Raw genomic sequence first — 95,948 nt, forward strand, 5'->3', positions numbered from 1 at the left:
ATATCAAGTAAGAGATGGTGCATCCGGGAGGATTCGAACCTCCGACCGCTCGGTTCGTAGCCGAGTACTCTATCCAGCTGAGCTACGGATGCAAATGGCGGTGAGGCGGGGATTCGAACCCCGGATGCAGCTTTTGACCGCATACTCCCTTAGCAGGGGAGCGCCTTCAGCCTCTCGGCCACCTCACCACACGCCTCTTACGAGTGCTTCGAAGAACTTGTTTATCGCTCATCGTCGCTGCGTGGCGCACATATTACTTTCTGAGACTTATAAGTCAAACAATTTTTCCCACACTTTTATCGTTTGCACACTTCACGCTCAATTAGACTGTAAAAACGTCAAAAAGAGTGTTTTATCAACAGAAAAAATGGCCTATGACAGGCAGGCGTGATGCAGAAAAATGGATGTTAACGTTGAATGAACGGGAGTAACGCGAAAAGAAAATGAAGTGAAGGAGAGATTTTGAGGGTGCGTCTCACCGTTAAAGATGAGACGCGGAAAGATTAGTAACTGGACTGCTGGGATTTTTCAGCCTGGATACGCTGGTAGATCTCTTCACGGTGAACAGAAACTTCCTTCGGGGCATTTACGCCAATACGTACCTGGTTGCCCTTTACCCCTAAAACTGTCACGGTGACCTCATCCCCAATCATGAGGGTCTCACCAACTCGACGAGTCAGAATCAGCATTCTTTGCTCCTTGAAAGATTAAAAGAGTCGGGTCTCTCTGTATCCCGGCATTATCCATCATATAACGCCAAAAAGTAAGCAATGACAAACACATTACATGTAAGCAGTCATGGCATTACATTCTGTTAAACCTAAGTTTAGCCGATATACACAACTTCAACCTGACTTTATCGTTGTCGATAGCGTTGATGCGAATGCCGTGGAGCAAGTCCACGGCATTGCCTGACGCTAATATTATTGCAATTTCGCGCTGACCCAGCCTTTCACACTGGCTAACGCTGCAGGTAAGGCCGCAGCATCCGTACCACCGGCTTGCGCCATGTCAGGACGTCCACCACCCTTGCCGCCCACCTGCTGAGCGACCATACCAATCAGTTCCCCTGCTTTCACACGATCTGTGACGTCCTTAGATACGCCTGCAATCAGAGAAACCTTACCTTCGGCTACCGTTGCCAGCACGATAATTGTCGACCCCAGCTGATTTTTTAAATCGTCAACCATGGTACGCAACATCTTCGGCTCAACACCGTTAAGCTCGCTAACCAACAGCTTAACACCATTAACATCAATTGCCTTACTGGAAAGATTTGCACTCTCCTGCGCGGCAGCCTGTTCTTTAAGCTGTTGTAGCTCTTTTTCCAACTGACGCGTACGTTCCAGTACTGAACGAACTTTATCAGCCAGATTATTGCTATCGCCTTTCAGCAGATGCGCAACTTCGCTTAAGCGATCGCTGTCTGCATGAACGGTGGCAATAGCACCTTCTCCGGTTACAGCTTCGATACGACGAACGCCCGCAGCAGTACCCGATTCAGAGATAATACGGAACAGACCGATATCACCGGTGCGGCTGGCGTGAGTACCGCCACACAGCTCTGTGGAGAAATCGCCCATGCTCAGTACACGTACACGTTCATCATACTTCTCGCCAAATAGCGCCATCGCGCCTTTCGCTTTCGCAGCCTCGAGATCCATGATGTTGGTTTCGATCGGCAAGTTACGACGAATTTGTGCGTTCACCAGATCCTCAACGGCACGAATTTCCTCTGGTTTCATCGCTTCATTATGTGAGAAGTCGAAACGCAGCACTTTGTCGTTAACCAGAGAACCTTTCTGCGATACATGAGTACCCAGAATCTGGCGCAGCGCAGCATGCATCAAGTGCGTTGCGGAGTGATTCAGACGAATACGAGCACGGCGCGCTTCATCAACATCGGCCTGCACCGCGTCGCCCACTTTCAGAGAACCCGCAGCAAGTTTACCGATGTGGCCAATCGCCTGGCCGTATTTCTGCGTATCTTCTACCGCAAAGGAGAAGTTTGCGCCTTTCAGTTCGCCTTTATCGCCAACCTGACCGCCAGATTCTGCATAGAATGGCGTTTGATCCAGCACGACTACCGCTTCCTGGCCTGCATTGATGGCATCAACCGCTTTACCATCAACAAACAGCGCGGTCACTTTGCCGTTCAGTTCCAGATGGTCATAGCCTTTAAATTCAGATGCACTGTCAACACGGATCATTGCGTTGTAATCAGCACCAAAGCCGCTGGCTTCGCGCGCACGACGACGCTGCTCTTCCATTGCTGCTTCAAAGCCAGCTTCGTCAACTTTGATGTTGCGCTCACGACAAACGTCAGCCGTCAGGTCAACCGGGAAGCCGTAAGTGTCGTACAAACGGAAAGCAGTTTCGCCATCCAGCGTATCGCCAGAAAGTTTCGCCAGCTCTTCATCCAGCAGCGCCAGACCGCGCTCCAGAGTACGCGCAAACTGCTCTTCTTCAGTTTTCAGCACCTGCTCAACCTGAGCCTGTTGGCGTTTCAGGTCTTCACCCGCAGAGCCCATGACCTCGATCAGTGGCCCCACCAGCTTGTAGAAGAAGGTTTCTTTCGCGCCCAGCATATTGCCGTGACGCACCGCGCGACGAATGATACGACGCAGTACATAACCACGGTTTTCGTTGGACGGCATTACGCCATCCGCTATCAGGAACGCACAAGAACGAATGTGGTCAGCGATTACGCGCAGCGATTTATTGCTTAGATCGGTCGCGCCAGTGACTTTTGCTACCGCCTGGATCAGCGTGCGGAACAGGTCGATGTCATAGTTAGAGTTAACGTGTTGCAGCACCGCAGCAATACGCTCCAGACCCATACCGGTATCTACAGACGGCTTCGGCAGCGGTTCCATCGTGCCATCAGCCTGACGGTTGAACTGCATGAAGACGATGTTCCAGATCTCAATATAGCGGTCGCCGTCTTCTTCCGGGCTTCCCGGAGGGCCACCCCAGATGTGGTCACCATGATCGTAGAAAATTTCAGTACACGGGCCGCACGGACCAGTGTCACCCATCTGCCAAAAGTTGTCAGACGCGTATGGCGCACCTTTGTTATCACCGATGCGAATAATACGTTCGCGCGGGATACCAACTTCTTTTTCCCAGATTTCGTAGGCTTCGTCGTCGCTTTCATAGACGGTAACCCACAGACGCTCTTTCGGCAGAGCAAACCATTTTTCGCTGGTCAGTAATTCCCATGCAAACTGAATGGCATCGTGTTTGAAATAGTCGCCGAAGCTGAAGTTGCCCAGCATCTCGAAGAAGGTATGGTGACGCGCGGTGTAACCGACGTTTTCCAGGTCGTTGTGTTTACCCCCCGCACGCACGCAGCGTTGGGAGGTGGTAGCGCGGGAATAATTACGCTTGTCGAGCCCAAGGAACACATCCTTGAACTGGTTCATCCCGGCGTTGGTAAACAACAAAGTTGGGTCGTTATGGGGGACCAGGGAGCTGCTGGCAACTACCTGATGTCCCTTACTATGGAAAAAGTCGAGAAACGCCTGACGGATCTCAGCGGTGCTCTTGCTCATAATTATCCTGAAATCAAGCTAACGAAATATCGCCACCAGCAGCAGCAAGTTAATAACCGCTGGGCTGGTAACTGAAAAGTGGGAATAAGATAAGTTTTCTTGACTGGGAAGTAAAATACCGTATGCGTTCAGTCGGCAAAATTTCGCCAAATCTCCTGGATATCTTCCATCAGATAGCCACGATAGAGCAGAAAACGCTGGATCTTAACTTTTTCTGAAAAGACTGTTGGCAGTGGTTCGCCATATTTTCGCGTAGCCTGATCGCGCGCCAGTTCGCACCAGTCGATGTCACATTCACGCATCGCTTTTTCTGTGGCCTCTCGGGAGATACCTTTCTGGTTCAGTTCCTGACGAATACGCGCTGGTCCATAACCTTTACGGCTACGGCTGGCGATAAAGCGCGCAACAAATCGGCTGTCATCGAGATAGCCATGTTCATGGCACCAGGCAATAACACGTTCATAATCCTCTGCCGTGGCATCAATCTCTTCCGGGCCATTTTTGCCCATAATCGGTGCTGCGAGTTTACGTCGCAATTCTTGCTCGCTGTGATCGCGTACCGCCAGAATGCGTACCGCACGATCCAACAGGCGAGCATATGCCGGACGACGGGATGTTGATTCTGTCATGGCATATCCTTAAAACTTAAAAAGCAAAAGGGTCGCAAATGCGACCCTTTTGCTGACAAACAGGTTTAATAGTCAATGAGTGGCAGGATTTCCCCGCAGGCCCTGCTACTCAGAGGATCGAGGTGAGAGTAATTTTTCACGCCAGTGCTGGCCTGTTCCCCTCACCCTAACCCTCTCCCCAAAGGGGCGAGGGGACCGTCCGTGCACACATTATCTATTATCATCAATAACTAACGATTAAAAATCTTCGTTAGTTTCTGCTACGCCTTCGCTGTCATCAACAGAGAAATCCGGCGTTGAGTTCGGGTTGCTCAGCAGCAGCTCACGCACTTTCTTCTCGATCTCTTTCGCGGTTTCCGGGTTGTCTTTCAGCCATGCAGTTGCATTCGCTTTACCCTGGCCGATTTTCTCGCCTTTGTAGCTGTACCATGCACCCGCTTTCTCGATCAGCTTCTCTTTCACGCCCAGATCAACCAGCTCGCCGTAGAAGTTAATACCTTCGCCGTAGAGGATCTGGAATTCAGCCTGTTTAAATGGCGCAGCGATTTTGTTCTTCACCACTTTCACGCGGGTTTCGCTACCCACCACGTTTTCGCCCTCTTTCACCGCGCCGATACGACGGATATCAAGACGAACAGAGGCGTAGAATTTCAGCGCGTTACCACCGGTTGTGGTTTCCGGGTTACCGAACATCACACCAATTTTCATACGGATCTGGTTGATGAAGATCAGCAGCGTGTTGGACTGTTTCAGGTTACCCGCCAGCTTACGCATCGCCTGGCTCATCATACGTGCCGCAAGGCCCATATGAGAGTCGCCGATTTCGCCTTCGATTTCCGCTTTCGGCGTCAGTGCCGCAACGGAGTCAACGACGATAACGTCTACGGCGCCAGAACGCGCCAGGGCGTCACAGATTTCCAGTGCCTGCTCGCCGGTGTCCGGCTGAGAGCACAACAGGTTATCGATATCGACACCCAGTTTACGTGCGTAGACCGGGTCCAGCGCGTGTTCAGCATCGATAAACGCACAAGTTTTACCTTCGCGCTGCGCAGCGGCAATAACCTGCAGCGTCAGTGTCGTTTTACCGGAAGATTCCGGTCCGTAGATTTCGACAATACGCCCCATCGGCAGACCGCCTGCCCCGAGCGCGATATCCAGTGAAAGCGAACCGGTAGAGATGGTTTCCACATCCATAGAACGGTCTTCACCCAGGCGCATGATGGAGCCTTTACCAAATTGTTTCTCAATCTGGCCCAGTGCTGCCGCCAACGCTTTCTGTTTGTTTTCGTCGATAGCCATTTTTACTCCTGTCATGCCGGGTATTACCGGATAGTCAATATATTCTGTTGAAGCAATTATACTGTATGCTCATACAGTATCAAGTGTTTTGTAGAAATTGTTGCCACAACGTCTGCAATGCATAAGCCGTCGCCTTCCGACGCACCGCATCACGGTCACCGCTGAAGCATTCCCGGCGGGTAATACCTTCGCCGCTGGCTGAAGCAAAAGCAAACCAGACAGTGCCAACTGGCTTCTCTTCGCTGCCGCCATCCGGCCCGGCGATACCGCTGATAGAAACGGCATAATCGGCACGAGCCGCTTTCAGGGCGCCAATCGCCATTTCCACCACGACGGGTTCACTCACCGCGCCATGCTGCACCAGCGTCTCATCTCGCACGCCGATCATCTGCGATTTGGCCTCGTTACTGTAGGTGACAAATCCGCGTTCAAACCAGGCGGAACTGCCAGCAATATCAGTAATAACTTTCGCTACCCAGCCACCGGTACAAGACTCAGCGGTTGTTACGATTGCGCCACGGGCTTTCAGCGCCTGCCCTACCTGTCCGCTTAATTGCATCAGTTCACTGTCAGTCATCACAACCTCTGTCAGTCAGATATTTATGCCGGACAAGATAGCACTTTCCCGTAAAAGATGGGGACGAGCGATTCATTTTACGAGTCGCATTCCGAAATAAGACTGTTACGACCAACCAGTAAAGAAAAAAGGCTACCATGCCGCGTTCGCATTGATATGTATTCACAGGGAGAGAAAAGTAATGGCAACAAAGAAAACGGATAACACCCCACAAAACGTACTCAAACAGACCACGCAAATGCGTATGTGGGTCACCATTGGCGGCGTCAGCGCCCTGGTTGCAGTGGTATGTAAGATTTTATCTTCCGGCTATCTTGAACCTTTCGATTTTGGTCAGGCTGCGTTAGGCGTTGTCTGCCTGGGATATACAGTGTCGCTGTCTAAGAAAATCAAACAATTACGTCAGCAATCTCTTTCGAATAAACAGTAAGATAGCAGAGGGAGGTTTAACCTCCCTCTTGCAAATAATTACTGTACGCGCGCCAGCGCCACGGCTTGTCCTAACTGCCAGACCGCCATTGCGTAGTGAGTGCTGTGGTTGTAACGGGTAATAGTGTAGAAGTTCGGCAAACCGTACCAGTACTGATACCCCGTCCCGACATCCAGACGCAGCAAGCTGGCCTGCTGATGATTGCCCAGTGGCTGCTGTGGCGTCAGCCCTGCCGCTGCAAGTTGTGAAATGCTGTACTTGGTTTTGAAGCCATTTGGCAAGCCCGGAGCCTGACCATTTGCCATTACAGCGACCTGATCGCCTTTCACCCAGCCATGCGCTTTGAAATAGTTCGCCACGCTGCCAATGGCATCAACCGGGTCCCACAGGTTGATATGCCCGTCGCCGCTGAAATCCACTGCGTATTGTTTGTAAGACGATGGCATAAACTGACCGTAGCCCATTGCACCGGCAAAGGAACCTTTCAGATTGAGCGGATCGTCCTGCTCATCGCGCGCCATTAGCAGGAAGGTTTCCAGTTCACCAGAGAAATACTCCGCGCGGCGCGGGTAGTTAAATGACAGCGTCGCCAACGCATCGAGGATGCGAGTTTTACCCATCACGCGTCCCCAGCGGGTTTCAACGCCGATAATCCCGACGATAATTTCCGGCGGTACGCCATACACCTGCCACGCGCGATTCAGCGCATCTTCATACTGGTTCCAGAAAACCACGCCGTTCTGCACGTTATCCGGAGTAATAAATTTTTTGCGATAACGCAGCCATGCGCCGTTCGGGCCAGATGGCGGCTTCACCGATGTGGTTGGTGCCTGGTTATCCATCAGCCGCAGTACCGAATCCAGACGTTTCGCCTGGGAGAGGATTTCCTGCAACTGCTGACGATTGAAGCCGTGTTTTTTCACCATTTTGTCGATGAACTGCTGCGCATTCGGGTTGTTAGCAAAGTCACCGCCCATCTGCATCACATTGTGCTGCGGCTCAAGCAGGAAGCCGCCGGACGGCGTTCCGGTGGTCGTTTCAGTCTCAGTAGGTTTTGGCTTGCTGCTACAGGCGGCAAGCAACACAAAAAGGGGAAGCAATGTTACATAACGACGCTTGAACATGAGGAGTCCATTTAACAGATTCAACCAGGGGCAAGTATGGTAAAGCATCCCGCCCCGCACAAGGAAGCGGTAGTCACTGCCCAATACGGACTTTACATAACACAAATCACCTTCCTCACCATCCTTTCAACCAAACTTTCAAATTAAAATATTTATCTTTCATTTTGCGATCAAAATAACACTTTTAAATCTTTCAATCTGATTAGATTGTGTTGCCGTTTGGTAATAAAACAATAAATTTTAAAGGAGAGAACAATGATAGAAACCATTACTCATGGCGCAGAGTGGTTCATCGGGCTGTTCCAGAAAGGTGGAGAGGTGTTTACCGGGATGGTGACCGGCATTCTTCCGCTGTTGATAAGCCTGCTGGTAATCATGAACGCGCTGATTAATTTTATCGGGCAGCACCGCATTGAACGATTTGCTCAACGTTGCGCCGGCAATCCTGTTTCCCGTTACCTGCTATTACCGTGTATTGGCACGTTTGTTTTTTGTAACCCAATGACCTTAAGCCTGGGCCGTTTTATGCCGGAAAAGTTCAAACCCAGCTATTACGCGGCGGCTTCTTATAGCTGCCACTCAATGAACGGTCTCTTCCCTCATATCAACCCCGGCGAACTGTTTGTTTATCTGGGAATTGCCAGCGGTCTGACGACGCTGAATCTGCCACTTGGCCCACTGGCAGTGAGCTACCTGCTGGTTGGTCTGATTACGAACTTCTTCCGTGGCTGGGTGACCGACCTGACCACCGCCATTTTTGAGAAAAAAATGGGCATTCAACTTGAACAAAAAGTTCACCTGGCTGGAGCGACATCATGACGCGTATTCGGATCGAAAAAGGCACTGGTGGCTGGGGTGGCCCGCTTGAACTGGAAGCCACGCCAGGTAAAAAAATCGTCTATATCACCGCCGGAACCCGGCCTGCAATTGTCGACAAACTGGCACAGCTTACTGGCTGGCAGACTATCGACGGCTTTAAAGAAGGTGAACCTGCGGAAGCGGAAATCGGCGTTGCAGTAATCGACTGCGGCGGCACACTGCGCTGCGGCATCTATCCAAAACGGCGTATTCCCACCATTAATATCCACTCGACGGGCAAGTCCGGTCCGCTGGCGCAGTACATCGTGGAAGATATTTATGTCTCTGGCGTGAAAGAAGAAAATATTACTGTGGTCGGCGCTGAAACTCCGCAACCCTCTTCCGTTGGTCGTGACTACGACACCAGCAAGAAAATCACCGAACAAAGCGATGGTTTACTGGCGAAAGTGGGAATGGGCATGGGGTCTGCCGTTGCCGTGCTGTTTCAGTCCGGGCGCGACACTATCGACACCGTATTAAAAACCATTCTGCCGTTTATGGCGTTCGTCTCGGCGCTCATCGGCATCATTATGGCTTCCGGCCTTGGCGACTGGATTGCCCACGGTCTTGCTCCGCTGGCGAGCCATCCACTGGGGCTGGTAATGCTGGCGCTTATCTGCTCCTTCCCGCTGCTTTCGCCTTTCCTTGGGCCTGGCGCCGTTATCGCGCAGGTTATCGGCGTATTGATTGGTGTGCAGATTGGTCTCGGCAATATTCCGCCGCATCTGGCTTTACCGGCGCTGTTTGCCATCAACGCGCAGGCGGCCTGCGACTTTATCCCGGTCGGTTTATCGCTGGCGGAAGCCCGTCAGGACACGGTTCGCGTCGGGGTCCCTTCTGTACTGGTGAGCCGCTTTTTGACCGGCGCACCAACTGTACTGATCGCCTGGTTTGTCTCCGGTTTTATCTATCAATAGAGGCTGAAACATGACCGTTATTTATCAGACCACCATCACCCGTATCGGCGCGAGCGCCACTGACGCCTTCAGCGACCAGATGCTCATCACCTTTCGTGAAGGCGCACCTGCGGATCTCGAAGAGTATTGCTTCATCCATTGCCACGGCGAATTGAAAGGAGAACTCCATCCCGGTTTGCAATTTTCACTCGGGCAGCATCGCTATCCAGTGACCGCCGTTGGCAGCGTGGCGGAAGACAACCTTCGCGAACTGGGTCATGTCACCCTGCGCTTCGATGGTTTAAGCGAAGCGGAATTTCCGGGCACTGTCCATGTGGCAGGCCCTGTACCCGACGATATCGCGCCGGGATCGGTTTTGAAGTTTGAATCTGTTAAGGAGTAAAAAATGAATCAGGTTGCCGTTGTCATCGGTGGTGGGCAAACTCTGGGCGCGTTCCTGTGCCATGGTCTGGCTGCCGAGGGGTATCGTGTGGCAGTTGTCGATATTCAGAGCGACAAAGCCGCAAATGTGGCGCAAGAAATTAACGCCGAATATGGTGAGGGAACGGCGTACGGTTTTGGTGCTGACGCCACCAGCGAGCAGAGCGTTCTGGCGCTCTCTCGTGGGATAGATGAAATCTTTGGTCGCGTCGATTTACTGGTCTACAGCGCCGGAATTGCAAAAGCAGCGTTTATCAACGATTTCCAGCTCGGCGATTTTGACCGTTCGCTACAGGTGAATCTGGTGGGCTATTTCCTGTGCGCGCGTGAATTTTCGCGTTTGATGATCCGCGACGGCATTCAGGGACGCATTATTCAGATCAACTCGAAATCCGGCAAGGTGGGCAGTAAACATAACTCTGGCTACAGCGCCGCGAAATTTGGTGGCGTAGGGCTGACTCAATCACTGGCGCTGGATCTGGCAGAGTACGGCATTACGGTGCATTCGCTGATGCTCGGTAACCTGCTGAAATCGCCGATGTTCCAGTCACTGTTGCCGCAATACGCCACCAAGCTGGGTATCAAACCGGACGAAGTCGAGCACTATTACATCGATAAAGTACCGCTCAAACGCGGCTGCGATTATCAGGATGTGCTGAATATGCTGCTGTTCTACGCCAGTCCAAAGGCGTCGTACTGCACCGGACAGTCGATCAATGTCACTGGCGGTCAGGTGATGTTCTGATCAACAGCGGAGATCCTTTTAGGATTTCAGACTGATGACAATGTTCAAAAAGGGTTCGGACGATCCCCTCGCCTCTTTGGGGTGAGGGGGAAAACCGTACCCACATTTAGGAGAAGTTATGGTATCAGCTCTCATCACCGTCGCCGTTATCGCCTGGTGTGCGCAACTGGCCTTAGGCGGCTGGCAAATTTCTCGTTTTAATCGAGCCTTCGACGCGCTCTGCCAGCAAGGGCGCGTCGGTGTAGGCCGTTCCAGTGGGCGCTTTAAGCCACGGGTCGTGGTCGCCATCGCCCTGGACGATCAGCAGCGCGTCACCGACACCTTGTTTATGAAAGGACTGACCGTTTTCGCCCGACCACAAAAAATTCCCGCAATTAAGGGTATGTATTCTGGTGATTTAAAGCCCGATGTGATCTTTCCCCATGATCCACTATCACAGAATGCTCTATCATTGGCGCTTAAACTGAAACGTAGATAATTTCGTTGTGAATGTTACTAGCTTGCGAAGTTATCATTTTGAAACCTAAATCAGGTAATCACGCCCATGAAACCTCGTCAGCGTCAGGCCGCCATTCTGGAGTATCTGCAAAAGCAGGGGAAATGCTCGGTTGAAGAATTGGCGCAATACTTTGACACCACAGGCACCACCATTCGCAAAGATCTGGTTATTCTGGAACATGCCGGAACCGTCATCCGAACCTATGGCGGCGTGGTGTTAAATAAAGAGGAATCCGATCCGCCTATCGATCATAAAACGCTCATCAACACCCATAAGAAAGAGCTGATTGCAGAAGCTGCCGTTAGTTTTATTCATGATGGCGATTCGATCATTCTCGATGCTGGCAGTACCGTGTTGCAGATGGTCCCCATGTTATCGCGCTTTAATAACATCACGGTGATGACCAACAGCCTGCATATCGTCAACGCGCTATCCGAACTGGATAACGAACAAACCATCCTGATGCCAGGCGGAACATTTCGCAAAAAATCGGCCTCATTTCACGGGCAACTGGCAGAGAATGCCTTCGAGCATTTCACCTTCGATAAATTATTTATGGGCACCGACGGCATCGATCTCAATGCGGGCGTAACCACGTTCAACGAGGTTTATACCGTCAGTAAGGCGATGTGTAATGCCGCGCGCGAAGTGATTTTGATGGCTGACTCATCGAAGTTTGGTCGTAAAAGCCCCAACGTAGTTTGCAGTCTTGAAAGCGTCGATAAACTGATTACCGACGCAGGTATCGATCCGGCGTTTCGTCAGGCGCTGGAAGAGAAAGGGATCGACGTGATCATAACCGGAGAAAGCAATGAGTGAAGCACTACTGAACGCGGGACGTCAGACGTTAATACTGGAGTTGCAGGAAGCAAGCCGTTTACCGGAACGTCTGGGCGATGATTTTGTTCGCGCCGCCAATATCATCCTGCACTGCGAAGGCAAAGTGGTGGTTTCGGGAATTGGCAAATCGGGCCACATTGGTAAGAAAATCGCCGCAACGCTTGCCAGTACCGGCACACCGGCTTTTTTTGTCCATCCCGCAGAAGCACTGCACGGCGATCTGGGGATGATTGAAAGCCGCGATGTGATGCTGTTTATCTCTTACTCCGGTGGCGCGAAGGAACTGGATCTGATTATTCCGCGTCTGGAAGACAAATCTATCGCCCTGCTGGCGATGACTGGCAAACCGACATCACCGCTGGGTCTGGCGGCGAAAGCGGTGCTGGATATTTCCGTAGAACGCGAAGCCTGCCCGATGCACCTTGCGCCGACCTCCAGCACCGTCAATACCCTGATGATGGGCGATGCGCTGGCGATGGCGGTCATGCAGGCGCGCGGATTTAATGAAGAAGATTTTGCCCGCTCCCACCCTGCCGGCGCGCTGGGCGCTCGCTTGCTGAACAAAGTGCATCATCTGATGCGCCGTGATGACGCCATCCCTCAGGTAGCGTTAACCGCCAGCGTGATGGACGCGATGCTGGAACTCAGCCGCACCGGTCTGGGGCTGGTGGCAGTATGTGACGCTCAACAACAGGTACAAGGCGTCTTTACTGACGGCGATTTACGTCGCTGGCTGGTTGGCGGCGGCGCACTCACCACGCCGGTGAATGAAGCGATGACGGCAGGCGGCACCACATTACAGGCACAAAGTCGCGCTATCGACGCCAAAGAAATCCTGATGAAGCGCAAAATCACCGCCGCACCGGTGGTGGATGAAAACGGCAAACTCACCGGCGCGATTAACCTGCAGGATTTCTATCAGGCCGGGATTATTTAATCCTTCAACCCCAGACGTTTCGCCAGCCGATGCAGGTTGGCGACGTCAGTTTCCAGCATCCGTGCGCAGGCAGCCCAGTTGTGATGATTTTGCACCAGTGCCTGGCGAATAGTTTCACGCTGGAACACTTCTGTCGCTTCACGCAGGTTTTGCTTAACAACGGGCACCGCTGCCACTTCTGGCGGCGGCACCGTCACTTCTGGAAAAGCAAAATGTTGCGCCTCGAGAATCACTTCATCGCCGCTGCGGGTCGCTCTCGCCAGCACCACCGCCCGATGAATAGCATGTTCCAGTTCACGCACGTTCCCCGGAAAACTATAGTGTTGCAATAAATTCCGTGCTCCGGCGCTTAATACCACGCGAGAAAGCCCCAGTCGCAGGCGGCACTGCTCGCAGAAATACCCCGCCAGCAGAATGACGTCATCGCCCCGCTCACGCAGCGGCGGCACCGAAAGCGGAAACACGCTCAGGCGGTGGAACAAGTCAGCGCGAAATCGCCCTGCCAGCACCTCTTCGCGTAAGTCGCGGTTAGTCGCCGCCAGCACGCGCACATCGACCCGCAAACTACGGTCATCGCCAACGCGCTGAATATCGCCATACTGCAACACCCTCAGCAGCTTGGCCTGCAATGCCAACGACAACTCGCCGATCTCATCCAGAAACAGCGTGCCGTTATCCGCCATTTCAAACTTCCCGCTGCGGTTACTGATAGCGCCAGTAAACGCTCCTTTCACATGCCCGAACAATTCACTTTCCGCCACACTTTCCGGCAGTGCGGCACAGTTGAGATAGACCAGCGGATTCACCGCACGTGGCGAGGCTTCATGAATCGCTTTCGCCACCAGCTCCTTACCGGTTCCCGTCTCACCGCTGATCAGGACGTTGAGATCGGAGGCCGCCACAATCTCAATCTCTTTTTTCAGTTGCGTCATGCCTGGGGACAAGCCAATCATCTGCATCTGTTTCACCGCTTCAAACGGCGCGGCATCGCCCGGCAGCATATTCTGGCTTTCCAGTTGTTCAATCAGTAACGCATTGCTTAACGCCCCCGCCGCCAGCGCGGCAATCAGCCGTAACTCTTCATCGCTGAAAACATCGAACTGATCGGGCTGCATCCCGTCGAGCGTCAGTGCGCCGATCAGGTTTTGTCCGGCAAACAACGGCAGGCCAACGCAGGCGTGAACCTTCAGACTCTCCTGACCAGGAATCAAACCGTCATAGGGATCGGGCAATTCGCTGTCTGCGGGAAAACGCACCACATCACCCGCGCGGGCAATCGCTTCCAGCCGTGGATGCCCTTCCAGCGCAAAACGCCTGCCGAGTACATCCTTCGCCAGCCCGTCGATGGCAAGCGGAATAAACTGCCGCGAGTCGTAACGTAGCAACGCAGACGCATCGCACTCCAGCACCTGACGCAGCGTGGTGATCAGGCGCTGAAAACGATCCTGATGACCAATCCCACGCTGCAATTCGATGGCGATATTCGCCAGCACATCAACGGAAAAACTCATCTTTGCCTCACTGTCAATTTGACTATAGATATTGTCATATCGACCATTTTATTGATAGTCATTTTGACTACTCACTAATGAGCACAAATAAATTTATATAGTAAAAACAATAAGATAAAAAACTGGCACGCAATCTGCAATTAACAAAACATCTTTTTAGAACACGCTGAATAAATTGAGGTTGCTATGTCTATTGTGGTGAAAAATAACATTCATTGGGTGGGTCAACGTGACTGGGAAGTGCGTGATTTTCACGGCACGGAATATAAAACGCTGCGCGGCAGCAGTTACAACAGCTACCTCATCCGCGAAGAAAAAAACGTGCTGATCGACACCGTTGACCATAAATTCAGCCGCGAATTTGTGCAGAACCTGCGTAATGAAATCGATCTGGCGGATATTGATTACATCGTGATTAACCATGCTGAAGAGGATCACGCCGGGGCGCTGACCGAACTAATGGCGCAAATTCCCGATACGCCGATCTACTGTACAGCCAACGCTATCGACTCGATAAATGGTCATCACCATCATCCGGAGTGGAATTTTAATGTGGTGAAAACTGGCGACACGCTGGATATCGGCAACGGCAAACAGCTCATTTTTGTCGAAACGCCAATGCTGCACTGGCCGGACAGCATGATGACTTACCTGACAGGCGACGCGGTGCTGTTCAGTAACGATGCTTTTGGTCAGCACTACTGCGACGAGCATCTGTTCAACGATGAAGTGGATCAGACCGAGCTTTTCGAGCAGTGCCAGCGTTACTACGCCAATATCCTGACGCCGTTCAGCCGCCTGGTAACGCCGAAAATTACCGAGATCCTGGGCTTTAACTTGCCAGTCGATATGATAGCGACCTCTCACGGCGTGGTATGGCGCGATAACCCGACGCAAATTGTCGAGCTGTACCTGAAATGGGCGGCGGATTATCAGGAAGACAGAATCACCATTTTCTACGACACCATGTCGAATAATACCCGCATGATGGCTGACGCTATCGCCCAGGGGATCGCGGAAACCGACCCGCGCGTAGCGGTGAAAATTTTCAACGTCGCCCGAAGCGATAAAAACGAAATCCTGACCAATGTCTTCCGCTCAAAAGGCGTGCTGGTCGGCACTTCGACGATGAATAACGTGATGATGCCGAAAATCGCCGGGCTGGTGGAGGAGATGACCGGATTGCGCTTTCGTAATAAACGCGCCAGTGCTTTCGGCTCTCACGGCTGGAGCGGCGGTGCGGTGGATCGTCTTTCCACTCGCCTGCAGGATGCAGGTTTCGAAATGTCGCTTAGCCTGAAAGCCAAATGGCGACCGGATCAGGACGCTCTGGAGTTATGCCGTGAACACGGTCGTGAAATTGCCCGTCAATGGGCGCTTTCGCCGCTGCCGCAGAACACGGTGAATACGGTGGTTAAAGAAGAAACCTATGCCACCACGACGGCTGACCTCGGCCCACGGATGCAGTGCAGCGTCTGCCAGTGGATTTACGATCCGGTAAAAGGCGAGCCAATGCAGGACGTTGCACCAGGAACGCCGTGGAGTGAAGTCCCGGACAACTTCCTGTGCCCGGAATGTTCCCTCGGTAAAGACGTCTTTGACGAACTGGCATCGGAGGCAAAATGAGCAACGGCATTGTGATCATTGGTTCGGGCTTCGCCGCCCGCCAACTGGTGAAAAATATTCGCAAACAGGACGCCAGTATTCCGTTAACCCTGATTGCCGCCGACAGCATGGATGAGTACAACAAACCTGACCTCAGCCATGTGATCAGTCAGGGGCAACGTGCCGACGACCTTACCCGCCAGACGGCAGGTGAATTTGCCGAGCAGTTTAATCTGCGCCTGTTTCCGCACACCTGGGTGACGGATATCGATGCCGAAGCCCATGTGGTGAAAAGCCAGAATAATCAGTGGCAATATGACAAGTTAGTGCTGGCAACCGGTGCCAGCGCCTTTGTCCCGCCAGTGCCCGGGCGTGAGTTAATGCTGACGTTAAATAGTCAGCAAGAGTATCGCGCCTGTGAAACGCAACTGCGGGATGCCCGACGCGTGTTGATTGTCGGCGGTGGTTTGATTGGTAGCGAACTGGCGATGGATTTTTGTCGTGCAGGCAAAGCGGTCACGCTAATCGACAACGCAGCCAGTATTCTGGCATCGTTAATGCCACCGGAAGTAAGCAGCCGCTTGCAGCATCGGTTGACGGAGATGGGCGTTCATCTGCTGTTGAAATCTCAGTTGCAGGGGCTGGAAAAAACGGATTCTGGCATTCGGGCAACGCTGGACCGCCAGCGCAGCATCGAAGTGGATGTGGTAATTGCCGCCACCGGACTGCGCCCGGAAACGGCACTGGCACGACGCGCCGGGCTGACGATTAATCGCGGCGTTTGCGTCGATAGTTATCTGCAAACCAGTAATGCCGATATTTATGCGCTGGGCGATTGCGCAGAAATTAACGGTCAGGTACTGCCGTTCCTCCAGCCGATTCAACTTAGCGCGATGGTGCTGGCAAAAAATCTTCTCGGCAATAACACGCCGCTGAAACTACCGGCGATGCTGGTAAAAATCAAAACGCCGGAATTACCTCTGCATCTGGCAGGGGAAACCCAGCGTCAGGATTTACGCTGGCAGATTTGTACCGAAAGCCAGGGAATGGTGGCGCGCGGCGTTGACGATGCTGACCAGCTTCGCGCCTTTGTGGTCAGTGAGGATCGGATGAAAGAGGCATTTGGATTGTTGAAAACGTTGCCGGTGTAGACATGGTTCTCTCCCTCGTCCTGGAAGGGCGAGAAAGTCATTGTGCGCACCAGTGTCAGCAGTTCCCCTCACCCTAACCCTCTCCCCAGTGGGGCGAGGGGACTGTTCGTGCTTTTTTTAAGATTCAGTTACGCCACATCCGCCACTATACCGCATTGCAGGATGCGCGCCGCAGCAATAACCCCCTGCCCCAGAGACAACCCGCCATCACCCGCCGGTAAACTCTGTGGAAAAAGCAATGTGCAATCAGCGAGATAATGCGCCAGACGTGCACGAAGCAAACGGTTATGAATAACCCCGCCGCTAAATACCAGCGTAGTGATACCACGCATCGTAGCCTGCTCACGCATCAACGCGGCAAAACCCTGCGCCAGCGCATCATGAAACGCCCACGCGCGTTGATTAACCGGTGCCTGCCAGTTCAGCCACTGCTGCCAGAAAGTGGCGAGATCCAGTTGATTGTCCACCAGCGGCATCGTCACCGGATGCGTCACTCCGTGGCACGAAGCCGCCAGCGCCTCCAGCGCACAAGCCGCTTCACCTTCATAACTTAACGTGACTGGCGCACAGCCCAGCGCCGCCGCTATAGCATCGAACAAACGCCCACACGATGACGCCAGCGGCGCATTGATTCCACGCTCAATGGCTCGTGCCAGCACGCTCCAGTTTTGCTGTTGCACACTTGCCGTTTCGGGATAACTCTGCCACTGCGGCACAAAGCGCAGGCACTGCGCCAGCAGGTTTCGCCACGGCTGCTTTGCAGCCAAATCGCCACCAGCAAGCGCCACCGCAGGCAAACCTCCAAGGTGCTCGCATTCGCGATAGTTCACCCGCAGGCACTCGCCGCCCCACAAAGCGCCGTTCTCCCCCATACCAATACCGTCGAGCGTCAAAGCAATGACATCACCGCCATCCAACGGCCAGTGGTGTTCTGCCAGGCACGCCGCCGCGTGGGCATGGTGATGCAGTACCGTTTGCGTCGGCAGATTCATCTCACGCGCCCACTGGCTGGAGACATAACCCGGATGCGCGTCATGCACAACGTATTGCGGGGTGAAATCGTAGATGTTTTGCATCAGGCGTAACGCTTCGCGCCACTGCATCTGGATGCCATCGTCACTTAAATCGCCCAGATGCTGACTCAACACCGCTTGCTCACCGCGCACCAGGCAGAAGGTATTTTTCAGATCCGCGCCGAGACACAGCACAGGCGGAACATTTTTAAAGCCCGGAGGCAAAGCCAACGCGTCCGGCACATACCCCCGCGACCGGCGCAGCATTTCGCCGCTTTCGCGCACCACCGAATCATCCATCCGCTGCACGATATCGCGGTTATGTATCAAGAATCCGTCGGCAATGCCCTGCAAATCCGCCAGCGCCTGTTCATTGCTGATAGCCGGTGGTTTACCGCTCAGGTTGCCGGAGGTCATCACCAGCGGGCATTGCAGTTCCTGTAACAGCAAATGCTGGAGCGGGTTCGCAGGCAACATTACCCCGACTTCGTTAAGGCCAGGGGCGATATCATCACAAAGTTCGGAGATGTATTTTTTATCCACCAGCACAATCGGCGCGGCGGGCGTGGTGAGCAACTGGCGTGCAGCGTCTGGTAAGACTTCTGCTGTTGGCAACATAACCGCCAGCGGTTTCGCCGGGCGATGTTTGCGTGCCCGCAGTGTCGCCACCGCGTTACTGTTACGTGCATCGCAGGCGAGATGAAATCCGCCAATCCCTTTGATGGCGACAATCTTGCCCGCTTTTAACTGTGCGATAGCCGCCTGTAACGCGGCCTCTTGTTCGGTATGTTCGCCATGACTTACCCATTCAAGATGCGGGCCACACTCCGGGCAGGCCACCGGCTGAGCATGGAAGCGGCGATCGAGCGGATCGCGATATTCTTTGTCACAGGCCGGACACAGCGGAAACGCCGCCATGACGGTAAACGGGCGGTCGTAAGGCATCGCGCGAATAATAGTGAAACGCGGGCCACAGTGAGTACAGTTGATAAACGGATAACGATAACGCCGCTCGCCTGGGGTATTCATTTCGGCAAGACAGGCAGGGCAAGTGGCGGCATCGGGAACAATTTGCGTATTCATGGCGCCACCTGCGCTCTGGCGGATAGTGAACTCAGTGGGCGGTTGTGGCCAGGTAAAAGGTTCACGCTCGACGCTATCAATACGCGCCAGCGGCGGACAATGCAGATGCAATTGCGCAAGAAACGTTTCCGGGTCTTCCAGCAGTCGGACTTCTACGCCATCGCCGTCATTACAGACATCGCCGTGAAGATTTAATTGCTGTGCCAGCTGCCAGACAAACGGACGAAAACCGACGCCCTGCACTTTGCCACGAATACGCAGTTGAACACCGCAAGATGTGTTTTTTGCCATTGAGTTATTCCCGCCATTATGAATTGCGTAACCCGCCCTGCCGGACACGACAGCGTCGCATCCGGCAGTCACAGGTCGGCGATATCGCCCGCCCCGTATTCTACGAATATTTTCGGGAATTCCTTTGATGCCAGAACAGTTCTGTAAGATTTTTAAAACATCAGCGCCGTGCGGCGGCGTTTTTCTGCGCTCAACTGCTCAAGTTTATTCCGATCGACACAAATCAGCGCATGGGTCGGGCAAGCCGCCATACACGCCGGGCCGTCTTCACGATGGTTGCACAGGTCGCATTTATTGGCTTCGGCTTTGTCTGCACGTACATTCAGCCCCGCACCGCTGTTGCGAATCACCGGACGTACCACCACTTCCATCGCGCCATACGGGCAAGCCACAACGCAGGTTTTGCAACCAATGCAACGTTCCTGCATCACATGAACAAACCCTTTATCACGGCTGATAGCACCATTCGGGCAGACGTTAGCGCACGGTGCATCTTCACACTGACGGCAGACTGTCGCCGTGGAAATGTTCACACCTTTAATGACATGGATTCGCGGTAAAAAAGTTTCCGGGGTCAGCGATGCACAGTCCTGATTTTCCTGATGAGAAACCACACACGCCACTTCACAGGTACGGCAACCAATACATTTACTCGCGTCAGCAATGATGAAACGGTTCATCAAATTCTCCAGCAATGACAGTTAATGCGCCGATACATTCACAAATCATGCCAGTTTTTAATTTACTGTTATTTAAGGAAATTAAATTATGTAATGCAGAAAAAACGATGTCATCGACACAAGTGACGATGACATGTGATGACAATGTTTATTGCGAAAGAGCAATGAGGGAGTCGCGGCGGATCAATTTTCCGCTGAAGGTTTTCGGCGGTGAGAAATCCCCGCCATCGAGCATAAAAATCAGCCGTCCAATAACTTCCTGAATCATCTCAGTCACCGGAATTTTTACGCTGGAGAGCGCCGGGATCGTGTACGGCGCCATAGCGATATCATCAAATCCGATAACTGACACCTGCTCCGGCACCGCTACGCCGCGCTCGTGTAACGCTTTCATCGCCCCTATCGCCATATCATCATTACTGGCGACTAACGCGCTAAATTTAGCCCCACGTTCGAGCAACGTTTCTACCCCTTCGGCTCCGCTGGCGGGCGTCCATTTACCGTTAGCGATAAGTTTTTCATTGAGCGCAATACCATGCTGCGCCAGCGCGTCTTTATATCCGGCAAGACGCTCAATACTGGTGGGGGAATCCATCGAGCCGGTAAGGAAAGCAATCTCCTGATGTCCGGCGTTTATCAACTCTGCCACGGCGTTAAAGCTGGTCTGTTTATGATCGCACCAGACGCTATGGCTGCTGTTTTTGCGCAGGCGGCGATTGAGCACCATTATCGGCTGACTGTGGGCGTCAATGATGTCATCAATCTCATCCACGCTTAAAAAACGCGGGTAAATCATAATAGCGTCGCAGCGCAGATCCAGCAGATACTGAATCGCCTGGCGCTCTTCTTCGGCGCTGTGTTTACCATCAGCCAACAACAGTTGCCGCCCTTTCTCTTCCGCCATCCGCGCGGCATGAAACAGTAATTCACTAAAATAAATGCCGTGGTAAAGCGTGTTGGTCACTACCAGCCCCAGCGTCTGAGTACTCTTCGCCGACAGATTGCGCGCCAGCAAGTTAGGGCGGTAACCGCTCTCTTCCACCGCCTGAAACACGCGATCTTTCGTCTCCTGGCTGACGTAGCCATTACCTGAAAGCACGCGGGAAACGGTCGCTTTTGAAACCCCGGCGCGCTTCGCCACTTCCAGCATTGTCGTCATTGTTTTCATCCCTTTACACGCAGTCATCGCAGTTTACTGCACCGTTGGCTGGTTGTCCTTGCGCAATCAGCGGGAAAAATATTCAGGTGACCGGTTTCACAAATATAAAAAATGAACAATCAACTCTCTTGCTTATTAAATGACAACTATTCATGATTTTGTGAAACCGGTTTCTTATTTCCGTTTCAGCATCGGCATTTTCCCGTCACGTCGACTGATAACAACTACCTCTACCCTACTGATAACAGGATAAAATCCGATGGCCAAAAATTATGCGGCGCTGGCGCGCTCGGTGATAGCGGCACTGGGCGGCGTTGATAACATCTCGGCGGTCACGCACTGTATGACGCGTTTGCGCTTTGTTATCAAAGACGACCAGCTTATCGACAGCCCCACGTTAAAAACCATCTCCGGCGTGCTCGGCGTGGTACGTAGCGACAACCAGTGCCAGGTGATTATCGGCAATACCGTTTCGCAGGCCTTTCAGGAAGTCGTCAGCCTGCTGCCGGGAGATATGCAACCCGCCCTGCCCGTGGATAAACCCAAACTCACGCTACGTCGCATTGGTGCAGGGATCCTTGATGCGCTGATCGGCACTATGTCACCGCTGATCCCGGCGATTATCGGCGGATCGATGGTCAAACTGCTGGCGATGATCCTCGAGATGAGCGGTGTGCTGACAAAAGGATCGCCGACCTTAACCATTCTGAATGTGATTGGTGACGGTGCTTTCTTCTTCCTGCCGCTAATGGTCGCGGCATCTGCCGCCATCAAATTTAAAACCAATATGTCGCTGGCGATTGCCATCGCGGGTGTGCTGGTACATCCGAGTTTTATTGAATTGATGGCAAAAGCGGCCCAGGGTGAACATGTCGAATTTGCCCTGATTCCGGTCACAGCGGTGAAATACACCTACACGGTGATCCCGGCGCTGGTGATGACCTGGTGCCTGTCATATATCGAACGCTGGGTGGACAGCATTACGCCGGCGGTGACGAAAAACTTCCTCAAGCCGATGCTGATTGTGTTGATTGCCGCACCGCTGGCAATCCTGCTGATTGGCCCGATTGGTATCTGGATCGGTAGCGCCATTTCGGCGCTGGTTTACACCATTCATGGTTATCTGGGCTGGCTTTCTGTCGCCATTATGGGCGCGCTGTGGCCACTGCTGGTAATGACCGGGATGCACCGCGTCTTTACACCAACCATCATTCAGACCATTGCCGAAACCGGAAAAGAAGGGATGGTCATGCCGTCAGAAATCGGCGCTAACCTGTCGCTGGGCGGTTCATCGCTGGCGGTGGCGTGGAAAACGAAAAACCCGGAACTACGCCAGACGGCGCTGGCTGCGGCGGCATCAGCCATTATGGCGGGGATTTCCGAACCGGCGTTATACGGCGTGGCGATCCGTCTGAAACGTCCGCTTATCGCCAGTCTTATCAGCGGTTTTATTTGCGGCGCGGTTGCCGGTATGGCGGGGCTTGCCAGCCACTCAATGGCAGCGCCGGGGTTATTTACCAGCGTGCAATTCTTCGATCCGGCGAATCCAATGAGCATCGTCTGGGTGTTCGCCGTCATGGCACTGGCGGTCGTGCTGTCGTTTATCCTCACACTGCTGCTCGGCTTTGAGGATATTCCTGTGGAGGAAGCGGCTGCCGAGGCGCGAAAGCATCAGGGCGTACAACCGACCGTCGCCAAAGAAGTAAGTCTTAATTGAGGATGAAAATGTCTGTATTTCCGCAAGGTTTTTTATGGGGCGGCGCGCTTGCCGCCAACCAGTCTGAAGGTGCGTTCTGTGAAGGTGGCAAAGGGCTGACTACGGTCGATATGATCCCGCACGGCGAGCATCGAATGGCGGTGAAACTGGGGCTGGAAAAACGTTTTCAGTTGCGCGATGACGAGTTTTATCCCAGCCATGAGGCGACGGATTTTTATCATCGTTATAAAGAAGATATCGCCCTGATGGCAGAGATGGGATTCAAGGTTTTCCGCACCTCGATTGCCTGGAGCCGCCTCTTTCCGCAGGGCGATGAGCTGACGCCCAACCAGCAAGGCATTGCTTTTTATCGTTCTGTCTTTGAAGAGTGTAAAAAGTACGGAATCGAACCGCTGGTCACGTTGTGTCACTTCGATGTGCCGATGCATCTGGTGACGGAATATGGCTCCTGGCGTAACCGTAAGCTGGTGGAGTTTTTCACTCGCTACGCCCGAACCTGTTTTGAAGCATTTGATGGCCTGGTGAAATACTGGCTAACCTTCAATGAAATCAACATTATGTTGCATAGCCCGTTCTCCGGCGCGGGTCTGGTGTTTGAAGAAGGGGAAAATCAGGAGCAGGTGAAATATCAGGCTGCGCACCACCAGCTGGTTGCCAGTGCGTTAGCCTCCAAAATCGCCCATGAGGTTAACCCGCAAAATCAGGTGGGCTGTATGCTGGCGGGCGGTAACTTCTACCCTTATAGCTGCAAGCCGGAAGATGTCTGGGCGGCGCTGGAGAAAGATCGCGAAAACCTGTTTTTTATCGATGTGCAGGCGCGGGGCGCGTATCCGGCTTACTCTGCCCGCGTATTCCGCGAAAAAGGGGTAACCATCGACAAAGCGCCTGGCGATGATGAGATCCTGAAAAATACCGTCGATTTTGTCTCCTTCAGCTATTACGCCTCGCGCTGCGCCTCGGCGGAGATGAACACCAACAACAGCAGTGCGGCGAACGTGGTGAAATCGCTGCGTAACCCGTATCTGCAAGTGAGCGACTGGGGCTGGGGTATTGATCCACTCGGTCTGCGCATCACCATGAACATGATGTACGACCGTTATCAGAAGCCGCTGTTTCTGGTGGAAAACGGCCTCGGCGCAAAAGATGAATTTGCTGCCAATGGTGAGATTAACGATGACTATCGCATCAGCTATCTACGCAAGCACATCCGCGCAATGGGCGAAGCGATTGCAGACGGCATTCCGCTGATGGGCTACACCACCTGGGGCTGTATTGATTTGGTTTCCGCCTCAACGGGTGAAATGAGCAAACGCTACGGTTTTGTCTATGTAGACCGTGACGATGCAGGTAACGGCACACTGGCGCGCACGCGTAAGAAATCGTTCTGGTGGTATAAAAAAGTGATTGCCAGTAACGGCGAAGATTTAGAGTAAGCAACCGTGCCGGATGCGGCGTGAACGCCTTATCCGGCCTACTCGTCGCACGAACTTTGTAGGCTCGATAAGCGCAGCGCATCGGGCAATTTAGCGTTTGCCATCAGTTCTGATTCACCCCATCAAGCACATCCCCCGTTATCAAACAACGCTGCGTCAGCGCCAAATCTTCCGTTTGCGGGTCGCGTCCAGCGATGGGTTTGAGAACGAGTTTACGGTTGGGAGTATAAGTAAAACGCGTGAGTGCAGGATAGCTTAACTTGCCAAACCAGCCATGAACACGCTGCCATTTGGCCTCTTTTACCTGATACAAACTGGTTAGCCAGTAACCGGAATCAAACTGCATATCCAGCAGCTGCGTGTGACCATTGCCTTGCAAATCCAGCAAATCATCAACGCCAGTTTTGCTTGCGGTGTAGAATCCCCAGGGTTCAAAGACACAGGGACGACCTTCGCGTGTGAACGTCAACAGGATTAAATGTGCATAAGGAGCCAGACCATTACCGGCACTGGGTAACCAGATAACCAGATCCTGAATGCCGTTACGATCAAGATCGGCGCGATAGAGTTGCCCTTTGCCCGCTATGTTTGCCAGCATACCCACAGGCACTGTCCAGGATTTACCGGCGCGGTCTTTTGCGGTTAATTGCCAGTCATCCTCTTCATTTGGCATCTTCTCAAGCGTTACGCCAGCAACGCCCACTTTTCTAAAATGCCAGTTTTGCTCGGTATAATAAGGCATGGTCAGGAGAGGTTTCAGCGCCCGCTTTTGTGCGTATTCGCTGTCACTCATCGGCAGATACTCGGTAAAGCTGGTGGCCTGCGCTGGCAACACTAAGCTCAATAAAAAAGCGCACATCCCTGTCCTGATTTTCAATTCCCTGAATTCCTTGCTGAAAAACTACTCTTCTTCCACCGCTAACTGCGCGAATCCGCCGTTCCCTTCCCAACCTTCCAGCCGTTGATAAACGGTTTCTACCGCATCTTTAATCGGCTGGGTCATCGGGTAGTAAAAGCCAACGATGTCCGGCTGGATACCGAGGAAAATCACCTCACCAATGTCTTCTTTCAACTGGTCGATAAGGTAGTTCAGCGGCATGTTATGGGTGGTCATCATAAACATCTCGGCGATATCATCCGGGTCGATGATGCGGATCTCGCCGGGGTTTAGCCCCATATCAGTGGCATCGACAATAAGCAGTCGTGTCGGGCGCAGTTCGCGGATAGCGACGATATCGTTTTCCGGTGCACTACCGCCGTCAATCACCACCCAGTTACCTTTCGGCGCGGCGGCGCACTTTTCCGCCAGCAGCGGACCTGCGCCATCATCGCCCATCATGCTATTGCCAACACAGAGTAAAACGTCAGTCACGCAATCTCCTCACCATCAAATAGATGGCGTTTTCCTGATGAATATCATGCAGCATACTTAACAGCATTGTACTCCATTCCTTCTGCTGCGAAGTTTGCGCTGCCCGGGCTTTATCGAATGCGTTGGCCAGCATCGGCACATGGTTAATGTCGATGACGATCTCACCATATTTCGGCACGCCTTCCATTTTGCGGCGGGCTTCGCTGCCCGCCTCCAGAGTGGCAATCCATGCCAGATATTCATCCCACGGGCAGGTGAGCGCCGCTTCCAGGCAATCGATAACCCCAAGGTGGTGACCAATCGCCAGGCTGTAATAGACCACCTGCTGCGCCTCGGCGGGCGTGGCATCGTTCTCATCAATAAATTTACGGCTCAGTTGACTGAACACCACCTTTTCACTCATCGGATACGCGCCTCTTCAACAACATGATTCAGATGGCTGACAATCTCGTTCAGACGCGGATCGTTTTCCGCTTCCAGCCAGCGTGCAACCTGCTCTTCACCCTGCCCTAATTGCGTCAGGAAATCATCGGCAATCTGGCGACCGTAACGGTAACCCGCCAGGCGGCGCGCTTCGCGATCCACTTTCACACGCAGCGGCTGCACCATATCGCCATGCAGAATTTCTGCCGGTTGTTCATCCTGCTCACCCGGCCCACGGGCGTGGATTTTCTGCTCCAGCAGGCCGAGCGCCATCGCAAAGCCGTACAGCGTGGCGGCAGGCGTTGGCGGGCAGCCAGGAATGTACACATCCACCGGGACAATTTTGTCGGTTCCGCCCCACACGCAGTAGAGATCGTGGAAGATCCCGCCGCTGTTACCACAGGCACCGTAGGAGATACAGATTTTAGGGTCCGGCGCGGACTGCCACGCACGCAGCGCAGGGGATCGCATTGCACGGGTGACCGCGCCGGTAAACAGTAAAATATCCGCATGACGCGGGGACGGAACGACTTTAATACCGAAGCGTTCTGCATCGAACAGCGGCGAAAGCGTGGCGAAAATTTCGATTTCGCAGCCGTTGCAGCCGCCGCAGTCCACGCGGTAAACGTAGGCAGAACGTTTGATTTTTTTCAGTAACGACGCCTTCATGCTGGCGATGGATTCATCCACCGTCATTGGGACCGGAATGCCGTTGGCGTCACGGGGGCCTAATAAATTGCTCATCAGATGGCCTCTTTCATATGGCGAGTCAGTTCAATACGGTCGGACGGCACCAGGCATTTCTGGCGCTTACATTCCGGGCAAGTCTCAAAGCTTTCGCGGTGGTTTTCCGCGCGGCTGTCACCGTTGTGCTTAAGCAGCGCAATGGCGTAGTCGATCTCTTTCTGTACGGCGAAAGGACGATTGCAGACGCGGCAGTTGCACAACGCGAAGCGGGACTGTTGCAGGAAGTCTTCTTTCTTCCACACCGCCAGTTCGTACTCTTGCGACAGTTTGATCGCCGCCGTCGGGCAAACTTCTTCGCAGCGTCCACAGAAGATGCAGCGCCCGAGATTGAACTGCCACGCCAGCTCACCGGTGGCGAGGTCAGTTTCAACCGTTAAGGCGTTTGACGGGCAGGCATTGACGCAGGCCGCACAGCCGATGCACTGCTGCGGGTTCTGCTCTGGCTTACCACGGAAGTTTTTATCAACCGCAATCGGCTCCAGCGGATAAGACGAGGTCGCCGTGCCGGTTTTGATGACTTTTTTGATAAAGGTAAACATGGCGATTCCTTATTTCAGCGGCGAGTTTTTACGCTCAATGCTGTAACGCTCGAGTTCTTTATACGGCACCACTTTGCTCTTCTTCTTACGCACATCGACCACGGTCATGCGGTCGGTACAGGAGTAGCAAGGGTCGAGGCTACCGATAATCAGCGGCGCATCAGAAACGGTGTTGCCGCGCAGCATGTAGCGCAGGGTCGGCCAGTTCGCGTAGGTCGCGGCACGGCAGCGCCAGCGGTACAGCTTCTGGTTGTCGCCGGTCATGCTCCAGTGGATATCATCGCCACGCGGCGCTTCGGCAAAGCCCAGCGCAAAACGGTGTGGAATGTAGGTGAATCCTTCCACCGCCAGCGGACCGCCTGGCAGGTTGTCCAGGCCGTAGTCAATCATATTGAGCGAGGTAAAGACTTCGTTGATACGCACTTTCAGGCGGGAAATAACGTCGCAGCCCTGCTCGCTGTGAACTTCCATCGGCAGCAGGCCATAACCAACAAACGGGTGATCGGCACGGGTATCACGAGCGTGGCCGCTGGCGCGAACCATCGGGCCAACGTTACTGAAATCGCGGGCGATTTCCGGGTCGAGGCGACCAATGCCGACGGTGCGCTGTTCCATGTTCGGTGTACTCAGCAGCACATCCACCAGCTCCTGTACTTCACGACGCATTTGCTGCGCCAGTTGACGGGTCTGGATCATGTCATCTTTCAGCAGATCGCGACGAATCCCGCCGATCAGGTTCAGACCGTAAGTTTTACGCGCCCCGGTGAGGATCTCCGCCATTTTCATGGAGGATTCGCGCACGCGGAAGAACTGCATAAAGCCGGAGTCAAAGCCGGTAAAGTGACAGGCGAGGCCGAGGTTGAGCAGATGCGAATGCAGGCGTTCCACCTCCAGCAGAATGGCGCGGATCATCTGCGCGCGTTCTGGCACCTGGATACCCATCGCGTTTTCCACTGACGTGGTGTAGGCGGTGCTGTGAGCAAAGCCGCAGATGCCGCAAACACGGTCAGAGAGGAAGGTCACTTCGTTGTAACCCATGCGGGTTTCCGCCAGTTTTTCCATGCCGCGATGGACATAGAACAGGCGGTAGTCGGCGTCGATAATATTTTCGCCATCGACGAACAGACGGAAGTGACCCGGTTCGTCAGAAGTGACATGCAGCGGACCAATCGGCACAACGTTGTTTTTCTTGTCGCCCAGTTCGTTGATGAACTCGTAGGTTTCAGCATCGGTGGTCGGTGCCGGACGCTGACGATAATCCATGCTGTCTTTACGCAGCGGATAAAGTTCATCCGGCCAGTCATCCGGCAGCACCAGACGACGCTCATCCGGCAGACCAACCGGAATCAAACCGTACATATCGCGCACTTCGCGCTCGCCCCACACCGCCGCCGGAACGCGCGGCGTCACGGACGGATACTCCGGTTTGTTGGCGTCAACTTCGACGCGAACCGTGATCCAACACTTGGTGCCCTTCTCCATCGACAGCACGTAGTAAACAGCGTAATGACCATTCAGTTTGCGTTCGTCGTTACCAAACAGTACCGACAGCCAGCCACCCTGCTTGTAGTAGAGGAACTCCACCACTTCCGGTAGATAGTTCACCTTTACGGTAACGGTCAGCTGATCTTTGGTCTGCCAGGCGTGATCCAGCACGACGCCCGGAAACGCCTCATTCAGCGCGGCGAGATAATGTTGACCTAATTTTTCTTCAGACATGCTCATACTCTCTTTAATACGCCGCCAGCAAGGAGACGAACGCTAAAAATGCAAAGCCAAACCCAGCCCAGGTAATGCGCGGAGTAATATCAAGACGCAGACGGGCCATACTGTTTTCGAACAGCGCGATAACCAGGACGCCGACCACCAGTTTGACGATGGCAATCACCAGCGCCAGCACCAGCCCACCGACGGTGAAGGTTTCCATTTGTCCCCACGGAATAAACACCCCGACGAACATCTGCAACACCACCAGCTGTTTCAGGCTGATACCCCATTTCATGACGCCAAAGCCGCTGCCGCTATACTCAGAGAGCGGACCTTCCTGCAACTCCTGCTCGGCTTCCGCAAGGTCGAACGGCAGTTTGCCCATTTCGATAAAGGTGGCGAACGCACAGGCACAGAGCGCCAGCACCAGCGGGATGCTCTGGCTCAGAGGCCAGTGATAAACGGTGTCGGTGATGTTGCTGATGTTGGTGGAACCGGCAACCTGCGCCGCGACCCACAGGCCGAGCAACAACATCGGCTCGACCAGCACACCGAGCATCGCTTCACGGCTCGCGCCGATAGCGGTAAACGGGCTACCGGTATCCAGACCGGAAATGGCAAAGAAGAAACGCGCGATGGCGAAGAGATACAGTAAGGTGATCAAATCACCCAGTTGCGGCAGCGGAGAACCGACGGTCACCACCGGCAGCGCAGTAGCGATAGTCAACATTACGCCCACCATCACATACGGCGTCAGGCGGAACACCCAGCCGGAGGCATCCGGGCCAACGCTCTGACGCCCCAGCAGTTTGATAATGTCGCGATACTCCTGCAACACGCCCGGCCCGCGACGGTTATGCAGACGGGCGCGCGCCACGCGGGTAATACCGGAGAGCAGCGGCGCAACGGCAAATAACACCAGCGCCTGAATTAACGGATATAAAACACTCATTCTCAGGCTCCTCGTGAAACAATAATCACCACCAGTACCGCCAGTTCAACCAGCGCCATCCGGCGGAACAGCAACGCACTCCCCTCGCACTGCCAGCCCGGCACCAGCGACACCGGATTCAGCACTTTGCGCAGTTTCAGCACCGGCGCAAACGCCTGTTTAACCGGCATGGCAAAACCGTGAGCGGTAATCACCATTGATTTTTCGTGGTCGTAGCCGCACACCCAGGCTGCGCCACGGGAACGTGACGGCAGACGGTCGCCTTTGCAAATCGCCATAATGATGAATGGCAGCAGCGGGCAGGCAATCAGCAGCAGGGTGATCATTGGTTGAGAAACGGTGGTGTTAGCAGGCTCCAGCGGCAGAGGCACCGCAGCAGACAGCATCGGCAGCAGCCACGGCGCAGCAACACCGCCAATTACGCAGCAAATCGCCAGTGCCACTACGCTTACGCTCATCAGGAGCGGCGCACAGGTGGCGTTTTCGGCTTCTTTGGTACGCGGCGCGCCAAGGAACGTAACGCCATAGACTTTCGCCATACACATCACCGCCAGCGCACCGGTAATGGCCAGCCCCACGGCGAGCAGCGGTCCCAGCAGACGGGCAACGAAGGTGCCGCTATTGCTCAGTTTGAAGAAGGATTGATAAATAACCCATTCCCCGGCAAACCCGTTCAGCGGCGGCAGCGCAGCCATTGCCATCAGCCCGACTAACATGGCGATGGAGATAACCGGCATTTTCTTGCCAATGCCGCCGAGTTTTTCGATATCGCGATGACCAGTACGGAACCAGACGCTACCCGCACCGAGGAACAGTACGCTTTTGAACAGGCTATGGTTAAGCAGATGGTACAGACCACCGACCAGGCCAAGAGCAATCAGCGCCGGTTGTTCGAGCGCGATACCCGTTACGCCAGCGCCCAGCCCCAGCAGGATGATGCCGATATTTTCCAGGGTGTGGTAAGCCAGCAGACGCTGGATGTTGTGTTCCATCAGCGCATACAGACCACCGACGAACGCGGTGATCATGCCGAGCACCAGCAGCGCAATTCCCCACCACAGCGGCGCATTACCGCCCAGCAGCGACAGGGTTAAAATGCCCAGCAGGCCAATTTTCATCACTACTGTGGAAAACAGCGCCGCAGCAGGCGCTGAAGCGTTAGCATGAGCCTGCGGCACCCAGCCGTGCAGCGGGATAATCCCGGCCAGCAGGCCAAAGCCAATCACACCGAGCAGCCAGATATCGGAACCGAGCGGCAGTTGTTGTACGCGCATATCCAGCAGGCGCAGATCCAGCGTGCCGTAACGCTGCCAGACCAGCCAGCAGGCTATCGCCAGCAGCAAAGTACCGAGGCGCCCCAGCACAAACCACAGTTTGCCCTCTTTGCTGTTGCTAGTGAGAAACACCGCGCACAGAGCCATGATTTCTGCCATTACCACTAACATGCCCAGATTGCTGGCGATAACGGCGCACACGGCGGCAGCCATCAGCATATTGATCTGCAAGCCGTTGCATTTCACCTGCGTGTGGCGATGCCAGTCAATGTTGTAGAGGCTGACAAACAGGCCGCACAGGCCGAGGGTAATCAACCAAATCGCGTTAAGCGGGGAGATTTGGATATCAAAACTCACCAGTGACAGCGTACCGCTCACGCCGACCGCCCCCGTCAGCACGGTGAAACCTGCTGCTGCCGTGTACACGCTACCAACCGCGCCGCCAATCCCGGCGACCCAGCCGCTTAGCGCCTTATGAAAAGAAAAGAGAAATGCCAGAACAGCGGCGGCGACAAACCACGCAACGCCGCTATTGATCAGGGAAATTGCGCTCATTTAGCCTCTCCACTTTGAGCCTGCTGAAACAAGGTGAGATCGCCAAAATCGGTGTTAAAAGTCAGCTCACGCTTACGTTTGCTGACGCGGGCGATATCGGTGTTATCCACCAGATGCAGGGCTTTAGTTGGGCACATCCGCACGCAAGCTGGACCCTGTTCATCAAAGCTACAAAGGTCACATTTGACGGCGATCGCACGAATGCCCGGCACCCAGTCAAGCAATGTGCTGACACGCGCCGGAGCAGGCGGTGCCGGTGGTGCTTTCGGGGTATTGGCGTTTGCCGGAATATCCAGCGGACGGCTGCCGGAAAATTCAATAGCGCCAAACGGGCAAGCGATGCCGCACAGTTTGCAGCTTACGCACAGACTTTCATTCAACTGCACGGCACCATCAACGCGCCCGATGGCATTAACCGGACAGACCACCGCACAGGGCGCATCTTCACAGTGGTGACAGAGCTGCGGTGCAGATTCTTTTTCATTTAGCATCACTCGCAGGCGCGGCATGGATTGCAGGCCGTGCTGGCGATGCGTCTCTGAACAGGCGGCCTCACAGGTGTGGCAGCCGATACAGAGCGTGGAGTCAGCAATTACAAAACGATTCACCAGGCATTCCTCAGGTGATTGTCATTTTTGACGAAAACATGCCGATGAAATGTCATTTTCGACACTCATCGACACGCCCATCCCCAAACAGGCATGACGCCTGCAAAACGGGCAAAGCCTCAGCTCATGCTGCCGAGCTTTGTCCCTCTACCAGTTGGCTTAAATTCACCGGGGTATTGTTTTCAATGGCGGTGTATAAGCTGTCGTAAACGCCGGCGATTTTTTCGAGATAGTGTTCCAGCACTTGTTCGCGATTACGGATGTTGACCTTGCCATCAATCATGCCGTCACTGCTCAACTGAGCCAGTGCAATCCGCTGCTTATCTTCGCCGTCTTTCGTTTCGACGTAGTACTCGATGGTATGGCTGTTAAAACCATCCGCCAGGGTGACGTAAATTCGAAAATGTTCAAAAAGAACGAAACAGAGCTCTTTATCTGGCGCGCAGCTCATCGCGTGATGCAAACGCGCTTTTGATAACGTGATCCCCTGAACCAGCGAATTGCAATAGATATGCCACTGGTCCTGTAGGCGACGATGCCGCTGTGCGATGTAATCGGCTTTCTCGCTTATTTCCCAAATAGTCATTGTCAGGTTACCCGTTTAACAGAGATGCCTGCCCTTAAGCATTTTCTGTGCCAATTTTTAATTCATTGTTATTTAGGTGATTTTTATGATTTCACTGAATTTCGACGCCGTGTCGACGTGTCATTTCGACATCATCGACATTATTCACCGCAGGGATAATCAACACTGGCACAATTATTGCTTATAGCTGGCAATAGTTAATGGGAGGCGATATGCACGAAATAACCCTCTGCCAACGGGCACTGGAATTGATCGAACAACAGGCCGCAAAGCACGGCGCAAAACGCGTAACTGGGGTCTGGCTCAAAATTGGCGCATTTTCTTGTGTCGAAACCAGCTCTCTTGCCTTTTGTTTTGATCTGGTTTGCCGTGGCAGCGTGGCGGAAGGTTGTAAACTGCACCTCGAAGAACAAGAGGCCGAATGCTGGTGTGAAACATGCCAACAGTATGTGACGCTACTGACCCAGCGCGTCCGCCGCTGCCCACAGTGTCATGGCGACATGCTGCGCATTGTGGCAGACGACGGTTTACAGATTCGGCGGATAGAAATAGACCAGGAGTGAGCGATGTGTACAACATGCGGTTGCGGTGAAGGCAACCTGTATATCGAGGGTGATGAACATAACCCTCATTCCGCGTTTCGTAGCGCGCCTTTTGCCCCGGCAGCACGCCCGAAGATGAAAATCACCGGCATTAAAGCGCCTGAATTTACCCCCAGCCAGACCGAAGAAGGCGACCTGCATTACGGTCATGGTGAAGCAGGCACACACGCGCCGGGCATGAGCCAGCGCCGGATGCTGGAAGTCGAAATTGACGTACTGGACAAAAATAATCGCCTGGCTGAACGTAACCGCGCGCGTTTTGCTGCCCGTAATCAACTGGTGCTCAACCTGGTATCCAGCCCCGGTTCCGGTAAAACCACGCTGCTGACTGAAACCTTAATGCGCCTGAAAGACAGCGTTCCATGCGCGGTAATTGAAGGCGATCAGCAAACCGTAAACGATGCCGCACGTATTCGCGCTACCGGTACGCCAGCAATTCAGGTGAACACCGGTAAAGGCTGCCATCTCGATGCACAGATGATCGCCGACGCCGCGCCGCGCCTGCCACTGGACGATAACGGTATTCTGTTTATCGAAAACGTTGGCAACCTGGTGTGCCCGGCCAGCTTCGATCTGGGTGAGAAACATAAAGTGGCGGTGCTTTCCGTTACCGAAGGCGAAGACAAGCCGCTGAAATATCCGCATATGTTTGCCGCCGCCTCGCTGATGCTACTCAACAAAGTTGACCTGCTGCCGTATCTCAATTTCGACGTTGAGAAATGCATCGCCTGCGCCCGCGAAGTCAATCCAGAAATTGAAATCATCCTCATTTCTGCCACCAGCGGCGAAGGGATGGATCAGTGGCTGAACTGGCTGGAGACACAGCGATGTGCATAGGCGTTCCCGGCCAGATTCGCACCATTGACGGCAACCAGGCGAAAGTCGACGTCTGCGGCATTCAGCGCGATGTCGATTTAACGTTAGTCGGCAGCTGTGATGAAAACGGTCAGCCGCGCGTGGGTCAGTGGGTACTGGTTCACGTTGGCTTTGCCATGAGCGTAATTAATGAAGCCGAAGCGCGCGACACCCTCGACGCCTTACAAAATATGTTTGACGTTGAGCCGGATGTCGGTGCGCTGTTGTATGGCGAGGAAAAATAATGCGTTTTGTTGATGAATATCGCGCGCCGGAACAGGTGATGCAGTTAATTGAGCATCTGCGCGAACGTGCTTCACACCTCTCTTACACCGCCGAACGCCCTCTGCGTATTATGGAAGTGTGCGGCGGTCATACCCACGCCATTTTTAAATTCGGCCTCGATCAGTTACTGCCAGAAAACGTTGAGTTTATCCACGGTCCGGGCTGCCCGGTGTGCGTACTGCCGATGGGCAGAATCGACACCTGCGTGGAAATTGCCAGCCATCCGGAAGTGATTTTCTGTACCTTTGGCGACGCCATGCGCGTACCAGGAAAACAGGGGTCACTGTTGCAGGCAAAAGCACGCGGTGCCGATGTGCGCATCGTCTACTCGCCAATGGATGCGTTGAAACTGGCGCAGGAGAACCCAACCCGCAAAGTGGTGTTCTTCGGCTTAGGGTTTGAAACCACCATGCCGACCACCGCCATCACCCTGCAACAGGCGAAAGCCCGCGATGTGCAGAACTTTTACTTCTTCTGCCAGCACATTACGCTTATCCCCACGCTGCGCAGTTTGCTGGAACAACCGGACAATGGCATTGATGCGTTCCTCGCGCCGGGCCACGTCAGTATGGTTATCGGCACCGACGCCTATAATTTTATCGCCAGCGATTTTAATCGTCCGCTGGTGGTCGCTGGTTTCGAACCACTTGATCTACTACAAGGCGTGGTGATGCTGGTAGAGCAGAAAATAGCGGCCCACAGCAAAGTAGAGAATCAGTACCGTAGGGTGGTGCCTGACGCAGGTAACCTGCTGGCGCAACAGGCGATAGCCGACGTGTTCTGTGTTAACGGCGATAGCGAATGGCGTGGCCTTGGGGTGATCGAATCATCTGGCGTGCATCTGACGCCGGATTATCAGCGATTTGACGCTGAAGCGCATTTCCGCCCGGCACCGCAGCAGGTTTGCGATGATCCACGCGCGCGCTGTGGCGAAGTATTGACGGGCAAATGTAAGCCGCATCAATGCCCGCTGTTTGGTAACACCTGTAATCCTCAAACCGCATTCGGCGCGCTGATGGTCTCCTCTGAAGGAGCGTGCGCCGCGTGGTATCAGTATCGTCAGCAGGAGAGTGAAGCGTGAATAATATCCAACTCGCCCACGGCAGCGGCGGCCAGGCGATGCAGCAATTAATCAACAGCCTGTTTATGGAAGCCTTTGCGAATCCGTGGCTGGCTGAGCAGGAAGATCAAGCGCGTCTTGATCTGGCGCAACTGGTGGCGGAAGGCAACCGTCTGGCCTTTTCCACCGACAGCTACGTCATTGACCCGCTATTCTTTCCTGGTGGCAATATTGGCAAGCTGGCGATTTGCGGCACGGCGAATGACGTGGCGGTCAGCGGTGCAATTCCACGCTATCTCTCCTGTGGATTTATCCTTGAAGAAGGATTGCCGATGGAGACGCTGAAAGCAGTGGTCACCAGCATGGCTGAAACTGCCCGTGCGGCTGGCATCGCCATCGTTACTGGCGATACAAAAGTGGTGCAGCGTGGAGCGGCAGATAAACTGTTTATCAACACCGCAGGTATGGGCGCGATCCCGACAAATATTCACTGGGGCGCACAAACCCTGACCGCAGGCGATGTATTGCTGGTTAGCGGTACACTCGGCGACCACGGTGCGACTATCCTTAACTTGCGCGAACAACTGGGGCTGGATGGCGAACTGATCAGCGACTGCGCGGTGCTGACGCCGCTGATTCAGACGCTGCGAGACATTCCCGGCGTGAAGGCGCTGCGCGATGCCACGCGCGGTGGGGTGAACGCGGTGGTTCATGAGTTCGCGGCAGCCTGCGGTTGCGGTATTGAGCTTTCAGAAGCTGCGCTACCGGTTAAACCTGCTGTGCGCGGCGTTTGTGAGCTGCTGGGGCTGGACGCCCTCAACTTTGCCAATGAAGGTAAGCTGGTGATTGCCGTAGAGCGTAATGCGGCTGAGCAAGTGTTGGCGGCGCTGCATTCCCATCCACTAGGACAGGATGCAGCGTTAATTGGCGAAGTGGTGGAGCGTAAAGGTGTTCGTCTCGCAGGGCTTTATGGCGTGAAACGAACTCTCGATCTACCTCACGCCGAACCGCTGCCTCGTATATGCTAATAAAAATCTAAAGCTCCTATAATTTGTCATTTACCTTTTGCACCGCTTAGCGGTGCTTTCCTGGAAGAACAACATGTCGTATACACCGATGAGTGATCTCGGGCAACAAGGGTTGTTCGACATCACTCGGACACTATTGCAGCAGCCCGATCTGGCCTCGCTGTGTGAGGCTCTTTCGCAACTGGTAAAGCGTTCTGCGCTCGCCGACAACGCGGCGATTGTGTTGTGGCAAGCGCAGACTCAACGTGCGACTTATTACGCGTCGCGTGACAAAGAAACTCCAATAAAATACGAAGACGAAACCGTTCTGGCGCATGGGCCGGTGCGTAGCATTTTGTCGCGTCCTGATACGCTGCATTGCAGCTACGAAGAATTTTGTGAAACCTGGCCGCAACTGGCCACAAGCGGGCTATACCCTAAATTTGGTCACTATTGCCTGATGCCACAGGCAGCGGAAGGACATATTTTTGGCGGCTGTGAATTTATTCGTTATGACGATCGCCCGTGGAGCGAAAAAGAGTTCAATCGCCTGCAAACCTTTACGCAGATTGTTTCTGTTGTCACCGAGCAAATTCAGAGCCGCATCATCAACAATGTCGACTACGAACTGTTATGTCGGGAACGGGATAACTTCCGCATTCTGGTCGCCATCACCAATGCGGTACTCTCCCGCCTGGATATGGACGAACTGGTCAGCGAAGTGGCGAAAGAGATCCACTACTACTTCGATATCGACGATATCAGTATCGTTTTACGTAGTCACCGCAAAAACAAACTCAACGTCTACTCCACTCACTATCTCGATAAACAGCATCCCACTCACGAACAGAGTGAAGTTGATGAGGCCGGAACCCTCACCGAGCGCGTATTTAAAAGCAAAGAGATGCTGCTGATTAATCTCCACGAGCGGGATGATTTAGCCCCCTACGAACGCATGTTGTTTGATACCTGGGGCAACCAGATCCAGACGCTGTGCCTGCTGCCGTTGATGTCTGGCAATACCATGCTGGGCGTGCTGAAACTGGCACAGTGCGAAGAGAAAACGTTTACCACCACCAACCTGAGTTTGCTGCGCCAGATTGCCGAACGAGTGGCAATCGCCGTCGATAATGCACTCGCCTACCAGGAAATCCACCGTCTGAAAGAGCGGCTGGTTGATGAAAACCTCGCCCTGACTGAACAACTCAACAATGTGGATAGTGAGTTTGGCGAGATTATTGGTCGCAGCGAAAGCATGTACAGCGTGCTCAAACAGGTTGAGATGGTGGCGCAAAGCGACAGTACCGTACTCATTCTTGGTGAAACTGGCACAGGAAAAGAGCTAATCGCCCGCGCAATTCACAATCTGAGTGGGCGTAACAATCGTCGCATGGTGAAAATGAACTGCGCGGCGATGCCTGCCGGATTACTGGAAAGCGATCTGTTTGGTCATGAACGTGGTGCCTTTACTGGTGCCAGCGCCCAGCGCATCGGTCGTTTTGAACTGGCGGATAAAAGCTCGCTGTTCCTCGATGAAGTGGGTGATATGCCACTGGAGTTACAGCCGAAGTTGCTGCGCGTATTGCAGGAGCAGGAGTTTGAACGCCTCGGCAGCAACAAAATCATTCAGACAGACGTGCGTTTAATCGCCGCAACTAATCGCGATCTGAAAAAAATGGTCGCCGACCGCGAGTTCCGTAGCGATCTCTATTACCGCCTGAACGTCTTCCCGATCCACCTGCCGCCGTTACGCGAGCGCCCGGAAGATATTCCGCTGCTGGCGAAAGCCTTTACCTTCAAAATTGCCCGCCGACTGGGGCGCAATATCGACAGCATTCCTGCCGAGACACTGCGCATATTGAGCAACATGGAATGGCCGGGTAACGTGCGCGAACTGGAAAATGTTATTGAGCGCGCGGTACTGCTGACTCGCGGTAATGTTCTACAACTCTCTTTACCCGATATCTCACTGCCAGAACCTGAAACGCCGCCTGCTGCAACGGTCGTCGCTCAGGAAGGCGAAGATGAATATCAACTGATTGTTCGCGTATTAAAAGAGACGAACGGCGTAGTCGCGGGTCCGAAAGGCGCTGCGCAACGTCTGGGGCTAAAACGCACGACCCTGCTGTCACGGATGAAACGGCTGGGAATTGATAAAGCGGCGTTGGTTTAATTGTCTGGAGTGCCGGACAGGAAGATCTATCCGGCACGCTATTCACGTGGTTTCTTCGGACGATATTTTTCCGGCAATTCCGGCACCGGACGCTTATCATCAATCAGATGACGCACGGTTAAGATCGGATGACGCCACAGCATTCGCGGCCCTGCCCAACGCATAATCTGCTTCATCTCCTCACGCTTCGCAGGCTGATAACAGTGCACCGGGCACTGCTTACAGGCCGGTTTCTCTTCGCCAAACACACATTTATCCAGCCGCTTTTGCGCGTAAGCAAACAGCGCATCGTAATGCCCCGGCTCCGCTGACGCCTGCGGGCATTGCGCTTGATAAAGATCGATCATTCTTTTAATCGTCAGTTTTTCACGAGAGATACGCTTGCCGGACATGCTGCCTCCATACTCTTAAGGTGTATTTATATTACAACTTAAATTTAAAGGGGACTATGGCTCTGAAGGAGGAGATTTCTTCAATCAGGCAATGTTGCGCCCCTTCTTCACAGTCAACAAGCAAACGCTGCAAAACAGCATTTTTACCGGAACCGACATCAAGAACTCACCTTTCGCGTCTTCCCCTGAAATGATTAACTCCGGTATCATGTGCGCCTTATGTGATTACAACGAAAATAAAAACCATCACACTACATTTAACATCAGGGAACCGGATCTAACTCCATGAGTGTAATAGAAAATTTCGACGCCCATACTCCGATGATGCAGCAGTACCTCAAGCTGAAAGCCCAACATCCTGAGATCCTGCTGTTCTACCGGATGGGTGACTTTTACGAGCTGTTTTATGACGACGCAAAACGAGCGTCGCAGCTGCTGGATATTTCACTGACTAAACGCGGCGCATCTGCGGGCGAGCCGATCCCGATGGCGGGTATTCCCTACCATGCAGTGGAAAACTATCTCGCCAAACTGGTGAATCAAGGCGAGTCGGTTGCGATTTGTGAACAAATCGGCGATCCGGCTACCAGCAAAGGGCCGGTTGAGCGCAAAGTTGTCCGTATCGTCACGCCGGGCACGATCAGCGATGAAGCCCTGCTACAGGAGCGTCAGGACAATCTGCTGGCGGCTATCTGGCAGGACAGCAAAGGTTTCGGTTACGCGACGCTGGATATCAGCTCCGGCCGTTTTCGTCTGAGCGAACCGGCTGACCGCGAAACGATGGCGGCAGAACTGCAACGCACCAATCCGGCGGAACTGCTTTATGCAGAAGATTTCGCCGAGATGTCGTTAATTGAAGGTCGTCGCGGCCTGCGCCGTCGTCCGCTGTGGGAGTTTGAAATCGACACCGCGCGCCAGCAGTTGAACCTGCAATTTGGCACCCGCGATCTTGTCGGTTTTGGCGTCGAGAACGCGCCTCGCGGGCTTTGTGCTGCCGGTTGCCTGTTACAGTATGCAAAAGATACCCAACGCACGACCCTGCCGCATATTCGTTCTATCACTATGGAACGTGAGCAGGACAGCATCATTATGGATGCTGCGACACGTCGTAACCTGGAAATTACCCAGAATCTGGCGGGCGGTGCGGAAAATACATTGGCTTCCGTGCTCGATTGCACCGTCACACCGATGGGTAGCCGTATGCTGAAACGCTGGCTGCATATGCCGGTGCGCGACACCCGTGTGTTGCTTGAGCGTCAGCAAACTATTGGCGCATTGCAGGATTTCACCGCCGAGTTACAGCCGGTACTACGGCAGGTCGGCGATCTGGAGCGTATTCTGGCACGCCTGGCGTTACGCACTGCTCGCCCGCGCGATCTGGCTCGTATGCGTCATGCCTTCCAGCAACTGCCGGAACTGCGCGCACAGTTAGAAAATATCGATAGCGCACCAGTACAGGCGCTGCGTGAGAAAATGGGCGAGTTTGCCGAGCTGCGTGACCTGCTGGAGCGGGCAATTATCGAGACACCGCCAGTGCTGGTACGCGACGGTGGCGTCATCGCTCCAGGCTATAACGAAGAACTGGATGAGTGGCGTGCGCTGGCTGACGGTGCGACCGATTATCTGGAGCGTCTGGAAATCCGCGAGCGTGAACGTACCGGTCTGGACACGCTGAAAGTCGGCTTTAATGCGGTGCACGGCTACTACATTCAAATCAGCCGTGGGCAAAGCCATCTGGCGCCAATCAACTATATGCGCCGCCAGACGCTGAAAAACGCCGAACGTTACATTATTCCGGAGCTGAAAGAGTACGAAGACAAAGTACTGACTTCAAAAGGTAAAGCACTGACGCTGGAAAAACAGCTTTATGAGGAGCTGTTCGACCTGCTGTTGCCGCATCTGGAAGCGTTACAACAGAGTGCGAGCGCGCTGGCAGAACTGGACGTACTGGTAAATCTGGCGGAACGCGCATATACCCTGAACTACACCTGCCCGACCTTTATCGATAAACCCGGCATTCGCATTACCGAAGGTCGCCATCCGGTGGTTGAACAGGTGCTGAATGAGCCGTTTATCGCTAACCCGCTAAATCTGTCGCCTCAGCGTCGCATGTTGATCATCACCGGTCCGAACATGGGTGGTAAAAGTACCTATATGCGCCAGACCGCGTTGATTGCGCTGATGGCGTATATTGGCAGTTACGTACCGGCACAAAAAGTCGAGATTGGACCGATCGATCGCATATTCACCCGTGTTGGCGCAGCGGATGATCTGGCTTCCGGACGTTCAACCTTTATGGTGGAGATGACCGAAACCGCTAATATTCTGCATAACGCCACCGAGTACAGTCTGGTGTTGATGGATGAGATTGGGCGCGGGACGTCCACTTACGATGGCCTGTCGCTGGCGTGGGCGTGCGCGGAAAATCTGGCGAATAAGATTAAAGCGTTGACGTTGTTTGCCACCCACTATTTCGAGCTGACCCAGTTACCGGAAAAAATGGAAGGCGTCGCCAACGTGCATCTCGATGCACTGGAGCACGGCGACACCATTGCCTTTATGCATAGCGTGCAGGATGGCGCGGCGAGTAAGAGCTACGGTCTGGCGGTTGCTGCGCTGGCAGGTGTACCGAAAGAGGTGATCAAACGTGCGCGACAGAAACTGCGTGAGCTGGAAAGCATTTCGCCGAATGCTGCCGCTACACAGGTAGATGGTACGCAAATGTCGCTACTTTCTGTGCCGGAAGAAACCTCGCCAGCGGTCGAAGCACTGGAAAATCTCGATCCAGATTCTCTGACTCCGCGTCAGGCGCTGGAGTGGATTTATCGGTTGAAGAGTCTGGTGTAAAAATAATTCCCGATAGCCTTTTACTATCGGGAATATTAACGACAACTGACGAATCTAATAAAAATACCCTGTATAATAGTAGAGATTATTTTACAGGGTAAATCATGCCATCAACACGCTATCAAAAAATTGATGCTCATCACTACCGCCATATATGGGCTGTTGGTGATATTCATGGTGACTATCAATTATTACAATCCCGTTTGCATGAATTATCTTTTTGTCACGAAACAGACTTACTTATTTCCACAGGCGATAATATTGATCGTGGGTCGGAGAGTCTTAACGTGCTACGCCTGTTAAACCAACCCTGGTTTACCTCCGTGAAAGGCAACCACGAAGCGATGGCGCTTGATGCATTCGCAACCGGTGATGGCAATATGTGGTTAGCCAGCGGCGGCGGCTGGTTTTTTGATTTAAATGATTCAGAGCAAAAAGAAGCAATAGATCTGTTGCTGAGATTTCATCATCTCCCGCATATTATCGAATTGAGTAACGATATTATAAAATATGTCATCGCACATGCAGATTATCCGGGTAATGAATATCAATTTGGCAAAGAAATCGCGGAAAGCGAATTACTCTGGCCTGTTGAACGCGAGCAGAAGTCGCTTAATGGCGAGTTACAAAAAATAAACGGTGCTGATTATTTTATATTTGGACATATGATGTTTGATAACATTCAGACATTCGCTAACCAGATTTATATTGATACCGGATCGCCGAAAAGCGGACGGTTATCGTTTTATAAAATTAAATAGTTAATCCAGTCAGGATAAGGATCAGCTCTGGTTCAGATCCGCTATTGCCAATATCGGTCATGAATTTCTTCATAAAGACATCGGGGTTCGCACACCAGTTTACTGTCAGAAGTCGGCGTCACCATCAACGCTATTCAGGACGGATGATACAAAAGAAAAAGGCCAGCCTCACTTGAGACTGGCCTTTCTGACAGATGCTTGCTTATTCGCGGAACAGCGCCTCGATATTCAGCCCCTGAGTCTGCAAAATCTCACGCAGACGGCGCAGGCCTTCAACCTGAATCTGGCGAACACGTTCACGAGTGAGGCCAATTTCACGACCTACATCTTCCAGTGTTGCCGCTTCGTACCCCAGCAAACCGAATCGACGTGCCAGCACTTCACGCTGTTTGGCGTTCAGCTCGAACAGCCATTTGACGATGCTCTGTTTCATATCGTCATCTTGCGTGGTGTCTTCCGGACCGTTCTCTTTTTCATCGGCCAGAATGTCCAGCAACGCTTTTTCGGAATCACCACCCAGAGGGGTGTCTACCGAGGTAATGCGCTCGTTAAGACGAAGCATACGGCTGACGTCATCAACTGGCTTATCCAGTTGCTCTGCGATCTCTTCCGCACTCGGTTCGTGATCCAGCTTATGGGACAACTCACGTGCGGTTCGCAGGTAAACGTTCAGCTCCTTTACGATGTGAATCGGCAAACGAATAGTACGGGTTTGGTTCATAATCGCCCGTTCGATCGTCTGACGAATCCACCATGTTGCGTATGTTGAGAAGCGGAAACCACGTTCCGGGTCAAACTTCTCAACCGCGCGGATCAGCCCCAGGTTGCCCTCTTCGATAAGATCCAGCAAAGCCAGACCACGATTGCCATAACGGCGGGCAATTTTTACCACCAGACGTAAGTTACTCTCAATCATCCGGCGGCGGGAGGCAACATCTCCACGCAGTGCGCGACGCGCAAAATAAACTTCTTCTTCGGCCGTTAACAGTGGCGAATAACCAATCTCACCAAGGTAAAGCTGAGTCGCGTCCAACACACGCTGTGTGGCACCCTGCGATAACAGTTCCTCTTCGGCCAAATCGTTATCACTGGGTTCCTCTTCTACTAAGGCCTTTTCGTCAAAAACCTCAACTCCGTTCTCATCAAATTCCGCATCTTCATTTAAATCATGAACTTTCAGCGTATTCTGACTCATAAGGTGGCTCCTACCCGTGATCCCTTGACGGAACGCTCAAGCAACAGCCTGGTTCCGCCGAATTATCGCTGCGGTAAATAACGCAGCGGGTTTACGGATTTCCCCTTGTAACGAATTTCAAAATGCAATCGTGTTGAACTGGTTCCGGTGCTACCCATGGTTGCTATTTTTTGCCCCGCCTTCACTTCTTGTTGTTCCCGGACCAGCATTGTGTCGTTATGGGCGTAGGCACTCAGGTAATCATCATTATGTTTGATGATAATCAGATTACCGTAACCGCGCAGCGCATTACCGGCATAAACAACGCGGCCATCTGCGGTCGCGGTAATTGCCTGTCCTTTGCTACCTGCGATATCAATCCCCTTGTTGCCCCCCTCAGAAGCGCCAAAGGTTTCAATCAATTTGCCCTCAGTTGGCCAGCGCCAGGTGGAGATAGGCGTACTGGTTGATGTACTGCTGACAGTCGGCTCGGTTGTGCTTGCTGTTGGCACCGTTACAGGCGCTGTGACCGTGGTCGCAGTTGGCTTGTTGTTCGGCAACATTTTGTTAGCACTCTGTTCACCCGAAGACTCAGAATACGTAATTGTCGGTTTCGACGCAACAGCAACGGTGGAATTTTGTGCAGGCTTGATCACAACTCCTTGCTCTGCTGCATCCGCCTGGGTAATAGCATTTCCGCCAGTGATTGGCGTACCGGAGGCGTTGCCAACCTGTAAGGTCTGACCGACGTTCAACGCGTATGGTGCCTGAATATTATTGCGTTGGGCGAGATCGCGGAAATCGTTGCCAGTGATCCAGGCAATATAGAAAAGTGTGTCGCCTTTTTTCACGGTATAGGTACTACCGCTATAACTGCCTTTCGGAATATTCCCGTACTGACGGTTGTAGACGATACGCCCATTTTCCATTTGCACCGGTTGCTGAGCGACAGGCTGTACCGGCTGGATTTGTGGTTGTTGCGTAGATTGAATTTGTGGCTGCTGTACCGGCTGAATTTGCGGTTGCTGCGCTGTAGATGTCGTTCCCATTTTCGGCGGCGGCGTAATCAACATACCTGAATTGGTATTTGCCGGCGCATTGCCATTAACGGAACTAACTGGTGCCGGTGGATTCGATGTGTCAGAACAGCCAGCCAGCCATAGCGAAACCAGTGACAAAGCCGCAATACGGCGAACGGTGAATTTTGGGCTTCCCGCGCTCATTTATCCCCCAGGAAAAATTGATTAATAACCAGTGACATAATTACCGTGCAAGGCACCCTACTGAACACTGGAAAAGATGTTCACGATACGCTGACTTGCTGCAAAATAACCAGGAAAATTCCAGGTATTCTCTCGCACTTTAAGCCAGCTCCCCCTTCACTAAAGGGACAAAGCGCACGGCCTCTACGGTATCGATAATAAATTCGCCCCCACGGCGACGCACCCGTTTCAAATACTGGTGCTCTTCCCCGACCGGCAAGACGAGAATCCCGCCTTCATCCAGTTGCGTCATTAGCGCAGTAGGAATTTCAGGCGGTGCTGCCGTTACAATGATAGCGTCAAACGGCGCACGTGCTTGCCAACCTTGCCATCCATCGCCGTGACGGGTTGAAACATTATGTAAATCAAGATTTTTCAGGCGACGACGCGCCTGCCACTGCAAGCTTTTAATCCGTTCGACCGAACATACATGCTGGACAAGATGCGCCAGGATTGCCGTTTGATATCCCGAACCGGTGCCGATTTCCAGCACCCGCGACTGCGGCGTCAGTTCAAGTAATTCGGTCATTCGCGCCACCATATACGGCTGCGAAATTGTCTGCCCCTGACCTATCGGCAACGCGATATTGTCCCAGGCCTTTTGTTCAAACGCTTCATCAATGAATTTTTCACGCGGCACGGCGGCGAGTGCATTCAGCACCTGCTCATCCTGAATACCTTGCGCACGTAACTGATCCAGAAGTGCTTGTACGCGTCTGCTTACCATTGCGTGCCAACTCCCACGCTGTTTAACCAGTCTGAAACCACATCTTGCGCGCTATGCGCAGTTAAATCCACATGCAGCGGCGTGATGGAGACATATCCCTCATCTACCGCAGCAAAATCGGTTCCCGGACCAGCATCGCACTTACCGCCCGGTGGGCCAATCCAGTACAGCGTATTGCCGCGTGGATCTTGCTGCGGGATCACCTGATCTGCCGGATGTCGTGTACCGCAGCGCGTCACGCGAATACCTTTGATTTGATCCAATGGTAAATCCGGTACATTAATATTGAGAATGCGCCCGGTGCGCAGCGGCTCTTTACACAGTGCGCGCAAAATGGAACAAGTTACCGCCGCAGCAGTGTCATAATGTTTATGCCCGTCAAGCGAAACAGCCAGCGCCGGAAAACCTAAATGACGGCCTTCCATCGCGGCAGCCACCGTACCAGAATAGATCACATCATCCCCCAAATTGGGGCCAGCGTTAATGCCCGAAACCACAATATCCGGACGTGGACGCATCAGTGCGTTCACGCCAAGATAGACGCAGTCGGTCGGGGTGCCCATTTGCACAGCGATATCACCATTTTCAAAGGTAAACGTACGCAGGGAGGATTCCAGCGTCAGGGAATTTGAAGCGCCGCTGCGGTTACGATCCGGGGCGACCACCTGAACATCAGCAAACTCACGCAAGGCTTTCGCCAGCGTTTGTATACCGGGTGCATGTACCCCGTCATCATTACTCAGCAATATGCGCATAATCACCTGTTGTGTTGATAAGTTCCCTGACAACGCTGGTCGCAAAACTTCCCGCCGGAAGCCAGAAACGGATTTCTACGGTGACGTCATCCCACCAGTTCCAGCTTAATTGTTGCGGATATAACAGCATCGCTCTGCGCGCGGCTTCAACTTTTTCGCGCACCAGTAATGCTTGCAATTCAGTTTCTTCGGCCACGGCTGCTTGTTCGAATGCCAGCGCCTCACGTTGGGTTCCCCACTCGCCGCTACCGGGCAAAGCTGCGGTAATCATCAGCTCTTTATCGTTGACGCGACGCTGTAATTCCGCCAGTTCTTCGTTAGTTGCAACAAACCAACTGCCGCGCCCGGCTAATTGTAGCGCATCGCCGTCAACAACTTGATTAACTTCTGCTTTTTTGAGGCGCTCAGCAACAATCTGATTAAACATCGCGCTACGTGCTGCCGACAACCAAAAACTGCGTTTATTGCGATCGCGTACCGGAGTATTGGTTTGCGCCCAGCGCAGCGCGCCCTGCAGGTTACTACCGCCAATACCGAAACGCTGCGCGCCAAAGTAGTTCGGTACACCTTTCACGCAAATATCGATCAGTCGCTGTTCAACGTCATCGCGATTGCTCACTTCTCTCAGCACCAGGGTAAAGGCGTTGCCTTTCAGCGCCCCTAAACGCAGTTTACGCTTGTGGCGCGCATACTCCAGCACCTGGCAACCTTCCAGTTGAAAGGCGCTCAGATCGGGCATCTCTTTGCCCGGAACGCGAGCGCATAACCACTGTTCCGTCACTGCATGTTTGTCTTTCTGCCCGGCGAAGCTGACTTCACGCGCATGGATTTTCAGGAATTTCGCCAGCGCGTCAGCCACAAAACGGGTATTGCAGCCGTTTTTAAGAATGCGCACCAGAATATGCTCACCTTCACCATCAGGCTCAAAGCCTAAATCTTCCACCACCACAAAATCTTCCGGGTTCGCTTTCAGCAACCCGGTTCCCTGCGGTTTACCGTGGAGGTAAGTGAGATTATCAAACTCAATCATTTTGTTGCCTTAATGAGTAGCGCCACCGCTTCACAGGCAATCCCTTCCCCACGGCCGGTAAATCCGAGTTTTTCCGTAGTAGTGGCTTTCACGTTAACATCATCCATATGGCAGCCGAGATCTTCAGCAATAAACACGCGCATTTGTGGAATGTGCGGCAGCATTTTCGGTGCCTGAGCGATGATAGTGACATCGACGTTTCCGAGGGTATACCCCTTCGCCTGAATGCGTCGCCAGGCTTCACGCAGCAGCTCGCGGCTGTCTGCTCCTTTAAATGCCGGATCGGTATCCGGGAACAGCTTGCCGATATCCCCCAGCGCCGCTGCACCAAGCAATGCATCGGTAAGCGCATGGAGCGCCACGTCGCCATCAGAATGCGCCAGCAGCCCTTTTTCGTAAGGAATGCGCACGCCACCAATGATAATTGGGCCTTCGCCGCCAAAGGCATGTACGTCAAAACCGTGTCCAATTCGCATTATGTATTCTCCTGATGGATGGTTCGGGTGAGGTAAAATTCGGCAAGCGCCAAATCTTCCGGGCGCGTGACTTTAATGTTATCCGCACGGCCTTCGACCAGCTGTGGATGAAAACCGCAGTATTCCAGCGCCGAGGCTTCATCGGTAATGGTAGCGCCTTCATTTAAAGCACGCGTCAGGCAGTCATGTAACAGCTCACGAGGGAAAAATTGCGGCGTCAGCGCGTGCCATAAACCGTTGCGATCAACGGTATGAGCAATCGCATGTTTGCCCGGTTCGGCGCGTTTCATGGTATCGCGCACCGGCGCAGCGAGAATCCCCCCCGTGCGGCTGGTTTCGCTCAGAGTTAACAGACGCGCAAGGTCATCCTGATGCAGACAAGGGCGTGCGGCGTCATGCACCAACACCCACTGCGCGTCACCTGCGGCTTTCAGACCCGCCAGCACGGAATTAGCACGCTCTTCGCCACCGTCAACAACGGTGATTTGCGGATGATTTGCCAGAGGAAGTTGTGCAAAACGACTATCGCCAGGGCTTATAGCAATGACGACACGCGACACCCGGGGATGCGCCAGCAGCGCATGTACCGAGTGTTCAAGAATGGTTTGATTACCGATAGAGAGATATTGCTTAGGACATTCCGTTTGCATTCGGCGGCCAAATCCGGCCGCCGGAACCACGGCGCAAACATCCAAATGAGTGGTTGCCATGTTAATTCCTGGGCTGATTTATCGATTGTTTTGCCCCGCAGACTGTGCGCGTTTCGACGCGTCAGGCACCAGACGATAAAAAGTTTCGCCCGGCCTGGTCATGCTGAGTTCATTACGCGCTCGCTCTTCGAGCGCCTCCTGACCGCCATTGAGATCGTCAATTTCGGCAAAAAGCTGATCGTTTCGCGCTTTAAGTTTTGCGTTTGTAGCTTGCTGTGCCGCCACATCATTATTGACGCGGGTATAGTCATGTATACCGTTCTTACCGAACCACAGCGAATACTGTAGCCAGACCAGAATAGCCAGCAACAGCAGCGTTAGTTTACCCATCCTGCCCCCTGAAAAACGGCATCTTCATCCCATGCATCCGAAGACGACTCTACATCCTCTGTTGGGGATACCGCGACAACGCGGGCAAATGTACCACATTTGTCCATTGTTACGTATACCCAGGGCGTGCAGAACATAATCTCATTATTGGTTACGGTTTGAATTATGAACAGAGTAGACGGGAAAGAACAAATTAGCCCAGCAACCACATAAACAGAGCACCAAACATAATGCCGACAGTCACCAGGGTGAAAACAATACTGTAGCGTAGCTTTCCGTCCATCAATGAATGCAGCGCAATACCCACCACCACCGCGACGGGCATCAGCGCCAGAAAGAAAGGCCAGGTATAGATAAAGAAGAACAGCGTGTTAGAGCCATAAATCAACATCGGTATCGCCAGCGCACACAGCCAGGAGACAAAACCGACCACAGCACCTGGCAGCGACCATGTGGTTTCTTCATCCTCAGTAAGGCTTTCACTATTTGTTAGTGTAATGTTATGGCTATTACGCATATCTGATCCTGTTACTTTGACGAACCGGGCATGGAAACCCGGTGGTGTCTCAGGATCTGATAATATCGTTCTGTCTCAGTAGATCTAATAATTGCTGAACCAAATTTGTTACTAATTGTTCACCATTGAGATGAATTTCTGCCGATTCAGGCGCTTCGTAAACGGAGTCTATTCCGGTAAAGTTACGCAGTTCACCGGCGCGCGCTTTTTTATACAAGCCTTTTGGATCGCGAGCTTCGCAAATCGCCAGCGGCGTATCGACAAACACTTCGATAAATCGCCCTTCTCCTACACGTTCACGAACCATCTGGCGCTCAGTGCGATGTGGGGAAATAAATGCAGTCAGCACCACCAGTCCGGCTTCAACCATTAAATTTGCTACTTCACCGACGCGGCGGATATTTTCTTTACGATCGGCATCGCTAAAACCGAGATCGCTGCATAAACCGTGGCGAACGTTGTCGCCGTCCAGCAAATACGTACTGACACCAAGTTTATGTAACGCCTCCTCCAGCGCCCCGGCAACTGTCGATTTCCCTGAACCAGAGAGGCCGGTAAACCACAGCACAACACCACGATGACCGTGGTGTTGCTCGCGTTGTTGCACAGTGACCGGATGGCTATGCCAGACGACGTTTTCGTCATGCAGCGCCATTATTTATCTCCCAGCAAATCGCGCGCGCCCCAGTGAGGGAAATGGCGGCGCACTAACGCATTCAGTTCCAGCTCGAACTCGCTAAATTCCGACGGCGCAACGGCGGCCTCGTTTTTCGGCTCATGCACCATACCGGCACCCACGGTCACGTTGCTCAGGCGATCGATAAAAATCAGCCCGCCGGTAACCGGGTTTTGCTGATAACGATCTAACACCAACGGCTCATCAAAGGTGAGATCCACCAGGCCAATGCCGTTCAGCGGCAGGTTTTCAACTTCATGTTGATTAAGGTTATTAATATCAACCTGATAGCGAATGCCATCAACACGGGCTCGCGTCTTCTTCCCGGCAATTTTGATGTCGTAACTTTGGCCTGGGGAAAGCGGTTGTTCCGCCATCCATACCACATCCACCGACGCGCTCTGCACTGCCGGTAACGCTTCGTCTGCCGCCAGCAGCAGATCGCCACGGCTGATGTCGATCTCATCCGTCAGCACCAGAGTGATCGCTTCTCCGGCAAAGGCATCTTCGCGATCGCCATCAAAAGTAACGATCCGCGCAATGTTTGACTCCACGCCAGAGGGGAGCACTTTGACACGTTGCCCGACTTTCACGCTGCCAGAGGCCAGCGTTCCGGCGTAGCCACGAAAATCAAGATTCGGGCGGTTAACGTACTGCACCGGGAAGCGCATTGGCTGGGCATCCACCACTCGTTGGATCTCTACGGTTTCCAGCATTTCGAGCAGTGTCGGACCGCTGTACCACGGCATACTTTCACTTTGCGAAGCCACATTATCGCCTTCCAGCGCGGAGAGTGGCACAAAGCGGATATCCAGATTGCCCGGTAATTGTTCCGCGAAAGTCAGGTAGTCTTCACGAATGCGGGTGAACGTCTCTTCGCTGTAATCCACCAGATCCATTTTGTTGATCGCCACGACCAGATGTTTGATCCCCAACAGCGTGGAGATAAAACTGTGGCGTCGGGTTTGATCGAGCACGCCTTTACGGGCATCGATCAGCAAGATCGCCAGCTCACATGTTGACGCGCCGGTCGCCATATTGCGGGTATACTGTTCGTGCCCAGGAGTGTCGGCGATAATAAATTTACGCTTCTCGGTAGAAAAATAGCGGTATGCCACATCAATGGTGATGCCCTGCTCGCGCTCAGCTTGCAGACCATCCACCAGCAATGCCAGATCCAGTTTTTCGCCCTGGGTGCCGTGACGCTTACTGTCGTTATGCAGTGATGAGAGCTGATCTTCATAGATTTGGCGGGTATCGTGCAGCAGGCGACCAATCAGGGTACTTTTGCCGTCATCGACGCTGCCGCAGGTCAGAAAACGCAGCAGGCTTTTATGCTGTTGCGCGATCATCCAGGCTTCGACGCCACCTTCATTGGCGATTTGTTGTGCAAGTGCGGTGTTCATCTTAAAAATACCCCTGACGTTTTTTCAGCTCCATAGACCCTGCCTGGTCGCGGTCAATCACGCGGCCCTGACGTTCACTGGTGGTGGAAACCAGCATCTCTTCGATGATCTCCGGCAGTGTTTGCGCATTTGACTCCACCGCGCCGGTCAGCGGCCAGCAGCCCAGCGTGCGGAAACGCACCATCCGTTTTTTAATCACTTCGCCGGGTTGCAGGTCGATACGGTTGTCATCAATCATCATCAACATACCGTCGCGTTCCAGAACCGGACGTTCAGCGGCGAGATACAGCGGAACAATGTCGATATTTTCCAGCCAGATGTACTGCCAGATATCCTGTTCGGTCCAGTTGGAAAGCGGGAAGACGCGGATACTTTCGCCTTTGTTAATTTGCCCGTTGTAGTTGTGCCACAGCTCCGGGCGCTGATTTTTTGGATCCCAACGATGAAAGCGGTCACGGAAAGAGTAGATACGCTCTTTAGCGCGGGATTTTTCTTCGTCACGGCGTGCACCACCGAAGGCGGCATCAAAACCGTATTTGTTCAGTGCCTGCTTCAGACCTTCAGTTTTCATGATGTCGGTATGTTTGGCGCTGCCGTGCACGAATGGATTAATCCCCATTGCCACGCCTTCCGGATTTTTATGCACCAGCAACTCGCAGCCGTAGGCTTTAGCCGTGCGATCGCGGAACTCATACATCTCGCGGAATTTCCAGCCAGTATCAACATGCAGCAATGGGAAAGGCAGCGTACCTGGATAAAACGCCTTGCGCGCCAGATGCAGCATGACGCTGGAATCTTTACCGATAGAGTAGAGCATCACCGGATTTGAGAATTCTGCAGCCACCTCGCGAATAATGTGGATGCTTTCCGCCTCCAGTTGCCGCAGGTGAGTAAGTCGTTTTTGATCCATAACCGTTCCTTTGCAATACCGCTATTTTCTTGCCATCAGATGTTTCGACTATAGGGAGCGTAAGAGAACGAATGAAATTACCAATTAGAATGAGTAGTTCCTTAACGGAATAACGATTTGGCAAAGCTAATATCAAAAAGTGCTTAAGGCTCCGGATTTCGGGCATTTAGGAAGATTTGAAATTGTTTTAGCGCAGCGGCAGTTTCATACTATGGCGGTAAAAAATTTGCATGGTATTTAAGGACTCACTATGTTTTCCGCATTGCGCCACCGTACCGCTGCCCTGGCGCTCGGCGTATGCTTTATTCTCCCCGTACACGCATCGTCACCTAAACCTGGTGATTTTGCCAATACACAGGCGCGACATATTGCCACTTTCTTTCCGGGACGCATGACCGGAACACCCGCAGAAATGTTATCTGCCGATTATATTCGCCAACAGTTTCAGCAAATGGGTTATCGCAGTGATATTCGGACATTTAATAGCCGATATATTTATACCGCCCGCGATAATCGCAAGAACTGGCATAACGTGACGGGAAGTACGGTGATTGCCGCCCATGAAGGCAAAGCGCCGCAGCAGATCATTATTATGGCACATCTGGATACCTACGCCCCGCAGAGCGATGCTGACGCCGATGCCAATCTCGGCGGGCTGACATTACAAGGAATGGATGATAACGCCGCAGGTTTAGGTGTCATGCTGGAACTGGCAGAACGCCTGAAAAATACGCCTACCGAGTATGGTATTCGATTTGTGGCGACCAGTGGCGAAGAGGAAGGGAAATTAGGCGCTGAGAATTTACTCAAGCGGATGAGTGACACCGAAAAGAAAAATACGCTGCTGGTGATTAATCTCGATAACTTAATTGTCGGCGATAAATTGTATTTCAACAGTGGCGTAAAAACCCCTGAAGCAGTAAGGAAATTAACGCGCGACAGGGCACTGGCAATTGCCCGTAGTCATGGAATTGCCGCCACGACCAATCCGGGTCTAAATAAAAATTATCCCAAAGGCACCGGATGTTGTAATGACGCCGAAGTTTTCGACAAAGCCGGTATTGCCGTACTTTCGGTGGAAGCGACAAACTGGAATCTGGGAAATAAAGACGGTTATCAGCAACGCGCAAAAACAGCCGCATTCCCTGAGGGAACCAGCTGGCATGATGTAAGACTGGATAATCAACAGCATATTGATAAGGCACTTCCTGGAAGAATAGAACGCCGCTGCCGTGATGTTATGCGGATAATGCTACCGCTGGTGAAGGAGCTGGCGAAGGCGTCTTGATGGGTTTTAACTGATTATTCCTGTGCCTGCAGGAAATCAATGCCACCTGAAACAGAGTAAAAAAGGGTGCAGGAGACCAAACCATCACAATCCAATACGCGGGGTTTTACCCCCGCGTGGTGGCTACTTCTTCGATTCGTAAGCGAGAACTGCCTTAAACTCCATACCACGTTCTCTGATACTCAACTCACACAACGAGTCGCCTACCATCAGCGTGAATCCCAATACTGTAAAACACAGTACTATGATTGCCACAAGGGCATATTTTGTCAGCATGTCTTGCCTCCCTGCAAAGAAGAGACTAACATCCGAATTGCTTAGGTTCGAACGCTGGCCTCAGGTTGATAGAAATATCGCCTGGGGCTTTTGTCCATCTGGAACCTCGCGAATGCTTAACGCCAGACAGCCTCAAGCACCCGACACCATTCTATACCTGTTGATTCTCCCTGCGACGTTCACGTTTAAATGCCGGAATGCTGCTCGCAAAATAAAAACGCCCCATCATTTCTGACAGAGGCGTTTAATTTATCCGGATAACGTTTACCCTTCGTGTAATCCACATTCCCTTTTTAAGCCAAAGAAACGCGTTTCTTCTTCCGCCATTCCGGGTTCCCATTTACGGGTTGTATGAGTATCACCGACCGATAAATATCCTTCGTCCCATAATGGGTGATATTTCAGGCCATGTTTTTGCAGATACTGATAAATAGTTCGGTTATCCCAGTCTATAATCGGCAGCACTTTAAATACGCCACGCTGGATAGCCAGCACCGGTAAATTGGCGCGGCTGCCAGATTGTTCACGGCGTAATCCTGCAAACCAGGTTTGCGCATTCAGCTCTTTCAGCGCCCGGTTCATGGGTTCGACTTTGTTGATCTCATTGTATTTTTCAATGCCATCAACACCCTGCTCCCACAGTTTACCGTAGCGCGCTTCCTGCCAGGCGGCGCTTTCTTTTGCCCTGTAGACCTTCAGGTTCAGTTTGAGTTTGTCCGTTAACTCATCAATAAAGCGGTAGGTTTCCGGGAACAGATAACCAGTATCGGTGAGGATCACCGGAATATCCGGGCGAATCTGGTTCACCAGATGCAGGCTCACCGCTGCCTGAATGCCGAAACTGGAAGAGAGCACATATTCACCGGGCAGATTTTCCAGCGCCCAGGCAACGCGGCCTTCAGCGTCCAGTTTTTCCAGTTGGGCGTTAGTTTCCGCCAGCGCCAGAATACGCTCTACCTTCGGCAGGTCATTCAGGGCGTTTAGATCGAGTCTGGACATAATTACCTCTGCACTTTTCCCCTCACCCTACCCCTCTCCCAAAAGGAGAGGGAATAGTCAGGAGATGCGTTAATCCCACAAATCACGCGCCGGATCGAGCACCGGGCGAATGATGCCCGCACGCACCGTAAAGTCGCCGAAGCCTTCACCCGCTTCGCGCTCTTTCGCCCAGCGCCCTATCAGTTCATCAAGCGACGCCAGGATATCCGGCTCGGTGATGTTTTCTTTATACATCCGTGGGATACGTGTCCCAATGCGGTTGCCGCCAAGATGCAGGTTGTAGCGACCCGGCGCTTTACCCACCAGGCCCACTTCCGCCAGCATCGCGCGACCACAACCGTTCGGGCAGCCTGTTACACGCATCACGATATGCTCATCGCTGACGCCATGTTTCGCCATTAAATTATCGATGTTATCGATAAACGATGGCAGGAATCGTTCAGCTTCCGCCATCGCCAGTGGGCAGGTCGGGAAAGAGACACAGGCCATTGAGTTTTCACGCTGCGGCGTGACGGCATTCATCAACCCACTCTCTTTGGCGATCTTCTCAATCTTCGCTTTCTCACTTTCCGGTACACCGGCGATGATCAGATTCTGGTTCGCCGTAATGCGGAAATCGCCTTTGTGGATCTTCGCGATCTCCAGCAAGCCGGTTTTCAGCGGACGCCCCGGATAATCGAGAATACGACCATTTTCGATAAACAGCGTCAGGTGCCATTTGTCGTCAATACCTTTAATCCAGCCGATGCGATCGCCGCGTCCGGTGAACTCATACGGACGGATCGGTTCGAACTTGATCCCCGCACGACGTTCCACTTCCGCTTTAAACGTCTCGCCCCCCACACGTTCCAGCGTGTATTTGGTTTTGGCATTTTTACGATCGGTTCGATTACCCCAGTCACGCTGAGTCGTCACGACGGCTTCCGCCACCGCCAGCGTATGCTCCAGCGGCAGATAGCCAAACTCGCTCGCGGTGCGGGCGTAGGTTTTTTTGTTACCGTGTTCGATAGACAGCCCACCGCCCACCAGCAAATTGAAGCCTACCAGCTTGCCGTTTTCTGCTATTGCCACAAAGTTCATGTCATTGGCGTGCAGATCAATGTCGTTCTGCGGCGGAATAACAACCGTCGTTTTAAACTTACGCGGTAAATAGGTCTGACCGAGGATCGGTTCTTCATCAGTGGTGGCGACTTTCTCCTGATCGAGCCAAATCTCCGCATATGCACGAGTACGTGGCAGCAGATGTTCAGAAATTTTCTTCGCCCATTCATACGCTTCCGCGTGCAGCTGCGATTCAAACGGGTTCGAGGTGCAAAGCACGTTACGGTTCATGTCGTTGGCGGTTGCCAGCGCATCAAGCCCGACCGAGTGCAGCATCTGGTGTGCCGGCTTAACGTTCTTTTTCAGAATGCCGTGGAACTGGAACGTCTGGCGGTTGGTCAGACGAATGCTGCCGTAAATCGTGTTGTCTTCAGCAAATTTATCAATCGCCTGCCATTGTCTGGTGGTGATCACCCCACCAGGCAGACGGCAACGCAGCATCATCGCATGGCGCGGTTCCAGCTTCTGCTCGGCACGCTCAGCGCGGATATCGCGGTCATCCTGCTGATACATACCGTGGAAACGGATCAGCAGAAAGTTGTCGCCTTTAAAGCCGCCGGTCAGGCCGTCGTTTAAATCTTCAGCAATCGTGCCGCGCAGGTAGTTGCTCTCAAGCTTCATGCGCTCCGCGTCTGCCAGTTTACCTTCGACCACTAAAGGCCCTGGATGTTTTTCGCTCATTAGTAGACATCTCGCTGATAACGGCGCTCAACGCGCAGCTCACTTAAAAATTCATCCGCCGCTTCGGTGTCCATGCCACCAAATTCGGCAATCACTTCCAGAAGTGCCTGTTCAACGTCTTTCGCCATGCGATTGGCGTCGCCGCAGACATAAATGTGGGCACCGTCATTGATCCAGCGCCACAGCTCTGCGCCCTGTTCGCGCAGTTTGTCTTGTACGTAAATTTTTTCTTTTTGATCGCGCGACCAGGCGAGATCGATACGCGTCAGCACGCCTTCTTTGACGTAACGCTGCCATTCCACCTGATAGAGGAAATCTTCCGTAAAATGCGGATTACCAAAGAACAGCCAGTTTTTACCCGGCGCTTCGTCGGCGGCGCGCTGCTGCATAAAGGCGCGGAACGGCGCGATGCCCGTACCGGGGCCAATCATAATCACCGGAGTTTCGGGGTTAGCAGGCAAACGGAAGTTTTCGTTATGTTCGATAAAGACGCGGACTTCGCCCTCTTCTTCCACGCGATCGGCGAGGAAGCTGGAGGCACCACCCGCACGGGCGCGGCCTTCCACGTCATAACGCACAACACCGACGGTGACGTGCACTTCGCTCTCGACTTCCGCCTGCGATGAGGCGATGGAATACAGGCGCGGCGTCAGTGGGCGCAAAATACCGATGAATGCATCAGCGTCCAGTTGTGCCGGAGAGAAACGCAACATATCGACAATTGGCGTGGTTGCCGCGTAATGCTGCAACTTCGCTTTATCGCCCACCAGCGGCAGCAGCGTTTCACTGCGCGTTAAAGTGGCGTAGTTCTCAACAATATTCGCGGTGTTGACGGTCAGTTCGCAGTGCCACTGTAAGGCTTCTGCCAGCGGTAGCGTTTTGCCGTCAACGGTGACGGGTTCATCGCCTTTCAACCACAGCAGTTCAACAATCTCTTTTACCAGTGCTGGATCGTTCTGATACCAGACGCCCAGCGCGTCGCCCGGCTGATAGCGCAGGCCTGAATCACCTAAATCGATTTCGATATGGCGAACGTCTTTTTCAGAATTGCGTCCGGTAATTTTCTGGTTAACCGAAAGGCTCGCCACCAGCGGCGCCTCTTTGCTATACGGGCTGGTGTGAATTTCATTTACCGCGCCAGTAGCGACGGATTGCGAAGGTGCCGCAACAGGTGCGCGGGACTTCAGAACATCAACCACGCGGGCGCGCCATTCGCTGGCGGCTGCCTGATATTCAACGTCAGCATCAACACGGTCGAGCAGGCGTTCACCGCCCAGTTCCGCCAGCTTGCTGTCAAAATCTTTACCGGACTGGCAGAAAAACTCATAAGAGGTGTCACCAAGGCTAAACACGGCAAAAGCGGTATTTTCCAGCTTCGGCGCTTTTTTGGAGAACAGGAACTTATGCAGCGCGACGGCTTCTTCCGGCGGTTCCCCTTCCCCTTGTGTTGAAGTCACCACGATAAGCAGTTTTTCACTGGCGATTTGTTTGAATTTATAGTCGCCTGCGTTCACCAGCTTAACGTTCAGTTTTGCCGTTAATAAGTCGTCACGTAACGCTTCAGCTACCCGGCGAGCATTACCCGTTTGCGAAGCGGAGATGATAGTGATACCCGGCATTTCTGCGCCAGGCGCAGGTGTAGCTGCAAGTGTACCTGGCTGCTGGTTAAGTATTCCCCAGAAATAGCCGGATACCCACGCAAGCTGGGTAGGAGTCAAATCAGTAGTGGCTGCCTGGAGGCGAGCCAGTTGCTCCGGGTTCAGCGGAAGCAAAGCGGAAGGTGGGGCCTGTGTCGTCATTCGTCGTTATGTTCCAGTAAGCAAAGCTGTTTCTGCGCCCTGTCTGCGCCCATAAAACAAAAGAGAAGGTAAGGTTAACGGGGCGAACGGTGTGGATTAAAGACGGGATAGCGATAACTAATAACCAAATCGACTAACCTGTTTTAGCAATAGTCTTTAACAACAAAATAGATTTATTAACCCAATGAAAAATAAATAAATATTGAACATCATTAAGATAATTAGGCTATTTTGCGCAACAAACCCATTTTAGATAATGCGAAAAAACAGGCTTTCCGGTACTCTACGCCCGTTTTGTCGTCCTGTAGAGAAATTATGATGTCCACCACGTTATTTAAAGATTTCACCTTCGAAGCCGCTCACCGCTTACCACACGTCCCACAAGGGCATAAATGTGGTCGCCTTCACGGGCACTCTTTTATGGTGCGCCTGGAAATTACCGGGGAAGTCGATCCGCATACGGGCTGGATTATCGATTTCGCTGAACTGAAAGCGGCATTTAAACCAACCTATGATCGCCTCGATCACTATTATCTCAATGATATTCCTGGCCTGGAAAACCCGACCAGCGAGGTTTTAGCAAAATGGATTTGGGATCAGGTTAAACCGGTTGTTCCGCTGTTAAGTGCAGTTATGGTGAAAGAAACCTGCACCGCAGGTTGCATCTATCGCGGCGAATGATAAGAGTGTGTCGGCGGTCAATTTCCCTTAAGTAACGCTATGTTAGGGTGTTGCGCTCTGGATATGTGGGGCACGGCGTAACGCCATTAACGGCTGTGCAAGTTTGGGGGCGGCGATTAATACAGCGGTAGGTCTGGGTCTGTATCCGGATTACGCAACGGCGATCGACAAAATGGTTCGCGTGAAAGATATCTTTATGCCTGTTGAGTGCAATGCCAAACGCTACGACGCGATGAATAAAGGTATTTTCAAAGACCTAACCAAACACACCGATGTGATTTTGAAAAAATCGTATGAAGTGATGCATGGTGAGCTGGGGAGTGCGGATTCGATCCAGAGCTGGTCGAATGCGTAAGTAAGGAAGACCGGGCGGGAAACTGCCCGGGCTGAACCCTACTGAAAGGTTTATCCCCGCTGACGCGGGGAACTCTGAGAATCATTAACGCGGGAAAGAGATTTCTCCGGTTTATCCCCGCTGACGCGGGGAACTCATTTCCAGCAGAATACGACTGGCCCAGCGTGGCGGTTTATCCCCGCTGACGCGGGGAACTCTCTAAACATAACCTATTATTAATTAATGATTTTTTAAGCCAGTCACAATCTACCAACTTTACAGGATCACACAAACAACACATCTACTATGTTAAAGAGCACTTAATCCATTGGCTGAAAAGGTAAATATTTAAAATAAATCTATAAAAACTAAAATCTACCAAACTTCACCGCAATAATTTTCACTCCAGCGAAAAATTAACGCCACAGAATTTGTAGAGAATGGCAATGATTAGTCCAGGATGGGCAAAATGGAGTAGTTTCAGAGGCGACAAAGAATATAAATGAGTGGAGTTATTTACAGGTTCCACTCATTTTCAACGCTTATAAATGTTTAATCAGGCAATATTCAAATATTTATGCGTTTGCATCGACAAACGCCAGTTCCGCGCAATGCAGGTTTCAATACACAAACGCGTGGCATCATCCTTCTGGCTAATCGGCTGAAGGGCAATTACTCGCGGTTTATCATCGGTCAGCGTCGCCAACAATTCATCCAGTGCTTCAATATCCCGTACGCGTCCAACAGGATGTTTAATTTCATTGGCTCGTTCCAGTGCCTGAGACAACACTTCATAGCCGCCACGCATATTTATTTTTGGCGACACGGTAACCCAGGTATTCGGTGTGCAACGCACTTCATGAGTGCCGCTGGTTTCGATCTGGCAGCTAAAACCATTCTTTTCGAGCAGGTCGGTCAATGGCAGCAAATCATGAATACAAGGCTCACCACCAGTAATCACCACGTGACGCGCGGTGTATCCCTGACGACCGATGACTGCGAGCAAGTCTTCACTGCTCGCTGCCCCCCACTTATCACTCTCTTTGGTTTTCGCCAAAATGCTGAAAAGAGAAACTTCCCGATCCTCAAGTTTTTCCCACGTGTGTTTGGTATCACACCAGGCACAGCCGACCGGGCATCCCTGTAAACGAATAAAAATGGCGGGGACGCCGGTAAAGTAACCCTCACCTTGCAGGGTCTGGAACATCTCGTTAATCGGGTACTGCATAGCATTCTCTGTAAAGTGGATAATTGTTAATTATTGCAGATCCTACCGCAATATTCATGCTTTATTAACATTCTGTTACATGCGGGTTTAAGATAAAAAGGTGAATCAGATCATTAAGGAAATAATGAAACGACGTATTATGTCCTGGGGAATTAAACTAAAGGGATTTAAACATGCTCAGAATATTCATCGTAATTATATTTATTTTCAATTTATCAGGTTGTGGATATAACGATATTCAAACTTATGACGAGCAGATTAATTCATCCTGGTCAGAAGTTCTGAATCAGTATCAACGTCGCGCCGACCTTATTCCTAATCTCGTCGCCAGTATTAAAGGTTATTCCAGCCATGAAAAAGAAGTGTTGGAAGCCGTAACATTGGCGCGTAGCCAGGCTAATCGCGCCAGCAGCGATCTTCAGCAAGCTCCGGGAGATGCGCAAAAATTACAAACCTGGCAGCAAGCTCAGTCGCAGCTGACACGTACACTCGGCCAGCTAACGATTATTAGTGAGCGTTATCCTGAATTAAAGGCTCAGGAACTCTATCAAAATTTGATGGTACAACTTGAAGGAAGTGAAAACCGAATTGCCGTTGCGCGAGGAAGATATATTAAAGCCATTGAACAATATAATGTTACCATCCGCAAATTCCCCGCTGTATTAACCGCAAAGGTAATGGATTACACACCGAAGAAAAATTATTTGCCAGATGATGTCGCCGCAGTAAGTAAAGCCCCAACAATAGATTTTAGCCAGAATACTCATGCTCATTAAGCGGAGAAGCCCTATGCGAAATTTTATCTTTCTTATGGCTTTCTTCTGTTCATCTGCGTTTGCCACGCAAATTCCAGTACCTGAAATACCCAAGTATGTAAATGATTTAACTGACACATTGACGAACAACGAAGTAAACACCCTGACCAACCAGATTAAAGCCCTGACGCAAAAAAATCAGGCGCAGCTGGTCGTGTTAGTGGTTGAAACAACAGGCGATGAAACCATCGAACAGTACGCAACGCGGGTATTCGATAGCTGGAAGCCAGGTGATAAAGACCGCGATGATGGCATTCTGCTGTTAGTCGCCTGGCAGGATCATACCGTGCGTATTGAAATCGGTTACGGGCTGGAAGGCGTTATTACGGATGCACAGTCCGGACAAATTATTCGCAACAGTATTATTCCAGCATTTAAAAATGGCGACCTGGCTGGCGGTTTGCAAGAGGGAATCAGCGATATTGAAAGTCGTCTGACAGAGGATAATTTAGCAACGATAACACCGACCGATCACCCTTTACCCTTTAGCGGTTGGTGGGCTTTGTTGGCCTGGGCGATAGTACTGACCTTTATTTCCGCCAGGGGATATATCAAAACGCTGGGATTGATTTGCTTCGCAGCTGTTGTACTGGCCTTTGTTTTACCTATTGCCGGTTTCATCGGAAGCTGGGGAGTGCTCGCAACATTACTCTGCTTCGCCACACCATTTCTGGCTGTCGCCATCGCCTTTACCCCTTTCGGCAGAAAAGTGCGTGATTCAATGCGTAAAGCCAACCAGCCATCACGTCATACCAGAAGCAATTCTAACTACAGAGATTCGTCGTCATCATCCTCTTCTTTCGACAATGACAATTTCAGCGGTGGCGGCGGTTCATCTGGTGGCGGTGGCGCTTCCGGGCGCTGGTAACGAAAGGAATTGCTATGCGTATTTTTATCCTGATTCTGGCGCTATTCGGTTTTCCTGTATTCGCTGAACAAGTGCCATATGTAACGGACTTGACCGGGACGTTAACGCCAGAAGAACAAATTGCTTTAACTCAACAATTACAGACTCTCGAGCAGCAAAACCACTTCCAGGTGGCTGTGTTGGTTGTGCCGACCACAGGGGGCAAAAACATTAAACTTGCAGCCTCGCAGAGCTACGGGGTATATCACTGGAAACCCGTTGGAGAGAAGCGGTACGGCGAAGGTATCTTAATTCTCGTCGTTTGGCCGGAAGGGCGGGCGTCAATGAAGATTGGACATGGACTGGAAGAAATGTTGCCACCAGAACAAGCTTCGCAAATTGTTCGTTACCGTATGCAATCAGAGTTTGAAAAAAACAATCTCTTCGCCGGGTTAACGCAGGGAGTTGAAGGCATAGCTCTGTTTACCCATACCAAAGCGAACCTTAGTCCACTGGATGCTTTAGCCAATCATCTGTTTGCTAATCCGCAACGCTCACTGCCATGTCTTGTCTGGACATTGCTGATGATCGCCATTATTGCCGCCGTCTGGCGCTTCATCGATAATCCCGGACCTGTAATATGGCTTATTTCACTGGCAACCCCCGTCGTTTGGTTTTGCTTCTTTCGTGATGATGTCATCATTCGGCGAATATCTTTCGTATGCATAAGTTTATTGTTTACTGCCAAATGCTGGCGGCGCCTGATGGTGTTTTTTCATATGAACCGCGCATTCTCCATGATGCTGGCACCAAAGAATAAAAACACCAAAGCAATAAAACAAAATACGCCTCTGCAACATCCTAAGTCAGGACGAAATTCATTGTTTGTCGTGCTGCTGATAATTGTTGTGGGATGGTGCCTGGTTTTCGCCAGTAATAAAGATATGGCATTGATATCAACAATTATCGGGCTGACTGATTATTTTATCGGGCCAATAACCATTGCTGGCATCGTTCTGCTGATCATTGTGGCTATATTTACTGGCAATCTTAAACTGGGTTCCAGTGCAAAAAATAACAAAAAAACGGGGAGTCGTGCTGCTCATTCTCGCTCTTCGTCGAGAAATTCTTTTCGTGGCGGGGGCGGATCTTCAGGAGGCGGCGGTTCATCCGGACGCAGGTGATCAATATGCGCTTAATCTTTTTTCTACTCATATTGTGGTGCGTTCCTGTGTTTGCCCAGCAAATTGCTGTACCGGAACTACACCAACAGGTGACCGATCTTACTGATACATTAAGTTCACCTGAGCAACAATCTCTGACACTGCAGTTACAGAAGATTGCACAGAATACGCGGGCGCAGGTCGCTATATTAGTGGTGCCATCCACTGGGGAAGATTCCATTGAACAATATGCAACACGCGTTTTTGATAGCTGGAAATTGGGCGATGCACAGCGTAACGATGGTATTTTACTCCTGGTCGCCTGGGAAGATCATACCGTCCGTATTGAAGTTGGCTATGGACTGGAGGGCGTTGTTACCGACCTGCAAGCGGCAAAGATTATCAGTGATATATTGATCCCCGCGTTCAAAAACGATGATCTTATGGGAGGGTTAACACTGGCCAGCGAAAATATCGGCGCGCTTCTGTTGAATGGTGAATTGCCAGAAAGCAGCGGAAATCATTACAGTATCAAAACTCCAATTCCATTATCGATTGCTGTCATTATTTTACTGGCTGTACTTTCGTATTTTATTATTTTTACCGATCCATCAAATCTACCGTGGATTGCCCTCACTGCCGCAATTTACGGGATGGTATTCCTCTATGTTGCCGAGCCAGGACCATGGACGAATTTAATCGTTGCCTGCGGTATGTTAACGCCTTTTGCGATCGTACCGCTGCTTATCTTCTGGCTTCTGGTGAATAAAAAGTTACGCGCCAAATACAAGAAGCTCGGTAAAGAAAGAGCTTCAAGAAAAGGTTCTTCTTCATCCTCTTCCGATGGAGGTTCAAGTGGCGGCGGATTTAGCGGAGGTGGCGGTTCTTCTGGCGGTGGCGGCGCGTCCGGCCGCTGGTAACTCAACCATAAAAAATGCCAGCCCGGAGGCTGGCATTTTTAAATCAGATAAAGTCAGACTTATGCCTGGCCTTTGATCTCTTTACGACCGTTGTACGGTGCTTTTTCGCCCAGAGCTTCTTCAATACGAATCAGCTGGTTGTATTTAGCAACACGGTCAGAACGGCTCATAGAACCGGTTTTGATCTGGCCTGCAGCAGTACCAACAGCCAGGTCAGCGATGGTAGCGTCTTCAGTTTCGCCAGAACGGTGAGAGATTACTGCAGTGTAGCCAGCGTCTTTCGCCATCTTGATTGCAGCCAGAGTTTCGGTCAGAGAACCGATCTGGTTGAATTTGATCAGGATGGAGTTAGCGATACCTTTTTCGATACCTTCTTTCAGGATCTTGGTGTTGGTTACGAACAGGTCGTCACCAACCAGCTGGATTTTGTCGCCCAGAACTTTGGTCTGGTATGCGAAACCGTCCCAGTCAGATTCGTCCAGACCGTCTTCGATAGAAACGATCGGGTACTGTTTGGTCAGTTCTTCCAGGAAGTGAGTAAATTCTTCAGAGGTGAACGCTTTGTTGCCTTCGCCAGCCAGAACGTATTTACCGTCTTTGTAGAATTCAGAAGCTGCGCAGTCCATCGCCAGAGTGATGTCTTTGCCCAGTTCATAACCAGCAGCTTTAACAGCTTCAGCGATTACAGCCAGAGCTTCAGCGTTGGAACCCAGGTTCGGCGCATAGCCACCTTCGTCACCAACAGCAGTGTTCATGCCTTTCGCTTTCAGAACTTTTGCCAGGTGATGGAAAACTTCAGAACCCATGCGGATGGCTTCTTTCACAGTTTTCGCGCCAACCGGCTGAATCATGAATTCCTGGATATCGACGTTGTTGTCAGCGTGCTCACCACCGTTGATGATGTTCATCATCGGAACCGGCATGGAGTATTTGCCCGGAGTACCGTTCAGTTCAGCAATGTGCTCGTACAGCGGCATACCTTTAGCAGCTGCAGCAGCTTTGGCGTTAGCCAGAGATACAGCCAGGATTGCGTTCGCGCCGAATTTGGATTTGTTTTCGGTGCCGTCCAGGTCGATCATGATCTTGTCAATGCCAGCCTGATCTTTGGCATCTTTGCCAATCAGCGCCTGAGCGATCGGGCCGTTAACCGCAGCAACAGCTTTGGTTACGCCTTTGCCCAGGAAACGGGATTTGTCGCCATCGCGCAGTTCCAGTGCTTCACGGGAACCAGTAGAAGCACCTGACGGAGCAGCTGCCATACCGACGAAACCACCCTCCAGGTGTACTTCGGCTTCAACAGTCGGGTTACCACGGGAGTCGATGATTTCACGACCGATGATTTTTACGATTTTGGACATTAGGGTTTCCTCAAGTCACTAGTTAAACTAAAACTCCAGACAAACAACGCGTACCCTGGGTACGCGTTGCCGTTCTAACTTTTTTACTTACTTCGCCTGACGTTTCTGGAACTCGCTGGCGGCTTTCACAAAGCCGGCAAACAGCGGGTGACCATCACGTGGAGTAGAAGTAAACTCCGGATGGAACTGACAAGCCACGAACCACGGGTGATTCGGAACTTCGATGATCTCGACCAACTGATCATCCCCGGAACGGCCCGCAACGCGCAGACCTGCATCTTCAATCTGTTTCAACAGCATGTTGTTGACTTCGTAACGGTGACGATGACGCTCAACAATTGTCGGCGCATTGTACAGCTGGCGAACCAGACTATCGTCAACCAACTGGCACTGCTGTGCGCCGAGACGCATGGTGCCACCGAGATCGCTCTTCTCGCTACGAACTTCAACGTTGCCGTTTTCATCGCGCCACTCGGTAATCAGCGCCACAACCGGGTACTTACAGTCTGGCACAAATTCCGTAGAGTTGGCGTTCTCCATGTTAGCAACATGGCGAGCGTAATCAATTAACGCCACCTGCATACCCAGGCAAATGCCCAGATAAGGAATATTGTTCTCACGCGCAAAGCGCGCGGTAGTAATCATGCCTTCTACGCCACGATAGCCGAAACCACCAGGTACGAGGATCGCGTCCAGACCTTTAAGGATTTCAACACCGCGCGTTTCAACATCTTGTGAATCGATCAGTTTAATGTTGACGCTGACACGATTTTTCAGCCCACCGTGTTTCAGTGCTTCAATCACGGATTTATAAGCGTCCGGCAGTTCAATGTACTTACCGACCATACCGATGGTAACTTCGCTCACCGGATTCGCTTCTTCAAAGATAACCTGTTCCCATTCGGACAGATCCGCTTCCGGGCAGTTCAAGCTGAATCGTTTACAAATATAATCGTCCAGCCCCTGAGATTTCAACAGGCCCGGAATTTTATAGATGGAATCGACGTCTTTCAGAGAAATAACCGCTTTTTCCGGAACATTACAGAACAATGCAATCTTCGCACGTTCGTTTGCCGGTACGGCGCGATCTGAACGACAAATCAGGATGTCAGGCTGGATACCGATAGAGAGCAGTTCTTTTACAGAGTGCTGAGTCGGTTTAGTTTTGACTTCACCAGACGCTGCCATGTACGGCACCAGCGTCAAGTGCATAAACAGAGTATGTTCGCGGCCAATTTCAACAGCCAACTGGCGAATCGCTTCGAGGAACGGCAGGGATTCAATATCACCTACAGTACCGCCGATTTCTACCAGAACCACGTCGTGGCCTTCGCCACCAGCAAGAACGCGTTCTTTGATAGCGTTAGTAATGTGCGGGATAACCTGTACGGTTGCGCCCAGATAGTCGCCACGGCGTTCTTTACGCAGAACGTCAGAGTAGATACGACCCGTGGTAAAGTTGTTACGGCGGCTCATTTTAGTACGAATGAAACGCTCGTAGTGCCCCAGGTCCAGGTCGGTTTCAGCGCCGTCTTCAGTAACGAACACTTCCCCGTGTTGGATTGGGCTCATAGTACCTGGATCGACGTTGATGTACGGATCCAGTTTCATGATGGTCACATTGAGGCCACGGGCTTCAAGAATGGCTGCGAGGGAGGCTGCGGCAATGCCTTTACCCAGAGAGGATACGACCCCGCCGGTCACAAAAATATAGTTCGTTGTCATGCTGAACCTGAGAAGTTAGGTTGAAAAGACGATGGAATAACCAGGACGGGAAAGCAGTATACCCGAACATGACCTGTGCCACAAACTTTCATTATCCCTCCTCTTCGCCAGCGCACTATTGAAATCAGGAGTGAGAAAATAGCCCCTTTGGGGTAAATGTTTTTGACGCAAATCAATCGCTTGTCATTTAAAAAATGACACAAATCGCGCTTGACCGCGTAATTCCCTTAGAGATCAATTTCCTGCCGTTTTACCTGTTGCCAGACTTCTTCCATTGTTTCGAGGTCAACACCTGTCATTTCCAGTCCACGCGCGGCAACAATACGCTCCACTTCGCGAAAACGACGCTCGAATTTTTCGTTCGCTTTTTGCAATGCAATTTCTGCTTTTGTCCCTAAATGGCGAGCCAGATTGACCGTGGCAAACAACAGGTCACCCATTTCCTCCTCCAGTTTAGCCTGGTCGACAACAGCCTGCCGCGCCTCGTACATCACCTCGTCGATCTCTTCATAAACTTTATCGACCACCGGGCCAAGCGTCGTCCAGTCAAAGCCAACGTTGGCGCAACGTTTCTGAATTTTTTGCGCACGCATTAAGGCCGGTAAACTACGAGGAATATCGTCCAGCGCCGAATGCTGCGCTTTCTGCGCGCGTTCTTCGGTTTTGATTTGCTCCCAACGGACGAGCACTTTACTGCTGTTTTCGGCAGAACTGTCAGCAAAAACATGTGGATGTCGACGCTCTAATTTATCGCTGATTGCAGCGCAAATATCATTAAAGTCAAAGCGCCCTTCTTCCTGAGCCATTTGCGCGTAAAACACCACCTGGAACAATAGATCGCCAAGTTCACCGCGCAGATCGTCAAAGTCTTCGCGGGCAATGGCATCCAGCACTTCGTAGGTTTCTTCAAGGGTATAAGGTGCAATAGAGGCGAAAGTCTGCTCTTTATCCCACGGGCAGCCGTTTTCCGGGTCGCGAAGACGCTGCATAATAGTGAGCAAACGGTCGATTTGATTCATTGGAATGTCCTGAAAATTGCGGGTCTGTCAGGTGTAATACCTTCGAGTAAAAGATATCGCTGGATACGGCTGACGCCATATCCAGCTATGTAAGATTAATTCCCGTGCAACCGACGCGCATCGATAACATCCGGCACCTGATTGAGTTTACCCAGCACGCGCCCCAGCACCTGCAAGTTGTAAATTTCAATGGTCATGTCGATGGTCGCCAGTTGCTGTTTGGTATCGCTACGGCTGGCAACGCCAAGCACGTTCACCTTCTCGTTGGCGAGAATGGTCGTGATATCACGTAACAACCCGCTACGATCATTCGCCAGCACACGAACCACCAGCGAATACCCGGCGGAGTAGCTCTCGCCCCATACAGCGTCAACAATGCGTTCCGGCGCATGGGAGCGCAGTTCCGCCAGTTGTTCACAATCGGCGCGGTGTACTGAAATACCACGTCCCTGGGTAATGAAGCCGACAATCTCATCACCAGGAATCGGCTGGCAGCAGCGCGCGATATGGTGCATCAGGTTGCCAACACCTTCGACAACCACGCGACCGTTATCTTTACTGCGGTTTTGCGGTGTGTAGCTTTTTTGCTGAAGCTGCTTCAGCGCGGCGGCGTCCTGCTCTTCGGCACTCGGCTTATTAAATTGCGATTGCAGGAAGTTGACCATCTGATTGAGACGGATATCCCCGCCACCAATCGCCGCCAGCAACTCGTCGACATCATTGAAGTTGTAACGCGGCAGCAGATGTTTTTCTGCTTCTTTCAGACTGATCCCCAGATGTTCCAGCTCGTCGTCAAGGATTTGCCGTCCTGCCAGAATGTTTTTGTCACGATCCTGTTTACGGAACCAGGCGTGAATTTTCGAACGCCCACGGCTGGTTGTGACGTAGCCGAGGTTTGGGTTTAACCAGTCACGGCTGGGGTTCGGCTGTTTCTGGGTGATAATTTCGATCTGGTCGCCCATCTGCAACTGGTAAGTGAACGGCACGATACGCCCGCCAATTTTTGCCCCGATGCAGCGGTGCCCGACATCACTGTGGATGTGGTACGCGAAGTCCAGCGGCGTTGAGCCCGCAGGTAAATCAACCACATCACCTTTCGGCGTAAAGACGTACACCCGGTCGTCAAAGACCTGGCTGCGTACTTCATCGAGCATTTCGCCGGAATCGGCCATCTCTTCCTGCCACGCAATCAGTTTACGCAGCCAGGCAATCCGGTCTTCATGTCCCGAACGCGCGCCGCCAGCAGCCGCGCCCTCTTTATATTTCCAGTGCGCAGCAACGCCCAACTCTGCATCTTCATGCATCTGTTTGGTGCGGATTTGGATCTCAACGGTTTTGCCGCCCGGCCCAAGCACCACGGTATGAATAGACTGGTAGCCGTTTGGTTTCGGGTTAGCGACGTAATCGTCGAACTCATCCGGCAGGTGGCGATAGTGAGTGTGCACTATCCCCAGTGCGGCGTAGCAGTCCTGTAAACGCTCGGCGACGATACGTACTGCACGGACATCAAACAGCTCGTCAAAGGCAAGGTTCTTTTTCTGCATTTTGCGCCAGATGCTGTAGATGTGTTTCGGGCGGCCATACACTTCAGCTTTAACGCCTTCAGCTTTCATCTCTGCACGCAGATGACCGACAAACTCTTCAATGTAGTGTTCGCGGTCGAGACGGCGCTCATGCAGCAGTTTTGCAATGCGTTTGTATTCGGTCGGGTGGAGATAACGGAAGCAGTAATCTTCCAGTTCCCATTTCAGTTGCCCGATCCCGAGACGGTTCGCCAGCGGCGCATAGATATTGGTGCACTCTTTTGCTGCCAGTACGCGTTCATCTTCCGGCGCGTCTTTCACTTCGCGCAGATGAGCAATACGCTCAGCCAGTTTGATGACCACACAGCGAAAATCATCGACCATCGCCAATAACATCCGGCGAACGTTATCGACCTGTTCAGAGGAAACAGAATCGGTGTGCGTCGCTTTCAGCTGACGGATCGCCGCCATATCTCGCACGCCGTGAATAAGGTTGACGACTGACTTACCGACGCTCTCACGCAGCACATCTTCGCTGACTACGTTGGCATCCGCCAGAGGGAACAGCAGCGCCGCCCGCAGCGTGTCAATGTCCATACTTAATGTCGAGAGGATCTCCACCATCTCAACACCACGCCACAATAGCAGACTGGCATCCGGATGCCCCTGCGTCTGCTGCAGACAATACGCCCAGGTTTCGGCTAAGCACTCACACGACTTCTGGCTGGTAATACCCAGACTTGCGATCCATTTTTGCGGATCAAATTCACCAGCCTTATTGATATGTGCACTTCTTACCGCAACCATCGTCCTCTCCTTTAGGGACCAGACCTGCCGAAATCAGCAAATCGTAACTATTTTACGCGCGAGAAAAGTACCATCGATTCCAGATGCCCCGTGTGTGGGAACATATCCAGCATCGCCAGTCGCGCAATGGTATATCCTGCTTTTAATAACGCTTCGCTATCCCGAGCCAGCGTTGCAGGGTTACAGGATACATAAACTATACGAATGGGTTCCAGTTTTATAATTTGTTGCATAACACCTGCGGCACCTGCTCGCGCCGGGTCCAGCAACACTTTATCGAAGCCGCTTTTCGCCCACGGCTGCTTTGTGACATCTTCTTCAAGATTTTCGTGATAAAACGTCACATTTTGTAAGCCATTAAGACGCGCATTCTGCTGGCCTTTTTCCACCAGTGCCGGAACACCTTCTACACCCACTACGTTTGCCGCACGAGTGGCTAACGGCAGCGTAAAATTGCCCATGCCGCAGAACAGATCCAGCACGCGCTCGTCAGGTTGCACATCCAGCCACTCCAGCGCGCGCGCCACCATTTTCTGGTTCACGCCCGCGTTGACCTGAATAAAATCACGCGGGCTAAAAGTTAAGCGCAACCCGTTTGAGTCATACCAGGGCATCTCACCAGAGACCGTTTCGAGTATCTCACTATCGGGGGCGAGATACAGATCCAGGCCTTCAGAATGCGAAAAGCATTCCAGTTTTTCGCGATCTGCCGAACTTAGCGGTGCGGTATGGCGCAAAATCATCAGCGTGCCGCTGGTTGCCTGCACCAGTTCAACATGCCCAAGGTGGCGCATTCCCTGTAAGCTCGTCAGACATGCTCTGACTTTGGGCAGCAATGCTTCAAGTTGGGGCACTAAAACAGGGCATTGTTTAACATCAACAATGTCACTGGAACCCGCTTTGCGAAATCCCATCTGGAGTTGTTGTGTTTTCGGCTGAAAGTTCAGACTTAAACGCGCACGGCGCCGATAGCCCCAAGGGACGTCGGCGATCACTTCAGAGACGTCGTGTTTCATTAACCGGGCGAGCGCCGCACTTTTGCTGCGCTGCTGTAAATCCACGCTGGCGTGTTGTTGCTGACAGCCACCGCATACGCCAAAATGAGGGCAGCGTGGCGTTTCGCGTTCCGGGCTGTCGCTTAACCGCCGTACGACTTTAGCGCGGGCATACTGTTTTTTATCTTCATTAACAGTCACTTCCGCGTTTTCCTGCGGCAATAACCCGGGGATAAATAACGTTTTGCCGTTATGTCGCGCCACGCCCTGACCAAAAGAGTCGAGGTCGTTGACTGAAACGGTTATGATCTGACGCGTCGTCGTGCGTCGTTTTGCAGAGTAGAATTGCGCCATTGGCGAGACTTTCTCAATTTAACAGTGTGACCTTAATTGTCCCATAACGGAACTCCATGACCAACTACAGCCTGCGCGCACGCATGATGATTCTGATCCTGGCACCGACCGTCCTTATTGGTTTATTGCTGAGTATCTTTTTCGTCGTACACCGCTATAACGACTTGCAGCGTCAACTGGAAGATGCCGGTGCCAGTATTATTGAGCCACTTGCCGTTTCTACTGAATATGGCATGAGCCTGCAAAATCGCGAATCTATCGGTCAGTTAATAAGCGTACTGCATCGTCGCCATTCCGATATTGTTCGCGCGATTTCGGTTTATGATGAAAATAACCGACTTTTTGTCACCTCCAATTTTCATCTTGATCCTTCATCAATGCAGCTCGGCAGCAACGTGCCGTTTCCTCGCCAGCTCACTGTCACACGTGACGGCGATATTATGATCCTGCGCACACCGATTATTTCCGAGAGTTATTCCCCCGACGAATCGCCCAGTAGCGATGCCAAAAATAGCCAGAATATGCTGGGATATATTGCGCTTGAGCTGGATCTTAAATCGGTTCGCTTGCAGCAATATAAAGAGATCTTTATTTCCAGCGTGATGATGCTGTTTTGTATCGGTATTGCGCTTATTTTTGGCTGGCGCTTAATGCGCGATGTAACCGGCCCGATTCGTAACATGGTTAATACCGTCGACCGCATCCGTCGTGGGCAACTCGACAGCCGGGTGGAAGGATTTATGCTCGGCGAGCTGGATATGCTGAAAAACGGTATCAACTCGATGGCAATGTCGCTGGCAGCTTATCACGAAGAGATGCAGCACAATATCGACCAGGCGACCTCCGATCTGCGGGAAACGCTGGAGCAGATGGAAATTCAGAACGTTGAGTTGGATCTGGCGAAAAAGCGCGCCCAGGAAGCGGCACGTATTAAATCCGAGTTTCTGGCAAATATGTCACATGAGCTGCGTACACCACTGAATGGTGTTATTGGCTTTACCCGCCTGACGCTGAAAACAGAATTAACACCAACGCAGCGCGATCACCTGAATACCATTGAACGTTCGGCAAATAATTTGCTGGCAATTATTAATGATGTTCTCGACTTCTCGAAACTGGAAGCGGGCAAGCTGATTCTGGAAAGTATTCCGTTCCCATTGCGTAGCACGCTGGATGAAGTCGTTACCCTGCTGGCACATTCTTCTCACGATAAAGGGCTGGAATTAACGCTCAATATTAAGAGCGACGTGCCCGATAACGTAATTGGCGACCCACTGCGTTTACAGCAAATCATCACTAACCTGGTGGGTAATGCGATTAAATTCACCGAGAATGGCAACATTGATATTCTGGTAGAAAAACGTGCGCTGAGTAATACCAAAGTGCAGATTGAAGTGCAGATTCGAGATACCGGCATTGGTATTCCTGAACGCGATCAATCGCGCTTATTCCAGGCCTTCAGACAGGCTGATGCCAGTATTTCCCGCCGTCATGGTGGCACCGGGTTGGGGCTGGTGATCACACAGAAACTGGTTAATGAAATGGGCGGCGATATTTCGTTCCATAGCCAGCCGAATCGCGGTTCTACCTTCTGGTTCCACATTAATCTCGATCTGAACCCGAATATTATCATCGAAGGGCCATCCACCCAGTGCCTCGCCGGTAAGCGTCTGGCCTATGTCGAACCGAACTCCGCAGCAGCGCAATGTACGCTGGATATTTTAAGTGAAACACCGCTGGAAGTGGTTTATAGCCCAACCTTCTCCGCGCTGCCTCCCGCGCATTACGACATGATGTTGTTAGGGATTGCGGTGACCTTCCGCGAGCCGCTGACGATGCAACATGAGCGGTTGGCGCAAGCGGTGTCGATGACCGATTTCCTGATGCTGGCGCTTCCTTGCCATGCACAGGTCAATGCCGAAAAACTCAAGCAAGATGGTATCGGCGCGTGTCTGCTGAAACCCTTAACACCTACGCGCCTGTTGCCTGCCCTGACGGAATTTTGTCATCAAAAACAAAACACACTTTTGCCTGTTACCGATGAAAGTAAGCTGGCAATGACAGTCATGGCGGTTGATGATAACCCCGCGAACCTGAAACTTATCGGCGCGTTGCTGGAAGATATGGTGCAACATGTGGAGCTTTGCGATAGCGGGCATCAGGCGGTTGAACGCGCGAAACAGATGCCGTTCGATTTGATCTTAATGGATATTCAAATGCCGGACATGGACGGCATTCGGGCGTGCGAACTCATCCACCAGCTCCCACATCAGCAGCAAACGCCGGTTATCGCGGTAACGGCACATGCGATGGCAGGGCAAAAAGAGAAACTGCTTGGCGCGGGAATGAGCGATTATCTGGCGAAACCGATTGAGGAAGAGCGATTGCATAATTTGCTGTTGCGCTACAAGCCTGGCAGCGGTATTTCCTCTCGCGTCGTAACGCCAGAAGTGAACGAAATTGTGGTGAACCAGAATGCGACTCTCGACTGGCAACTGGCACTGCGACAGGCCGCAGGAAAAACCGATCTGGCGCGCGATATGCTGCAAATGTTGCTCGATTTCCTGCCAGAAGTTCGCAACAAAGTTGAGGAACAACTGGTTGGAGAAAACCCGGAAGGTCTGGTTGATTTGATTCATAAACTACATGGCAGTTGTGGCTATAGTGGCGTACCACGTATGAAGAATCTCTGCCAGCTCATCGAACAACAGCTACGCAGCGGTACTAAAGAAGAAGATCTGGAGCCGGAGCTACTGGAACTGTTAGACGAGATGGATAATGTGGCGCGCGAAGCCAGCAAAATTCTCGGATAATTAATATTTTATCGAGTAAAAACCGGCTCCAGACAGAGCCGGTTTTTGTTATCTGTCTTAACGCACCATGCAAGGACGCTTGTTATCGAACGTCCAGCCTGGGATCAGGTACTGCATTCCCATCGCATCGTCACGCGCGCCAAGCCCATGTTTCTGATACAACTCGTGCGCTTTCATCACCTGATCCATATCGATTTCTACACCCAACCCCGGTTTTTCCGGCACTTGAACCAAACCACCTTTGATCTCAAACGGTTCTTTGGTCAGGCGCTGATTACCTTCCTGCCAGATCCAGTGCGTATCAATAGCGGTGATTTTACCCGGTGCAGCGGCTGCAACATGGGTAAACATCGCCAGGGAAATATCGAAGTGGTTGTTGGAGTGTGAACCCCAGGTCAGGCCAAATTCATGGCATATCTGCGCCACTCGCACTGAACCTTGCATCGTCCAGAAATGCGGGTCTGCCAGCGGGATATCGACTGATTGCAGGGAGAGCGTATGGCCCATCTGCCGCCAGTCGGTGGCGATCATGTTGGTTGCGGTTGGCAGGCCAGTTGCGCGACGGAACTCCGCCATTACTTCACGCCCGGAGAAACCTTGCTCCGCACCGCACGGATCTTCTGCATAAGCCAGCGAACCTTTCAGATATTTACCAATTTTAATCGCTTCGTTCAGCGACCAGGCACCGTTAGGATCGAGGGTAATGCGCGCCTGCGGGAAGCGTTTCGCCAGTGCCACGATAGATTCGGCTTCTTCTTCCCCGGCCAGTACACCGCCCTTCAGTTTGAAATCATTAAAGCCATATTTTTCATATGCTGCCTCCGCCAGGCGCACTACCGCATCCGGCGTCATCGCTTCTTCGTGACGCAGGCGATACCAGTCGCATGAGTCATCCGGCTGGCTTTGATACGGCAGCGGTGTAGCGTTGCGATTACCCACAAAGAACAGATAGCCCAGCATTTCGACTTCGCTACGCTGTTGACCATCGCCCAGCAGCGACGCCACGTTAACCCCCAGATGCTGCCCCAGCAGATCCAGCATTGCCGCTTCAATTCCAGTCACCACATGAATCGTGGTACGCAAATCAAATGTCTGTAAGCCCCGCCCGCCAGCATCGCGATCGGCAAACGTGTTACGCACCAGCGTCAGAACGTTTTTGTACTCGCCGAGGGTTTTACCCACCACCAGCGGAATCGCATCTTCCAGCGTTTTACGGATTTTCTCACCGCCGGGAATTTCCCCTACGCCGGTGTGACCGGAGTTATCTTTGATGACCACAATATTACGCGTGAAGAACGGCGCGTGTGCGCCACTCAGGTTCATCAGCATACTGTCGTGACCCGCAACCGGAATTACCTGCATTTCAGTAACAACGGGCGTCGTAAATTGAGAACTCATGTTTATGTCCTTATTCAGAATCAATGACGGCCGAAAACGGGACGTTTACGGTCAGAAATTCAGGAGCCGGGATATTTGAAATCGGGGTTATCATCTTATTTACCCGCGACAGGTTTCAGCTCAATACGCTTGATATCACCCACCAGCACCAGATAACTCAGTACCGCGATTAAGGCATGAACCCCAACGTAAATCAGCGCCCCATTAAAGGAGCCCGTCGTGCCAACGATATAACCAATTGCGATAGGTGTGACGATGCCAGAAATGTTACCGAACATGTTGAACAGGCCACCGGAAAGACCGCTGATCTCTTTTGGCGCGGTATCTGCCATTACAGCCCAACCCAGCGCCCCGATGCCCTTACCGAAGAAGGCCAGCGCCATAAAGCCGATGATCATCCACTCAACGTTGACGTAGTTACAGAACACCATCACCATCGACAGCAACATGCCCATCACGATCGGCGTTTTACGCGCAATGTTCAGCGACCCCGTGCGACGCATCAGCCAGTCGGAAATAATCCCACCCAGCACACCGCCGATAAAACCGCAAACCGCCGGAACAGACGCAACAAACCCCGCTTTCAGAATCGACATCCCGCGCGCCTGCACCAGATAAACCGGAAACCAGGTGATAAAGAAGTAAGTCATAGCGTTGATACAATACTGACCAATATAAACGCCGATCATCATCCGCGAACCTAGCAACTGTTTGATTTGCCCCCACTTCACGCTGAACGGCACTTTAATTTTGGTGTTTTGCTGATCCATATTGATAAGCGCACCGCCCGCAGCAATGTAGTCCAGCTCTTTCTGATTTACGCCCGGATGTTGATTTGGCTCGTGTATGACTTTCAACCAGATAAAGCTGATGACAATGCCCAGACCGCCCATAAAGAAGAAAACGTGTGACCAGCCCACTTCATGAGTCAGCCAGCCCATAATCGGCGCGAAGATAACCGTCGCAAAGTATTGTGCAGAGTTAAAAATCGACACTGCCGTTCCTCTTTCCTGCGCCGGAAACCAGGCCGCTACAATGCGACTGTTGCCGGGGAAAGATGGCGCTTCAGCAAGCCCGACCAGGAAGCGCAGCGTAAACAGGGCAACGATAATGCCAAATCCACTAAAGATATCGACAAAGCCTTGCAGCAAGGTAAACATCGACCAGATAAAGATCGACCAGAAGTAGACGCGTTTTGAACCAAAGCGATCCAGCAACCAGCCGCCAGGGATCTGCCCTATTACATAAGCCCATGAGAAAGCAGAGAACACATAGCCCATTCCCACTGGATCAAGGCCGATATCTTTGGCCATTTCCGAACCGGCGATAGAGAGCGTAGCGCGGTCGCCGTAGTTGAAGGATGTGACGATAAACAACATCACCACTATCCAGTAACGAGCATTAGTGCGTTTTTCCACACTGCTCGCAGCCTGACTTAAAGAACTCATTGTTGCACTCCTGAAAATTCGCGTTAGCCACGCTCACTCTGGACTGCAATACCGCCAGGAAATCAGAGGTGACGTAGGGTGTTTTTTGCCGTTTTTATAGGTCGTTCGCCGAATGCGGCGCGTGTTTATATCTGGCATCAGCAGTATAAAAAGCGCGCCATAGCGGCTCACCGTGCAACAACACAACATTAATGCGTTCAATGAGGCTCGATTTTGGCATTAGCCCTGGACGGTGGAATCAACTTCACGGAAATGAAAACAAGAACAAGAAAGGAAGGGTTATAACGGAGAAATAAAGAAGAGTATGAAATGGATCGCTTGACTCCAGGCAAACGCCAGTAAAAAACCGTCACATTTGCGAGTTTTTACTGGCATTTGCCTGAAAGGATTCGATTCAGTTTGCTTAAAACGGCAATTTGTCAGGACAACAGCGTGCCCCACTGTTCGACCCACGGGTTTGATTCCGTTTCAGGTTCCGGGTGCTCACTGGCGTCAATCAGCAGCATTTCCCCTATCCGCTGCGCACTCTGTTCCTGCAACAACGCATCGAACTGTTTGCCGCCATTGCAGAAATTCACATAACTACTGTCGCCGAGCGCAATCACGCCATAACGCAGATTCGGCTGAAAACCGAGACTATCTTTGATTCCCTGAAAGAGCGGCACAATGCTGTCAGGAAGGTCGCCTTGCCCGGTCGTGGACGTAACCACCAGCACGAACTTGTCCTGATAAGGCAGCCAGTCGCTTAATTCTGGATCTTCAAACACCGTTGCTTTGTGACCCTGCGCGGTCAAAATTGCTTCCGCCTCTTCCGCCACTAACAGCGAGTTTCCGTACATGGTGCCCACAAAAATACCAATTTCCGCCATACCGTTTTCTCCCTGGATTAGGAACTTATCTCACCATCCTGACCTGATGGCGCACTGAACTCAACCCTTTCATTTTCAGGAAGCAGACCACGCCAGCCAAATTGTGATAACGCCTGCATCCAGGTGTCGTCCAGCCCCGCGTGAATAGTCAGCGGTTCGCCAGTGAACGGATGCGTCAATGACAACTGACTGGCATGTAGCATTAACCGTTGGAGGCCAAAATGTTCAGCACCGCTGCGATTCTGGCGTAAATCGCCATGTTTGCTGTCGCCAATAATTGGATGACGCAAATGGGCAAGATGGCGGCGGAGCTGGTGTTTGCGTCCGGTTTTCGGCTCCAGTTCCACCAGGCCGTAGCGCGTGGTCGGGTAACGTCCGGTTGCGACTGGCATTTCCACCGTCGCCAGACCGCGATAATGCGTTACCGCTGGCTGCGGGCCTTTATCTTCTCGGGCAAATTTATCGGCGATTTTGTCCAGTTCTTCCACCAGTGGATAATCCAGCACAGCTTCTTCCATTAGCCAGCCACGAACTATCGCATGGTAACGCTTCTGGATTTGATGCTGTTCAAACTGTTGTGCCAGCAGCCGTCCAGCTTCGCTGGACAGTCCCATCAGCAATACGCCGGAAGTTGGTCTGTCCAGGCGATGTGCGGTAAACACGTGCTGACCAATCTGGTCACGCACGGTTTGCATGACCACCACTTTCTCGTCGCGATCCAGCCAGCTACGGTGGACCAGCCAGCCGGACGGTTTATTTACCGCAACCAGCCATTCATCCTGGTAGAGTATTTCCAGCATCAGTTTGCGTCATCCGCAAAAAGAGCATCCAGCTTTTCCAGTTCCGCCAGAATAAGCGTGCGTTGCGGGTGGTTCGTCGCCAGCGCCATTTCATAGTACGGCGCCACGGCAAATGCCCCCGGTAATGGCTGGTTGTTATCTAATAAATCGTGCATCCGTGGGATAAGTACCCACTGCAACCACTCCAGTGGCTCCATGGTGTCCATAAAGAACGGTTGGGTACTGTTGAATTGATGCGGCTGGGGCTCATCGTTTCGCCAGTGCTGATGTTCACGCAGTAACGCTTCAAGCACCTGCAACTGGAGACGAACGCGGTCATGAGTGGTCATAAAGCAACCTCAATAAGAAAAAACTGCCGCGAAGGATAGCAGGAATAAAAAAAGGGAGCACTGTATTCACAGTGCTCCCGGTTCGTTTCGCAGCAATCCAGCTACTTTTGTTGCTCCCTGCTCATCCTTGACAACTTTTCCTCTGGTCTTGCGACCAATCGTTCATCCTGAACTATCGCTTCCTGCTCACACCACCCCGATGTGATACTTCATCCTGAAGTGTCCCTGGCCTTCCTGACCCACCGAATCATCCTGACCGGTTCTCATTCTCCATCCTGGAGGTGTCCTTTAACGCGTCCTGCGTTATCCTCTTCGCTTCATCCAGAAGCCTTTCCCTGAAACACCGTCCTGGCGTGTCCTTCAGAAGTGTCATCATCCTAATGTTCACTTCTATTGTCTGACTCCCTGTCGACGAAGATAGAATCGTCTTTTTCGCTGAGTCTTACAAGGAGCTTACAGACAATGCCTTAAGGATAATTTCATATGAAAGTTAAGAATTAACAAGTAATAGATTGATTTTAAATGGAAATATCGATTCTTATCTTTTTAAGTATTCGCTTATTTCCTGGCGATCTCCTACAGGGTCTGTAAGAGATCTCTCACAACCGGACGGGGTATTTGGATTACAGAAGGGGCTTAAGTTGGTTAAGGAATTCCGCAAGATTTGAGGCTAAATGCGTCCGTTTACGCGTTCCCAGCGTCTCTTTGCACACTTCACCAGAGAGATTACACACCGAGATAACCTCTAACTCTTCTTCCAGCGTCGCGATAAATAGCGTGGGCGGCAGTTTTAGCCGTTTCTGAGTCACCAGATGACCAATCAGATTTTCCTGCACCCGACGGAAGTCGTCTTCGCTCCAGGTTTGCAGTAATGTCAGTGAGATATCACCAAACCGGGCATACATGTCCCCGGCAAACTGGGTTGTATAGAAAGTATGAATTGTGGGTTGTATCACGATATCAAACGCCCGTTCAACCGCGTTTACATTTTGTTCACCGGTAAACGGCTGGGGTTGCCAGTATACGGCGTCATCGGTGGTTGAAATAATGCATGGTGAAGGCACACCATACAGCTCCTCACTTAACGGCCAGCTTTTATGCTGCTCATGCCACGCATCGCAGTAGCGCGCAGTAAAATCTCTTAAGGCTTGTGCGGTCAAATCGTCCACTAATTTCTCTCTTCACTTAAACCAGATACACTTGTCGTTTAGTTTATCTGGTTTATGACGGTGAAACATGTCTTCTTATGCAAACCATCAGGCACTTGCGGGCCTGACTCTCGGGAAATCAACCGATTACCGGGATACCTATGACGCCAGTCTGCTGCAAGGCGTTCCGCGTAGTTTGAATCGCGATCCATTGAGTCTGAAAGCGGATAAGCTGCCTTTTCACGGTGCTGATATCTGGACGCTGTATGAACTCTCCTGGCTGAATGCAAAAGGTTTGCCGCAGGTCGCTGTCGGTCATGTTGAACTTGATTACACCAGCGTAAATCTGATTGAGTCGAAGAGTTTTAAGCTCTATCTCAACAGCTTTAACCAGACGCGTTTTAATCACTGGGACGAGGTGCGTCAGACGCTGGAACGAGACTTAAGCACCTGCGCCCAGGGTAAAGTTAGCGTGGCGTTATATCGTCTTGATGAACTGGAAGGCCAGCCGCTGGGTCATTTCAATGGCACCTGCATTGATGACCAGGATATCGCTATCGATAACTATGAATTTACCACTGACTATCTTGAGAATGCCGCCAGCGGTGAAAAAGTGGTGGAAGAGACGCTGGTTAGCCACCTGCTGAAGTCAAACTGCCTGATCACCCATCAGCCAGATTGGGGTTCGATCCAAATTCAGTACCGTGGACGCAAAATTGATCGGGAAAAACTGCTGCGTTATCTGGTTTCTTTCCGTCATCACAACGAGTTCCATGAGCAGTGCGTAGAGCGTATTTTCAATGACCTGCTGCGCTTCTGCCAGCCAGAGAAATTAAGCGTCTATGCGCGTTATACCCGTCGTGGCGGCCTGGACATTAACCCGTGGCGTAGCAATAGCGACTTTGTCCCATCGACGACCCGGCTGGTACGACAATAAATTTTTTCTCATTTTTGCGTACTGGATTCACGCATAGAGTTGTGAAAGGCCATCAGGCAGGGCTATTGTAATCAAAGGGAATGACGATATTCGTCCCATAAGGAGTTTTTCTTGATTACACATATTAGCCCGCTTGGCTCCATGGATATGTTGTCGCAGCTGGAAGTGGATATGCTTAAACGCACCGCCAGCAGCGACCTCTATCAACTGTTTCGCAACTGTTCACTTGCTGTTCTGAACTCCGGTAGTTTGACCGATAACAGCAAAGAATTGCTGTCTCGTTTTGAAAATTTTGACATTAACGTGCTACGCCGTGAACGTGGCGTTAAGTTAGAACTGATCAACCCCCCGGAAGAAGCTTTTGTCGATGGGCGCATTATTCGCGCCTTGCAGGCCAACTTGTTCGCTGTTCTGCGCGACATTCTCTTCGTCTATGGGCAAATCCATAACACCGTTCGTTTTCCAAACCTGAATCTCGACAACTCTGTCCACATTACTAATCTGGTCTTTTCTATATTGCGTAATGCTCGCGCACTGCATGTCGGCGAAGCGCCAAATATGGTTGTGTGCTGGGGCGGTCACTCAATCAACGAAAACGAGTATTTGTATGCCCGTCGCGTCGGAAATCAGCTGGGTCTGCGTGAGTTAAATATCTGCACCGGTTGCGGTCCGGGTGCGATGGAAGCACCGATGAAAGGCGCAGCAGTGGGTCACGCTCAGCAGCGTTACAAAGACAGCCGTTTTATTGGTATGACAGAGCCGTCAATTATCGCCGCTGAACCGCCTAACCCGCTGGTCAACGAATTGATAATCATGCCGGATATCGAAAAACGTCTGGAAGCGTTTGTGCGTATCGCTCACGGCATCATTATCTTCCCAGGCGGTGTGGGTACGGCAGAAGAGTTGCTCTATTTGCTGGGAATTTTGATGAATCCGGCAAATAAAGATCAGGTTTTACCGCTGATCCTCACCGGTCCGAAAGAGAGCGCCGATTACTTCCGCGTACTGGACGAGTTTGTCGTGCATACGCTGGGAGAAAACGCCCGCCGCCATTACCGCATCATTATTGATGACGCTGCTGAAGTCGCTCGTCAGATGAAAAAATCGATGCCGCTGGTGAAAGAAAATCGCCGCGACACCGGTGACGCTTACAGCTTTAACTGGTCAATGCGCATTGCGCCAGATCTGCAAATGCCGTTTGAGCCGTCTCACGAGAACATGGCTAACCTGAAACTGTACCCGGATCAGCCTGTAGAAGTTTTGGCCGCTGACCTGCGTCGTGCGTTCTCCGGTATTGTGGCGGGCAACGTGAAAGAGGTCGGTATTCGCGCCATTGAAGAGTTTGGTCCTTACAAAATCAACGGCGATAAAGAGATAATGCGTCGTATGGACGACCTGCTCCAGGGTTTTGTCGCCCAGCACCGTATGAAGTTGCCTGGCTCCGCCTACATCCCTTGCTACGAAATCTGCACATAATCGCCCTTCCCCCGGTAACGTTTGTTGCCGGGTTTTCTCTTTTTTGGTCACTCACTCACCAATCCATTTCATTTGTTATCTGAATGTTTCAACGCATCAGAGGGCAATTAATATCACCAATATTAATATGTCATACAATTTATATTGCAACGCAAACGTTTACCTGCTTTCATAAACCGCATTTTATTACTGTGAAAAAGAAATTCTTATCATGATTAACTAAAAGTATTGATTTTTTCAGTTCAACCTACATATATTGCGCGCCCCGGAAGAAACCAGATATCGTTTAGTGGGAAAATATTGCCCTTAAATTCTCTTTTACTTTTGATTTACAGAGTAAAGAGTTGGGATTATCTATCTTCTAAGTAGATTATTGTATTTGAGATCAAGATCACTGATAGATGCATAACTTGTGTGTATCTTTCCGCCCTCAAATTATTACGGCGGAAAATGATTAAGCCATCGCCGATAGACAGATTTCATTTTTACGGCCAGGCACCTTCCCGGGCTGAACTGGCTAAAAGCTGAATTATTTGCATTCCTCCAGGAGAAATAGATGGAAACGACTCAAACCAGCACGATTGCGTCGAAAGACTCTCGCAGTGCCTGGCGCAAGACAGACACCATGTGGATGCTGGGCCTGTACGGCACGGCAATCGGCGCGGGTGTACTGTTCCTGCCAATCAACGCCGGTGTTGGCGGTATGATCCCGCTGATCATCATGGCCATCCTTGCGTTCCCGATGACGTTTTTTGCTCACCGTGGCCTGACTCGCTTCGTACTGTCTGGTAAAAACCCAGGCGAAGATATCACCGAGGTAGTAGAAGAACACTTTGGTATTGGCGCAGGTAAACTGATTACTCTGCTGTACTTCTTCGCTATCTACCCGATCCTGCTGGTTTATAGCGTGGCAATCACCAACACGGTTGAAAGCTTCATGTCTCACCAGCTGGGTATGACGCCGCCGCCGCGTGCGATTCTGTCGCTGATCCTGATCGTAGGTATGATGACCATCGTTCGCTTCGGTGAGCAGATGATCGTTAAGGCGATGAGTATTCTGGTATTCCCGTTTGTTGGCGTACTGATGCTGCTGGCTCTGTACCTGATCCCGCAGTGGAATGGCGCAGCTCTGGAAACGCTGTCTCTGGACACTGCATCAGCAACCGGAAACGGTCTGTGGATGACCCTGTGGCTGGCAATCCCGGTAATGGTGTTCTCGTTCAACCACTCTCCGATCATCTCTTCTTTCGCCGTTGCGAAGCGTGAAGAGTACGGTGATATGGCAGAACAGAAATGCTCGAAGATCCTGGCATTCGCACACATCATGATGGTGCTGACCGTAATGTTCTTCGTATTCAGCTGCGTACTGAGCCTGACTCCGGCAGACCTGGCTGCAGCAAAAGAGCAGAACATCTCGATTCTGTCTTACCTGGCTAACCACTTTAACGCGCCGATCATCGCGTGGATGGCTCCGATTATCGCGATTATCGCTATCACCAAATCCTTCCTCGGTCACTACCTGGGTGCGCGTGAAGGCTTCAACGGTATGGTGATTAAATCTCTGCGTGGTAAAGGTAAGTCTATCGAAATCAACAAGCTGAACCGTATCACTGCGCTGTTCATGCTGGTAACGACCTGGATTGTTGCTACGCTGAACCCGAGCATCCTGGGGATGATTGAAACCCTGGGCGGCCCAATCATCGCGATGATCCTGTTCCTGATGCCGATGTACGCAATCCAGAAAGTACCGGCAATGCGTAAGTACAGCGGTCACATCAGCAACGTATTCGTTGTCGTGATGGGTCTGATTGCTATCTCCGCAATTTTCTACTCTCTGTTCAGCTAAATCCTTTCGCGCCGCTTTCGGGCGGCGCTTCCTCCGTTTTAACCCGATGAATTTCCTATGATTAGCGTATTCGATATTTTCAAAATCGGCATTGGCCCTTCCAGTTCCCATACCGTTGGACCAATGAAAGCGGGTAAACAATTTACCGACGATCTGATTGCCCGTAACTTGCTAAAAGACGTGACCCGCGTGGTGGTTGATGTCTACGGCTCGCTCTCTCTGACCGGTAAAGGCCACCACACGGATATCGCCATTATTATGGGCCTGGCGGGTAACCTGCCGGATACCGTGGATATCGATTCCATCCCTGGTTTTATTCAGGATGTGAATACTCACGGTCGCCTGATGCTGGCAAACGGTCAGCACGAAGTCGAGTTCCCGGTTGATGAATGCATGAACTTCCATGCCGACAACCTTTCTCTGCATGAAAACGGTATGCGCATCACCGCGCTGGCGGGCGATAAAGTCGTTTACAGCCAGACTTACTACTCCATCGGCGGTGGCTTTATCGTTGATGAAGAACATTTTGGTCAGCAGGATAGCGCACCGGTTGAAGTTCCTTATCCGTACAGCTCAGCAGCCGATCTGCAAAAGCATTGTCAGGAAACCGGGCTGTCACTCTCTGGCCTGATGATGAAAAACGAACTGGCGCTGCACAGCAAAGAAGAGCTGGAACAGCACCTGGCGAACGTCTGGGACGTGATGCGCGGCGGTATTGAGCGCGGTATTTCCACCGAAGGCGTGCTGCCAGGCAAACTGCGCGTTCCACGCCGTGCGGCGGCGCTGCGCCGGATGCTGGTCAGCCAGGACAAAAACACCACTGACCCGATGGCGGTTGTTGACTGGATCAACATGTTCGCGCTGGCGGTGAACGAAGAGAACGCTGCGGGTGGTCGCGTGGTGACTGCACCGACTAACGGCGCGTGCGGGATTATCCCGGCAGTGCTGGCGTACTACGACAAGTTTATCCGTGAAGTGAACGCTAACTCACTGGCTCGTTACCTGCTGGTGGCAAGCGCCATTGGTTCTCTTTATAAGATGAACGCCTCGATTTCTGGTGCCGAAGTCGGCTGCCAGGGTGAAGTTGGCGTGGCGTGCTCAATGGCGGCGGCTGGTCTGGCTGAACTGTTAGGCGCAAGCCCGGCACAGGTATGTATCGCGGCAGAAATCGCAATGGAACATAACCTCGGCCTGACGTGTGACCCGGTCGCCGGACAAGTACAGGTGCCGTGCATCGAGCGTAACGCCATTGCGGCAGTGAAAGCGGTGAACGCCGCGCGTATGGCGCTGCGCCGTACCAGCGAGCCGCGCGTCTGCCTCGACAAAGTTATCGAAACCATGTACGAAACAGGTAAAGATATGAACGCCAAGTACCGCGAAACCTCTCGCGGCGGCCTGGCAATGAAGATTGTTGCCTGCGATTAATCGCTCTCCAGAGGCCTCGTTTTGCGAGGCCTCTTCCCGATTTGCTCATCCAGCCGTAGCCTGTTCCGGCATCGAATGTTACCCTTATCGCCTGATCTTTAAGGGGGTTATCGTGGCTGTTCATTTGCTTATTGTCGATGCACTGAATCTTATTCGTCGCATTCATGCCGTTCAGGGTTCGCCCTGTGTCGAAACCTGCCAGCACGCGCTCGATCAGCTCATTATGCACAGCCAGCCAACCCATGCCGTCGCCGTTTTTGATGATGAAAACCGCAGTAGCGGCTGGCGTCATCAACGCTTACCTGATTACAAAGCCGGTCGTCCGCCAATGCCCGAAGAGTTGCACAACGAAATGCCTGCGTTACGCGCCGCCTTTGAACAACGTGGCGTCCCGTGCTGGTCAGCCAGCGGCAACGAAGCCGATGACTTAGCCGCCACGCTGGCGGTCAAAGTGACTCAAGCCGGGCATCAGGCAACTATTGTTTCGACAGATAAAGGCTACTGTCAGTTACTTTCACCTACATTACGTATTCGTGATTACTTCCAGAAACGTTGGCTGGATGCGCCGTTTATCGATAAAGAATTTGGCGTTCAACCGCAGCAGTTGCCCGATTACTGGGGGCTGGCGGGGATCAGCAGTTCAAAGGTACCGGGTGTTGCGGGAATCGGACCAAAAAGCGCCACGCAGCTGCTGGTCGAGTTTCAGAGTCTGGAAGGGATATATGAGAATCTGGATACGGTTGCCGAAAAGTGGCGCCAAAAACTAGAAACCCATAAAGAGATGGCGTTTCTGTGCCGCGATATTGCCCGCTTACAAACCGATTTGCATATCGACGGCAATTTACAGCAATTGCGGTTGGTACGGTAACAGCGTGCCGAATACTACCGATTAACAACTCATTGAATTAAATGCACTTGTAGGCCGGATAAGACGCGGCTAGCGTCGCATCCGGCATCAACACATCTGCGTAATTACCACGCTGTATGGTAAAGCTTTACACTATCCTCAAGCGTTGCTTCACGCGGGTTGCCACTGGTACAAACATCGGATGCCAGACCGGAGTCAATGCCCCTGCCAACTCACTTACCGTTCGTCGCGACGACCACCCACCGCAGCCCAGATACGACGGACATGCACCGTCACTTCTTCGCGATCGTGATACAACTGACGCGCCTGAATCTGAGCATTTATGCCATGTTCATCAAGCTGTGCCTGAATATACGCCAGATTGTGTGACACTTCTTCGTAGCGTTTTTTCATCGGCAGCTTAAGGTTGAAGATAGTTTCACGACACCAGCCATTAACCAACCACTGTGCCATCAGTGCTGCAACTTTCGCCGGTTTTTCTACCATATCGCATACCATCCATGAGATGTTGCTACGTGTTGGACGGAATTTGAAACCATCTTCCCGCAGCCACGTCACCTGCCCGGTATCCATCAGACTTTGCGCCATCGGGCCGTTATCGACGGAGTATACCCACATGTTGCGCTTCACCAGTTGGTAGGTCCAGCCGCCTGGACAAGCGCCCAAATCTACCGCCCACATTCCATTTGCCAGGCGTTCATCCCACTCATCCGCAGGAATAAACACATGAAATGCCTCTTCCAGTTTGAGCGTGGAACGGCTTGGCGCATCCGCCGGAAACTTCAGGCGCGGAATCCCCATATAGAACGGCGAATTATTATTGCTGTAGGAGTAGCCGGTATAGCAGCAGCCTGGTGCAATAAAGAATACATGCACAACCGGACGCTTCGGCGTTTCATAGTTCGCCAGCACGCCCGCCTCGCGCAAGGCAGCCCGTAGCGGAACGGTGAATTTACGGCAGAATTTCAGCAGCTCTTTGCTTTCATTGGTATCGGCGACTTCAACACGCAACTCTCCGCCTTTCTCTACCACGCCCTGCAACATACCAACAATGGGTGTAATACGATCTTCTGGTGGCAAATGCTGGAGGAGCTCCCCCACCACAAACCACTGGCGGGCAAAAATTAATGAACTGAACGGCAGTTCGCGGATCAACTTATCGCCATCATCCGGTTGATAACATTCATAAATGACATAACCCGCATTGTCTTTAACGCGAGCAAAACCGAAGATTTCCCGCTGACCGGCTTTATCGGTAATTTCTGCAGCACACTCTTTTTCAAAGCCAGGACGGCACAACAATACAACCTTATTCATGATTTACGCCCTTGCGCTTCAAACGGATAGCACCGACTAACATTAACGCCCAGCCTGCAAGGAAGCTCACACCGCCGACCGGAGTGACAAACGCCCATAAACGCAGATGAGACAGCGCCAGGCAATAAAGGCTACCGCTGAACAGCACCGTACCTAACGCGAGGAAAACGCTACTCCAGTAAAACCAGATACTGATGCGACGCTGCATTGCCACTGCCAGACCTAAAATCGCCAGCGTATGGAACGCCTGGTATTCGAGGCCGGTCTGGATCCAGCCCATCTCAACGGCTCCCATGGTTTTACTTAATACATGCGCGCCAAAAGCGCCCAGAGCCACAAAAATGAAGCCGCTAATGGCGGCGAAAATCAGCATAAAACGGCTGGTCATGGTCGTACCCTACGTAAATTATTGTTCATAACGAAAGCGGAATTTTTCTTGTTCAGCAGCGGCTTTCGCCAGGATCCATTGACGAAAGGCGGCTATTTTACCCAGTTCTGCCTGGCTGTCATGACAAACCAGATAAAAAGCGTTTTTACTGACCAGAACATCATTAAACGGGCAGACAAGGCGTCCGGCCTCGATTTCCGATTGCGCCATCACATTATTTGCCAATGCGACTCCCTGCCCGTGGATAGCCGCTTGCAGCACCATGGCGCTGTGACTGAAGATTGGCCCTTGTTGAACGTTGATATGGTTTAACCCCAACTGGCGGGTATATGTCTGCCAGTCACGCCGGGACGCATCGTGTAATAACGTATGTTTAGCCAGATCTTCTGGCGTCTTCAAGGGTTTTTCGCCGGTTAGCAGTAGCGGAGAACACACCGGCAACAGATATTCGGCATAAAGTTTTTCCACCCGCAGCCCCGGCCAGTTGCCACGACCATAAAATATCGCCACATCAACATCATCCGCCAGTTTATCTTCCTGGCGATCGACCGCCTGGATTCGAACGTCGATTCCCGGATAAGCTGAATTAAAGCTGGAAAGTCGCGGCACCAGCCAGTGGATGGCAAAACTGGGGAGTAAACTGACCGTCAACGCCCCCTTGGCGCTACGAGCCTGGAGTTTACGCGTCGCTTCGGTTAATTGCGAAAATATCTCTTTAATATCGAGGAAATAGCTTTGCCCTTCCTCGGTCAGCAGGAGTGAACGATTACGGCGACGGAACAGTTTCAGTCCCAAAAAATCCTCAAGTGACTTGATTTGATGACTTACTGCGGCCTGGGTCACAAAAAGCTCTTCTGCTGCGCGCGTGAAGCTTAAATGGCGTGCGGCGGCATCAAAAACTCGTAAGGCATTTAGCGGTGGTAATCGTTTTGACATGGCTTTTAAACTTTGATGTTAAATGAATTTAACAATTAGATCACACTATGTAACCTATTAGTTTTTTTTATCTGAGCCATTATAAATTGTCCGTTGAGCTTCTACCAGCAAATACCTATAGTGGCGGCACTTCCTGAGCCGGAACGAAAAGTTTTATCGGAATGCGTGTTCTGGTGAACTTTTGGCTTACGGTTGTGATGTTGTGTTGTTGTGTTTGCAATTGGTCTGCGATTCAGACCATGGTAGCTAAGCTACCTTTTTTCACTTCCTGTACATTTACCCTGTCTGTCCATAGTGATTAATGTAGCACCGCCTAATTGCGGTGCTTTTTTTTACCTTGCGATCGCAAGTTACTGATCCAGTTCGACCATCTCTTTCACGTCGGTACGGTTGATCTGCTGTTTGTTGCCATTAGCGTCTTTATACGAAATCATACCGGTTTCATTATCAGTCTGTGGTTTACCGTCAGAGACGATAGTACGTCCGTCATTGGTGTGCATCACATAGTTCGAACCGGAACAGGCGCTCAGGGCAAAAGTCAGCATACAGGCAGAAATAATTGCGGCAGTCTTTTTCATCATCTTCTCCTTAAAGCGATTAATAAATCTTAATAGTATTGATTAACAGGCTAAAATTAACGCCTAACACTATTCAGCATATGTTACTGACGCGGCTTCGCCAGGATATCCAGATAATTCCGATGGTTAGCACTCTCCTTGTATCAAAGTGAATTTTGCGTCACGATCGGTGAATCAAGCCGAGGAGTACCATGAACGTTTTTAATCCCGCGCAGTTCCGCGCGCAGTTTCCCGCATTACAGGATGCGGGCGTCTATCTCGACAGTGCCGCAACCGCGCTCAAACCCGAAGCCGTGGTTGAGGCTACCCGACAGTTCTATAGCCTTAGCGCCGGAAACGTCCATCGCAGCCAGTTTGCCGAAGCCCAACGTCTGACCGCGCGTTATGAGGCTGCGCGGGAGAAAGTAGCGCAATTACTCAATGCACCAGATGACAAAACTATTGTCTGGACGCGCGGCACCACCGAATCCATCAACATGGTGGCGCAATGCTATGCGCGTCCGCATCTGCAACCGGGCGATGAAATTATTGTCAGCGTGGCAGAGCACCACGCCAACCTCGTCCCCTGGCTGATGGTCGCCCAACAAACCGGAGCCAAAGTGGTGAAGTTGCCGCTTAATGCGCAGCGTCTGCCAGATATTGATTTGTTACCGGAACTGATTACTCCCCGTAGCCGGATTCTGGCGTTGGGCCAGATGTCGAACGTCACTGGCGGTTGCCCGGATCTGGCGCGAGCGATTACCTTTGCCCATTCAGCCGGGATGGTGGTGATGGTTGATGGTGCTCAGGGCGCGGTGCATTTCCCTGCAGATGTTCAGCAACTGGATATCGATTTCTACGCTTTTTCAGGTCACAAACTTTACGGCCCGACGGGTATCGGCGTGCTGTATGGCAAACCAGAACTGCTGGAAGCAATGTCGCCCTGGCTCGGCGGTGGCAAAATGATTCACGAAGTCAGTTTTGACGGCTTCACCACACAATCTGCCCCATGGAAACTGGAAGCCGGAACGCCCAACGTCGCAGGCGTCATTGGGTTAAGCGCGGCGCTGGAATGGCTGGCAGATTATGATATCAACCAGGCAGAAAGCTGGAGTCGTAGCCTGGCGACGCTTGCAGAAGATGCGCTGGCAAAACGTCCAGGCTTTCGTTCATTCCGCTGCCAGGATTCCAGCCTGCTGGCCTTTGATTTCGCGGGTGTTCATCACAGCGATATGGTAACGCTGCTGGCAGAGTACGGAATTGCCCTGCGCGCCGGGCAGCATTGCGCTCAGCCGCTACTGGCAGAATTAGGCGTAACCGGCACACTGCGCGCCTCTTTTGCGCCATATAATACAAAGAGTGATGTAGATGCGCTGGTGAACGCCGTTGACCGCGCGCTGGAATTATTGGTGGATTAATGACAAACCCGCAATTCGCCGGACATCCGTTCGGCACAACCGTTACCGCAGAGACGTTACGCGATACTTTCGCACCGTTGACGCAGTGGGAAGATAAATATCGCCAGTTGATCATGCTGGGGAAACAGCTTCCTGCTTTACCAGACGAATTAAAAGCACAGGCCAAAGAGATTGCCGGATGCGAAAACCGCGTCTGGCTGGGGTATACCGTGGCTGAAAACGGCAAGATGCATTTCTTTGGCGACAGCGAAGGACGCATTGTGCGCGGTCTGCTGGCAGTGTTGTTGACCGCCGTGGAGGGCAAAACCGCCGCCGAGTTACAAACGCAGTCGCCGCTGGCGTTGTTTGATGAGCTGGGATTACGTGCGCAGCTTAGCGCCTCACGCAGTCAGGGGCTGAATGCATTAAGCGAGGCGATTATCGCAGCGGCGAAACAGGTTTAAGCACAGATCCAGGTCGGATAAGACGCTCACGTCGCATCCGACATAATTGTTTATCCCTGGCGCGCTGCTTTCGCCATCATCTTCTTCAGCGCATGAGAAACCGCAACAAAACCAAAGGTGGCGGTCACCATCGTTGCCGCACCAAATCCTGATGCGCAATCCATTCGCTTTGGCCCTTCCGCCGTGGCTTTCATCGCACAGACCGTACCGTCTGACTGCGGGTATACCAGTGCTTCGGTAGAGAACACACAATCCACACCGAGCTTACCTTTACTGTTTTTCACCACGCCGAAATCGCTTTTCAGGCGCTCACGCAGCTTCGCCGCCAGCGGATCCTGAATGGTCTTCGCCAGATCGGTAACCTGAATCTGCGTCGGATCAATCTGCCCGCCTGCACCACCCGTCGTTACCAGTGGGATTTTATTGCGACGGCAATATGCGATTAGTGCCGCTTTGGGTCGCACACTGTCAATGGCATCAATAACGTATGAATAACCGGCATTCATATATTGCGCTACGTTATCCGGCGTCACGAAATCGTCCACCACTGTCACCCGACACTCCGGGTTAATCTGGCGAATACGCTCCGCCATCACTTCCGCTTTTGCCAGCCCGACGTTATCACGCAGCGCGTGAATTTGCCGATTGGTATTGGTGACACACACGTCATCCATATCAATAAGCGTTATTGCACCAATCCCTGTGCGCGCCATAGCTTCCGCCGCCCAGGAACCGACACCACCGATGCCGACCACACAGATATGTGCATCGGCAAATAGTTGCAAGGCTTTCTCACCATACAGACGCGCAGTGCCGCCAAAACGCTGACGCCAGGCATCACTAATTACCACAGACATAGCACCTCAGAATTAAAAAGGGTGAGGTTATCCCTCACCCTGTCTTATCCGTAAAAACGGTGTACAGAATAACACATCAGCCGCTAAAGACGTTACCTGCACCCGGTGCCGTTTTCAGCACCCAGACACGCCCATAGTGGTTGTACCAACCTGCGCGGTGTCCGGCTTCCGGCCCGATCCCTTGATAGATATCGAAATGTTGGCCTTTGATTGCGCCGCCGACATCCAGCGCCACCATCAGACGCAGTTCATACTGACCGTTAAATTTACCGTTATTATCCAACAACGGTACTTCTGCCAGCAAGGTAGTACCTGGCGGGATGAGCGAGCGATCGGAGGCAACAGAAGCACGTCCAACCAGCGGCACAGCACTTGCACCTTTCACCGGCGCAAAAGATTGCGGCTTAAAGAAGACGAAAGACGGGTTCTGTTCCAGCAGTTCGCGAACTTCGGCTTCACTGTGCGTTTCCCCCCAGTGGCGAATCGCCTGCATCGACATATCTTCTTTTTTCACTTCGCCACGATCGATCAACACCTTACCAATACTGCGATAGGCATGACCGTTCTTTCCGGCATAGCTGAAGAAGTTAAGCGGACTGCCATCGCCAAAGTCGATATACCCGCTACCCTGTACATCCATAATGAAGTTATCCATCAGGGAGTTGCTGTAAGCGAGGATATATTTATCGCTCAGTGCCCCCGCATAGATCTCCGCACGAGACGGCAGACGACCGCGTTTTGGTGGCATACGGTAAATAGGATACTGGAACTCGCCCTGGCGGGTATGACGCGCCTGAATTACCGGCGTGTAATAGCCCGTAAACTGCACGTTGCCATAGTTGTCCGCGCCTTCCATCTGCCAGGCATCGATACCGAACTGGCGCATATTGCGGGTATCACCGCCTGCACGCAGCCACTCTTGCACCGCGTTATAAACAATACTCTGGTTACCATAAAGACGCGGTGACGAATTACGAATATGGTTAATTTGCTCGGCAAAATCACCGGCGTTAATTGGCGCGCCAACGGCATCTGGCTGGTTCACCAGAGAGAAAGGCTGGGTAAATTTCCCGTCTTTATATTGCTGTCCGCGATCGGTTGGTTTGGAGGAGCAGGCGGCAAGCATCGCCACAACAGCGCCCATAAGAAGGTACTTTACCCAACGTCCTTTCATTGTTCTCTTCTTCAGGTTAAAAAAATAAGGCACAACGAAGATAACAAACCGTCGCGTTTAATGAAATGAGCAGACTCTCCCTGACGCAAATTTTGCACAAAAAATAGGCGGTAGTGTTTTGTTTTTGTTCAAAATCATGCCAAATCCGTGATCCGGGTAAAAAAAAGGTTGCATGAAAACGCGAGCGGAGTATAGTGCGCATCCACGGACGCGGGGTGGAGCAGCCTGGTAGCTCGTCGGGCTCATAACCCGAAGGTCGTCGGTTCAAATCCGGCCCCCGCAACCAATTAAAATTTGATGAAGTAAAGCAGTACGGTGACGCGGGGTGGAGCAGCCTGGTAGCTCGTCGGGCTCATAACCCGAAGGTCGTCGGTTCAAATCCGGCCCCCGCAACCAAT

89 protein-coding genes, 4 tRNA genes and 2 pseudogenes are annotated in these 95,948 nt (G+C 52.0%); 37 read left to right on the forward strand and 58 right to left on the reverse strand.

The genetic code is table 11. From position 1 onward, the window contains the following. Window positions 1-15: 15 nt before the first annotated feature. The 7 genes from WC5_RS20015 to pncC form a co-directional block, all read right to left on the reverse strand. Window positions 16-92, reverse strand: a tRNA-Arg gene (locus WC5_RS20015). A 3-nt stretch (window positions 93-95) separates the two neighbouring features. After that, a tRNA-Ser gene (locus WC5_RS20010) sits at window positions 96-188 on the reverse strand. Window positions 189-503: 315 nt separating this feature from the next. Beyond that, window positions 504-689, reverse strand: a complete 186-nt coding sequence (gene csrA / locus WC5_RS20005) for a carbon storage regulator CsrA (RefSeq protein WP_000906486.1) — start codon at window positions 687-689, stop codon at window positions 504-506. Between the two features lie 234 nt (window positions 690-923). Then, window positions 924-3,554: an alanine--tRNA ligase gene (alaS, locus tag WC5_RS20000; protein WP_000047207.1), complete on the reverse strand. Its 2,631-nt coding sequence runs from the start codon at window positions 3,552-3,554 to the stop codon at window positions 924-926. A 128-nt stretch (window positions 3,555-3,682) separates the two neighbouring features. After that, window positions 3,683-4,183: a recombination regulator RecX gene (recX, locus tag WC5_RS19995; protein ID WP_000140512.1), complete on the reverse strand. Its 501-nt coding sequence runs from the start codon at window positions 4,181-4,183 to the stop codon at window positions 3,683-3,685. A 237-nt stretch (window positions 4,184-4,420) separates the two neighbouring features. Then, window positions 4,421-5,482, reverse strand: coding sequence for a recombinase RecA (recA, locus tag WC5_RS19990; protein ID WP_000963153.1), 1,062 nt, complete (start codon window positions 5,480-5,482; stop codon window positions 4,421-4,423). Window positions 5,483-5,561: 79 nt separating this feature from the next. Then, window positions 5,562-6,059, reverse strand: coding sequence for a nicotinamide-nucleotide amidase (pncC, locus tag WC5_RS19985; RefSeq protein ID WP_010352020.1), 498 nt, complete (start codon window positions 6,057-6,059; stop codon window positions 5,562-5,564). Window positions 6,060-6,240: 181 nt separating this feature from the next. On the opposite strand from pncC, the gene WC5_RS19980 reads away from it, so the two are divergent. Next, window positions 6,241-6,489: a hypothetical protein gene (locus WC5_RS19980; RefSeq protein WP_000201681.1), complete on the forward strand. Its 249-nt coding sequence runs from the start codon at window positions 6,241-6,243 to the stop codon at window positions 6,487-6,489. 38 nt (window positions 6,490-6,527) lie between these two features. Here WC5_RS19980 and mltB read toward each other — a convergent pair whose 3' ends face one another. Further along, window positions 6,528-7,613 carry a lytic murein transglycosylase B gene (gene mltB, locus WC5_RS19975; RefSeq protein ID WP_000476834.1) on the reverse strand — a complete coding sequence of 362 codons (1,086 nt, stop codon included), beginning with the start codon at window positions 7,611-7,613 and terminating at the stop codon, window positions 6,528-6,530. A 255-nt stretch (window positions 7,614-7,868) separates the two neighbouring features. Between mltB and srlA the strand changes: the two genes are divergently transcribed. From srlA to gutQ, 7 genes are all read left to right on the forward strand, one after another. Beyond that, window positions 7,869-8,432, forward strand: coding sequence for a PTS glucitol/sorbitol transporter subunit IIC (gene srlA / locus WC5_RS19970; RefSeq protein WP_000573312.1), 564 nt, complete (start codon window positions 7,869-7,871; stop codon window positions 8,430-8,432). Further along, complete coding sequence (gene srlE, locus WC5_RS19965; RefSeq protein ID WP_000196941.1) at window positions 8,429-9,388, forward strand: PTS glucitol/sorbitol transporter subunit IIB; 960 nt, start codon at window positions 8,429-8,431, stop codon at window positions 9,386-9,388. Before srlA ends, srlE begins: the two co-directional genes overlap by 4 nt. Window positions 9,389-9,398: 10 nt before the next feature. Then, a complete protein-coding gene (srlB, locus tag WC5_RS19960) occupies window positions 9,399-9,770 on the forward strand; it encodes a PTS glucitol/sorbitol transporter subunit IIA (RefSeq protein ID WP_000216195.1) in 372 nt (123 codons plus the stop codon). Between the two features lie 3 nt (window positions 9,771-9,773). Next, the gene (gene srlD, locus WC5_RS19955) at window positions 9,774-10,553 is read left to right on the forward strand and encodes a sorbitol-6-phosphate dehydrogenase (RefSeq protein WP_016231400.1); all 780 of its coding nucleotides are present in this window, start codon (window positions 9,774-9,776) and stop codon (window positions 10,551-10,553) included. A gap of 118 nt (window positions 10,554-10,671) precedes the next feature. Beyond that, window positions 10,672-11,031 (forward strand): transcriptional regulator GutM, encoded by a 360-nt coding sequence (gene gutM / locus WC5_RS19950; RefSeq protein ID WP_000252898.1) that lies wholly within the window; start codon window positions 10,672-10,674, stop codon window positions 11,029-11,031. Window positions 11,032-11,097: 66 nt separating this feature from the next. Continuing rightward, window positions 11,098-11,871, forward strand: a complete 774-nt coding sequence (srlR, locus tag WC5_RS19945; RefSeq protein ID WP_000804555.1) for a glucitol operon DNA-binding transcriptional repressor SrlR — start codon at window positions 11,098-11,100, stop codon at window positions 11,869-11,871. Further along, window positions 11,864-12,829, forward strand: coding sequence for an arabinose-5-phosphate isomerase GutQ (gene gutQ, locus WC5_RS19940; RefSeq protein ID WP_001287396.1), 966 nt, complete (start codon window positions 11,864-11,866; stop codon window positions 12,827-12,829). The genes srlR and gutQ overlap by 8 nt, the downstream gene beginning before the upstream one ends. On the opposite strand, the gene norR is transcribed toward gutQ, so the two are convergent. Then, window positions 12,826-14,340, reverse strand: coding sequence for a nitric oxide reductase transcriptional regulator NorR (norR, locus tag WC5_RS19935; protein WP_000010718.1), 1,515 nt, complete (start codon window positions 14,338-14,340; stop codon window positions 12,826-12,828). The two genes, gutQ and norR, sit on opposite strands and share 4 nt — an antisense overlap. Window positions 14,341-14,526: 186 nt before the next feature. On the opposite strand from norR, the gene norV reads away from it, so the two are divergent. Next, window positions 14,527-15,966, forward strand: a complete 1,440-nt coding sequence (norV, locus tag WC5_RS19930; RefSeq protein ID WP_000029631.1) for an anaerobic nitric oxide reductase flavorubredoxin — start codon at window positions 14,527-14,529, stop codon at window positions 15,964-15,966. Continuing rightward, the gene (norW, locus tag WC5_RS19925; RefSeq protein WP_000064715.1) at window positions 15,963-17,096 is read left to right on the forward strand and encodes an NADH:flavorubredoxin reductase NorW; all 1,134 of its coding nucleotides are present in this window, start codon (window positions 15,963-15,965) and stop codon (window positions 17,094-17,096) included. Before norV ends, norW begins: the two co-directional genes overlap by 4 nt. Before the next feature lie 128 nt (window positions 17,097-17,224). Here the strand turns inward: norW and hypF are convergent, their stop codons facing one another. The 3 genes from hypF to ascG all read right to left on the reverse strand — a co-directional run bounded on the left by hypF (window position 17,225) and on the right by ascG (window position 21,322). Next, a complete protein-coding gene (gene hypF, locus WC5_RS19920) occupies window positions 17,225-19,483 on the reverse strand; it encodes a carbamoyltransferase HypF (protein ID WP_001107636.1) in 2,259 nt (752 codons plus the stop codon). Between the two features lie 152 nt (window positions 19,484-19,635). After that, on the reverse strand, window positions 19,636-20,163 hold the full coding sequence (gene hydN / locus WC5_RS19915; protein WP_001078777.1) for an electron transport protein HydN: 528 nt from the start codon (window positions 20,161-20,163) through the stop codon (window positions 19,636-19,638). A gap of 148 nt (window positions 20,164-20,311) precedes the next feature. Then, window positions 20,312-21,322 carry a DNA-binding transcriptional regulator AscG gene (ascG, locus tag WC5_RS19910; RefSeq protein WP_000210329.1) on the reverse strand — a complete coding sequence of 337 codons (1,011 nt, stop codon included), beginning with the start codon at window positions 21,320-21,322 and terminating at the stop codon, window positions 20,312-20,314. A gap of 259 nt (window positions 21,323-21,581) precedes the next feature. Between ascG and ascF the strand changes: the two genes are divergently transcribed. Continuing rightward, window positions 21,582-23,039 (forward strand): PTS cellobiose/arbutin/salicin transporter subunit IIBC, encoded by a 1,458-nt coding sequence (gene ascF / locus WC5_RS19905; protein ID WP_016231401.1) that lies wholly within the window; start codon window positions 21,582-21,584, stop codon window positions 23,037-23,039. An 8-nt stretch (window positions 23,040-23,047) separates the two neighbouring features. Beyond that, window positions 23,048-24,472, forward strand: coding sequence for a 6-phospho-beta-glucosidase AscB (gene ascB, locus WC5_RS19900; RefSeq protein ID WP_016231402.1), 1,425 nt, complete (start codon window positions 23,048-23,050; stop codon window positions 24,470-24,472). A gap of 103 nt (window positions 24,473-24,575) precedes the next feature. On the opposite strand, the gene WC5_RS19895 is transcribed toward ascB, so the two are convergent. The 10 genes from WC5_RS19895 to hycA all read right to left on the reverse strand — a co-directional run bounded on the left by WC5_RS19895 (window position 24,576) and on the right by hycA (window position 33,235). Next, entirely contained in the window at window positions 24,576-25,331 is a 756-nt protein-coding gene (locus tag WC5_RS19895; protein ID WP_010352010.1) for a hypothetical protein, read from the reverse strand. 42 nt (window positions 25,332-25,373) lie between these two features. Further along, complete coding sequence (hycI, locus tag WC5_RS19890) at window positions 25,374-25,844, reverse strand: hydrogenase maturation peptidase HycI (protein WP_000132961.1); 471 nt, start codon at window positions 25,842-25,844, stop codon at window positions 25,374-25,376. After that, a complete protein-coding gene (gene hycH, locus WC5_RS19885; RefSeq protein WP_001291918.1) occupies window positions 25,837-26,247 on the reverse strand; it encodes a formate hydrogenlyase assembly protein HycH in 411 nt (136 codons plus the stop codon). Before hycH ends, hycI begins: the two co-directional genes overlap by 8 nt. After that, a complete protein-coding gene (gene hycG, locus WC5_RS19880) occupies window positions 26,244-27,011 on the reverse strand; it encodes a formate hydrogenlyase subunit HycG (protein WP_000067399.1) in 768 nt (255 codons plus the stop codon). Before hycG ends, hycH begins: the two co-directional genes overlap by 4 nt. Then, window positions 27,011-27,553 carry a formate hydrogenlyase subunit HycF gene (hycF, locus tag WC5_RS19875; protein ID WP_000493799.1) on the reverse strand — a complete coding sequence of 181 codons (543 nt, stop codon included), beginning with the start codon at window positions 27,551-27,553 and terminating at the stop codon, window positions 27,011-27,013. Before hycF ends, hycG begins: the two co-directional genes overlap by 1 nt. 9 nt (window positions 27,554-27,562) lie before the next feature. Then, window positions 27,563-29,272, reverse strand: coding sequence for a formate hydrogenlyase subunit HycE (hycE, locus tag WC5_RS19870; protein ID WP_001288118.1), 1,710 nt, complete (start codon window positions 29,270-29,272; stop codon window positions 27,563-27,565). A gap of 13 nt (window positions 29,273-29,285) precedes the next feature. Further along, window positions 29,286-30,212 carry a formate hydrogenlyase subunit HycD gene (gene hycD / locus WC5_RS19865; protein WP_000115228.1) on the reverse strand — a complete coding sequence of 309 codons (927 nt, stop codon included), beginning with the start codon at window positions 30,210-30,212 and terminating at the stop codon, window positions 29,286-29,288. 2 nt (window positions 30,213-30,214) lie between these two features. Further along, window positions 30,215-32,041 (reverse strand): formate hydrogenlyase subunit 3, encoded by a 1,827-nt coding sequence (hycC, locus tag WC5_RS19860; protein WP_016231403.1) that lies wholly within the window; start codon window positions 32,039-32,041, stop codon window positions 30,215-30,217. Further along, on the reverse strand, window positions 32,038-32,649 hold the full coding sequence (hycB, locus tag WC5_RS19855; protein ID WP_001079177.1) for a formate hydrogenlyase subunit HycB: 612 nt from the start codon (window positions 32,647-32,649) through the stop codon (window positions 32,038-32,040). The genes hycC and hycB overlap by 4 nt, the downstream gene beginning before the upstream one ends. Window positions 32,650-32,773: 124 nt before the next feature. Continuing rightward, window positions 32,774-33,235: a formate hydrogenlyase regulator HycA gene (gene hycA, locus WC5_RS19850; protein WP_000158052.1), complete on the reverse strand. Its 462-nt coding sequence runs from the start codon at window positions 33,233-33,235 to the stop codon at window positions 32,774-32,776. A 212-nt stretch (window positions 33,236-33,447) separates the two neighbouring features. Here hycA and hypA point away from each other — a divergent pair, with 212 nt between their 5' ends. From hypA to flhA, 6 genes are all read left to right on the forward strand, one after another. Beyond that, on the forward strand, window positions 33,448-33,798 hold the full coding sequence (hypA, locus tag WC5_RS19845) for a hydrogenase maturation nickel metallochaperone HypA (RefSeq protein WP_001516945.1): 351 nt from the start codon (window positions 33,448-33,450) through the stop codon (window positions 33,796-33,798). A 3-nt stretch (window positions 33,799-33,801) separates the two neighbouring features. Further along, complete coding sequence (hypB, locus tag WC5_RS19840) at window positions 33,802-34,674, forward strand: hydrogenase nickel incorporation protein HypB (protein ID WP_000337678.1); 873 nt, start codon at window positions 33,802-33,804, stop codon at window positions 34,672-34,674. After that, window positions 34,665-34,937 carry a hydrogenase 3 maturation protein HypC gene (gene hypC / locus WC5_RS19835; protein ID WP_000334881.1) on the forward strand — a complete coding sequence of 91 codons (273 nt, stop codon included), beginning with the start codon at window positions 34,665-34,667 and terminating at the stop codon, window positions 34,935-34,937. Before hypB ends, hypC begins: the two co-directional genes overlap by 10 nt. Beyond that, window positions 34,937-36,058, forward strand: a complete 1,122-nt coding sequence (gene hypD, locus WC5_RS19830) for a hydrogenase formation protein HypD (RefSeq protein WP_001212986.1) — start codon at window positions 34,937-34,939, stop codon at window positions 36,056-36,058. Before hypC ends, hypD begins: the two co-directional genes overlap by 1 nt. After that, window positions 36,055-37,065, forward strand: coding sequence for a hydrogenase maturation carbamoyl dehydratase HypE (gene hypE, locus WC5_RS19825; protein ID WP_001059944.1), 1,011 nt, complete (start codon window positions 36,055-36,057; stop codon window positions 37,063-37,065). Before hypD ends, hypE begins: the two co-directional genes overlap by 4 nt. A gap of 73 nt (window positions 37,066-37,138) precedes the next feature. Next, on the forward strand, window positions 37,139-39,217 hold the full coding sequence (flhA, locus tag WC5_RS19820) for a formate hydrogenlyase transcriptional activator FlhA (protein WP_010352002.1): 2,079 nt from the start codon (window positions 37,139-37,141) through the stop codon (window positions 39,215-39,217). 38 nt (window positions 39,218-39,255) lie between these two features. Here flhA and WC5_RS19815 read toward each other — a convergent pair whose 3' ends face one another. Beyond that, window positions 39,256-39,609 carry a nitrous oxide-stimulated promoter family protein gene (locus WC5_RS19815; RefSeq protein ID WP_000015504.1) on the reverse strand — a complete coding sequence of 118 codons (354 nt, stop codon included), beginning with the start codon at window positions 39,607-39,609 and terminating at the stop codon, window positions 39,256-39,258. A 285-nt stretch (window positions 39,610-39,894) separates the two neighbouring features. On the opposite strand from WC5_RS19815, the gene mutS reads away from it, so the two are divergent. After that, window positions 39,895-42,456: a DNA mismatch repair protein MutS gene (gene mutS, locus WC5_RS19810; RefSeq protein WP_000110912.1), complete on the forward strand. Its 2,562-nt coding sequence runs from the start codon at window positions 39,895-39,897 to the stop codon at window positions 42,454-42,456. Window positions 42,457-42,560: 104 nt separating this feature from the next. Then, window positions 42,561-43,217 (forward strand): protein-serine/threonine phosphatase, encoded by a 657-nt coding sequence (gene pphB / locus WC5_RS19805; protein ID WP_001141278.1) that lies wholly within the window; start codon window positions 42,561-42,563, stop codon window positions 43,215-43,217. 202 nt (window positions 43,218-43,419) lie between these two features. On the opposite strand, the gene rpoS is transcribed toward pphB, so the two are convergent. From rpoS to cysD, 12 genes are all read right to left on the reverse strand, one after another. Next, on the reverse strand, window positions 43,420-44,412 hold the full coding sequence (rpoS, locus tag WC5_RS19800; protein WP_000081550.1) for an RNA polymerase sigma factor RpoS: 993 nt from the start codon (window positions 44,410-44,412) through the stop codon (window positions 43,420-43,422). Between the two features lie 62 nt (window positions 44,413-44,474). Then, complete coding sequence (gene nlpD / locus WC5_RS19795; RefSeq protein WP_001272602.1) at window positions 44,475-45,614, reverse strand: murein hydrolase activator NlpD; 1,140 nt, start codon at window positions 45,612-45,614, stop codon at window positions 44,475-44,477. A 139-nt stretch (window positions 45,615-45,753) separates the two neighbouring features. Then, window positions 45,754-46,380 (reverse strand): protein-L-isoaspartate O-methyltransferase, encoded by a 627-nt coding sequence (pcm, locus tag WC5_RS19790; protein ID WP_000254704.1) that lies wholly within the window; start codon window positions 46,378-46,380, stop codon window positions 45,754-45,756. Next, window positions 46,374-47,135: a 5'/3'-nucleotidase SurE gene (gene surE, locus WC5_RS19785; protein WP_001295182.1), complete on the reverse strand. Its 762-nt coding sequence runs from the start codon at window positions 47,133-47,135 to the stop codon at window positions 46,374-46,376. The genes pcm and surE overlap by 7 nt, the downstream gene beginning before the upstream one ends. Then, entirely contained in the window at window positions 47,116-48,165 is a 1,050-nt protein-coding gene (truD, locus tag WC5_RS19780) for a tRNA pseudouridine(13) synthase TruD (protein WP_000568941.1), read from the reverse strand. Before truD ends, surE begins: the two co-directional genes overlap by 20 nt. Beyond that, complete coding sequence (gene ispF, locus WC5_RS19775; protein WP_001219242.1) at window positions 48,162-48,641, reverse strand: 2-C-methyl-D-erythritol 2,4-cyclodiphosphate synthase; 480 nt, start codon at window positions 48,639-48,641, stop codon at window positions 48,162-48,164. The genes truD and ispF overlap by 4 nt, the downstream gene beginning before the upstream one ends. Next, on the reverse strand, window positions 48,641-49,351 hold the full coding sequence (gene ispD / locus WC5_RS19770) for a 2-C-methyl-D-erythritol 4-phosphate cytidylyltransferase (protein ID WP_000246150.1): 711 nt from the start codon (window positions 49,349-49,351) through the stop codon (window positions 48,641-48,643). Before ispD ends, ispF begins: the two co-directional genes overlap by 1 nt. Window positions 49,352-49,369: 18 nt before the next feature. Further along, on the reverse strand, window positions 49,370-49,681 hold the full coding sequence (ftsB, locus tag WC5_RS19765; RefSeq protein ID WP_000517479.1) for a cell division protein FtsB: 312 nt from the start codon (window positions 49,679-49,681) through the stop codon (window positions 49,370-49,372). A gap of 193 nt (window positions 49,682-49,874) precedes the next feature. Next, entirely contained in the window at window positions 49,875-50,198 is a 324-nt protein-coding gene (locus WC5_RS19760) for a DUF3561 family protein (RefSeq protein ID WP_001246115.1), read from the reverse strand. Window positions 50,199-50,247: 49 nt separating this feature from the next. Continuing rightward, on the reverse strand, window positions 50,248-50,853 hold the full coding sequence (cysC, locus tag WC5_RS19755; protein WP_001173685.1) for an adenylyl-sulfate kinase: 606 nt from the start codon (window positions 50,851-50,853) through the stop codon (window positions 50,248-50,250). Next, the gene (gene cysN, locus WC5_RS19750; protein WP_016231404.1) at window positions 50,853-52,280 is read right to left on the reverse strand and encodes a sulfate adenylyltransferase subunit CysN; all 1,428 of its coding nucleotides are present in this window, start codon (window positions 52,278-52,280) and stop codon (window positions 50,853-50,855) included. Before cysN ends, cysC begins: the two co-directional genes overlap by 1 nt. Before the next feature lies 1 nt (window position 52,281). Then, window positions 52,282-53,190 carry a sulfate adenylyltransferase subunit CysD gene (gene cysD / locus WC5_RS19745; protein WP_000372392.1) on the reverse strand — a complete coding sequence of 303 codons (909 nt, stop codon included), beginning with the start codon at window positions 53,188-53,190 and terminating at the stop codon, window positions 52,282-52,284. A 250-nt stretch (window positions 53,191-53,440) separates the two neighbouring features. On the opposite strand from cysD, the gene iap reads away from it, so the two are divergent. Beyond that, on the forward strand, window positions 53,441-54,478 hold the full coding sequence (iap, locus tag WC5_RS19740; RefSeq protein ID WP_016231405.1) for an alkaline phosphatase isozyme conversion aminopeptidase: 1,038 nt from the start codon (window positions 53,441-53,443) through the stop codon (window positions 54,476-54,478). 123 nt (window positions 54,479-54,601) lie between these two features. On the opposite strand, the gene WC5_RS19735 is transcribed toward iap, so the two are convergent. From WC5_RS19735 to cysJ, 4 genes are all read right to left on the reverse strand, one after another. Further along, window positions 54,602-54,754, reverse strand: coding sequence for a Hok/Gef family protein (locus WC5_RS19735; RefSeq protein WP_000956460.1), 153 nt, complete (start codon window positions 54,752-54,754; stop codon window positions 54,602-54,604). Window positions 54,755-55,018: 264 nt separating this feature from the next. Continuing rightward, a complete protein-coding gene (gene cysH / locus WC5_RS19730; protein WP_000088608.1) occupies window positions 55,019-55,753 on the reverse strand; it encodes a phosphoadenosine phosphosulfate reductase in 735 nt (244 codons plus the stop codon). Between the two features lie 69 nt (window positions 55,754-55,822). Continuing rightward, window positions 55,823-57,535, reverse strand: a complete 1,713-nt coding sequence (gene cysI, locus WC5_RS19725; protein WP_001290643.1) for an assimilatory sulfite reductase (NADPH) hemoprotein subunit — start codon at window positions 57,533-57,535, stop codon at window positions 55,823-55,825. Continuing rightward, window positions 57,535-59,334 (reverse strand): NADPH-dependent assimilatory sulfite reductase flavoprotein subunit, encoded by a 1,800-nt coding sequence (gene cysJ, locus WC5_RS19720; RefSeq protein WP_000211337.1) that lies wholly within the window; start codon window positions 59,332-59,334, stop codon window positions 57,535-57,537. Before cysJ ends, cysI begins: the two co-directional genes overlap by 1 nt. Before the next feature lie 315 nt (window positions 59,335-59,649). Here cysJ and queD point away from each other — a divergent pair, with 315 nt between their 5' ends. Both queD and WC5_RS19710 read left to right on the forward strand, forming a co-directional pair. Continuing rightward, on the forward strand, window positions 59,650-60,015 hold the full coding sequence (gene queD, locus WC5_RS19715) for a 6-carboxytetrahydropterin synthase QueD (RefSeq protein WP_016159619.1): 366 nt from the start codon (window positions 59,650-59,652) through the stop codon (window positions 60,013-60,015). 70 nt (window positions 60,016-60,085) lie between these two features. Further along, window positions 60,086-60,370 (forward strand): annotated as a pseudogene (locus WC5_RS19710) (FGGY-family carbohydrate kinase); the annotation flags it as partial. A gap of 535 nt (window positions 60,371-60,905) precedes the next feature. On the opposite strand, the gene queE reads toward WC5_RS19710, so the two are convergent. Then, window positions 60,906-61,577 (reverse strand): 7-carboxy-7-deazaguanine synthase QueE, encoded by a 672-nt coding sequence (queE, locus tag WC5_RS19705; protein ID WP_001199968.1) that lies wholly within the window; start codon window positions 61,575-61,577, stop codon window positions 60,906-60,908. A gap of 173 nt (window positions 61,578-61,750) precedes the next feature. Between queE and WC5_RS19700 the strand changes: the two genes are divergently transcribed. Genes WC5_RS19700 through WC5_RS19685 form a run of 4 tightly spaced genes read left to right on the forward strand, consistent with a single transcriptional unit; the run spans window position 61,751 to window position 65,322 of the window. Further along, window positions 61,751-62,353 carry a LemA family protein gene (locus WC5_RS19700; RefSeq protein ID WP_000944220.1) on the forward strand — a complete coding sequence of 201 codons (603 nt, stop codon included), beginning with the start codon at window positions 61,751-61,753 and terminating at the stop codon, window positions 62,351-62,353. A gap of 13 nt (window positions 62,354-62,366) precedes the next feature. Further along, window positions 62,367-63,260 carry a TPM domain-containing protein gene (locus WC5_RS19695; protein ID WP_001243480.1) on the forward strand — a complete coding sequence of 298 codons (894 nt, stop codon included), beginning with the start codon at window positions 62,367-62,369 and terminating at the stop codon, window positions 63,258-63,260. Window positions 63,261-63,274: 14 nt separating this feature from the next. Beyond that, window positions 63,275-64,423 (forward strand): TPM domain-containing protein, encoded by a 1,149-nt coding sequence (locus WC5_RS19690; protein ID WP_001217902.1) that lies wholly within the window; start codon window positions 63,275-63,277, stop codon window positions 64,421-64,423. Then, complete coding sequence (locus WC5_RS19685) at window positions 64,420-65,322, forward strand: TPM domain-containing protein (protein ID WP_140442096.1); 903 nt, start codon at window positions 64,420-64,422, stop codon at window positions 65,320-65,322. The genes WC5_RS19690 and WC5_RS19685 overlap by 4 nt, the downstream gene beginning before the upstream one ends. Before the next feature lie 59 nt (window positions 65,323-65,381). Here WC5_RS19685 and eno read toward each other — a convergent pair whose 3' ends face one another. From eno to rlmD, 5 genes are all read right to left on the reverse strand, one after another. Next, window positions 65,382-66,680: a phosphopyruvate hydratase gene (eno, locus tag WC5_RS19680; protein ID WP_000036723.1), complete on the reverse strand. Its 1,299-nt coding sequence runs from the start codon at window positions 66,678-66,680 to the stop codon at window positions 65,382-65,384. 87 nt (window positions 66,681-66,767) lie between these two features. After that, complete coding sequence (pyrG, locus tag WC5_RS19675) at window positions 66,768-68,405, reverse strand: glutamine hydrolyzing CTP synthase (RefSeq protein WP_000210857.1); 1,638 nt, start codon at window positions 68,403-68,405, stop codon at window positions 66,768-66,770. A 227-nt stretch (window positions 68,406-68,632) separates the two neighbouring features. Then, a complete protein-coding gene (mazG, locus tag WC5_RS19670; protein WP_001071628.1) occupies window positions 68,633-69,424 on the reverse strand; it encodes a nucleoside triphosphate pyrophosphohydrolase in 792 nt (263 codons plus the stop codon). Window positions 69,425-69,519: 95 nt separating this feature from the next. Continuing rightward, complete coding sequence (gene relA / locus WC5_RS19665; RefSeq protein ID WP_000226848.1) at window positions 69,520-71,754, reverse strand: GTP diphosphokinase; 2,235 nt, start codon at window positions 71,752-71,754, stop codon at window positions 69,520-69,522. Window positions 71,755-71,801: 47 nt separating this feature from the next. Further along, window positions 71,802-73,103, reverse strand: coding sequence for a 23S rRNA (uracil(1939)-C(5))-methyltransferase RlmD (rlmD, locus tag WC5_RS19660; protein WP_000046805.1), 1,302 nt, complete (start codon window positions 73,101-73,103; stop codon window positions 71,802-71,804). Window positions 73,104-73,159: 56 nt separating this feature from the next. Between rlmD and barA the strand changes: the two genes are divergently transcribed. Beyond that, window positions 73,160-75,916, forward strand: coding sequence for a two-component sensor histidine kinase BarA (barA, locus tag WC5_RS19655; RefSeq protein WP_000186460.1), 2,757 nt, complete (start codon window positions 73,160-73,162; stop codon window positions 75,914-75,916). Between the two features lie 57 nt (window positions 75,917-75,973). On the opposite strand, the gene gudD is transcribed toward barA, so the two are convergent. From gudD to syd, 6 genes are all read right to left on the reverse strand, one after another. After that, window positions 75,974-77,314: a glucarate dehydratase gene (gene gudD / locus WC5_RS19650; protein ID WP_000098273.1), complete on the reverse strand. Its 1,341-nt coding sequence runs from the start codon at window positions 77,312-77,314 to the stop codon at window positions 75,974-75,976. Between the two features lie 95 nt (window positions 77,315-77,409). After that, window positions 77,410-78,762 (reverse strand): galactarate/glucarate/glycerate transporter GudP, encoded by a 1,353-nt coding sequence (gudP, locus tag WC5_RS19645; protein WP_000097075.1) that lies wholly within the window; start codon window positions 78,760-78,762, stop codon window positions 77,410-77,412. 419 nt (window positions 78,763-79,181) lie between these two features. Next, on the reverse strand, window positions 79,182-79,631 hold the full coding sequence (locus WC5_RS19640) for a flavodoxin (protein WP_000807745.1): 450 nt from the start codon (window positions 79,629-79,631) through the stop codon (window positions 79,182-79,184). Between the two features lie 17 nt (window positions 79,632-79,648). Next, window positions 79,649-80,431, reverse strand: a complete 783-nt coding sequence (truC, locus tag WC5_RS19635; RefSeq protein ID WP_000890001.1) for a tRNA pseudouridine(65) synthase TruC — start codon at window positions 80,429-80,431, stop codon at window positions 79,649-79,651. Beyond that, window positions 80,431-80,760, reverse strand: a complete 330-nt coding sequence (locus tag WC5_RS19630) for a YqcC family protein (protein WP_000207007.1) — start codon at window positions 80,758-80,760, stop codon at window positions 80,431-80,433. Before WC5_RS19630 ends, truC begins: the two co-directional genes overlap by 1 nt. 623 nt (window positions 80,761-81,383) lie before the next feature. Then, window positions 81,384-81,929, reverse strand: coding sequence for a SecY-interacting protein (gene syd, locus WC5_RS19625; RefSeq protein ID WP_000342444.1), 546 nt, complete (start codon window positions 81,927-81,929; stop codon window positions 81,384-81,386). Window positions 81,930-81,996: 67 nt separating this feature from the next. On the opposite strand from syd, the gene queF reads away from it, so the two are divergent. The 5 genes from queF (at window position 81,997) to xni (ending at window position 88,460) form a co-directional block, all read left to right on the forward strand. Beyond that, window positions 81,997-82,845: an NADPH-dependent 7-cyano-7-deazaguanine reductase QueF gene (gene queF / locus WC5_RS19620; RefSeq protein WP_016231406.1), complete on the forward strand. Its 849-nt coding sequence runs from the start codon at window positions 81,997-81,999 to the stop codon at window positions 82,843-82,845. 111 nt (window positions 82,846-82,956) lie between these two features. Continuing rightward, a complete protein-coding gene (ppnN, locus tag WC5_RS19615; protein WP_000627995.1) occupies window positions 82,957-84,321 on the forward strand; it encodes a nucleotide 5'-monophosphate nucleosidase PpnN in 1,365 nt (454 codons plus the stop codon). A gap of 556 nt (window positions 84,322-84,877) precedes the next feature. Further along, window positions 84,878-86,167, forward strand: coding sequence for an HAAAP family serine/threonine permease SdaC (sdaC, locus tag WC5_RS19610; protein ID WP_000450473.1), 1,290 nt, complete (start codon window positions 84,878-84,880; stop codon window positions 86,165-86,167). A 57-nt stretch (window positions 86,168-86,224) separates the two neighbouring features. Beyond that, on the forward strand, window positions 86,225-87,592 hold the full coding sequence (sdaB, locus tag WC5_RS19605) for an L-serine ammonia-lyase II (protein ID WP_000626394.1): 1,368 nt from the start codon (window positions 86,225-86,227) through the stop codon (window positions 87,590-87,592). Between the two features lie 112 nt (window positions 87,593-87,704). Further along, complete coding sequence (gene xni, locus WC5_RS19600) at window positions 87,705-88,460, forward strand: flap endonuclease Xni (RefSeq protein WP_010350163.1); 756 nt, start codon at window positions 87,705-87,707, stop codon at window positions 88,458-88,460. 104 nt (window positions 88,461-88,564) lie between these two features. On the opposite strand, the pseudogene WC5_RS25785 reads toward xni, so the two are convergent. From WC5_RS25785 to WC5_RS19580, 5 genes and pseudogenes are all read right to left on the reverse strand, one after another. Further along, a pseudogene (locus WC5_RS25785) lies at window positions 88,565-88,639 on the reverse strand (hypothetical protein); the annotation flags it as partial. A 37-nt stretch (window positions 88,640-88,676) separates the two neighbouring features. After that, window positions 88,677-89,777: a 23S rRNA (cytidine(2498)-2'-O)-methyltransferase RlmM gene (rlmM, locus tag WC5_RS19595; protein WP_001045503.1), complete on the reverse strand. Its 1,101-nt coding sequence runs from the start codon at window positions 89,775-89,777 to the stop codon at window positions 88,677-88,679. Next, complete coding sequence (locus tag WC5_RS19590; protein ID WP_000203904.1) at window positions 89,770-90,165, reverse strand: DUF423 domain-containing protein; 396 nt, start codon at window positions 90,163-90,165, stop codon at window positions 89,770-89,772. Before WC5_RS19590 ends, rlmM begins: the two co-directional genes overlap by 8 nt. A gap of 18 nt (window positions 90,166-90,183) precedes the next feature. Beyond that, window positions 90,184-91,101 (reverse strand): glycine cleavage system transcriptional regulator GcvA, encoded by a 918-nt coding sequence (gene gcvA / locus WC5_RS19585; protein WP_000044401.1) that lies wholly within the window; start codon window positions 91,099-91,101, stop codon window positions 90,184-90,186. A gap of 350 nt (window positions 91,102-91,451) precedes the next feature. Further along, complete coding sequence (locus WC5_RS19580; protein WP_000750399.1) at window positions 91,452-91,679, reverse strand: YgdI/YgdR family lipoprotein; 228 nt, start codon at window positions 91,677-91,679, stop codon at window positions 91,452-91,454. A gap of 191 nt (window positions 91,680-91,870) precedes the next feature. On the opposite strand from WC5_RS19580, the gene csdA reads away from it, so the two are divergent. Continuing rightward, a complete protein-coding gene (csdA, locus tag WC5_RS19575) occupies window positions 91,871-93,076 on the forward strand; it encodes a cysteine desulfurase CsdA (RefSeq protein ID WP_001100452.1) in 1,206 nt (401 codons plus the stop codon). Next, complete coding sequence (gene csdE, locus WC5_RS19570) at window positions 93,076-93,519, forward strand: cysteine desulfurase sulfur acceptor subunit CsdE (protein ID WP_000184242.1); 444 nt, start codon at window positions 93,076-93,078, stop codon at window positions 93,517-93,519. Before csdA ends, csdE begins: the two co-directional genes overlap by 1 nt. 50 nt (window positions 93,520-93,569) lie before the next feature. Here the strand turns inward: csdE and tcdA are convergent, their stop codons facing one another. Continuing rightward, on the reverse strand, window positions 93,570-94,376 hold the full coding sequence (gene tcdA / locus WC5_RS19565; RefSeq protein ID WP_000117738.1) for a tRNA cyclic N6-threonylcarbamoyladenosine(37) synthase TcdA: 807 nt from the start codon (window positions 94,374-94,376) through the stop codon (window positions 93,570-93,572). Between the two features lie 76 nt (window positions 94,377-94,452). After that, window positions 94,453-95,550, reverse strand: a complete 1,098-nt coding sequence (gene mltA / locus WC5_RS19560; protein ID WP_000678630.1) for a murein transglycosylase A — start codon at window positions 95,548-95,550, stop codon at window positions 94,453-94,455. A 209-nt stretch (window positions 95,551-95,759) separates the two neighbouring features. Here mltA and WC5_RS19555 point away from each other — a divergent pair. Together WC5_RS19555 and WC5_RS19550 are read left to right on the forward strand one after the other, a co-directional pair. Beyond that, window positions 95,760-95,836, forward strand: a tRNA-Met gene (locus WC5_RS19555). 33 nt (window positions 95,837-95,869) lie between these two features. After that, a tRNA-Met gene (locus WC5_RS19550) sits at window positions 95,870-95,946 on the forward strand. Window positions 95,947-95,948: the final 2 nt, after the last annotated feature.

Source organism: Escherichia sp. KTE114 (genome assembly GCF_000407765.1).
Classification (GTDB): Bacteria; Pseudomonadota; Gammaproteobacteria; order Enterobacterales; family Enterobacteriaceae; genus Escherichia; species Escherichia ruysiae.

Excerpts from the sequence above, each read along its gene's own strand:
- csrA (WP_000906486.1), bottom strand. The coding sequence starts at position 689 with ATGCTGATTCTGACTCGTCGAGTTGGTGAGACCCTCATGATTGGGGAT.
- alaS (WP_000047207.1), bottom strand. The coding sequence starts at position 3,554 with ATGAGCAAGAGCACCGCTGAGATCCGTCAGGCGTTTCTCGACTTTTTC.
- recX (WP_000140512.1), bottom strand. The coding sequence starts at position 4,183 with ATGACAGAATCAACATCCCGTCGTCCGGCATATGCTCGCCTGTTGGAT.
- recA (WP_000963153.1), bottom strand. The coding sequence starts at position 5,482 with ATGGCTATCGACGAAAACAAACAGAAAGCGTTGGCGGCAGCACTGGGC.
- pncC (WP_010352020.1), bottom strand. The coding sequence starts at position 6,059 with ATGACTGACAGTGAACTGATGCAATTAAGCGGACAGGTAGGGCAGGCG.
- WC5_RS19980 (WP_000201681.1), top strand. The coding sequence starts at position 6,241 with ATGGCAACAAAGAAAACGGATAACACCCCACAAAACGTACTCAAACAG.
- mltB (WP_000476834.1), bottom strand. The coding sequence starts at position 7,613 with ATGTTCAAGCGTCGTTATGTAACATTGCTTCCCCTTTTTGTGTTGCTT.
- srlA (WP_000573312.1), top strand. The coding sequence starts at position 7,869 with ATGATAGAAACCATTACTCATGGCGCAGAGTGGTTCATCGGGCTGTTC.
- srlE (WP_000196941.1), top strand. The coding sequence starts at position 8,429 with ATGACGCGTATTCGGATCGAAAAAGGCACTGGTGGCTGGGGTGGCCCG.
- srlB (WP_000216195.1), top strand. The coding sequence starts at position 9,399 with ATGACCGTTATTTATCAGACCACCATCACCCGTATCGGCGCGAGCGCC.
- srlD (WP_016231400.1), top strand. The coding sequence starts at position 9,774 with ATGAATCAGGTTGCCGTTGTCATCGGTGGTGGGCAAACTCTGGGCGCG.
- gutM (WP_000252898.1), top strand. The coding sequence starts at position 10,672 with ATGGTATCAGCTCTCATCACCGTCGCCGTTATCGCCTGGTGTGCGCAA.
- srlR (WP_000804555.1), top strand. The coding sequence starts at position 11,098 with ATGAAACCTCGTCAGCGTCAGGCCGCCATTCTGGAGTATCTGCAAAAG.
- gutQ (WP_001287396.1), top strand. The coding sequence starts at position 11,864 with ATGAGTGAAGCACTACTGAACGCGGGACGTCAGACGTTAATACTGGAG.
- norR (WP_000010718.1), bottom strand. The coding sequence starts at position 14,340 with ATGAGTTTTTCCGTTGATGTGCTGGCGAATATCGCCATCGAATTGCAG.
- norV (WP_000029631.1), top strand. The coding sequence starts at position 14,527 with ATGTCTATTGTGGTGAAAAATAACATTCATTGGGTGGGTCAACGTGAC.
- norW (WP_000064715.1), top strand. The coding sequence starts at position 15,963 with ATGAGCAACGGCATTGTGATCATTGGTTCGGGCTTCGCCGCCCGCCAA.
- hypF (WP_001107636.1), bottom strand. The coding sequence starts at position 19,483 with ATGGCAAAAAACACATCTTGCGGTGTTCAACTGCGTATTCGTGGCAAA.
- hydN (WP_001078777.1), bottom strand. The coding sequence starts at position 20,163 with ATGAACCGTTTCATCATTGCTGACGCGAGTAAATGTATTGGTTGCCGT.
- ascG (WP_000210329.1), bottom strand. The coding sequence starts at position 21,322 with ATGACGACAATGCTGGAAGTGGCGAAGCGCGCCGGGGTTTCAAAAGCG.
- ascF (WP_016231401.1), top strand. The coding sequence starts at position 21,582 with ATGGCCAAAAATTATGCGGCGCTGGCGCGCTCGGTGATAGCGGCACTG.
- ascB (WP_016231402.1), top strand. The coding sequence starts at position 23,048 with ATGTCTGTATTTCCGCAAGGTTTTTTATGGGGCGGCGCGCTTGCCGCC.
- WC5_RS19895 (WP_010352010.1), bottom strand. The coding sequence starts at position 25,331 with ATGTGCGCTTTTTTATTGAGCTTAGTGTTGCCAGCGCAGGCCACCAGC.
- hycH (WP_001291918.1), bottom strand. The coding sequence starts at position 26,247 with ATGAGTGAAAAGGTGGTGTTCAGTCAACTGAGCCGTAAATTTATTGAT.
- hycG (WP_000067399.1), bottom strand. The coding sequence starts at position 27,011 with ATGAGCAATTTATTAGGCCCCCGTGACGCCAACGGCATTCCGGTCCCA.
- hycF (WP_000493799.1), bottom strand. The coding sequence starts at position 27,553 with ATGTTTACCTTTATCAAAAAAGTCATCAAAACCGGCACGGCGACCTCG.
- hycE (WP_001288118.1), bottom strand. The coding sequence starts at position 29,272 with ATGTCTGAAGAAAAATTAGGTCAACATTATCTCGCCGCGCTGAATGAG.
- hycD (WP_000115228.1), bottom strand. The coding sequence starts at position 30,212 with ATGAGTGTTTTATATCCGTTAATTCAGGCGCTGGTGTTATTTGCCGTT.
- hycC (WP_016231403.1), bottom strand. The coding sequence starts at position 32,041 with ATGAGCGCAATTTCCCTGATCAATAGCGGCGTTGCGTGGTTTGTCGCC.
- hycA (WP_000158052.1), bottom strand. The coding sequence starts at position 33,235 with ATGACTATTTGGGAAATAAGCGAGAAAGCCGATTACATCGCACAGCGG.
- hypA (WP_001516945.1), top strand. The coding sequence starts at position 33,448 with ATGCACGAAATAACCCTCTGCCAACGGGCACTGGAATTGATCGAACAA.
- hypB (WP_000337678.1), top strand. The coding sequence starts at position 33,802 with ATGTGTACAACATGCGGTTGCGGTGAAGGCAACCTGTATATCGAGGGT.
- hypC (WP_000334881.1), top strand. The coding sequence starts at position 34,665 with ATGTGCATAGGCGTTCCCGGCCAGATTCGCACCATTGACGGCAACCAG.
- hypD (WP_001212986.1), top strand. The coding sequence starts at position 34,937 with ATGCGTTTTGTTGATGAATATCGCGCGCCGGAACAGGTGATGCAGTTA.
- flhA (WP_010352002.1), top strand. The coding sequence starts at position 37,139 with ATGTCGTATACACCGATGAGTGATCTCGGGCAACAAGGGTTGTTCGAC.
- WC5_RS19815 (WP_000015504.1), bottom strand. The coding sequence starts at position 39,609 with ATGTCCGGCAAGCGTATCTCTCGTGAAAAACTGACGATTAAAAGAATG.
- mutS (WP_000110912.1), top strand. The coding sequence starts at position 39,895 with ATGAGTGTAATAGAAAATTTCGACGCCCATACTCCGATGATGCAGCAG.
- pphB (WP_001141278.1), top strand. The coding sequence starts at position 42,561 with ATGCCATCAACACGCTATCAAAAAATTGATGCTCATCACTACCGCCAT.
- rpoS (WP_000081550.1), bottom strand. The coding sequence starts at position 44,412 with ATGAGTCAGAATACGCTGAAAGTTCATGATTTAAATGAAGATGCGGAA.
- nlpD (WP_001272602.1), bottom strand. The coding sequence starts at position 45,614 with ATGAGCGCGGGAAGCCCAAAATTCACCGTTCGCCGTATTGCGGCTTTG.
- pcm (WP_000254704.1), bottom strand. The coding sequence starts at position 46,380 with ATGGTAAGCAGACGCGTACAAGCACTTCTGGATCAGTTACGTGCGCAA.
- surE (WP_001295182.1), bottom strand. The coding sequence starts at position 47,135 with ATGCGCATATTGCTGAGTAATGATGACGGGGTACATGCACCCGGTATA.
- truD (WP_000568941.1), bottom strand. The coding sequence starts at position 48,165 with ATGATTGAGTTTGATAATCTCACTTACCTCCACGGTAAACCGCAGGGA.
- ispF (WP_001219242.1), bottom strand. The coding sequence starts at position 48,641 with ATGCGAATTGGACACGGTTTTGACGTACATGCCTTTGGCGGCGAAGGC.
- ispD (WP_000246150.1), bottom strand. The coding sequence starts at position 49,351 with ATGGCAACCACTCATTTGGATGTTTGCGCCGTGGTTCCGGCGGCCGGA.
- ftsB (WP_000517479.1), bottom strand. The coding sequence starts at position 49,681 with ATGGGTAAACTAACGCTGCTGTTGCTGGCTATTCTGGTCTGGCTACAG.
- WC5_RS19760 (WP_001246115.1), bottom strand. The coding sequence starts at position 50,198 with ATGCGTAATAGCCATAACATTACACTAACAAATAGTGAAAGCCTTACT.
- cysC (WP_001173685.1), bottom strand. The coding sequence starts at position 50,853 with ATGGCGCTGCATGACGAAAACGTCGTCTGGCATAGCCATCCGGTCACT.
- cysN (WP_016231404.1), bottom strand. The coding sequence starts at position 52,280 with ATGAACACCGCACTTGCACAACAAATCGCCAATGAAGGTGGCGTCGAA.
- cysD (WP_000372392.1), bottom strand. The coding sequence starts at position 53,190 with ATGGATCAAAAACGACTTACTCACCTGCGGCAACTGGAGGCGGAAAGC.
- iap (WP_016231405.1), top strand. The coding sequence starts at position 53,441 with ATGTTTTCCGCATTGCGCCACCGTACCGCTGCCCTGGCGCTCGGCGTA.
- WC5_RS19735 (WP_000956460.1), bottom strand. The coding sequence starts at position 54,754 with ATGCTGACAAAATATGCCCTTGTGGCAATCATAGTACTGTGTTTTACA.
- cysH (WP_000088608.1), bottom strand. The coding sequence starts at position 55,753 with ATGTCCAGACTCGATCTAAACGCCCTGAATGACCTGCCGAAGGTAGAG.
- cysI (WP_001290643.1), bottom strand. The coding sequence starts at position 57,535 with ATGAGCGAAAAACATCCAGGGCCTTTAGTGGTCGAAGGTAAACTGGCA.
- cysJ (WP_000211337.1), bottom strand. The coding sequence starts at position 59,334 with ATGACGACACAGGCCCCACCTTCCGCTTTGCTTCCGCTGAACCCGGAG.
- queD (WP_016159619.1), top strand. The coding sequence starts at position 59,650 with ATGATGTCCACCACGTTATTTAAAGATTTCACCTTCGAAGCCGCTCAC.
- queE (WP_001199968.1), bottom strand. The coding sequence starts at position 61,577 with ATGCAGTACCCGATTAACGAGATGTTCCAGACCCTGCAAGGTGAGGGT.
- WC5_RS19700 (WP_000944220.1), top strand. The coding sequence starts at position 61,751 with ATGCTCAGAATATTCATCGTAATTATATTTATTTTCAATTTATCAGGT.
- WC5_RS19695 (WP_001243480.1), top strand. The coding sequence starts at position 62,367 with ATGCGAAATTTTATCTTTCTTATGGCTTTCTTCTGTTCATCTGCGTTT.
- WC5_RS19690 (WP_001217902.1), top strand. The coding sequence starts at position 63,275 with ATGCGTATTTTTATCCTGATTCTGGCGCTATTCGGTTTTCCTGTATTC.
- eno (WP_000036723.1), bottom strand. The coding sequence starts at position 66,680 with ATGTCCAAAATCGTAAAAATCATCGGTCGTGAAATCATCGACTCCCGT.
- pyrG (WP_000210857.1), bottom strand. The coding sequence starts at position 68,405 with ATGACAACGAACTATATTTTTGTGACCGGCGGGGTCGTATCCTCTCTG.
- mazG (WP_001071628.1), bottom strand. The coding sequence starts at position 69,424 with ATGAATCAAATCGACCGTTTGCTCACTATTATGCAGCGTCTTCGCGAC.
- relA (WP_000226848.1), bottom strand. The coding sequence starts at position 71,754 with ATGGTTGCGGTAAGAAGTGCACATATCAATAAGGCTGGTGAATTTGAT.
- rlmD (WP_000046805.1), bottom strand. The coding sequence starts at position 73,103 with ATGGCGCAATTCTACTCTGCAAAACGACGCACGACGACGCGTCAGATC.
- barA (WP_000186460.1), top strand. The coding sequence starts at position 73,160 with ATGACCAACTACAGCCTGCGCGCACGCATGATGATTCTGATCCTGGCA.
- gudD (WP_000098273.1), bottom strand. The coding sequence starts at position 77,314 with ATGAGTTCTCAATTTACGACGCCCGTTGTTACTGAAATGCAGGTAATT.
- gudP (WP_000097075.1), bottom strand. The coding sequence starts at position 78,762 with ATGAGTTCTTTAAGTCAGGCTGCGAGCAGTGTGGAAAAACGCACTAAT.
- WC5_RS19640 (WP_000807745.1), bottom strand. The coding sequence starts at position 79,631 with ATGGCGGAAATTGGTATTTTTGTGGGCACCATGTACGGAAACTCGCTG.
- truC (WP_000890001.1), bottom strand. The coding sequence starts at position 80,431 with ATGCTGGAAATACTCTACCAGGATGAATGGCTGGTTGCGGTAAATAAA.
- WC5_RS19630 (WP_000207007.1), bottom strand. The coding sequence starts at position 80,760 with ATGACCACTCATGACCGCGTTCGTCTCCAGTTGCAGGTGCTTGAAGCG.
- queF (WP_016231406.1), top strand. The coding sequence starts at position 81,997 with ATGTCTTCTTATGCAAACCATCAGGCACTTGCGGGCCTGACTCTCGGG.
- sdaC (WP_000450473.1), top strand. The coding sequence starts at position 84,878 with ATGGAAACGACTCAAACCAGCACGATTGCGTCGAAAGACTCTCGCAGT.
- sdaB (WP_000626394.1), top strand. The coding sequence starts at position 86,225 with ATGATTAGCGTATTCGATATTTTCAAAATCGGCATTGGCCCTTCCAGT.
- rlmM (WP_001045503.1), bottom strand. The coding sequence starts at position 89,777 with ATGAATAAGGTTGTATTGTTGTGCCGTCCTGGCTTTGAAAAAGAGTGT.
- WC5_RS19590 (WP_000203904.1), bottom strand. The coding sequence starts at position 90,165 with ATGACCAGCCGTTTTATGCTGATTTTCGCCGCCATTAGCGGCTTCATT.
- gcvA (WP_000044401.1), bottom strand. The coding sequence starts at position 91,101 with ATGTCAAAACGATTACCACCGCTAAATGCCTTACGAGTTTTTGATGCC.
- WC5_RS19580 (WP_000750399.1), bottom strand. The coding sequence starts at position 91,679 with ATGAAAAAGACTGCCGCAATTATTTCTGCCTGTATGCTGACTTTTGCC.
- csdA (WP_001100452.1), top strand. The coding sequence starts at position 91,871 with ATGAACGTTTTTAATCCCGCGCAGTTCCGCGCGCAGTTTCCCGCATTA.
- csdE (WP_000184242.1), top strand. The coding sequence starts at position 93,076 with ATGACAAACCCGCAATTCGCCGGACATCCGTTCGGCACAACCGTTACC.
- tcdA (WP_000117738.1), bottom strand. The coding sequence starts at position 94,376 with ATGTCTGTGGTAATTAGTGATGCCTGGCGTCAGCGTTTTGGCGGCACT.
- mltA (WP_000678630.1), bottom strand. The coding sequence starts at position 95,550 with ATGAAAGGACGTTGGGTAAAGTACCTTCTTATGGGCGCTGTTGTGGCG.